We start from the raw sequence: 115,343 nt of genomic DNA, 5'->3' as shown, positions 1-115,343 counted from the left end.
CGAGAACCGATCGGTGCGCGCGATCGTACTGACCGGCGAGGGCGGCGACTTCTGCACCGGCGCGGATCTGGCCGCGTCCCCCGGCGAGGCGCAGCGCGGCATCACCGCGGACCTGGTGATGGACGCGGCCAACCGGCTGGTGAAAGCCATCGTGGACGCGCCGGTTCCGGTCGTGGCCCGGATCAAGGGCGCGGCCGCGGGCGTCGGCGTCGGCATCGCGCTGGCCGCCGACCTGGTGTACGCGAGCGAGGACTCCTACCTGCTGCTGGCGTTCATCAACATCGGCCTGATGCCCGACGGCGGTGCGGCCGCGCTGGTCGCCGCCGCGGCCGGACGCCCGCTGGCCGCGGAGATGGCGCTGCTCGGCGAGCGGCTGCCCGCCCCTGCCGCGAAGAGCGCCGGACTGTTCACGGCCGTGCTGCCCGACGACGAGCTCGACGCAGCGGTGGAGGCCGCGGTCGCCAAGATCGCCGCGGGCCCGCGCCGCGCGCTGGAGCTCACCAAGAAGGCGCTCAACCAGGCCACCCTGATCGCCCTCGACGGGGCGCTGGCGGCCGAGAAGTCCGGCCAGACCGAGCTGCTCGGCTCCCCCGATTTCCGCGAAGGCGCCACCGCGATGCTGACCAAGCGCAAGCCGGTCTTCGCGGACTGAGTCTCCTCGGCGGCGCGGCGATCCCGCGACGCCGGAGGAATCCGGGGCACAACGAAGTGCGCCGGACCGGTCGTTCGCGGGTCGCCAACCGGTAGCTCGGACCCGCGAACACCACCCGGCCCGCCGCAGTGTGATCCCGGGCACAAACCGCGCGGCCCGGGCGACTATGTTGATCGGCTATGGCTTACCTGGTTACCGGAGCAACTGGGTTCATCGGTCGTTTCCTGATCCCACAGCTGCTCGAGCGCGATGCGGACATCCACGTGCTGGTCCGGCCCGGTCAGCAATCGGCCGACCGGTTCGCCTGCTGCGCCAGGGAATGGGACGCGGGCGACCGGGTGCGTCCGGTCCGCGGCGACCTCGGCGCGCCGGGCCTCGGCATCGACAGCAACTGGCTGGCACAGCAGCGCGGCGCCATCGACCATGTCTTTCACCTAGCCGCGAGCTACGACCTGACCGAACACGGCGCGGGCACCCGCAACGTCGTGGACGCCGCGGAGGCGCTGGAAGCCGGTCTGCTGCACCACATGTCGACCGTCGAGGTGGCGGGCTCCTACGAGGGCGTGTTCACCGAGGACATGTTCGACCACGGACAGACGCTGACAACTCCCTTGCAGCAGGCCAAGTTCGAGGCCGAACGCATCGTCAGGGACTCGGGACTCGACTGGCGGATCTATCGCCCGTCCATTGTCATCGGCCATTCCCGGACCGGCGAGATCGACCGCATCGACGGTCCCTACTACTTCTTCCGGCTGCTGCGGATGGCGGCCCAGCTGCCGCGCATCCTTCCGGTGCTGGTGCCCAAGCTCGGTGAAACCAACATGGTCCCGGTGGATTTCGTGGCGCGGGCGCTCGACCACATCGCCCACCGCCCCGGCCCGGCGTCGAGCACCTACCACCTGGTCGATCCGCGCCGGATGAGCGCGGTCGAGGCGCTGAATCTGTTCGCCGACGAGGCGGGCTCGCCGCACCTGGTGGAGGTGATGCCCAAGCGCGCCATGAACATGGTGCTGCGGGTGCCGGGCGCCAAGTGGATGTTGCCGCGCGTCGGCGTCCCGATGGACGTGCTCGAGCACAGCGAGTTCACCTGCCGGTTCGACGCCGCCCGCGCCGGCGCCGCGCTCGCTGGCACCGATATCAAGGTGCCGCCGCTGGCCGCGTACGCCCCGCTGATCTGGAAGTACTGGATCGAGAACTGGGTGTGATCGGCACGCGCCCGATCGTCGGCGTGGTCGACCGCTGCCCCCTGCGCATCGGTCGCGCCGATCACCACGCCGACGGTCGGCGCGCCTCGAGCGGTAGACCGCCGAGCTACCCGCCCGTCACGGTCAGGTAGATCAGCGCGACATTGAGCGAGCTGATGATCAGCGCGACCAGCCAGGCCAGCCCGGTCGTCACCCGATGGTTGACGTCGGCGCCCATCAGCCCGCGGTCACTGGTGAAACGCACCAACGGGATCAGCGCGAACGGAATGCCGAAGGACAGCACCACCTGCGAGACGATCAGCGCGCGGGTCGGGTCGAAGCCCGCGGCCAGGATGACGATCGCCGGGACGAGGGTGATCGACCGGCGCAGCAGCAGCGGAATCGTGCGGCGCAGCAGACCCTGCATGATCATCGCGCCCGCGTACGCGCCGACCGAAGTGGAGGCCAGCCCGGAGGCGAGCAGGCCGACCGCGAGCAGCAGCGCCGCGGCCGGGCCGAGCGCGTCGCCGACCGCGGCGTGCGCGCTCTCGATGGAGTCGACTTCCTTGCCGCGCAGCGTATTCGCGGCCATCAGCAACATGGCCAGGTTCACCGTGCCCGCGAGCAGCATCGCCAGGACGACGTCGAGCCGCGTGGCCCGCAGCAGGCGAACCCGGAGTGGTCCGGGCGCTGGGTGTCCGTGGCGGTCCCTGGCCAGGCCGGAGTGCAGGTAGACCGCGTGCGGCATCACGGTCGCGCCGATCATGGCGGCGGCGAGCAGCACGCTCTCGGCGCCGTCGAAGCGCGGGGTCAGCCCCCCGATCGCTCCGGGCACCGATGGCGGCGCGATCACGACGGAGGCGAGGAAGCCGACCGCGACGATCGCGAGCATGCCGATGATCACCCGTTCGAAGGGCCGCTGACCGCGCCGGTCCTGCACCACGAGCAGGCACATGGACACCACGCCGGTGATCACTCCGCCGACCACGAGCGGCAGCCCGAACAACAGGTTCAGCGCGATCGCGCCGCCGACCACCTCGGCCAGATCGGTCGCCATGGCGACGGTCTCGGCCTGTCCCCAGTAGGCGAGGCGCACCGGACGGCTCGCGCGCGCACGCACCGCCTCGGGCAGCGACATCCCGGTGACCAAACCGAGCTTGGCGGAGAGGAACTGCACCAGCCCGGCCATGACGTTCGCCATGACGATCACCCACACCAGCAGGTACCCGAACTGCGCGCCCGCGCTGACGTTGGACGCCACATTGCCCGGGTCGACGTAGGCGATGGCGGCGACGAAGGCGGGGCCGAGCAGCGCGACCAGCGAACGCGCCCGACCGGTCGATCGGGGCGGATCCGCCAGGGTGGTGCTCACGGAACAGAATTTTACGGGTTACCGAACTTTCCCGTTTGCTCGCCCTGCAAAAAATCGACCGCCCCGGTCACACCGAGCGTGTGACCGGGGCGGTCGAGGGAGAATCGGGCAGGCTCAGAGACCGAGGCCCTTGGCCAGGACCGGCCACGAGCGCGGGAACTCGTCGTTCCAGTAGCCCCACGAGTGGGTGCCGTCCGGGCGGAAGTTGAAGGTCGCCGGGATGCCGAGCTCGTTCAGGCGGTTCTGCAGGTTGTGCGTGCAGTAGTTGGTGCCCGCCTCGATGACGCCGCCGATCAGGATCTGGTTGGCCAGACCGTAGGCGCCGGGCAGCGCGTACTCGCCGTTCAGCGTGTCGTACTGACCGGGAAGACCGGTGCCGGTGGAGATGTAGAGCTCGAGACCGCGCAGACCCTCGGCGTTCACGTACGGGTCGTTCTTGACCCACGCCTCCGAGCCCGGCGGGCCCCACATGTTCGCGGTGTCGCCGCCGCCCCAGGTCTCGACCGTGAGCTTCACGAACTCCGAGCCCACCGGGTCACTGGTCTGCGCGCAGCCGCTGTAGGCCGCCGCCGCCTTGTACAGGCCGGGCTTGGCGATCGGCAGCGCGAGCACGGTGGTGCCCGAGGTGGACAGGCCCGCGATGGCGTTCACGCCGTTGGTGCCGAGCGCGCCGTCGACCAGCGGCGGCAGCTCCTCGGTGAAGAACGTCGTCCACTTGTTGCGGCCCAGCGTCGGGTCGTCCTCGATCCAGTCGGTGTAGTAGCTCCACTTGCCGCCGATCGGCTGGATCACGTTGACGTTCTTGTCTTTCAAGAACTCCAGCGCTTCCGAGCGGGCCACCCACGAGGCGTCGTCCTCGCCGCCGCCCGCGCCGTTGAGCAGGTACAGGGTCGGCCGCGGCACCGACGCGTCGGCCGGACGCTGCACGTCGATGAGGACGTTCTCGTCCATGGCGGCCGAGTACACGTGCAGCCGGATGGTGCGGGAGTCCTTGACCTCCGCCTTGACGATCTTCGACCCGTCGGAGGAGGTCGGGTTCGCCAGCAGCGCGTTCGATTCGATGATCGGGTCAGCCGTAGCCGAGGATGCGCCGAGTCCGGACACGAGTCCCGCGAACACCGCAGCGGTCGCGATCATCGCCGCGCCACGCGTGCCACGGCGCCGGGTGTGTCGACGTATCAATTTCGCACCTTCACTTCGTATCGGGATCACGGATGGGCTTCCCCTGGCCGCCGGACGTCCGCGCGGCTTGCGCCACGCCCGACCCTACGGCTTGTGTAGTCGTCGGACCAGGGGTCTTTGTTACCTTGCCGTTTCCTCATCATGCCCGACCAGCCGAATTGTGATCCTCACCGGGCCCGGGGAGCCGTGACGAAAGTCTCGGTCCGATCTCCGCGAGCGCCTCCGGCGAGGTCATCTGATCGTGCGTGGCCTGAATCGGGTGATCGGCGACGACGCCGTCGACGAACGGTTGCCACTTGTTCGCCGAGGTCTCCGGGTCGATGCCGTGCACCAGGTTCTCGCCGAGGATCCGCGCGCTGAAGTACTCCAGCCTGCCCCGGAACACGCCGGGCCGGTGCCTGGCGATCAGTTCCGATGAGCGCACCGCGCTGCGATAGATGCGGCGCAGCCGTTCCGGCGTCAGCACGGCCAGCTCCGGCGGGATGGTCGCGTGCAGCGCGGCGAGCGAAGCGTCGCTGAGATCGTGCACATCGCCGTCGCCGAGCAGATCGTCGGCGCCGATGCCGATCTCGGCGAGCGCACCGCGCAGCGCCGTGCGGAAATCCGCGACGCCGATGTCGTGGTGGCTGTCCAGCATGGCGAGCAACGCGACCCGCTCCCCCGCCGCCTGCAGCCGGACCGCGACCGCGTGCGCCAGGATGCCGCCGAGCGACCAGCCGAGCAGGTGGTACGGACCCTGCGGCTGGACCGAGCGGATCTCGGCCAGGCAGCGCGCTGCCATCGCGTCCAGCGACTCGGGCAGGTAGTCCTCCTCGGAGAGCGCGGGCGACTGGAGTCCGATGATCGGACGCGACCGGTCGACGTGCGGCACCAGACCCGCGTAGCTCCACGACAATCCGGCCATCGGATAGAAGCAGAACAGCGGCTCGGCCGCGCCCGTGCCGCGGATCGGCAGCAGCGGGCCGAGTGCGGCGGCCGAATCGGCCGCGTAGTCGACGCCGTTCTCCTGCGCGGTGCTGATCTTGGCGGCCAGCGCGGCGACGGTGGAGTCGGTGAAGAACCACTGCACCCGCACCTCGGCGTCGGTGAGCGCGCGCAGCCTGCCGACCACGCGGGTCGCGACGAGCGAGTTGCCGCCGAGATCGAAGAAATCGTCGTCGGCGCCGACGGTGTCCACGCCGAGCACCTCCGCGAAGACCGCGGCGACGGCCTGCTCCATCGGCGTCACCGGGGCGCGGTAGTCGCGCGACGCGAGCTCGGGCTCGGGCAGCGCCCTGCGGTCCAGCTTGCCGCTCGCGTTGAGCGGCATCGCCGTGAGCGGCACGATCGCCGACGGGACCATGTACGCGGGCAGCGCGGCGCGCGCGTGCGCGAGCAGGTCGTCGACGTCCACCGCGGAGCCGGGCACCGGAACCACGTAGGCCACCAGCCGGTCGCCCGCGGCCTGCCGCACCAGCGACACCGCGACGTGGCGCACCTCGTCGTGATCGGCGAGCACGGCCTCGATCTCGCCGAGCTCGACGCGCTGGCCGCGCAGCTTGACCTGGAAGTCGGTGCGGCCCAGGTATTCCAGCGCCGCGCCGTCGCCCTCGGCCCGCCAGCGCACCACGTCACCGGTGCGGTACAGCCGCCCGCCGTCCTCGTGCGCGACGAAACGTTCCGCGGTGAGCGCGGGGGCGCCGTGATAGCCGCGGGCCAATTGCACGCCCGCGACGTACAGTTCGCCCGCCGCGCCGAACGGCACCGGGCGCAGCTGGCGGTCGAGCACCAGCACCTCGGTGTTGGCCACCGGCGTGCCGATCGGCACCGCGGAACCGTGGTCGACCCGGCCGGGGTGCGCGGTGACGACCGTCGCCTCGGCGGGGCCGTACCAGTTCACCAGCTCGGCCGAGGGCAGCGCGGCGGCGAAGGCCTCGGCCGTTTCCGCCGAGAGCGCCTCACCGGCCGCGAACACGCGCCGCAGCGCCGGGTACTCGGTGTGCTCGTCCGGGCCGTCGAGGAAGGCGTCGAGCATGGACGGCACGAAATGCACCGTGCTGACGCTGTATTCGACCATGGCGCGCGCCAGGTAGGCCGGGTCGCGATGACCGTCCGGCTCGGCGATCAGCACGGTGGCACCGGTCTGCAAGGGCCAGAACAACTCCCATGTCGAGATGTCGAAGGTGATCGGCGTCTTGTGCAGCACCACGTCGGAGCCGTCGTGCGGATAGGTCCGCTGGGCCCAGCGGAACTGGTTGGCCATCTGCCGGTGCGTGATCGCCACGCCCTTCGGACGGCCGGTCGAACCGGAGGTGTAGATGACATAGGCGACGTTGTCGGCCCGCACGTCCGCCTCGGCGATCGCGCCTGCGGGCGTGGAGAACTCCAGCGTGTCGACCGCGACCACCGGAACGCCGGTGGCCGTGCCGAATCCGGTCCGCGCCGTGGTCAATACGCACACCGGTGCGGCTCCTGCGAGCACGTACTCGCTGCGCTCGACCGGATGGTCCGGATCGACCGGCACGTACGCGCCGCCCGCGCGCAGCACGGCGTAGATCGCGACGACCAGGTCCACGCTGCGCCGCATCGCCACGGCCACCAGCGATTCCGGGCCGACGCCGCGCGCGGCCAGCTCCCGCGCGAGCCGCCGCGACCTGGCGTCGAGCTCGGCGTAGCTCAGCCGGGCGTTGCCGGAGATCAGCGCCGTCGCGTGCGGTGTGCGCGCGACCTGGGCGTCGAACAGCGAGAGCAGCGTCGAATCGTCCAGCAGCTCGGGCACTTCGGTGGCGTTGTGCGCGGCGAGCGCGCTGCGCTCCTTGGCCAGCAGCGCGTCGATCTCACCGATCCTGGCGCGCGGCTCGGCGACGAACGCGCCGATCAGCATGGCCAGCCGGTCGGCGAGCGTCCGCGCCGCGGCCTCGTCGAACAGATCGCGCAGGTACTTGATCTCGACGTGCAACTGCTCGCCGAGCGCCACGATGACCGACACCGGGTAGTGCGTGCCGTCGGCGACGTGCACACCGCTGACGCTCATGCCGTCGATCGCGCTGGCGCGCCGCAGTCCCTCCCGGTCCACCGGGTAGGACTCGAACACCACCAGCGAGTCGAACAGCCCGTCCACCCCGATGGCGTCCTGGATTTCGCTCAGGCCCAAGTAGTGGTAGTCCAGCAGCGCGGCCTGCTCGCCCTGCAACGTGCGCAGCAGCTCGGCCACCGTCTGCGAAGCGCCGAGGCGCACCCGCACCGGAATGGCGTTGAGGAAGAGACCGACCATGGTCTCCACGCCGTCCAACTCGGCGGGCCTGCCGGACACGGTCGCGCCGAAGACCACGTCGTCGCGGTCGGTGACGCGTCCGATGAGCAGCGCCCACGCGGCCTGCACCACCGTGTTCACCGTGACGCCCGCGCGGGCCGCGGCACCGGTCAGCGCCGCGGTCTGATCGGGCGAGAAGACGAAGTCGACCTCGCCGATGCCCGCGGAGATCTCGCGGTTGGCCGCACCGGCCAGCGGCGTCGGCTCGGTGATGCCGGCCAGCGCCGCGCGCCACGCCTGCCGCGCCGCATCCGGATCCTGCGCGACCAGCCACTCCAGGTAGTCGCGGTAGGGCCGGATCTTCGGCAGATGGCGGGAGCGAACGCCGAGCGCGTAGACGGTCAGCAGCTCGCGCATCAGCAGCGGCACCGACCAGCCGTCCAGCAGGATGTGGTGGCTGGTCACGATCAGGTGGAACCGATCGATGGCCGTGCGCAGCAGCGTGAAGCGCAGCAGCGGCGCGGTCCGCATGTCGAAATGCTGCGCCATGTCGGCGGCCTTGATTCGCTCGGCCTCGCTCGCGGCGACGGCCGGATCGAGGTGGTCGAGCGCGATCTGGCGCCACGGCACCACGACCGAATCCGGCACCACCTGCACCGCGCGGCCGTCGCCGGTGTCGGCGAAGGCGACCCGCAGGTTCGCGTGCCGATCCAGCAGCGCCTGGGCCGCGGCGTGCAACCGCGCCGCGTCCACCGTGCCGTCCAGATCCAGCACGAACTGCAGCATGTACGCGTCGATCGAAGCGTCGGCGAGCTGCGCGTGGAAGAGCATGCCCGACTGCAGCGGCGTCATCGGCCAGACGTCGCCCAGTTCCGGGTACGCACCGCCGAATCGGTCCAGATCGGACTGGGTGAGCCGCACCAGCGGGAAGTCCGACGGCGTGTATCCGCCCGCGCCGGGACGGAGGGCGTGTTCGGCGAGACCGCCGAGGGCCCGGACCCAATGCTCGGCAAAGGTTTTCACGTCGTCGGCGCCGCACGCGGCGGCGGCGAAGTCGAACCTGGCCCGCAGCCCCTCACGGGTGGTCTCCACCACGATGTCGAGCAGCAGGTCCTCGGCGGCGGCGTCGGTGTGCATCTTCGCCGGGCGCAGGTCGCGGTAGCGCAGCCGGATCAGGCCCGCTCCCGGCAGTTCCGCCGCGCCGTTCAGGTAGCGCAGCAGGCCGTAGCCGACGCCGCCGGAAGGCACCGCGCGGCGCAGCTCCTTGACCCGGCCGAGCGCGGCGCCCGCGGCGGGGCCACCGACCAGCGCGTCGGCGATATCGACGCCCGAGAGCCGAAGCGGCAGCGGGTAGTCGGTGGTGAAACCGCCGACCAGATCCGAATGCGCTCGGTCGCGCGCGTCCGCGGTGAGCCGGACCACCGAGCCCGCCGCACGCGCGAAGTTCTCCTTCTCGGCCGTGTGCAGGGCGATGGCCAGCGCGGTGAGCAGCACCTCCTCGACGGTGGCGTGGTAGGCCTGCGCCATCGTCGTCACCGCGGCAGCGCCTTCGGAGGTGATGGTGAGCGACACCCGCGAACGGATCGAAAGATCCGCTCCCGCAGGGGGTTCCGTGATCACGTCGGCCAATGCCCGCTGCCACCAGGCCAGCTCGGCCACGGTCGCCGGCGCCTCGGCCCTTGCGGCCAGTGCGCGCAGCACCGTGCCGAGACCTGATTCGGTCGCGTCGGGCGCGGCGTGGCGGTGTCGCGACCAGCCCGCGGTGAGCTGATCGATGACCGTGCGCCACGAGAGGTCGTCCACCACGAGGCCGTTGGCGACGACGACCAGCTGCGCGGCCGTGTCGGGACCCATGCGGACGAACCGGATGTTGCGGCCCTGCGTCGGGTCCAGCGCCGCGGCGGCGGCCTGCACCACGTCGTCGAGCGGGACGGCGGCGTCCTCCAGCAGATAGAACGGCTGGTCGGTCGGCATCGGCGCGGCGGGCAGGTCGAAGGCCGCGGGGACTCCGTCGGCCGCCGGGCGCAGCCGCACCCACAGCATCGGGTTCTGTTGCAGCACCGCGTCGATCGCGGCGCGCACCATCGGCACCGGGCGGTCGGCGGGCACGTCGAGCACGATCGCGCGCACCTCGACGCCGTCGGGCCTGGCCGCGAGCAGTCGAGCGGCCTCCGGCGTGAGCGGCAGCTCGCCGGTCTGCTCCTCCGCGGCCGTCGCCGCCGAGGTGGCGATCGCGGCGAGCGCCGCCACCGTGCGCGCCTCGAAGACGTGGCGCGGGGTGAACAGCACGCCCTTGGCGCGTGCCCTGGCCACCACCTGGATGGACACGATGCTGTCGCCGCCGAGGGCGAAGAAGTCGTCGTCCGCGCCGACGCGCTCGATGCCGAGCACCTCGCCGATGACCGAGGCGACGACCTCTTCCTGCGCCGTGCGCGGCGCGCGGTATTCGCGGGTCGGCAGCACCGGCTCGGGCAGCGCCGACCGGTCCACCTTGCCGACCGAGGTGAGCGGCAGCTCGTCGAGCACGACGACGGCAGCGGGCACCATGTACTCCGGCAGCTGCTGCCCGAGTTGCGCGACAAGCGCGTCGGCGTCGACCCGCGCGCCCTTCACCGGCACCACGTAGGAGACGAGAGTCATTGCCCGCCCGCCGGATTCGCGGCCGACCGTGATCGCGAAGTCGACGCCGGGCTGCGCGGTGAGCGCGGCGTCGATCTCGCCGAGCTCGATGCGGAAGCCGCGCACCTTCACCTGGAAGTCGGTGCGGCCCCGGTATTCCAGTTCGCCCTCGGCGTTCCAGACCACCAGGTCGCCCGTGCGGTACATGCGCGCACCCGGCTCGCCGGAGGCCGCCGCGGCGATCGGGTCGGCGACGAAGCGGTCGGCGGTGAGACCGGGCCGCGCGAAGTAGCCGCGCGCCAACTGCGCACCGGCCAGGTACAACTCGCCGGGCACGCCGACCGGGACGGGACGCAGCATGGCGTCCAGCACGTAGACACGGCTGTTCCACTGCGGCACGCCGATCGGGACGGAACCCGAGTCGGCATCGGTGACCGGATGGTTGGTGATCGACACCGCCGCCTCGGTCGGACCGTACAGGTTGAACAGCTCGGTGCCGCCCGCGCGGACCCGCTGGGCCAGCGCGGCGGGCAGCGCCTCGCCGATCGCGAGCACCCGGCGCAGCGATTCGGGAAGCCGCCCTTCGGATTCGGTGAGCAGCGCGTCCAGCATCGACGGAACCACGTGCAACGTCGTCACACCCGTCGAACGCATCAACCCGTTCAGGTACGCCGGATCCCGATGACCATCGGCGGTCGCCACCACCAGCCGGCCACCGCTGACCGCCGCCGACCAGAACTCCCACACCGACAGGTCGAACGTCGCCGCCGTCTTCAACAGCACCACGTTCTCACTGTCGAGACCGAACTCGTCCGACTTCCACAACAACTGGTTCACGATCGCACCGTGCGGCACCGCCACACCCTTGGGCTGACCCGTCGAACCCGACGTGAAGATCACATACGCCGTATTCGCCGCAGTCAGAACACCATTGCGCTCACTTGCCGCGATCGGCGCGGGCGAGTAGGCGGTCAAGTCGAGCGCTCCGAGCGACACCGTCTCCGCCGCGGCGCTGACGAAGCCGTCGGCCGCGGTGGTCAGCATGCAGCGCGGCGCCGCGGTGTTCAGGATGTAGTCCACCCGCTCGGCGGGCTGATCCGGGTCGATCGGCACATACGCCGCACCGGCCTTGGCCACCGCGTACATCGCGATCACCAGATCCGCCGAACGACGAATCGCCAACGCCACCCGATCCTCCGGACGCACACCACGCCCGATCAGGTACCGCGCCAACCGGTTCACCCGAGCATCCAGCTCGGCGTAGGTCAGCTCGAGCAGTCCTGCGGCGGTGTCGGCGACGAGCGCGGGCGCCTGCGGCCAACCGGCCACGCTGGCGTCGAGCAGCGACACCAGGGTCGCCCTGGTGTCCACCGGGCGCGCGGTGTCGTTCCAGGACCGCAGGATTCGCTCGTTCTCCTCGTCGGAGAGCAGATCGATCTCGCCCACCGACACGGCGGCGTCGGCGATCACGGCGTCGAGCACGCGCTCGAAGCGGTCCGCGAAGCCACGCACCGTGTCCTCGTCGAACAGGTCGGTGGCGTAGCTGAAGTCGGCCACCAGCTCGGCGGGGGCGCCGTCGGGGGCGTAGCGGTCGGTCACCGTCAGCTGCAGATCGGTCTTGGCGAGACTGGCGTCGAAATCCACCGCGCCGACCGTCAATCCGGGCAGCTCGAAGGTGGTTTCGGCGAGGTTCTGGAACGACAGGCCGATCTGGAACAGCGGGTTGCGCGCCGTCGACCGCACCGGGTTGAGCACCTCGACGAGGCGCTCGAACGGAACGTCCGCGTTGGCGAACGCCTCCAGGTCGCGTTCGCGCACCTCGGTGAGCAGGTCGGCGAAGCGCTCGCCGGGGCGCACCCTGGTGCGGAACACCACAGTGTTGACGAACATGCCGATCAGGTCGTCGAGTTCGCGCTCGCCGCGACCCGCGAGCGGGGTGCCGACGGCGATGTCATCGGTGCCGGACAGCCGCGCGAGCAGCACCGCGAGCGCCGCGTGCACCACCATGAACAGCGAGGCGTGATTGGCCCGCGCCAGCTCCTGCAGCGCGGCGTGCCGGTCCGCCGAGATCACGGTGCGCAACGCGGCGCCGCGGAAGGACTGCACCGGGGGACGCGGACGGTCGGCGGGCAGCTCCAGCTGGTCGGGCAGCCCGGCCAGCGCCGCGCGCCAGTAGGAGATCTGCTGGGCGGCAATGGATTCCGGATCGTCCTCGGAACCGAGCACCGCGTCGTGCCACAGCGCGTAATCGGCGTACTGCACAGGCAGCGGCGCGAACACCGGGACAGCGCCCGCGGCTCGGGCCGCGTACGCCGTCATGACGTCGCGGGCCAGCGGGTTCATCGAGGCGCCGTCGGCCGCGACGTGGTGCACCACGATCGCGAGCACGTGCTCGGTGGGCGCCAGCCGGAACAACGTCACGGCGAACGGGACCTCGGCCGTCACGTCGAAGGTGGTCAGCGCGAAATCGACCACCGCGGACTGCAACTCGCCCGCGGCGATGTCGACCGGGACCAGTTCGGCGGGTAGCTCGGACGCGGGATGGATCAGCTGGCGGGGCGCCTCGTCCGATCCCGGGTAGGTGGTGCGCAGCACCTCGTGCCTGGCGACCACGTCGCCGATCGCCTGGCCCAGCGCGTCGACGTCGAGCGCGCCGATGAGCCGCACCGCGAGCGGGATGTTGTCGACAGCGGACGCGGCGGTGTCGAACTGGTTGAGGAACCAGTAGCGCCGTTGCGCGGGCGAGAGCGGAATGATCCCCGGTCGCGGACCGGCGACCAGCGCGGGCCGCGCCGGGGCCGCCGTGTTCTGCGCCAACCGCGCGGCGAGGCCCGCCACGGTGGAGGCGTTGAACAGCTCGCGCACCTCGAGACGACCGCCGAGCGCGCTGCCGAGGCGAGCCATCACCTGGGTGGCGATCAGCGAATTGCCGCCGAGGGCGAAGAAGTCGTCGTCCGCGCCGATCGGCTCCTCGGAACCGAGTGCCTCACCGAACAATTCGGCGATGAGCTGCTCGAGCGGGCCGCTGGGCGCGCGGAATTCCCTGACCTGCAACTGCGGTGCGGGCAGCGCGCGCCGGTCCAGCTTGCCCGCCGGGGTCAGCGGGATCTCGTCGAGCACGGTGATCGCCGTCGGCACCATGTGGCGCGGCAGCGTCTCCTCGGCGAACGCGGTCAGCGACGCGACGTCCACCCGCGCGCCGGGAGCGGCGTGCACGTAGGAGGCGAGAATCGTGGTGCCGCTGTCGAGTTCGTGACCGACGGTCACCGCGAAGTCCACGCTCTCGTGCGCCGCGAGCACGGCGTCGATCTCGCCGAGCTCGATACGGAAGCCACGCACCTTGACCTGGAAGTCGTTGCGGCCCAGGTACTCCAGGTCACCCTTCGGAGTCCAACGCACCAGGTCGCCGGTGCGGTACATCCGCGCGCCGTCGGCGGTGAACGGGTCGGCGACGAAGCGGCCCGCCGTCAGGCCGGACTGCGCGCCGTAACCGCGTGCCAGCTGCGCGCCGGAGACGTACAGCTCACCGGCCACCCCGGTCGGCACGGGACGCATCCGCTCGTCGAGCACATACGCGGCGACGCCGCGGATCGGCGCGCCGATGGTCACCGGCAGGTCCGGCGTCATCGACTTCGTCACGTTGGTCATGACCGTGGCCTCGGTCGGACCGTAGGCGTTGAAGAACTGCCGCATGCCGTGGCCGACCGGAATCACCCAGCGCCGCACCAACTCCGGCGGGCATGCCTCGCCACCGGTGATGAGCACGCGCAGTTCGTCCAGACCAGTCGCGTCCATGGACGCGAGGGCCGCGGGCGTCACGAAGGCGTGCGTCACCCGCTCGCGCCGCAACAGCTCCGCCAGACCCGCGCCGCCGTAGACGTCCGGCGCGGCGACGACCATCGTCGCGGCGCCGCCCACCGCGAGCAGCAGTTCGAGCACCGAGGCGTCGAAGGACGGGGACGCGAAGTGCAGCGTCCGCGAACCGGGGGTCACCCGATAACGTTCCCGCTGTTCATCGCAGAAGCCCGAGAGACCGGCGTGGGTGACGACGACGCCCTTCGGGGTGCCGGTCGAGCCGGAGGTGTAGATGACGTAGGCAGGGTGCGCGGGCCGCAGCGGCCGCACCCGGTCCGCGTCGGTGATCGGCTTGGCCGAGTACACCGCGAGCCCGCTGACGAACTCGATGTCGTCGAGCAGCAGCCATTCGACGAGATCGGGCAGCGCGCGCTGGGCGTCGGAGACCGTCAGGCCGAGCACCGCGCCCGAGTCCTTGACCATGTGGCCGATGCGTTCGGCCGGGTAGTTGGTGTCCACCGGCACGAACGCGGCGCCGGTCTTGGCCACCGCCCAGACCGCGAGCACCGATTCCACGGAACGCGGAATGCCGACGGCCACCACGTCGTCCGGGCCGATGCCGCGGTCGATGAGCAGCCGCGCCAGCAGCGTCGAGCGCAGATCCAGTTCGGCGTAACCGAGCTGGCCGTACCGCTCGGCGGCGTCGGCCACCACGACCGCGACGCCGTTCGGGTTGGTCTGCACGGCGTTGCGCAGCAGCTGCGGCAGCGTGATGTCACGCGAGACCGGAATGCGGTTGGGGCGCAGCCGGTCCCGCTCGGCGGGCTCGAGCAGGTCGATCGCGCCGACGCGCTGCTGCGGGTCGTCCGCGACCGCGCTGGCCACCATCGCGAGGCGGCGCGCGAACGAGCGCACGGTCGCCTCGTCGAAGATGTCGGTGGCGTAGGTGAAGACGGCCGCGAGCTCGGCTGGCGAACCGTCCTCGCGGTGGCGCGGTTCGACGTTCAACAGCAGGTCGAACTTCGCCGCGATGGACTCCGAGTCCAGCACGCCGACGGTCAGACCGGGCAGCTCCAGCGTCGGGCGCTCCAGGTTCTGGAAGGCCAGAACCGCTTGGAACAGTGGATTGTTCGCGCTGCCGCGGCCGGGCGCGACGGTCTCGACGACGCGCTCGAACGGGATGTCCGCGTTGGCGAACGCCGTCAGGTCCGTCTCCCGCGCCGCGTGGACCAGCTCGGCGAAGGTGGCGTCGGGATCGACGGTCGTGCGCAGCGTCAGTGTGTTGACGAACATGCCGACCAGGTCGTCGAGCGCGCGCTCGCCGCGGCCCGCGATGGGGGTGCCGATGGCGACGTCGGAGTCGCCGGTGAGGCGCGCGAGCAGCACGGCGAGCACCGCGTGCAGCACCATGAACAGCGACGAGTTCTGTTCCCGCGCAAGGCGAGCGAGCTCGCCGTGTACCTCGGCGGGCAGCCGGAAGCCGACCGAAGCGCCGCGCATCGACGGCACGGGCGGGTGCGGCCGGTCCTGCGGCAGCGCCGCGGCGCCGGTGAGGCCCGCGAGCTGTTCGGTCCAGTACGCCAGCTGGCGCGCGGCGACCGAATCCGCGTCGTCCACCACGCCGACGACCTCGCGCTGCCACAGCGCGTAGTCGGCGTACTGCACGGTCAGCGGCGCCCAGCCCGGCGCCTCGCCCTCGGTGCGAGCGATGTAGGCGGTCATGAGGTCGCGGGCCAGCGGCGCCAGCGAGGCGCCGTCGGCGGCGATGTGGTGGGCCACGAGGACGAGCAGGTGCTTGTCCGGGACGCCGCCGTTGAGCAGCGCGATCCGTACCGGAGGCTGTTCGGTGACGTCGAAGCCACCCGACATCAGTTCCACGACCCGGCCCATGATGTCGGCAGGCTGCTCCACGGCGAGCCCGCCGGGCAGCGCGTCCGCGACGGTCAGGATCTCCTGGTACGGCAGCTCGCCGACGGCCACCGCCGGGTAGCGGGTGCGCAGCGCCTCGTGCCGCTCCAGCACGTCGAGCACGGCCTGCTGGAGCGCGGCCACGTCGAGCCTGCCCGCCAGCTGAATGGCGAACGGGATGTTGTAGGCGGCCGAATCCGGATCGATCTGATTGAGCACCCAGATGCGCTGCTGAGCCAGCGAGAGCGGCACCAGCTCCGGGCGGACGGCGGGCACCAGCGGCGGCCTCGCGTCACCGGACTCGCCAGGCACGACGCGCGCGGCGAGCGCGGCGACGGTCGGGGCCTCGAAGATCTCGCGGACCTCGATGTTCGAGTCGAGCGCCGCGTTCAGCCTGGCCACCACCCTGGTGGCGAGCAGCGAGTTGCCGCCGAGGGCGAAGAAGTCGTCGTCCAGGCCGACCTCGCTCGCGCCGAGCAGCGCCGCGAACACCTCGGCGACCGTCTGCTCGATGGGCGTGCTCGGCGCGCGGAACTCCGCGCCGCCGCCGAACACGGGCGCGGGCAGCGCCTTGCGGTCCAGCTTGCCGCTGGGGTTCAGCGGGAAGGCGTCCAGCACCACCAGGGCCGCGGGCACCATGTAGCCGGGCAGCACCGCCGCGAGTTCCTTGCGCACGGCCTCGGTCTCGAGCGACGAATCCGGTTCGGGGACGACGTAACCCACCAGCTGATCACCGGCGTGCGCGTCCGAGCGCAACACCACCACCGACTGCGCGACACCGGGCTGCGCCAACAGCGCCGCCTCGATCTCGCCCAGCTCGATGCGCAGACCACGCAACTTCACCTGGAAGTCGGTGCGGCCCAAGTACTCCAGCTCACCGGCGGAGGGCCCACCCGTCGCCCGGCCACCGCCCCCCATCGAATCGCTTCGCGATGCAGGCAGCCATTTGACCAGGTCACCGGTGCGGTACATCCGAGAACCGGCCGAGCCGTAGGGATTCGCCACGAAACGGTCGGAGGTCAGGTCACTGCGGCTCAGGTAGCCCAGCGCCAGCTGATCGCCCGCGAGATATAGCTCACCCGCGATACCGGGTGCGACCGGATGCAGCCGCGAATCCAGCACGTAGAGCTGGGTGTTCCACACCGGGCGCCCGATCGGCACCGACACCTCGTCGGCGTCGACGACCTCGTGGTAGGTGACGTCGACCGCGGCCTCGGTCGGACCGTAGAGGTTGTGCAGACGCGCACCGGTCAGCTCGCGCAACCGGTGCGCCGTCGGCGCGGGCAACGCCTCGCCCGAGGCGAACACCTGACGCAACGCGGGCGCCGCGGCGCCGTCGCCGAGCGTCGAGACGAACACCGACAGCATCGACGGTACGAAATGCGCCGTGGTGACGTTCTGTTCGGCCATCACCGTGGCCAGGTACACCGGGTCGCGATGGCCGTCCGGCTTCGCCACGACCAACCGCGCGCCGACCTGCAACGGCCAGAAGAACTCCCACACCGACACGTCGAACGTCGCGGGCGTCTTCTGCAACACCACGTCGTCCGCGCCGAGCGGGTACTCGTGCTGCATCCACAGCAGGCGGTTCACGATCGCGCCGTGCGTGACGGCAACGCCCTTGGGGCGGCCGGTGGAGCCCGACGTGAAGATCACGTAGGCCGTGTCGCCCGGCCGAATCGGCCGCGCCCGTTCGAAATCCGAGATCGGCGCCGACTCGAACCCGCTCAGGTCGAGCGTGTCCACCGCGAGCACGGGCGCGGCGGCCGTGGCGAAATCGTCGCGCTCGGTGGTGAGCACGAGCGCGGGCCTGGCCGTTTCCAGGACGTAGTCCACCCGCTCGGCGGGCTGGTCCGGGTCGAGAGGAACGTAGCCCGCGCCCGCCTCCAGCACCGCGTACATCGCGACGACCAACTCGGTCGAACGCCGGATCGCCAGCGCCACCAGCGAACCGGGGCCGACCCCGTCGGCGAGCAGCCGCCGGGCCAGGCTGTGCACCCGCGCGCCGAACTCCGCGTAGGTCAGCCGTTCGTCCTCGTACACCAGCGCCGTCGCGTACGACGTCGCGGCGCGCTGGCGCTCGAACAGCGAGACCAGCGTGGCGGCGGGCACCGGGTGCGCGGTGTCGTTCCAGCCGGTGAGCACCGCGGCGCGCTCGTCGGCGGTGAGCAGATCGATGTCGCCGATCACGGCGGTGGGCTCGCCCGCGATCGCGGCCAGGATCAGCCCGAAGCGGTCGGCGAATCCGCGGATCGTCGCCGCGTCGAAAAGGTCGGTGGCGTAGGTGATCTCGGCCGAGATACCCGCGGGCGCGCCGCTGGGATCCAGCTGCTCCGCCAACGCCAGTTGCAGGTCGAACTTGGCCAGCGGCACCGTCATGTCCACGCCGGACACCGCCAAGCCCGGCAGCTCCAGCTCCGTGCGCGCCAAGTTCTGGAAGGTCAGCATCACCTGGAACAGAGGATGACGCGCCGCCGAACGCACCGGATCGAGCAGCTCGACCAGTCGCTCGAACGGCAGGTCGGCGTGGCCGAAGGCGGCCAGGTCGCCGTGGCGGACCGCGTCGAGCAGCTGATCGACGGTGGCGGCCGGGTCGACGTCGTTGCGCAGCACGAGCGTGTTGACGAACATGCCGATCAGATCGTCGAGCGCGGCGTCACCGCGGCCGGCGACCGGCGTGCCGATGGCGATGTCCCTGGTGCCCGACAGCCGGGCCAGCAGCACAGCCAACGCGGTGTGCACCACCATGAACAGCGTCGAATGCTGGCGCTTGGCCACCCCGCCGAGCGCGGCGTGCACCTCGGCGTCGATCTCGAAGCGCAGCACGTCGCCGCGGTACGAGGCGACCGAGGGGCGCGGGCGGTCGGCGGGCAGCTCCAATTGTTCGGGCAGCCCGGCCAATTCCGCGCGCCAGAAGGCGACCTGCTGCGCGAGCACCGATTCCGGGTCGTCCTCGTCGCCGAGCACCTCACGCTGCCACAGCGTGAAATCGGCGTACTGCACGGCGAGCGGAGCCAGCTGCGGCGCGCGGCCTGCGGCGCGGTCCGCGTAGGCGGTCATCAGGTCGCGGGTCAGCGGGCCCATCGAGAAGCCGTCGCCCGCGATGTGGTGCACCACGCACACCAGCACGTGCTCGGTCTCGCTCACCGCGAGCAGGCGCAAGCGGATCGGCGCGGCCGCGGTCACGTCGAAGCCCTCGGTCACCGCGGCCGCGACCAGGCCGAACAGCTCCGCCTCGGTGGCGGGTTCGGCGACCAGTTCGGGCAGCGCGCGCGGGTCGTCGGCGGTCAGCACGAGCTGGTATCCGGCGCCGTCGAATTCGGGGTAGACGGTGCGCAGCACCTCGTGCCGCTGCACCAGATCCCGCACGGCCGCGCCGAGCGCGGTCACGTCGAGCGCGCCGGAAAGCCGCACGGCGACGGGAATGTTGTTGACCCCGCTCGCCGGATCGAAGCGGTTCAGGAACCACATGCGCTGCTGCGCGAACGACAGCGGAATCCGCTCCGGACGCGGCTGCGGCTCCAGGGCGCGGCCGAGCGCCGACCCCGCGTGCTGCTCCAGCTGCGCGGCCAGCCCGGCCACCGTGGAGCCGTCGAAGAGCAGCTGCATCGGCACCCGCGCACCGAGCGCCGTGCCGATCCGCGCGATGGCCTGCGCGGCGAGCAGCGAGTTGCCGCCCAGGTCGAAGAAGTCGTCGTCCGCGCCGACGCGGGCCTCCGGGTCGTCCGGCAGCAGCAGGGCCGCGAACACCTCGGCGACGATCTCCTCGGTCCTGGTCTCGGGCGCGCGGTACTCCTTGACCGCGAAGACCGGCTCCGGCAGGGCATTGCGATCCAGCTTGCCCACTGGCGTCAGCGGGATCTCGTCGAGCACCATGATCACCGCGGGCACCATGTAGGCGGGCAGCGACTGGCCGACGAACGCCGAGAGCGCGTCGGTGTCGACGGTCGCGCCGGGCCGCGGCAGCACGTACGACACCAGCGCGGTCGCGCCCGAGGGTAGCGACCGGCCGAGCGTCGCGGCGAAGTCGACGTCCGGGTGCGAGGTCAGCGCGTTGTCGATCTCGCCGAGCTCGATGCGCAGGCCGCGGATCTTCACCTGGAAGTCCGAGCGGCCGAGGTACTCGATGGTGCCGTCGATCTCGCTGCGGCGCACCAGGTCACCGGTGCGGTACAGCCGGGAGCCCAGCTGTCCGGTCTCCGCGCCGAACGGACTCGCGACGAAGCGTTCCGCGGTGAGACCGGGTCGGTTCAGGTAGCCCTGGGCCAGCGCGGGGCCGGACAGGTACAGCTCGCCGACGACGCCCGCCGGCACCGGACGCAGCCTGGTGTCCAGCACGAACGCGCCTACGCCAGGGATGGCCGAGCCGATGGTGATCGGCTCGTCGGGGTGCATCGGCGCGGTGCTGGTGGCGAGGATGGTGGCCTCGGTCGGGCCGTAGCCGTTGTAGAACTCGCGGGTCCCGTCGGCCCAGCGCGCGACCAGTTCCGGGCCGAACTTCTCGCCCGCGACCACCACGGCGCGTAGGTCGTCGAGTCCGGTGGCGTCGACCGATTCCAGCGCGCCCGGCGTGATCAGCATGTGCGTGACGGCTTCGCGGCGCAGCAGATCCGCGAGCTCGTACCCGCCGAACACCTTCGGCGGCGCGATCACCAGGGTCGCGCCCGCGGAGAAGGTCAGCAGCAGTTCCAGCACCGACACGTCGAAGTTCGGCGAGCAGACGTGCAGCACCCGTGAGTCGCCGTCGACCCCGTAGTGGTCGCGTTCGGCGGCCACCAGACCGGCGAGGCCGGTGTGGGTGACGACGACGCCCTTCGGCTTGCCGGTCGATCCGGAGGTGTAGATGACGTAAGCCGGGTGGTGCTCGTTCAGGGCGCGCACGCGGTCGGCGTAGGTGATCGGCCACTCTTCGCGGTTCAGGATGCGCTCGGCCACCACAGGGTCGTCCAGCTCGATCCAGTAGACGCCGGTGCCAAGGGCCCGCCGGTGCGCCGCGGTGGTCAGGCCGAGCACGGCTCCGGAGTCGGAGACGATGTGCGCGATCCGGTCCGGCGGATAGGCCGGATCCACCGGCACGTAGGCCGCGCCGGTCTTGGCGATCGCCCACACCGAGAGCACCGACGCGACGGACCGCGCGATGCCGATGGCCACCACGTCGCCGGGGCCGATGCCCCGATCGATCAGTTCCCTTGCCAGCCGCGAGGAGTCCTCGTCCAGCTGACGGTAGGTCAGCTCGATGGCGGTCTCGGGGTCGTTGGCGGGGTCGAAGCGCACCGCCACCTCATCGGCCGCGGACTCCACCGCGGCAGTGAGGAGCTGCCCGAAGAGTGGACTACCTGGCCTGCGGCGACGACTACCACGTGTAGAACGGCGGGTAGTTTCCATTCGAGCGTATTCACCTCTCGTCGAGCTATCACCGCACGACCGAACGCAGATCAGTCCCCCGCCCCACTGAACTGCCATGGGTCGGCGCGGTCCGAGCAATCACATCAGTGTAGGCGGGCAGCCGCAACAGGCCGACCGGTCTGATCGACTCGGTTATGAACCCAATCGCGGACGCCGCGCCGCGGCGTTACATTCCCGCAGAGGCTACCGCCAGCCACGTCACCGCCGGGTACGGAGTCACTCCTTTCCGTCGAGCAGGGCCGCGAGCAGCGGTCCCAGCTCGGCGAGCGGTTCGGGGGTGGTCATCGCCCGGTGCGTCGACGCGATCGGATGCACCTCGATCACGCCGGACACGTGCGGCTCCCACGCAGGGGCACCGCCGTGGCCCTGGCCGTTCGGGTCCGGAATCATGGCGCGGAAGTAATCGACCCGAGCCTCGAACACGCCGGGCTCGGCGGCCGTCGCGATCTCCACCGTGCGCAGCGCGCCGCGGTAGATGCCGCCGATGCGCTCCGCGGTGAGCACCGCCGAGTCCCAGGTGAGCGCCTCGCCCAGCGTCGCGAGCGCCGTCTCGTCGAGTTCGGCGAGGTCCTGTCCGACGGGCAGGGTGATGCCGAGCGCCTCGAAACCCTCCCTGATCTCGGCGTGGAAGTCGGCGATGTCCACGTAGCGGCGCACGATCTCCGCCGCGGTGACCGGACGGTAGTCGGGCTCGGTCAGCTCGGGCGACTGGAGTCCGTAGATCGGCTGGTCGGCGGGCAGGAACCGGGCCAGGCCCGCGTAGGTCCACGGCATGCCCGACATCGCGGCAGGCAGAGCACCGGCGGGCGGGCGCCGCCCGCCCGGATCGGCAGCAGCACGCGCAGCGCGCTCTCGGCGTTCGCGTCGTGGTCGTGCCCGGCCTCGAGCGCCGCGGCGACCTGCGCCGCGATCCCGGCGACGGTGGGATCGGTGAAGAAGGACGCCACCGTCAGCTCGGCGCCGGTGCGCACCTACAGCCGCTCGACCACCTGGGTGGCCAGCAGCGAGGTGCCGCCGAGGGAGAACAAGTCGTCGTCCAAGCCGATCCGCTCCGCGCCGAGCACCTCCCCGAACACCGCGGCGACCGCCTCCTCCAGCGGCGTCGACGGCGCGCGGAAGACGGCCTGCTGGAACACCGGCTCCGGCAGCGCGCGCCGGTCCAGCTTGCCGACGGGCGTCAACGGCACTTGATCGAGCACCACGACGGCCGCGGGCACCATGTACCCCGGCAAGCTGCGAGCCGCGTATTCGGTGAGCGCCGCCGGGTCGATCCGGCGACCGGGCGCGGCGAGCACATAGGACACCAGGGCGGTTGTCCCGGCGGGCGTTTCCCTGCCGAGGGTGATGACGAACTCGACGTCCTCGTGGCGGCCGAGCACCGCCCGAGCTCGATGCGCAGCCCGCGGATCTTCACCTGGAAGTCCGAACGCCCGGCGAAATCCAGCTGCCAGTCCACCGTGCCGACCGCTGCATCGCCCGCCCGCTGCCCGGGCTCGGCGAACCAGCGCACCACATCGCCCGTGCGATACATGCGATCGCCGGGCTCACCCCACGGATTCGGCACGAACCGTTCCGCCGTATGTCGTAGACGGGCGAGGACGGGTCGAAGCGGTTGAGGAACCACATGCGCTGCTGGGCGAGCGAGAGCGGAATACGCTCCGGGCGTGGACCGGCCACGAGCGCGGGCCGCCCTCCCCCGCCCGTGTGCCGCTCGACGCGGGCGGCCAGCGCCGCCACCGTGGACGCCTCGAACAGCAGCCGCACCGGCACCGCGGTGTCCAATGCCGCGCCGAGCCGGGCCGAGACCTGGGTGGCCAGCAGCGAATTGCCGCCGAGTGCGAAGAAATCGTCGTCGAGGCCGAGCTGCCGGTCGCCTGCCGCGCCGCCGCCGAGCATGTCGGCGAACACGCCCGCCACGACCTGCTCCACCGGGGTGCTCGGCGCGCGGAACACGGCCTGTTCGAACACCGGCTCGGGCAGCGCCCTGGTCGAGCTTGCTGTTGGCGTTCAGCGGCATCTCGTCCAGCACCACCAACGCGACGGGCACCATGTACGCGGGCAGCAGCGCTGCCGCGCCTTCGCGGACCGCCGCCACGTCCACCGTCCGCCCTTCGGCGGGCACGACATAGCCGACGAGGCGATCGCCGGTGTGCGGGTCCGAGCGCAGCACCACGACGGCCTGAGCCACCGAATCGTCGGCGCGCAAGGCGGATTCGATCTCCGGCAGCTCGATGCGCAGGCCGCGCAGCTTCACCTGGAAGTCGGTGCGGCCCAGGTAGATCAGCGCGCCGTCCGGCCCGCGGCGCACCAGATCGCCGGTGCGGTACATGCGCGCGCCCGGCCCGCCGAGCGGGTCGGCGACGAAGCGATCAGCGGTCAGATCGGGTCGGCCGAGGTAGCCGCGCGCGATCTGGTCGCCCGCCAGGTACAGCTCGCCCGCGACGCCTGCCGGCACCGGGTGCAGCCGCGCGTCCAGCACGTAGGCGCGTGCGTTCCACACCGGCGCGCCGATCGGCACCGCGCCGGTGACGTCGTCGGCGACCACGGCGAGGGTGGCGTGCACGGTGAACTCGGTGGGCCCGTACAGGTTGTGCAGCGCGGCGTCGGTGGCCCGCCGCACGGCGGTCACGACCTCGAGGGTGAAGCTCGAACAGCACCGTGTCGGCGGGACCGATGCGGTATTCGGCGGTGAGCCAACGGATCTGGTTCACCACTGCGGCGTGCGACACCGCGACGCCCTTCGGTCGTCCGGTGGAACCGGAGGTGAAGATGACGTACGCCGGATGCGCGCCACGCAGCGGAGCGCGACGCTCGGCGCCGGTCAGCGGCGTGGCCGGGTAACCCGACAGATCCTCGGTCTCGACGGTGATCGTCGGCAGCCCGGTGTCGAAATCGTCGCGCGCGGTGGTCAGCACGCACACCGGTTTCGCGGTGTCGAGCACTTGTCCGATGCGTTCGGCGGGCTGGTCGAGATCGAGCGGCAGGTAGCCGCCGCCCGCCTCCAGCACGGCGTACATCGCGACGACCAGATCGACCGAGCGACGCATGCCGAGGGCGACCAGCGTCTCGGGACCGACGCCCGCGTCGACCAGCCTGCGCGCCAAACGGTAGACGCGAGTGGCGAATTCGGCGTAGGTCCACTCGCGCTGGCCCGTCGCGGCTCGATCGATGATCGCGGTGGTGAACGGTGTCAGGCGCGCCTGCGCTCCGAACAAGTCGACAAGCGTGGCGACCGGTCGTGTCTCGGGCACGAGTTGGTCGACCGGTGCCGGTTCGGGTTCGGTGGAGCGAGCGACGCGAGTTGCCGCCGCGCCCGTCTCGCGCTCGACTCGGTCGGCCTGCGCCGGTTCGAGTTCAGCGGACCGGGCGACGCGAGTTGCTGCCACACCGGTTTCGGATCCGGCGGTGACCGCCGAGAGCAACTGTGCGCGTTCGGCTTCGGCGTCGAGTTGTAGCGCACCGCAACCGAATCGGCCGCCGACTCCACCGCCGCGGTGAGTAGCGGTCCGAACAGCGGGCTGCTCGCCCTCCGGCGACGGCTGCCACGGACCGAGCGACGGGCTCCATCCATCGAGTACTTTCACCTCTCGCATCGCGAGGGCCGTCCGACCACGCCGTCGAACCGTCCCCAACCCTACAGTTGGGCCCTTGAACCGCGGCCCCGTGCCGCAGACCAATTTACGCAGACCGATCGGCCCGCCTTCGCGAGCGTGGACGCCGCGCCGATGCTGATAGCCGCCCGCAACCATCGGTCCCGGGGTGGACGTGGTGCGAAACCACGAGTCCCGCTGAACAATTAGTGTTTCAGCTCACAGCCATCCGCGGCGGGTGGCCTGCACGCCCGCCTGGAATCGGGTGCTCGCGCCGAGTCGCTCCAGCAGGCGCGCGGTGCGGCGCACCACCGTCCGCCGGGACATGCCGAGTCTGCGGGCAATCGTGTCGTCGGTGGCGCCGAGGCCCATGAGGGTGAGGATCGCCTTGTCGCGGTCGTCGAGTTCGTCGGCGGAAGGGTTCACCGAGATCGGCGCGGCCAGCGACCACAGCACGTCGAAGGTGCGCACCAGCAGCCGCAGAGCGGGAGATGCGGTGAAGCGCAAGCCCATCGGGTCGGGGCGGCGTTCGTCGGCGTGCAGCACCAGGTTGGCGCGCTCGTCGTCGACGATGATCAGCTTGAACGGCGGTTCGGGCAGCGTCCGCGCCTGCGCCCCGCTGGCATTGGTGGACAGCGCGTGCCGTAGTCGCTCCGCGTCCTGGTAGATCGTGTCCTGGTAGAGGGTCTGGTAGCGGATGCCCTCGCCGATCCTGGCCCGCTTCAACAGGTATTGCTGGTTCTCGCGCTCGATGTCGCTGAGATAGGGGCCGCGTTCGATGATCTTGACCGAGTGGCGCGCCGAGTTCTGCATCTCCTCGAAATCGGCCAGCATCTCCAAGCGTTCGAAGACCGGAACCATCGAACCGTTGCCGCGCGGCGACCGTCGCACCGAGCGGAACGTCTCGCTGAGCCGCGCGGCGGCGGCGTGCATCTGGTTGATCTCGTGCTGGCGGCGCCGAGCCTCGGCCTCCGACAACGATTCCGGGGCGTGCGCGTCCCAGATCGGTTCACCCTCGGAATCCTCGAGCCGGACGGCGGCCTGCATCGCGCACAGGATCTCCAGCGTGGCGGCGGCCTCTTCCGGCGACACGTCGAGATAGCGCGCGATATCGGCCAGGCCGGATCGGGGATGGTGCACCAGCACGGCGTAGGTGCGCCCGTGCGGTGATCCTGGCTCGAAGATATCGCCCAGCTCGGTCACGGCCCGAGCCTAACCGGCGCAATCGGAGGGGTGTCCGTCGAAAGTCCGCGCATAGCCGGAGCGAAGGTGGAGGTACGCCTGACTGGCGCCGTCGGACAGATGTCCGGGAATAGTCCGCACATGGCCGAAGTGCAGGCAGTGGTACGCCTTACGGTCGCAGTCGGACGCATGTCCGCCGAGAGCGTGCGCATGGCTGGAGCGAATGCCAAGGTACGCCCAACCGGCACTGCCGGAAGGCAATCCGTCGCGTGAAGGGGAAACTTCAAGCCGGGCAACGGGATCAGTGCGCGGACGGGCCCCAGTGCATCGGGACGCCCTTGGCCGCGAGATACGGCATCGGGTCGATCTTGGCGCCGTTCTGGTCCCAGATCTCCAGGTGCAGGTGCGGGCCGGTGGACTGGCCGCGGTTGCCGACGGAGGCGATCACGTCGCCCGCGCGAACCCGCTGGCCCTCGCTCACGAACATGTCGTTGACATGGCCGTAGACGGCGGTCGTGCCGTCGTCCTGCAGCACCCGCACCCACAGGCCGAAGCCGGACGCGGGGCCCGCCTCGATCACGGTGCCGTTGCTGACGGAGTGGATCGGCGCGCCGAGCTGATCGGCGAAGTCGATGCCGTAGTGGAACTCGCCCCAGCGGCTGCCGTATCCGGAGCTGATCGCGCCTGCGACCGGGCGCACCGCGGGGGCGGGGGCAACCTGCTGGTGCACGCCCTTGAGGATGTCCTCGACCTGGGCCAGCGGGCCCGCGATCTCGGGCGGCAGGTTGTTGAAGCCGAAGGGGGCGGCGACCGGCGCGGCCACGGGGGCGGCCTGCGGCGCGGGGGCGGCCTCGGCGACCGGCGCCGCGACCTGCTTGGCCGCCGCGACGTTCTGGATGTCGGCGGTGCCCCGGAAGGTGATCTCGTCCGCGTTGTGGTCGGCGTCGCGCGAGGGCGCCAGCGGCGAGGCGTTGGCGATGGCCGGAGCGATCTGGGCGACGCCGCCGATCAGGGCGCCTGCGGCGACAGCCGCGCCCGCGGCCGCCCGGACCCGCTCGGCCTGGGACGACTCGGCGCGGTGCCGCGTCGGCCGACCCGCCACGCCATCGCCCATGAGGCTCTCGACAGTAATGGAACTGGGGCCTACCCGGTGCTGCGACAAAGCTTCGTCCTAGCGTCCGACTACATTGGTGAACGAAGGCCGCTGCGTCGCGAGCGTTGCTACCGGTCCGGCCGAATCCCGCGATGTCCGAGGGTTCGAATTTCCCGGTGGCCGAACTTTGTAACGTTTCGGCATCCGTTGTGACGGGAACTCTACCCCGTCGTGACCATTTCGCAACCTTCGATTGTGAAATCGCAGGTGAGAGCTGGATAACTGGTCTCGATGGGCGAGACTTGGGCCGTGATCATCGATGAATTGCGCGTCCCGATCGTGCTCGCTCCCATGGCGGGCGGCCCCTCCACTCCAGAGCTGACCGCCGCGGTCGCCGAGGCGGGCGGACTGGGCGTCCTGGCCGCCGGTTACCTGAGCGCGGCCGACACCGCCGGCCGAATCGCCGCGACCCGGGCACTCACCGACGCGCCGCTCGGCGTGAACCTCTTCGCTCCGGGACCGCCGACCCCGCCCGCCGACTACACGGACTACCTCACCGAGCTCGGCGCCGGACATCAGCTCGGCGCGGCCGAGCACGACACCGACGACTGGGACGCCAAGCTCGATCTGCTCGTCGAGACGCCGGTCGCGGTCGTCACCACCACCTTCGGCTGTCCCACCGCCGCCGAGGTGAACCGGCTGCACGCGGTGGGCACCGAAGTCTGGGTGACCGTCACCTCGGTCGCGGAGGCCGAGATCGCGGTGGCCGCGGGCGCCGACATGCTGATCGCCCAGGGCGCCGAAGCGGGCGGCCATCGCGCCACCTTCGTCGATCGCGTCGCCGACGACGCGGTCGATCCGCTCGGCCTGCTCGCCCTGCTGCAACTGCTCACCGCCGCGGTCGACCGGCCGATCGTCGCCGCGGGTGGGATCGCCACCGGCGCGGGCATCGCCGCCGCGCTCGCGGCGGGCGCGTCCGCCGCGCAGTTGGGCACCGCGTTCCTGCGCTGCCCGGAGGCAGGCACCAACCCGGTGCACCGCGCGGCCGTGCCGAGCGAAGCGCCCACCATGCTCACCCGCGCCTTCACCGGACGCCGCGCCCGCGGCCTGCGCAACGAGTTCATGGCCGAGCACAGCGCGACAGCGCCCGCCGCGTACCCGGAAATCCACTACGCGACAGCGCCATTGCGGGCCGCCGCGCGAGCCGCGGGCAACCCGGAGGAAGTGAACCTGTGGGCTGGCCAAACCCAGGCGCTGACGCCCGAGCTACCGGCTCGCGAACTGGTCGCCGAGCTGGCCGCCGCGACGAAAACCGCTCTGGAGTCGGCACTTTCGCGACGAATCCAGGATTGTTGACAACCACTTTCGATTAGACTTCGGGGGCATCGCACGCCATCCACCCCATCTCACGGAGGAGAGCGCCATGTCCCTCGACGTACCTGCCGCCCTGTTGGAACGCGCCGAACGCGGCGAGATCGACGACGCCGATTTCGTCGAATGCGTCCGGAACTCGCTGCCCTACGCCTGGGAAGTCGTGAGCCGGGTGGTCGGTGAATTGAATTCGGGCACCGCCGAATTCGCCGACAACGTGGTGCCGCCGCCGGACGAGGTGGCCCGCGGCCAGCTGCTGCGCGCACTCGCCTCGGACGCGATCCGCGGCGGCTTGGAGCGGCACTTCGGCGTGAAGCTCGCCTTCCAGAACTGCCACCGGGTGGCGGCCTTCCCGGTGGCAGCGGTCGGCGGAGAGACCTACACCACCTTCATCGGCACCAGGGCTCAGCTGCTCAACCAGAGCCCGGAGCTGCGCAACTGCTGATCACGGCCGACGACTCGCCTCCGTCCGGTCGGTGCAGGGGCCGACCGGACGGGGGCGAGTCGTGTGTCAGTCGGCGGCGCGGGCCACGTCGTAATCGGACGGGTCGAAAGTCCTTGTCTTCCAGCGGTAGAGGACCGTGGCGCCGGGCCAGTTGTTGGTGATGCGGCCCGCCGCGTTGCGGTACCAGCTGGAGCAGAAGTTCCACGGAGTGTCCTTCAGCCTGCGCTGTAGCCAGTCGTCCCAGTCCTGTTCGACCTTCGCGCGGGCGGCGAGGTAGCGGCCGGGGCGCTCGGTCAGGTACTCCACCACCTGCCGGATGTAGCGGGCCTGGGATTCGAGCATGTAGATGATCGATCCCGAGCCGACATTGGTGTTGGGGCCGTACATCATGAACAGATTCGGGAAGTGCGGAACCGAGAGGCCGAGGTAGGCGCGAGCTCCCGCGTCGCCCCACACATCGGCGAGCTTGCGGCCGCCGACACCGTAGATGTTCATCGGGGCGAGGAATTCGGTGCCCTTGAAACCCGTGCCGTAGACGATCACGTCGACCGGATGCTCGACGCCGTCGACGGTGCGGATGCCGGTCGGCGTGACGGCCTCGATCGCCATCGTCTCCACGGTGACGTTCGGCTGGGCGAGCGCGGGAAAGTACTCGTTGGAGAACAGGCCGCGCTTGCACCCCGCGGCGTAGTCGGGGGTCAGCTTCGCGCGCAATTCCGGGTCGGGCACCTGCTTTTCGCGATGCCGGTCGGCCAGCGCGATCACCGGAGTCTTGATGGCCGGGATGTCGGTCAGCGCGAGCGCGAGCGCCTCGAAGAACGACCAGATCGCGAACCGCTCGGCCCACCGGCTCGGCGGAAAGTGCTTGAACAGCGCGTGATGCAGCGCGCTGTACTCCACGTCGGGCTTGGGCAGCACCCAGGCCGCCGAACGCTGGAACAGCGTGAGGTGCGCGACCTTCGGCTGGATGCGCGGAATGTACTGGATCGCACTGGCTCCGGTGCCGATACAGGCCACCCGCTTGCCGGTCAGGTCGATCTCGTGATTCCACTCGGCGGAGTGGAAGGCGGCTCCGGTGAAGGTGTCGATGCCGGGCAGGTTCGGCAGCGCGGGCCGGGACAGCTGGCCGACCGCGGGGATCAGAATGTCCGCGCTCAACTCCGTTCCATCGGCGATGCCGATCCGCCAGCGCCCGGTGCGCTCGTCGAATTCGGCGTCGGTGACCTCGGTGCCGAAGCGGATGTAGCGGACCAGGTCGTGCTTGTCGGCGACTCCGCGCATGTAGTCGTGGATGTCGCGCTGCTCGGAAAAGCGCCGCGGCCAATCGGATTTGGGCTCGTAGGACCACGAGTACAGCGGTGAGGGCACATCGCACGCGGCGCCGGGATAGGTGTTCTCTCGCCAGACCCCACCGAGATCGGCGGCCCGCTCCAGGATGGTGAAGTTCGCCAGCCCGGCGCGCCGCAGCTCGAGCGCCATGCCGAGCCCCGCGAATCCGGCTCCGATGATGATGATGGACGGCGTTGACATGCTTCGAGACTAAGGTCGGCGGCGGCAACCACCGAGGCATCAGCGGTCACCTAATCCACATTTCCGGCCACACCGCAGCCATACCCACCGCCGTTCCCATGTTCTATTATCTGCGTATGAATGCAGATAGTCAGCCACTGCGGCCTCCGATCGCCGAGGACCAAGTCCGGCTGGTCGTCGAGGTCTTCCGCATGCTGGCCGACCCGACCCGGGTGCAGATCCTGTGGGCGCTGGTGGATCGCGAACTGTCGGTGAACGATCTGGCCGGACAGGCGGGCAAACCCGCACCGTCGGTCTCCCAGCATCTGGCCAAGCTGCGCATGGCGCGTCTGGTGCGCACGCGCAGGGCGGGCACCACGATCTTCTACAGCCTGGAGAACGAGCACGTCCGCCAGCTGGTGGTGGACGCGGTCTACAACGCCGAGCACGCCGGACCGGGCATCCCGGCGCACCACCGCGGCGCGGGCGCGGTGCTCGAACTGCCGGAGCGGAATCGAGCGACGCCGTGAGCCATACGAAACGACCGGGGGGACACCGGCATTCATCCCCCGACCTGATCGGCCGCGGCTCCGATCGAGAGCCCGAGAACGACCACGGACACACCCACGACCACGGGCATACGTACGACCACGGGCATACGTACAACCACAACCACAACCACGGGAACGACCACAACCACGAGAACGACCACGGGCACGACCACGCGCACGGGCACGGGCACGGGCATACGCACGACCACGACCACCCGGGCGGCCTGCGCGGCATCCTCCGTGAGATCTTCGCTCCGCACAGCCACGACGCCGCCGACAGCATCGATGACGCGCTCGAGGCCAGCGCGGTCGGCATCCGAGCCGTCAAGATCAGCCTCGCGGTGCTCGGCCTCACCGCCGCGCTCCAGGTTCTCGTCGTCGTGATCTCCGGATCGGTGGCGCTGGCCGCCGACACCATCCACAACTTCTCCGACGCGCTCACCGCGGTCCCGCTGTGGATCGCGTTCGCGCTCGGCCGCCGGGCGGCCACGCGTCGCTACACCTACGGTTTCGGCCGGGCCGAGGATCTCGCCGGGCTCTTCGTCGTCGCGATGATCGCGCTCTCGGCGCTGATCGCGGGGTACGAGGCGGTGCGCAGACTCATCCATCCGGTGCCGATCGATCACCTGGGCTGGGTCGCGCTGGCCGGGCTGATCGGCTTCCTCGGCAACGAGATCGTGGCGCTCTACCGAATCCGGGTCGGGCGGCGCATCGGGTCGGCGGCGCTGGTCGCCGACGGATTGCACGCGCGCACCGACGGATTCACCTCGCTCGCCGTGCTGCTCGGCGCGGCCGGGGTGGCGATGGGCTTCCCGCAGGCCGATCCGATCATCGGCCTGGTGATCACGCTGGCCATTCTGGCCGTGTTGCGCACCGCGGCGCGCGATGTCTTCCACCGGCTGATGGACGGGGTCGAACCGGCTCTGGTGGCGGACGCGGAGCGGGCGCTCGCGGCCGAGCCCGGTGTCGAGGGGGTGCGCAGTCTGCGCATGCGCTGGATCGGGCACCGGCTGCACGCGGACGTCGAGATCGATGTTGTGCCGACCATCACACTGGCCGACGCGCACCGCCTCGCGCACGAGGCCGAGCACACCCTCACGCATGCCGTACCGAAGCTGGACACCGCCCTGGTGCACGCATATCCGGCCCACAACCATTGACAGCTTTAGCTTTTCGGTTGCCGCGCTGACCTGGGGAAACTGAGGGCGGACGCCCCCGTTTTCGATTTGGGTTCTGGCCGGTCGCGGTGTGACTACCTTTCGGTAGCATCGCCGCTGTGACGTGGCTCATGCCGGCCACTGAGGATGAAGGAGTTACCGATGTTGAGCACCATGCAGGACGAGCCGCTCTCGCTGGCGACGCTCTTGAAGTACGCCGCGACCTTCCAGGGCGACAGCACGGTCTCCACCTGGACCGGCACCGGCGTGCGGACCATGACCTACCGCGAACTGGGCGCCGAGTCGGCTCGACTGGCGAATGCGCTGCGCGGGTTCGGCATCGGCGTCGGCGACCGGGTCGGCACCTTCATGTGGAACAACAACGAGCACATGGTCGCCTACATCGCCGTGCCCGCCATGGGCGCGGTGCTGCACGCGCTCAACATCCGCCTCTTCCCCGAGCAGCTGGTCTACGTGGCCAATCACGCCGAGGACCAGGTGGTCATCGTGGACGGCACCCTGGTGCCGATGTTCGCCCAGTACCTGCCGAACCTGAAGACGGTGCGCCACGTCATCGTCGCCAACGGCGACGCGTCCGCGTTGCAGGCCCCCGAGGGCGTGCAGGTGCACTCCTACACCGAGCTGCTCGCCGCCCAGCCGGACACCTTCGATTTCCCGGTGATCGACGAACAGTCCGCCGCGGCAATGTGTTACACCTCGGGCACCACCGGCGACCCGAAGGGCGTGGTGTACTCGCACCGCTCCAACTGGCTGCACGCCATGCAGGTCTGCTCGCCGATGGGCATGGGCTTCACCGGGTCCGACAACGTGCTGGCCATCGTGCCGCTGTTCCACGCCAACGCCTGGGGCCTGCCCTACGCCGCGCTGATGTCGGGCGCGAATGTGCTGATGCCCGACCGCTTCCTCCAGCCGGGACCGCTGCTGGAGATGATGGCCGACCAGCAGCCGACCTTCGCCGCGGCCGTGCCGACCATCTGGGGCGGCGTGCTCGCGGGTCTGGCGGCCAAGCCGCAGGACATCTCGCACCTGCGCACCGCGGTCGTCGGCGGTTCGGCGGTGCCGCCCTCGATGATGCGCGCCTTCCAGGAGCAGCACGGCGTGCGCATCCTGCACGCCTGGGGCATGACCGAGACCTCGCCGCTGGGCAGCGTCGCGCACCCGCCCACCGGCGTCACCGGCGAGGAGGAATGGGAATACCGCTACACCCAGGGCCGTTTCCCCGCCAGCGTGCAGGCGCGGCTGGTCGGCGACGACGGCAGCGTGGTGCCCAACGACGGAGAATCGCTGGGCGAGCTGGAGGTTCGCGGTCCGTGGATCACCGGCTCCTACTACTCCCCCGACGGCGCGGTCATCGACCCGGACAAGTTCGACGACGGCTGGCTGCGCACCGGCGACGTCGGCAAGATCAGCCCCAACGGCTACCTCACCCTGGTCGACCGCTCCAAGGACGTCATCAAGTCCGGCGGTGAGTGGATCTCCTCGGTGGACCTGGAGAACGCCGTCATGGGTCACCCGTCGGTCGCCGAGGCCGCCGTCATCGGCGTGCCCGACGAGAAGTGGGACGAGCGGCCGCTGGTGGCGATCGTGCTGAAGGAGGGCACCGAGGCCAAGGCCGAGGACCTGCGCGACTTCCTCGCCGACAAGTTCGCCAAGTGGCAGCTGCCCGAGCGGTGGACGTTCATCGCCGAGGTGCCCAAGACCAGCGTCGGCAAGTTCGACAAGAAGCGCCTGCGCGCCCAGTACGCCGACGGCGACCTGACTGTCACCACGCTCTCCTGAGCGTCCGCGAAGCCCGGCCGCGGTGCGCGGCGCCGCGGCTGGGCTTCGTGCGGTCGGGCAGCCCGGCCTCGGTGCGCGCCAGTGCGGTCGATCCGCACGCCGATCGGAGCCGGACTCGTTGCGCGCCACCGCGATCGGGCCTCACACTGTCAGGAGGTGGGATCGGTCCCCGCACGGCGCGCCCGCTTGGCCTGCGCCCGGTCGATGCGCGGATCCTCGGTCACCTCATAGCGTTTCAGGTACAGGCTCACGAACGACTGCACCGTGGCGATGGCCGGGATGGCGAGCAGCGCACCCACCGCTCCGAGCAACGCACCGCCCGCCAGCACGGCGAGCAGCGCGACGGCCGGATTGACGTCCACGGTGCGCGCGGTCAGCTTCGGTTGCAGGACGTAGTCCTGTAGCTGCTGGTAGACGATGACGAACAGAATCACCCAGACCGCGTCCAGCGGCCGGATCGTGAGCGCGACCAGCACCGGCAGCGCCCCTGCCAGATACGTTCCGACGGTCGGCACGAACGAGGCGACCACGCCGAACCAGACCCCCATGGCGATGGCGTTGGGCACGCCGAGCACCGCGAGGAAGATGCCGTGCGCGACCGCGGAGATCACCGCGAGCAGCGCGCGGGAGTAGAGGTAGCCGCCGGTTTTCTGGATGGCGAGATCCCAGGCGTGCAGCACCGCGTCCTGCTTGGCAGGCGGCAGCAGCGAGCACAGCGAGTGCCGCAGCTTCGGCCCGCCCGCGGTGAGATAAATACTGAACAGCGCGATGAGCAGCACCTTGGCCAGTCCGCCGACGATCGTGGCGGACAGACCCCACACGTGGCCCGCGGCGTGCTCGGCGTATCCCGTGAGCGTGTCGGTGTCCTCGGTCAGCTGGCCGCGCAGTTGATCGAGGGTGAAGTCCTGGTGGAAGGTGCGATTCACCCAGTCGACCGAGTCGTTCACCAGCCGCGGCAGTTCGATCACCAGGTCGTGGACGGTCTCCACCAGCAGCGTGCCGAGCGCCACGACGAAGCCGGCGGCGAACAAGAACACCAGCACGAAGACCACCGCGGTGCCGAGCCCGCGGGACATGCCGCGCGCGGCCAGGCTGTCCACCGCCGGTTCCATCGCCAGCGAGACGAAGAACGCCACGAACAGCACGACGAACAACCCGATCAGCCGGTGCGCCGCCCAGTCGAGCAGCTGGAACGCGCCGAGCAGCAGGAAGGCCAGCACCAGCGCCCTCGGCAACCACGGTGGCATTCGCCTGCGGTCGGTGACCTGGGGCTGCTCCTCGCGCGCCCCGACCTCGGAGCCGGTGGGCTCCGATGCCTCGGGACCCGGCTCGGCGTCGGGCGGGTGGGCGGCCACGAGCCCAGTGTGGTCGATCCCGCCGCGAATTCGCGGTTACGACCCGCGGCCGGATCGGGGTGCTACCGCTGCGCTCGGTCGCCGGTCAGAAACTCCGAGATGGCCGCGCCGACCGCGTCGGGTCGATCGAGCATGGACAGCACGTAGGCGTCCTCGATCTCGATCAGGCGGGCGCGTGGGATCAACTCGGCCAGCCTGCGGCCGTGCTCGCGCGGCATCACCTTGCCCGCGGCCGACCACAGGATCAGCGCGTCACCCGAGAAGCGGCGCAGCGCTTCGGTGTTGGCGATGAGCTCGGCTTTCGGGAAACCGGACTTGGTGTAGGCGAGCAGGTCGCGGCGGATGAGTTCGTCGCGCAAGCCGGGTTCGGTCCAGCCGCGCACCAGGTCGTCGGGTAGCGGCCTGCGCGCCATCCACCCGAACAACAGCGGCGAGGAGCGCAGCCACCGCACGCGTAATTGCCGCAGCGCCAGCGATATCCCGCCCGGCATCGCGGTCGCGACCACGGCCATCTTGCCGGGCAGGCCGGGCGGAAAGTTGTCGAAGGCCTCGCACGGCAGCACGACCAGCCTGCCGACGCGCTCGTCGAGGCCGTAGGCGGTGAGGAACAGCCCGCCGCCCCAGTCGCTGTGCACCAGGGTGACATCGCGCAGATCGAGCGCGGCGAGAAAGTCCGCGATGAGCTGATTCAGCCCGCGCAGGCTCAGGTCGACGCCCGGTTTCAGCGGGATCGGATGCGCGCCGAGCGGCAGATCGGGCAGCACGTACCGGAAACCCGCGGGCAACCGGTCGAGCACCGTGTCCCACACCGTGTGATTCATCAACAAGCCGTGCAGCAGCACCACCGGCGGCCCATCGCCACGTTCGACATAGTGCACCTGACCAGCGGGAAGGTCGACGATCGGCATCGAATTCCTCCATTCGAGCGTTCGCTCTAGAGTGTTTGCTCTAGTCTGGAACGGTGACCGAGAAAATGTCAACAAGTACCCGCGATCGCCTCGTCACGGCCATGGCGGAACTCCTGCGCACCCGGGGCTACAGCGGCACCAGCGTCAAACAGGTCACCGTGGCGGCGGGCGCGCCGATGGGCTCGCTCTACCACCACTTCCCCGCGGGCAAGCCGCAGATCGCCGCCGCCGCCCTGCGCACCTCCGGCGCCGCCTACATCCAGCTACTCCCCCTGCTCATGGATCCGCACGACGACCTCCGCGCGGCGGTGCCAGCGGCCTTCGCCGCCGCCGCCGAACAGATCGAGCAGACCGGCTGGATCAACATGTGCCCCGTCTGCACCGTCGCAGGCGAGATCGCGGACAGCGAGCCCGCCCTGCGCGAGGTCGCGGCGGAGGTCATCGGAGATTGGGTCGAGCAAGGAACGGACTACTTCGTCCGCCGCGGCGTCGAACCCACCGCGGCCCGCGATCTGATCCTGGCGATCCTCAGCGCACTGGAGGGGGCGTTCGTCCTGAGCCGCACGCTGCGAACGGCAGAACCACTACGCTCCGCCGGACGCGCCATGGGAGCGCGGGTCACGGAGTTGTTGGCCGGAGCTCGCGACGGAGTTCGGGCGCGGTAGGCCACCGCGAGCGGCCCACTCCGCTTCACCTCCGACCGTTCCGCGCCTTCGAACGCGAGAGTCCACAGCTGCCCGCCCGCGCGCAGGCTCACCAGACATTCGATACCCGCCATATGGGCGGTGCCTATATGGCGGGCGCGAAGCCTTTGCAGTTGGTTGCGCTCCGTTCCGTGGAGTACGTCGACTCGCTGCAACCGCTAGCAAAGCCGGTGGCGGTTACGGCAGGTGAGCGCTGGCTTTATCGGCGACAGCTCGGACATCCGCCACGGTTCCGTCGTAGTGCGGGTCCTTGCAGCGCAGCGCGAATGCCGCGAGCGGCTCTTTCACGCCGAGGAAGACCTCGTCCTCGGTCTGCACCGTCGGGTTGTCGCACCAGATGGAGAACACCGCGCCTTCCAGGTAGTCCGGATAGGGCGGACCTTCGATCGTCTGTCGCCCGGCCAGTGCGGGCGGGATCGGACTGGGCTGCGAAACCGGTAGCATTGGACTGAATTCTCCTGGGGTCCAACGACTTTCGAGAATACTGCGAGCTGTCGGGTACGGGTAGATCAGCGTGTTGCCGAGCGCGTAGTAGAGCTGCCGGTCGTTGAAATTCACCAGCCGGTGCCCGGCGTCGACGAACTGCCGCACACGTGCGTGCCCGGGTGACCAGTGCGTCCAATAGTGGACGTCGATATCCGAATCCAACTGCACTACATTACTTTTCAGCATGCCGTCATTCCACACGCTCACGTCGAAACCAAGGGATTTCAGCTTGCGCCCGAATCGATTCGCGACGCTGGTGGTCAAATCGTGCTGAGTGGCGTCGGGACCGAACAACTCCCGCGCCCGGTCGTCCAGATTCGAATACAACTGCTCGATCGAGACAACGCCGAGAAACTCGTCGAACCCCATCCCCCACCGCGTCGCCTCCGCGAACACCTCCGCATACTCCTCGACCAGCCCCTCCGCGTATCTCAACGCGGCCTCGCCGGTGATGTCGAGCGCGCTGGCCAGCGGCACGCCGAACCTGTTGCGCAGCTGAAACTCCGGATGCGGCCGCAACGCCGCACCCATATGACCGGGCATATCGAAATCCGGAATCACCGCGACTCCCCGCCCCGCCGCAAACCGCATGAACTCGCCGATCTCGGCCTTCGAATACTGCACACCACCGTTGATCTCCGGATATCGATCACTCACGATCCGAACGGACTCGTTCTCGGAGAAGTGGAAGTGCAACTCGTTGAGCCCGAGATTCGCCATATACGCGACGAACCGCCGCAACCACGGCATCCCGAAGTGCTTGCGCCCCACATCGATCAACACCCCCGCCGCCCCACCGACCACGCTTCCCCACCCGGCTCCGCCCGCGCAACACCGACCACCGGCAACGCCGCAACCCCCAGCCCGAACCCGAAGAACCCCCTGCGATTCACCATGCGCATCACCCTCCGTCAGCGACCCCGCGAACCCACCCGCCGCCTCAATTGAACGCCGCCCCCGAGACGCCCAGCAGCGTACTGCGGATTACCGAACCCAACACCCCCAACGCACCGAAGCCCCTCCGCACCCCCACCTGCATCGCCCGCCCCGCACCATCGCCCGCCACCCCGATCCATAGGCACCCGTGCATCGCAAGGTTCACCTGTGGAACAGCGTCTCCCAACGAACCACCGCCCCCAGCACCGTTTCGAGAAACCCTCGGAAACCCAAACCCAACGCAGCTGCTCAAATAGAACCAAACCCGACCAACACAAGGGGGTACGGGGGCGAAGCCCGCCGGGCGGGGCGTGGGGGTTGCACCCCCACAAAACAGACGAAATGAGCCCCCGGCAAACGCACCCCGCGAGCACGGCTCGCCGAGCGAATGAAGTGCCCTCGGCAGGATTCGAACCTGCGACACCCGCTTTAGGAGAGCGGTGCTCTATCCCCTGAGCTACGAAGGCCGGTTTGGTGGGACTGTCGCAGTCTACCGGGTGAGGCGCTCAGGGACAGCATCGTGCCGATCGTGCGGATGTCGGGTGGTGATCGGCCCACCCGCACGCCGGGCTCCGCGCTCAGAACCCGCCGTCGAAACCTCCCCCATCGAAGCCCCCACCGCCGTCGTAACCGCCGCCGTCGTAGCCACCGCCGTAGCCGCCCCCGTCGTAACCACCGTCGTAGCCACCGCCGTCGTACGGAGCGGTATCCGAACCCCAGTCGCCGCCCGCGTCACCCTCGCCCGCCGCGACTCCGTCCTGATATCCCTCGCCGTAACCACTCTCGAACCCTTGCGCTCCGTACCCCACGCCCGACATTCCCGCGAACAGCGAGGTGAACAAGAGCGCGGAGCCGAGCCCCCACGCGCCGCCGATGAGCGCCGGCTTCCACCAGGGTTCGGAATACCAGCCCGCGGGCACCGGCCGTCCGGCGACGCGTCCGCCGGGATAGTAGTTCGGCGTGGCCGAGGACGGGTTGGGTGACGCGGCGATCTCTCTGCCCTCGAAGGCGATCACCCGATCCTCGCTCACTCGTCCGGACACGGCCTGGCCGTCGAGCTCGGGGATCGAGGGGCCCGGATCCATGCCCATCGCGGAACGTGCGGCGCGGATGTAGTAGAGACCTTCTAGCGCAGTCTGTTTCGCCAGCCGGGCCTGGGCGGGCGTGGCGGCCTGGTCGAGCTGTGACCCCGCGGCGGCGTACCGCTCCGAGGCGTCCACGAGGGCTTGTTTCGCCGCATCGTTGCTGGCGCTCAGGTGGTAGATCTGACCCGCGAGCCGCTCGTTCACCTGACGGGCGTCGGCGAGCGCGTCGGCCAGCTCGGTCTGCGTCCGCTGCTTGCCCTCTCGCCCACGCATGAGCAGCAAGATCGCCACGGCCACGACCACGATCAAAACCAGCAGCCACTCCATTGTCCGTCCGCCTTCCGTACACGGTAGGCCCCGATTCCGAGTTTACTGACGGCTTGCTGCTGCCGGGCTGAGCGTCCAAACTCCGCAGTGCCCACAAGCCGAGCCACCAGGCGACCATCAGTATCGGCGGGCGCCCGCGTAGGGCATCGAGGACATCGGCGACATCACGACGCCCGTACCGTACGTCGAGGCGTGGATCACCTGACCGTCCCCGGCGTACAGACCGGAGTGGCCGCCACCGTAGAAGGACACGACATCACCCGGCTCGAGTTCCTCCTGGGAGATCGGCATACCCGAGGACAACTGCTGGTAGCTCGTGCGCGGCACGTCCACACCCGCCTGCTCGTAGGACCACTGCACCAAACCGGAGCAGTCGAAGACGTCAGGTCCCGTCGCGCCCATGCTGTAGTCGGAGCCGATCTTGGCGCGCGCGGCCTCGACCGCGATGGCGCCGGGAGACGGATGCTCGACGACCGGAGGCTTGGGAACCGCGAACGGTGCGGGCAGCACCGGTTCGAGCAGTCCGGCCAGGAACGGGAGATGGGCGCGCAGCAGATCGATGGGCGTCGACGGCGTCGTGCTCGCCGGAGCCTGCGGAGCCGCCGCGGTCTGCGGAGCCGGTGGAGTCGCCGCGAATTCGATCACCGCCAGCGGGGCCGTGTACACCACCTCGGGGGGACCCGCGATCGCGGGAGCATGTGTCACCGGCAGCAACGACTCTGCCATCTGCGTCATGCGCGCGATGTCGACAAGGGAAATACCGAAGATCGCCGGAAGATCCACGACGGCCGGATGGTCCACAGCCGCTGAAACATCCGTGGCGACCGGAACACTCACGGCGGCCGAGACATCCATCCCGGCCGGAATCTCCACGGCGGTCGCAACATCGACCGCGGCCGGAACGTTCACGACGGCCGGAACATCGATAGCAGCCGGAACGCTCACGACGGCCGGAACATCGATAGCAGCCGGAACGTCCACCACGACCGGCATGTCGACGGCAGCGGGCTCGTCGATGACAGCGGGGACAACCTGGGATGGGCGTACTCGAATATCGGGATAATCGAATTCGGTGAAAGCGGGCGGTACCGGAATCGCGTCCGGAACTTCGAAAACGCCGATGCCGGGAATTGCGACCGGCTTGGCCGAAGCCTGTCCGGCGCCCACGAGCAGGGCGCCGATTGCCGCCGCGGCGGCCAGGCCCCAGAAAATCGCGCGACGTAGGAAGCGCGAATATCGACCCTCAGCGGTTGATGCCATGATGCGGTCCTCCGATGCTCATATCGAAGGCTCTCGGCTCTGCCATGCGGCGCCGCAATTACTGGCGGGCAGGACGTCACCTAGACCTTCGAATTCGATTCGAAAAACATCACGGTGTTCAGTCCAGCGGATCCGAGAATCCATCTTGCGCCGGAGAACAAAGGCCGCAAGCACCAACACGACATTTTATGATAACAAAATAATAACCAAATTCCACGAATTCTACTTTTCGAAAATACGACGGCGCCCCGCCCGGAATTTCTCCGTAGCGGGGCGCCGTTTTCGCGAGGAAGTCAGGCGGTAATCTGCTCCTCGATTTGTTCGGCGAGCGTGCGCAATCGAGCCGCGAATTCGCGGGCCGCGGCCGGATCGCCGCTGGAACCCTTGACGACCCGCCTGCTCAGCGCGACCAGCCGCGATTCCATGGTGGAGAACAAATCGGCGGGCCGATGTCCGCCCGCGGTCAGTTCCCCGCGCAGCCACGCCTGCAACCGCGCGATCACCAGGGCCTCGTCGTAGCGATCGGGCAGCAGCGCGATCGCCTCGCGCAGCTTGCCCGCCGTGACTTTGCCGCCGGGACCGCCCGCGACGGTGGTGTACACGGTCACCGCCGCGTCCTCGCCGTGTTCCGCGGCCACCGGGAGCAGTTCGCGCACCTGCCCCTCGTTGATCGTCGGCGCGACGGGGTACAGCCGGGCGGCCAGCGGCCACGCGCGAATCAGCTTGTGCGCGTAGGAGCGCTGCATGTCCCAGCGCTGCTCGACATAGTCGTCGAAGGTGGGGTGGCTGTCACGATAGAGGCGGCCGTCCCGGACGATCTGCAACGCGCGACCCGCGGCCCAGAACGCGATGCGCAGCGAGTCGATCGAGGACTCGCACGCGCTGAGCTGCTCTTGTTCGCGCCGGTTCAGCGGACCTTCGCCCGCCGTGGGCAGCGGCATGGTGAGCACGTCAGCCAGCTGTTCCGTCCCGCTCGGGCTCGGATTCGCGACAACCTGGCGCACCGCCTGCGTCCCCGGCGGCATCGCTTGCGCTCCCGCCGGGACGGGCGCGACCGGCGGCGTCACTCGTGCCTCTGCCGGGGCCGGCGCGACCGGCCGCGTCGCTTGTGCCTCGACCGGGGCCGACGCGGCCGAACGCGTCGCTTGCGTCTCCACCTGTGCAGGCGCGGACTGGCGGAGTGGCTGCGGATCCGCGACAGCCGGCCGGGACGGCTCGGTACCCTGCGGGAACTCCTCCGTGACCGGCCGTGCCCGCTCGGACCGCCATTCGGCGTCTCGCAACGGCGAGACCGGCGGCGTGTGTTCGGCGCTGTCGGACAACGGATTCGCGGCCCCGCCGATGGACCCTTTTCTACGCTGCGGAGGCATCAGGCCGACACCTCCACCGCTAGTCGGTACGGGGCGACCAATTCATCGCCGACCTGCTGATATTCGCCGAGATCCGCGATCGGGTTCTCGGCGCCCTCGCCGACCTCACCGTCCGCGGCCTCGCGATACCACTTCCACGCGCTCAGATACGCGCCGAACACGTCGTATCCGGCGTCTTCCAAATTGCCGCGCTGCGTACGGTATTCGGTGGAGACGTTCACGCCGTTCTTCATGGTGACCGGCACCTTGGTCATCAGCACGCGCACCCGGATTTCCCGGTCGTGTCCGGCGGCGGCCTCCGCGGCGGCCTGATAGGTACTCGGGACGCGCTTGACCTCCGAGGGACTCACGCTGGTCAGCAACAAGAGTTCGTCACTGACCGGAATGGCCGCCTTGAATATCTCGGCCGACTCGCCGCCGGCATCCACGATGACGACGTCGAATTTGTGGGCATTGTCGTGGATGCAGTCGTCGACGTGCCGGGACGGAAAGGCGATCAATTCGAACGGCACCGCGACCTGCCCTTTGAGCAGCCTGCGATACCAGGAATATCCCGTCTGGCTGAGCGGGTCCGCGTCGATGACCAGCACCCGCAGCTCGTGCACTCTGGCGAAATAAGAGGCCAGGAAGAAGGCCGAAGTTGTTTTTCCGACACCGCCCTTCAGATTCCCCAACGTGATCACCAAGGGTTTGGGCAGTTCGAGAGGCGCAACAGAATTCGTCATGGACAGTCCTCCGAGTGTGAGGAGTGCAAGAAACTCTGGCGGAACGAGTCTTGCACAGCGCAAGCGAATTACCGTTGATTGCGACGCGTCTTTTTCGGCGCCGCGACCGTGTCCAATTGGACACAGCGGCCGGACGGCCGGTCAGGCGCCCAGTGCGGTGAGAATCTGCTCGGTCGAACTGACACGCCCGAGGCGCGGGAAAATCTTCGTGAAGGAATGCAGGTGCGAGGCCTCGTCGGTGTCGGTGGTCGCATCCTCGGCGAACACCAGCTCGTAGTTGTGCTCCCACGCCGAGCGCGCGGTCGACTCCACGCCGATGCTGGTGGCGATGCCCGCGAGCACCAGCCGGTCGATGCGGCGGCGGCGCAGCTGGAGATCGAGCTCGGTGCCGGTGAACGCGCCCCAGTGCCGTTTGGTGATGAACAGGTCGGCAAGGTCGACCAGCTCGGCCGGGATCTCCGCGAAGGGCGGGCGAGGGGCGGCGGCCGGGCCGGGCCGATCGCAGGCGGCGGGCGGCAGATCGCCGCTGTCCTCGGACCACTCCACGCGCACCACCACGACCGGCAACCGGTTGGCGCGGAATGCCTCGGCGAGGCGGACGCTCTGTCGCAGCACGTCGCGCACGGGACGTACCGTCGGCCGCTCGAGCACGCCGCGCTGGAGATCGATCAGAACCAACGCGGTGTTGTCGAAGCTGACGACCGGCACTGCGAATCCTCTCGGCGACTTCCGCGAGAAGCCATCTAGTTAGCAAAACTCACAATTTTTTCAACCCTATCGCATGGGTCAAGTCCCCTCATACGTCGACTTTCCGCCATCGGCACGCCGGGCGTGACGCTCCGCGACGAACGCGAGGAGCAGGTCGGCGACCACGAATCTGCGCCGAGATTCTCATGAAATATGTTGTGCCACTTTATATTTAGAAACCAAGGAAGTCAGCGCCGCTGCCTGAACGGCAGTCGCAGCTCCGATCGCTGTCGTCGGGCGCCACCTGCGCTCAACGTCCGCTGCCCCCTTTTCGCGGCCTGCGGTGCGAGGACGTGTGCGACACCGACCACCGCACCGACTCTGCGACCATTGCTGGGCACCACCAGCGCCCAACGTCGGCAGGCCGAGCAGCGCACGAGGGGTCATATACCCCGTCGGGGCACGCGCTCCCCCAGGTCAGCCGGAGATTAGCCGACTGGGCAGCGGGTAGCTCCCGACCATGGACCACTCACGAGCTCCCCTGGTGGACGCACTCGCCGCGTATCACCGTTCGGGCCGGTACGGGTTCACTCCGCCGGGTCATCGACAGGGTCGCGGTGTCGACGAGCGCGTGCTGGACGTGATCGGGCGGGACGCGTTCCGCTCCGATGTGCTGGTCGGACCCGGTCTCGACGACCGCCTTTCCCGAGGCGGCTACCTGGCCGAGGCCGAGAAACTGATGGCCGACGCGGTGGGCGCCGAGAAGGCCTTCTTCTCCACGTGCGGGAGCTCGCTGTCGGTGAAGGCCGCGATGATGGCGGTGGCAGGCGGGCAGGGCGGTGGTTTGCTGGTGGCCCGCGACAGCCACAAGTCGATCGTCGCCGGGCTGATCTTCGCCGGCGTCAGGCCGCACTGGATCACCCCGCGCTGGGACGCCGAGCGGCATTTCTCGCATCCGCCCTCACCGCAACAGGTGCGCGAAGCATGGGAGCGCAATCCCGACGCGGCGGGCGCGTTGATCGTCAGCCCGAGCCCGTACGGCACCTGCGCCGATATCGCGGGGATCGCGGGCATCTGCCACGAGCGCGGCAAGCCGTTGATCGTCGACGAGGCGTGGGGCGCCCACCTGCCGTTCCATCCCGAACTGCCCACCTGGGCCATGGATGTGGGTGCCGACCTGTGCGTGGTGAGCGTGCACAAGATGGGCGCGGGGTTCGAGCAGGGCTCGGTGTTCCACCTCCAAGGGGATCTGGTCGACCCGGCGCGGCTGAGCGCGTGCGCCGACCTGCTCATGACCACCAGCCCGAACGTGCTGGTCTACACCGCGCTCGACGGCTGGCGCAGGCAGATGGTGCAGCACGGGCGCGAGTTGCTCGACGCGGCGCTGCGCGTCGCGGACCAGGCCCGCGCCGACCTGGCCCGGATACCGGGTATCGACGTGATGGCGGACGAACTGCTCGGCCTCGAGGCATCGCACGATCTGGATCGACTCCAGGTGCTGATGGACGTCTCGGCGACGGGATCGACGGGTTACGACGCCGCCGACTGGCTGCGCGAACACCGCGGCATCGACATGGGGCTGGTCGATCACCGCCGTGTTCTCGCGACGGTGTCGATGGCCGACGACAAGGACACCGTCGCCGCTCTGGTCGAGGGCATCGCCGCATGGCGCGACCAGCTGAAAGACCCCCGGCCGTCGCGGATCCGATTGCCCTCGCCCGACGAGCTCCAGCTCGAGACGGTGGAGCTGCCGCGCGAGGCGTTCTTCGGTGACGTCGAGATCGTCCCGATCGGCAGGGCGCCGGGACGGATCGCGGCCGAGCAGCTCACCCCGTACCCGCCGGGCATTCCGGTGGTGGTGCCCGGCGAGCGGCTCAACGAAGCGGTGGCGGAGTACTTGCGGTCCGGTCACGAGGAGGGCATGAACGTGCCGGACGCCGCCGATTCCAGCCTGCGGACGGTGCGCGTCGTACGCGAGTGAATTCGCCGTCGCCGCGGCCGCCGACCCGGTCGCACGTCGTCCGGCCGCACCGGCGAGCGTCGTCGCGGCGATCTTCGCAGCACCGGCACGACCCGCCCCGCGCGATGCTGTGACGTACCCCAACAGGGCATCGACGGACTCCGCTCGCGTGCGCCCTGGCCGTAATGTGGCGATCATGTCGAAGCCCGAGATCTCCGAGCTCGTCCAGTCGGTCGTGGAGTCGTATCTGCTCGCGGGCGAGCGCAGGTACAACCGCGCCGAGGTGGCCGAGCGGTCGGGGGTGTCACCCGCGATCTCCCGGCGGCTGTGGACCGCGCTCGGCTTCCCCGAGAATCCCGCGGACGCCGTCGACTACACCGACGCCGACGTCGACGCGGTCCAGCACTTCCGCGGCCTGAAGGTGGTCGCCGCCTCCGATCTGCGCCAGCAGGCCGCGGCCGCGCGCACGCTCGGTCAGTCCATGGCGCGGCTGGCGGAATGGCAAGCCGATCTCGTCATCGCCGAGATCTCGACCAAAGTCGCCGCCGCCACCCGCGAGAACAGGGCGGACGCGGCGGAGATCGCCAGGATCGCCACCGAGGAGACGGTCTCGGTGCTCGAGGAATTGCAGACCTACGCGTGGCGCCGCCATCTGGCCGCCGCGCTCGCCCGCTCCTTCGACAACGAGGCCCCCGCCGAGGACTCCACGCGGGAGCTGGCGGTGGGCTTCGCCGACATGGTCGGCTACACCCGGTTGACCAGGCACCTGCACCCGGACGAGCTGTCGACGCTGCTGGAGGCGTTCGAGTCGACGACGAACGCGGCCATCACCGAGAACGGCGGCTGGGTGATCAAGCACGTCGGCGACGAAGTGATGTTCGCGGCGGAGACCGCCCAGGCCGCCGCGCGCATCGCGCTGGCCATCCAGGAGTCGACCATGATGGTCGGCGGCACGCCGGACCTGCGAGTCGCGCTCGCCTACGGCCCGGTGCTGCAACGCTTCGGCGATCTGTACGGCTCGGTGGTCAACATCGCCTCCCGCCTGACCGGCGTGGCCCGCCCCGGCACGGTCCTGATCGACGACTCCGCCGCGGCGGCACTGGGCGGCGATCCCGAATTCGACGTGCGCCACCTGCGCAGCGTTCGAGTCCGTGGCTTCAACCGGCTGCGCCCCCACGCCCTGCGCCGCGCCTGACTCCCAGCCGTACTTCGCACACGGCCGACACCTGTGTGCGGCGTATGGACCGACTGTGGGAGCGGCTCGGCGCGCGATCGCGGTGCGTCCGTAAGGTCGTGCGGATGGGTATCGAGTGGGCGCAGTTGCGGGAGAGCTGCCTGATCGCCGAGGACGAGGCGGTTCTCGCGTTGAACAAGCCCGCGGGGATTTCGGTTACCGGGGAGCGGCACGACACCGACATCGTGGAGCTGGCCGCGGCGGCGGGTGAGACGTTGTATCCGGTGCACCGGATCGACAAGGTGACGTCCGGATTGGTGCTGCTGGCCAAGGACTTGGGCGCGCACGGCCAGCTGACCAGGCAGTTCAACAAGCAGACCGCGGACAAGGCGTATCTGGCGATCGTCGATTCCACCGGGCTGCCCGAGCGCGGCGTCATCGATCTGCCGTTGAGCGTGGGCCGGAAGAACCGGGTGCGGATCGCGGCGCCACGCGAGAGCATCCGCACCGAGGGCGGGCGCTGGTTCGTGAACGAAGCCGATCTGCTCGACACCAAGAACTATCCGTCGCTGACACGCTTCGCGACCGTGTTGCGCACCGAGCGACACACGGTGCTCGCGCTGCGACCGGTGACCGGCCGTCGCCACCAGATCCGGGTGCACCTGGCCTGGATCGGGCACCCGATCCTCGGCGACCCGCTCTTCGACAAGTCCGGCGCCTATCCGCGCGCCCACCTGCATTCGTGGCGGCTCGGCCTCGCCGCGTCCTGGCGCACCCCGCCCGAACTGAACCTGGCGGCCCCGCCGGGCGCGGATTTCTGGGCGCCGGTCGCCCCGCCCGATTCCGCCGAGCTCCTCGACCGCGCGACCGAACTCCTCGGCACGGTCTCCTGACGTTCACGCGCCGACTACGGCAACGACCGCGCGGATCCGCTCGAACGAACGACCTACGCGCGCAACGAAGCCGGCGTCCACTCGGGCGCGCGCCCGAGCTGCCGCAGCACCCGGTCCATGGTCGAAGCCGCATCGTCCGCCGCCAGCGCCGGGGCGAACGCGGCGCCGGGCGCGGAACGCTCCGGACCGTCCGGGACCGCCGCCGCGACCTCGAGCGCCATCAGCGCCAATTCCGGGTCGGGCACGACGGTCTCGCCGATCGAACGCGCCACGTCCCACGCGTGCACGACGCTGTCGACGAGGTGGAACCCGATGACGGTCGCGGCGGGAAACCGATGATGGCTGGAGACCTCGGGCAGGAGCACGGTGCGTTCGAAGACGTCGGGCTCGGCGAAGGCCGCGACGACGTCGTCCGCAGCGGCAAGGTAATCGGCCACCGGATCCACCGCGGGCCGCACCTCCCAAGCACCGGGGTCCTCGGATCCACGCGCCGCGCCCGCGAACCCCCGGTCCTGAGTGGCCATGTGCGCCAGCAGTGCGCGCAAATCCCATCCCGCACAAGGTGTCTCGGCCGACAGCTGGCCCGCTTCGACGCGCGCGACGACCCCCGCGCTCAGCCGCACGGCCCGTGCGTGCAGTTCCCGCAGCCGCTCGTTCGATTCGTTCGCTTTTCTCTCGGAATCAATACTCATGCGCTTATCGTAAGCATAGGCATACTATCTGCCAAGAAGTATTTTCTAGACATGCCAGACCCCGACCGACCCGATCTCGCCGCGATGGTCGTGCCGCTCGGCCGCGCCCTCGTCGCGGCCGAACTGCCCGTCCTGGAACGCAACGGGCTCACCATGTGGGCCTACGGAGTGCTGCTCGGCCTGGAATCGGAGCCGGTGTACACGCAGGCCGCACTGGCCAAGGCCATCGGCGCGGACAAGACCCGCATCATCGGCGTCCTGGACGACCTGCAACGGCGCGGTCTCATCGAACGCGCACCCGACCCCACCGACCGGCGCGTCAACCTGGTCTCGCTCACCGAGGAAGGCAAGGCGCTCCGCGACCGCGCCCAGCGGGAGATCCGCGAGCGAGAGGACGAGACGCTCGCCGCCCTTTCCCGCGCCGATCGCCAGGCGTTTCTCCGCGCTCTGCGCACGCTCTGGTCGAACGCCACCACCGAACGTCACCCCTAGGCCCGTCTCGCCGCCGACCCGCGAATGTGACCGTCGTCACTGTCGAACGAGCATGCCCCGCGCGGTGGCGAGCCTCATGCAGACGGACAATGCGCAGGTCATCTAGCCTGGGAAAGTGCCGAGCACACAATGTGGGCACACTCTGACGCAACGGAGCGATCCCTCAGAGAAAGCGAACGCCGATGATCCTGGTGGCACAGGTCAGCGATACACACTTCGATCTCGGCTCTCGTAACGCCGAACGCGTCGAACGAGTGATGGCCTTTCTCGCCGACCTACGCCGCAAGCCCGACGCCATCCTGGTGACCGGCGACATCACCGATTCCGGCAAGGCCGAACAGTACGCCGAGGCCCGCGTCGCGCTGACCGCCGACATTCCGGTCTATCCCATCCCCGGCAATCACGACGACCGCGCCCACTTCCGCACCGCGCTGCTCGGCGAGCCCGCCGCGACCACCCCGATCAATCACGCGCACCGGATCGGCGAATTGACTGTGGCCCTGCTGGATTCGAGCATTCCCGGCGAGGCGGGCGGCGCGCTCGGCGAGGAGACCTACGACTGGCTGCACGGTGTACTGGCCGACGCGCCCGCCGACGGACCCATCCTGCTCGCCATGCACCACCCGCCGGTGCACCTGCACAGCCCGATCATCGACGGCATCACCCTCGCCGACCCCGAGCGCCTGGCAGCCCTGGTGGCCGCAGACGAGCGCATCCTCGGCGTGCTCACCGGACACGCCCACTCCGCGGCGACGACGACCTTCGGCGGTCGCCCGCTGCTGGTCGCGCCGAGCACGGCCTCGGTGCTCGGCGGCGAATGGGAGCTCGAATTGCCGGACCACGTGATGGATTACGCGCCGGACCCCGCCGTCGCGCTGCACATCATCGACGACAACCGCAGCCTGACAACACATTTCCGGACGGTCCCGATGGACGGCTATCTCGGGCAGCCGGGCTGATCAGCGCACCGCCACTCGCTCGCGCCGGTACGCGGCCGGTGTCACGCCGGTCCAGCGCTTGAAGGCGTAGATGAAGGTCGAGGACTCGGCGTAGCCGAGGCGGATCGCCACATCGCTCACCGAAAGCGGTGTGGCGGTGAGCATTTCCTCGGCGAGGGCGCGGCGCACCTCGTCCAGCAGTGCGCGGTAGCTGGTGCCTGCCGCGTCGAGATGTCTGCGCAGCGTCCTGGTGCTCATGTTCAGCTCGCGCGCCACCAGGTCGATACCCAGCGGCGCGGCGAAACCGTCCGCGCCGCCCGGCACCAGCAGCTCACGCACCTCCGCGGCGATGCCGGTGCGGGCCCTGCGGCGATCCACCAGCTGGCGGCACTGGGCCAGACACATGGCCCAGGTGTGTTCGTTGGCCTGCGGCAGCGGCTGTTCCAGCATCGCGGGATCGATGGTGAACACATTGTGCGCGCGGCCGTAGGCCGGGCGGACGCCGAGCACCTCGGTCACCCGGTCGGCGTATTCCGGTTCCGCGAAGCGGAATTCGGCGCGCAGCAGCGGCACCGGCCGTCCGAGCAGATCGCTCATCACCTGGTACATGGCCGTCACGTCGCGTTCGACGAGGAATTGGCGCACGTCGGCGGGCACCGACTCGTCGTGCACCTGCGCGACGAACTCCCCCGTCTCCCAGTGCGCGGCCGGCAGGCAGAAGGCGAAACTCAGATCGAGGAACCGCAGCGCGAAGGAGATCGCCTCGCCGAGGGTCGGGCTGCTGACGCACGCGAAGCCGAAGATGCCGAAGGTGGTGATCCGGTATCGCCTGCCCAGCTCGACACCAAGCGCGGGCTCGTCGACCTCACGCACCAGATTGCGGATCACCGCGAGCTCGGTGTGCGCGTCGATCTGGGCGTCGGGGTCGCGCAGCATGGCGTCGGTCAGTCCGGTCCCGGCCAGCATGCGCGCCGCTGGCACCTCGTGCTCGCCCGCGTAGCCCACCATCAGGGCCACGCTGGCGATCCCGCGCGGAAAGTTCCAGTCGCGGATTCCAGTAGCCAGCACCCGCTCCACAGCCCACATTATGGCCGAAAGTCTCGATGCGCCCGACCGGGCCGGTTCTAGAGTGGAGACATCGGATGTTGTGAGGAGTGTCACATGACAGCTGGCGACCGGCCATCGGTTCTGATCATCGGCGCGGGTTTCGGCGGCATCGGCACCGCGATCGAGCTGCGACGCAGCGGTATCCGCGACATCACGATCCTGGAGCGGGCCGCCGACCTCGGCGGGGTGTGGCGGGAGAACACCTACCCCGGCGCGGCCTGTGACGTGCCGTCACCGCTCTACTCCTACTCCTACGAACCGAAGCCGGACTGGCCACAGCGCTACTCCGGCCGCGACGCCATCCACGACTACCTGCGCGGGGTCGCGCGGCGACACGAGCTGCTGGAGGCCATCGTCTTCGGCGCGGACGTGACCGACGCCGAATTCGACGAGCAGACCGGCCGATGGACCGTCCGGACCACCGATGGCACGACGCGGACCGCCGATGTGCTGATCTCCGCGGTCGGCCAGCTCTCCCGGCCCAAGCTGCCGGACCTTCCCGGCCTCGACACCTTCGCGGGCGCGTCCTTTCATTCCGCCGAGTGGGACCACGACGTGGACCTGACGGGAAAGCGCGTCCTCTGCATCGGCACCGGGGCCAGCGCCATCCAGTTCATCCCCGAAATCCAGCCGAAGGTCGAGCACCTGACGCTGTTCCAGCGCACCGCGGCCTGGGTCATCCCCAAGTTCGACACCGACTACTCACCGATTCAGCACAAGCTGTTCGCGAAGCTGCCCGGCGCGCTGCTGGTGGAGCGGTTCGGCTGGTGGTCGGCGGGAGAATTCGTCTCGCTGGGTCTCGTCGAATTCCCCGCGATCGCACGGATGGTCGGCCGCATCGCCGAAAAGCACCTGCAGAAACAGGTCGCCGATCCGGAACTGCGCGCCAAACTCACCCCCGACTACCCCATCGGCTGCAAGCGCGGGCTGTTCTCCAACGATTACTACCCCGCGCTCACCCAGCCCAACGTCGCGGTCGAGACCACCGCGATCAGTGAGATCGTCCCCGAGGGCGTGCGCACCGCGGACGGCAGGCTGCACGAGGCCGACGTGATCATCTACGGCACCGGCTTCAAAGGCACCGAATTCCTCTGGCCGATGCGGATCTACGGGCGCGGCGGTCGCAAACTCGCCGACGCGTGGGCCGACGGCGCGCACGCCTTCCTCGGCATCGCCGTGCCCGATTTCCCGAACCTCTTCCTGGTCTACGGGCCGAACACCAACCTCGCCGCGGGCTCGATCATCTACATGATCGAATCGCAGGCTCGCTACATCCGGCAGGCCGTGCGGCTGCTCGCCGACCGGCCAGGCCACTGTCTCGAGGTCCGCGACGAACTCGAGCGCGAATTCAATGACGCGCTCCAGCGACGGCTGACCCGCACCCCGTGGAACTTCTGCACCAGCTGGTACCGCACCGCCTCGGGCCGCATCACCAACAACTGGCCGGGCACCGTGTCCAGTTACCGCCGCCGCACCCGCAAGTTGAACCGCGACGACTACACCATGACCAGGGTCGCCTGATCCGGCGAACCGGCCGCCCGCCGCGCCTGCTGGCAGACTTGTTGCGTGAGTGATCTGCCGATGGCCGACGGCCGCACCGGTTCCGCGGAGCGCGGCCCGCTGCGCCCGATCGAGCTGGCCACCGGCGCGGTGCTGGGCGGGGTGACGGTCGGGCTGGTCACCGTCGGGTCCGTGGTTCCGCTGGCCGCCGCGCTGCAAATCGTCGCGGCCGTTCCGATGGGCATGCTGGCGCATCGCTACCGGCCGCGCGCGCTGATGACCGCGACCGCCTCGGCCACCCTGGTCACTTTCGTCGCCGCAGGCGTCATGCCCGCGCTCGGCGTGGTCGCGTCGGCGACCATCGGCGGCATCATCGGCGGGGTCAAGCGCCGCGGCGGTGGGCTGTTCTCGGTGCTCTTCCTCGCGATGCTGGCGGGCGTGCTGTGGGCCGCGTTCACCATCGGATCGCTGCTGGTCGCCGGGCAGACCAGGGAGCTGTTGTTCGACACCGTCCGCAACACCGCCGACGGCGTGCAGCGACTCGCCGAGAGACAGTCCGCCCTGGAGCCGCTCGGGCGGGCCGCGTCGGATCTCACCGACGTCGCGCTCACCTGGTGGTGGGTGTGGATCGGCGGCGGCGTCGCGCTCGGCGTGGTGGTGAGCGCGGTGTTCTCCTGGTTCGTGCTCGGTTCGGTGCTGGACCGGCTGGCCTGGCTGCCCGCCCGGGATCGCCTCGACGCGCCGGTGGACGAGCGGCCGATCGCCCCGCTGCCGGTGACGCTGCACGCTGCGGGCTTCCGGTACCCGGGCGCGCGCACCGACGCACTGCGCGATATCGACCTCAGCGTGCGGGTCGGGGAGTTCGTCGCGATCGTCGGCCACAACGGCTCGGGCAAGTCCACGCTCACCCGGCTGCTGGCCGGGCTGCCGCCCACCTCGGGCGAGGTGCGGCGACCGGGCTCCGCGGGCCTCGGCCACCTCGGCGGCACGGCGCTGGTGCTGCAACGGCCGGAAAGCCAGACCCTCGGCGTCCTGGTCGCCGACGACGTCGTCTGGGGACTTCCCCAGGTGCTCGCCGCCGAAGTAGACGTGGAAGCGCTGCTCGGCGAGGTCGGCCTGGCGGGCATGGGCGAACGCGAGACCACCACACTCTCCGGCGGCCAGCAGCAACGCCTCGCGGTGGCGGCGGCACTGGCCCGCCGCCCGGCGCTGCTCATCGCCGACGAGGCCACCTCGATGATCGATCCCGAAGGTCGCGGCGAACTGGTCGCCCTGCTCGCCGAGCTGCCGCGCCGCCACCCGATGGCGGTGGTGCTGGTGACCCACCACGAGGCCGACGCCGCGGCCGCGGACCGGGTGGTGCATCTGGCGGCGGGCCGGACCGTCGACCGGCTACCCGCCTGGCCGCAGCCGGTGCGCGACGCGCGCCGCCGCCCCATGGGCCAGAGCGTCCTGGAACTGCGCGACGTCCGACACACCTACAACCGGGGCACGCCGTGGGAGGCGCCCGCCTTGCACGGCGTCGACCTGATGGTGCGCCGCGGTGAGGCGCTGCTCGTGGTCGGCGGCAACGGTTCCGGCAAGTCGACCCTCGCCTGGATCATCGCGGGCCTGATCGAACCGAGCTCCGGGCGCTGCGAACTCGGTGGCCGCCCGGTGACGCGGCAGATCGGCCGGGTGGAGCTGGCGTTCCAGCATTCCCGGCTGCAATTGCAGAAACAGACGGTCGGCGCGGAGATCGCCGACTGGGGCGGACGCGCCACCGGATCCGGCGCGGTGGGCAAGGCGCTGGACGCCGTCGGCCTGGATCGCGCACTGGCCGCGCGCTCCATCGAGGAGCTCAGCGGCGGGCAGGCCAAGCGCGTGGTGCTCGCCGCCATCGTGGCCAGCCGCCCGCAGGTGGTCGTGCTCGACGAACCGCTGGCCGGACTGGATCCCGAGGGCCGCGCCGACATCGTGGAACTGCTTGCGCAGCTGCGGGATTCCGGGCTGACGCTGATCGTCATCTCACACGACGTCGAGGACATGGCCGCCGTGTGCGACCGCACCGTGCACCTGAGCTCGGGCCGCATCCTGGAGACCCAGTCGGTCTCCGACGCCGCGCCCGCGGCGCATCGCATCGACCCGCACCGCGACCCGCGATCGGCCGCGCCACCGCCGCATTCCGGCGACGCGGCGTGGCGCTTCGGACACGGAGGCGCGAAATGAGCACGGTCCTGTTTCGCCAGGTACCGGTGTCCAGCCCGGTGCACAACCTCTGGGCGGGCACCAAGATGATCGCCGCGTTCCTGATCAGCCTGCTGCTGATGTTCTGGCCGTCCTGGCCGGTGCTCGGCGCGATGGTCGTCTTTCTGCTGGCGATCGGACTGATCGCCCGGCTTCCGCTCGGCACGCTGCCCAGGCTGCCGTGGTGGTTCTGGGCGATGCTCGGCGCGGGCGCGCTGATCAACGTGCCGGTGGGCGGCGCGGCGCTGCTGCGCTACACCCAGACGGTGACCTTCGGCCTGATCCTGGTGGCCGCCTCCTTCCTCATCGCGTGGACCACGCCGATGAGCGAGATCGCCCCCGCCTTGGCCAGATTGGGCGCACCGCTGCGCAAACTCAAAGTGCCGGTGGACGAGTGGGCCGTGGTGGTGGCGCTGACGCTGCGCGGACTGCCGCTGCTGCTGGAGGAGATCCGGGTGCTGCGCGCGGCCCGACGGCTCCGGCCCAAGGACCGGCTGCTGGACCGGGCGTCCGACAGCCCGATCATCGACATCCTCACCGCGGCCATGGCCGTGGCCACCCGCCGAGCCGGCGAGCTCGGCGAAGCCATCACCGCCCGCGGCGGCACCGGCCAGCTCACCGCCCGGCCCAGCGCGCCGGGTCGCCGCGACGCGGTCGCGCTCGGCCTCGTCGGCCTCGTGTGCACGGGTTCGGTGCTGCTCGACGTGCTGCTCTGATCCGGACCGACCCGCCGAGACGACGGCGCGGTCCGGTGGACGGCAGACTGAGGGGAACCGATCGTCGGCGCGGCGCGTCGAAATCCATGACGGCCGGAATTCGGGAAGAGCGAGGGGTGGCCGATGGCCGACAGTGAACGCGCGGCGCAGCTGGCGCGCAACGAGGCGCTGCGCGGCGAGGTCGACGACCTGCTGGAGATATTCGAGCGGCAGCGAAGGGAACTCGCCGAGACGCAGGCCAGGCTGGCCGCGACGACGGTCACCGCGTGGTCCTCGGACAACCTGGTCCGGGTCACCAGCAATTCCGCGGGCGTGCCGGTCGAGGTGCACCTCGAGCCGGACGCCTTCAAACGCTCGACGCCGCAGAAGCTCGGCGCGGCCATGACCGAGGCGACCCAGGTGGCCGCCCGCCTGGCCAGCGAAGAGGCCCAGCGGGCCTTCGGCGCGTTCGAACAAGTAGGCCACGACATCCCGGATCTACCCGATCTGGTGCCCGGCGCGCCGAGCATCAAGAACCTGGTGAATTCCCTGTTCCCCGAACCGGCCTCGACCGATGCCGCGTCCCGGCCCGCCGAGCTGGACGAGGAAGCCGAGGACGAGTACTACCACAACCGGGGATATCTGGAGGGTCGATGAGTAGCTTGCAGGTCGACCCGGATGCGCTGCGCGCCACCAAGCCCGGCTTCGCCGCGGCCGCCGACAAGGTGCTCGAGGCGGTGAAGAACGTCCAGACCACGGTCGCGGCCGAGGGCGAATGCTGGGGCGACGACGAGATCGGCCAGAATTTCGCCAAGGAGTACACGCCGGGCGCCGAGGACGGCATGAAGGGCATCGAGGGGCTCGGCAAGTCGATCGAGGCGCTCAGCGGCGGCGTCGACGCCATCGCGTCGGCGTTCCAGCAGCAGGACGAGCTCAACTCCAAGGCGATCGACAAGATCAAGAGTTCCATCGAATAGGGCGTGTCACCCTTCGGCGCGTCGCGTATCGCGCCTTGTAGCAAATCTTCGGTTAGTCAACCGAAAGCGGTTTGACGTGCACATATAGCCAAGAGACATAAGATCTTTGGCACCGGTGCGACGACCGCTGCCGACAAGAGTCGGGCTTACCCGCAATTTTGCGTTCCAAACCAGCGATCGCCCAGTAATGTGACACCCAGCGTTGCTGTTCTCTGAATCACATCAAGGCTCCGCGCGCGTTGAGGGGGAAGGTTTTTCGGCGTGTGGGGTGTTCGTAGGGCATGAAATCCTGACGAAGATTGGAACACCGCAAAATGATTCTTCGCAAGATCACCGCGGCCGTCGTACCGCTCGTCGCCGCCGTCGCCGTCGGCGCGGGCACTGTGCACGCACAACCGGCTGCCGCGCCCGTTCCCGACATCGGGTACGAGGCGAAGCTGATCGGCGACACGATCATCACCACACTGACGAACGGTTCCTTCGAGCTGACCGGCAACTCGGTAGCCATCGAGGACTCGGCCGGGAACGCGGTCGTCACCCTGCCGCTCTCGATCCGGCAGGACGGACTGGAATACCCGCTGCCGCACAAGGTCCGCGACGACGGCCGGGTGCTGGAACTGACGGCGGTCAAGAACGCCGCACAGGCGCGACCCGTGCAGGCCACCCCTGTCGCGTCACTGATGGAGAACCAGCAGGCGATGAATGCGTTCGCCTCGCAGTTCGGAATCGCGACCGCGGTCGGCGGATTCATCGGCACCGCGCTCGGCGCCCTCATCGGCCTGACCGGAATCATCACCGGCCCCGGCGTGATCGCCAGCGTCATCACGGGCGCCTCGATCGGGGGCATCATCGGCACCATCATCGTGGGAGGCCCGACGCTGGTGGTCGCCGGTATCGATCTGCTCAGCACCTTGACCGCGGCGCCGGGTACCACCAAGTGGACGGATCAGACCGGGACTCCGGTGAACTGAACCGCCCCTTTCCGAAACGCGGCGCGCACCGGCTTCCCCCTCGAGTCGGTGCGCGCCGCTTGTCGTCCCGGCCTGATCCCGGTTGTGCGATCGCCCATGCCCGAGCACGGCGACACCTAGCCGAACACGCGGCTCAGCGCGGGTGACACCCCGCCGCCACCGGCACGCCCGCGAAGCGGTCCCCGAGATAGTTCATCGCTCCGAACGCCTCGACCACCGCGGTCGGATTGTGGCCGGGCAATGTCGAATGCGTGACGGTCAGGTCCGCGCCGAGTGCGCAGTAGCGGTCCACCAGCGCGGTGAAGCCCGCGACGGGAATCACGTCGTCGGTGGTGCTGTGATAGAGGTAGGCCGGGACTCGCGGCGCGGTCCCGCCCAACTCCTGCGCAGCCGTCGCCGCGAGGAAGGCCGGATGCGCCAGCAGGTTCGGCTCGATCGCGAAATCGTCGACGCGCGCATCGATGTACTTCACCACCAGTTCCGACCCGCAGGCCGACCCGTTCTCGGCCAGCATCGCGCGCCCGCGCTCGTTCAACAGCTCGGCGACGCCGTACTCCGGGTAGTCGCGGGCGACCGACAGCACGATCAGTAGCGCCAACCCGGCCTGCACGCCGCCGTCCACGCCGCGGGCGATCGCGGGCCAGTCGGCAGGCACCCCGCCCGAGGTGATGCCCGCGAACTCGACATCGGGGGCGTAGCCCGGTTGCAGCTGCGCTGCCCACAGCGTCGCGAACGCACCGCCCGAATACCCGTACGCGCCCACTGGGCTCGCGGGCCCGACGCCGCCCGGAGCCAAGGCTCGAGCGGCCCGGATGCCGTCCAGCACGGCGTGCCCGGCATTCACTCCGTCCAGGAAGCGGGACCACGGCCCCTGGTGGTCGCTGACCACCAGCGCCCAGCCGCGACGCAGCGCGTCCGCCATGAACGGTGTGTCGAGGTAGGTCGTGATGCCGCTCAACTCCCAGCCACCGCGCAGCGCATAGGAGGGCGCGCACTGGGTGCCGAGGCTGTCCTCGGGCACCTGGTAGGACAGCAGCGGCCGCTCCCCCGCGCCCCACCACGGCAGGTTCGGCACCATCACGGTGGCGATGCCCGGCGTCGGCGCGCCGCCCGCGTCGTTCGTCCGGTACTGCACCTGCCACGCCGAAACCGGCAGCGGCAGACCCAACAGCGTGATCGGCCGCGAGCGAACGATCGCGCCCGCGGGGTAGTCGGCGAGGTCGGCGGGAGCGGCGTAGAACGGATCGTCGTCGGGTCGCGGGATCGCCGCGCCGGGCACGGCGAGACTCAGCGACAGCACCGCCGCCAGCAGGACGACACCGAAAGCGCGGAACCGGGGCCGACTCCGGGCCCTCACCCCCCTCGGCGTACGGGAAAGCTTGGCAAGCGTGCGCTCGCGGAGCGCACCGAAAGCCCGTGGCGAACGTAGGCCTTTCGTACTCATCCCGACTCCAAGACTCACCGAGGCGCGGCTATCTCCGCCTCGACACACTCGACGGTACTGCGGGGGCGGCCGCCCGGCAACAGGCTCGGCGCGCGTGGTTACAGTGGTGCGAAAGTGCCCTCAGCGCAATCGAATCGCGCCCGACGAGGGTCTCGGCGACGTTCGATCATCGAGAAGGAGAGCTGACGATGCGGTACGGCAACGGACTGGACATCCCCGAGGGACTCGCCGATGTGTGCGGTCCGGATCGGATGGCGGTGATCGTCTACGACATGCAGGTGGGGGTGCTGTCGCAACTGCCGGACGGCCCGGAGATCATCCAGCGGGTGGTGCCCGTGGTGGAGGCGGCCCGCCGCGGCGGCTATCCGGTGATATTCCTGCGGCATTTCTTCCTGCCGCACCGGCTCAGCGGCAAGTTCGCGCTGCGGATGGCGATGAGCTGGCAGGGGGTGGACTCGATCGACGAGCTCAAACCCATTCTGCAGCGCGACACCCCGGCCTTCGAGCTGGTGCCGGAGCTGCGGCCGCGGCCCGACGAAATCGTCTTCGACAAGACCTCGATGTCGGCTTTCGAGGGCACCCCGCTGGCCAGCACGCTGCGGGATCTCGGCATCGGGGCGTACGCGATCATGGGCGTCGCGCTGGAGATCGGCATCGCGCCGACCGTCATCCACTCCACCGATCTCGGGTTCGTCCCGGTGGTGATCAGCGACGCGTGCGGCGGCCGCGATCAGGACGCGATCGCGCGCGCGTACGCGGATTTCGAATTCCAGGCGCATGCGATCGTGACGGATTCCGCGACCATCACGCCATTGCTCGCGGGCGAGAAGGAGTGAGACCGTCCCGTCGTCCGGCGCGGGCCGGACGACGGGAGCTCGCTCAGCCTTCCTTGCGGACGGCCTTCTTGGCGGCGTCCTGAGCCGCGTCGACCTGGCCGGCGAACTTGCCCCCGGTCTTCTGATCGACGATGTCGCCCGCCTTGTCGATCACCGTGTCGACCTTGTCCGCGTTCTGCTGGGCCAGGTCCATCGCCTTGGCTGCCAGGTTCTTGAAGTCCACCGTGCACTCCCCGTTCTCGAGTCGAAACAACCGCGAATTCACGATACCGAGCCCGCGCACGACCGGCCTGGCAAACTACTGGCGATCGGCGCCACACCGCACGCGTCAGTCGATCTCACCGACCCAACCCGGATGCCAGAGCCGTCCGGTCTCGGTCCAGTTCATGAAGCGCACAGTGCCCGCGATCTTCGGGGTCACCCACACCGCCTCCTTGCGTTCCTCGGCGCTCAGCGGGTTGTCGAACGGGCTGGTCTTGCGTTCCAGCTTGCGCAGCCTGGCGGCCAGCTCGCGCATGCCGGTATCGCCGAAGCCGGTGCCGACGCGGCCGACGTAGATCAACCTGTCCTGGTATGGAATACCGACGAGCAGCGACTTGAACTCGCGCGCATCGCTGCGTCGCCAGCCGCCGACCACCACCCGCTGGGTGCGCCAATTGCGCTGCTTGACCCACGAATGTCCGCGCTTACCAGGCAGATACACCGAATCCTTGCGTTTGGCGACGACGCCCTCCATGCCGTGCTCCTGGCTGTAGTGCAGCGCCACGGACCCGGGACCGTCCAGCCTGGGCGGCACGCGCAGCGAGGGCGCGTTGGCGGCGAGCGCCTCCAGCACCCGTCTGCGGTCCGAATACCGTTTGCGGACCAGCGAGGTGCCGTCCAGATACAGCACGTCGAAGGCGACGAAGACGGCGCGGGCCGCATCCGCTTGCAGCAGACCCAGATTCGCGACGCTGTGGTCGTCGAAGACGACCGCCTCGCCGTCGAGGACGACCCGGTGGCCGTCCAGTTCCTTCGCGAGCACCCCGATACCCGGATAACGCGAGGTCACCACGTTGCCCGCGCGGCTGCGCAAGGTCACAGCGCCGGAATCGATCTCGGCGACGAGACGGAAGCCGTCCCACTTCGTCTCGAAGCACCATTCCGCCTCGTCCAGTTCGCCGACATCGCCCGTGGTCGCCAGCATCGGCGCGAGGCCACGGGGAAACGGCGCGTCGCCGCCTGCCTGCGCCCGCGGTTCGAGCGGTTCGTTGACGGCGGACTTGCCGCCGGATCCATCGGACGCCGCACGCTTCCCCCGGCTCCGCGACGAATCATGCTGTGTCTCGGCGTCTTCCGGTTCCGGCTGCTGATCCTGCATGAGGTGCATCAGCCATTGGTTGCCGTTGGTCTGGATGAGCGCGTAGCGACCGGTGAGCCGCTCGCCGTGGAAGCGGACGATCACCTCGTCGTCGCGCCACTTCTCGGTCTCGTAGGTGCCGGTATCCCAGATGGTCATCTCCCCGGCGCCGTACTCCCCCTTGGGAATCTCGCCGTGGAAGTCCAGGTACTCCAGCGGATGATCCTCGGTGTGCACCGCGAGCCGGTTCTGCCGCGAGGAGGTCGGCGGACCCTTCGGCACCGCCCAGGACACCAGGACGCCGTCGCGTTCGAGCCGCACGTCCCAGTGCAGGCGGCGCGCGTGGTGTTCCTGCACCACGAACCGATTTCCGGCGCCGGGAGCCGGCCGCGCGGACGGCACCGGCTCCGGCGTGCGCGCCGGATCGCGCAGGGAACGGTACTTGCTCAGTGCGTCGGCCCCGCCCGCGTCCGGCGGGTCCAGCTCGGCGAGCAGATCGCCGTCGTCCCGCCAGCGCACGAGCACTTCCTCGAAACGCAAGTGCCGCAGCTTCTTCCGGTTCTCGATCTCGGCCCAGCTGCGCGGCGCCGCGGCATTGGGCTCGGCGCGGCCGCGCAAGGAATAGGGCGCGATGGTGGTCTTGGCCGGGTTGTTCTGGCTCCAATCCAGGAACACCTTGCCGCGCCGCACGGATTTGGCCATGGTGGCCGTGACCAGGTCCGGGTGCAGCTTCTGCAGATTGCCAGCCACCTGCTTGGCCACCGTCGACGCGCCGCCGGGGCTCAGCACCCGATCCAGCGGCACGTAGAGGTGAATGCCCTTGCTGCCGCTGGTGACCGGGAACGCGTGCAGTCCGATGCCCTCGACCATCTCCCGCACGGCGAGGGCGACGGTCGCGCACTCCGCGAGGCCGACGCCCGGCCCCGGATCCAGGTCGAAGACCAGCCTGGTGGCCGGACCCATCCGATCGCCGTCGAAACGCCATTGCGGCACATGGACTTCCAGCGACGCCTGCTGCCCGAGCCAGGCCAGACCCGCCTCGGAATCGATCAGCGGATACACCACCCGCCGATCGGAGTGCACCAGCGTGCGGCGCTCGATCCAGGACGGCGCGTGTTCGGCGAGATTCTTCTCGAAGAAGGAAGGGTGGTCGACCCCGTTGGGCCAGCGTTTTCTCGTCACCGGACGCCCGGCGATATGCGGCAACATCGCCGGAGCGATGGCCGCGTAGTAGGCGATCACCTCGCCTTTGGTGGTCCCGGTCGCCGGATACAGCACCTTGTCGAGATTGCTGAGTTCGACCTCGATATCGGGTCGGCCCGGACCACCGCCGAATGCACGGCGGGACACCATGACTCGATAGTACGGCCGGGGACCGACAGGTCGGCGGTCCCCGGCCGTGCGATCGTCAGGACCGCGGTGCCGGGCCCTGGCCCGGCTGTCCGGGCTGCTCCGGCGGAACCACCTTCTTGGCGGCTTCCTTGCCCTTTTCGATCTTGTCCGTGTACTTACCGTGCGTCTTCTGGTCGATGAAGTCGCCGGCCTTGTCGACCGCCTCGTTGATCTTGCCCGCGTTCTTGGACGCCGCCTCCTTGCCCTTACCGACCAGGCCCTTCAGAGTGTCCGCCAGGCTCATCGCCGTCGTTCCTTTCCTGCCGCCAATCGGATGTCGGAGATACCGACAGGTCAACCTACATTTTCCCACCATGAATCGCGGGGAGGCAGAGCTTGCGGAACAACGCGCTGTCCGGGCATCGGTACCGCGACCGAGGTGCCCACTTCTTCCGCGGCGGCGACCATCCGGTGCACCGGCTCCGACCATCCGTGGAAGGCCAGATTGAACGTCGCCCAGTGGATCGGCACCAGCAGGCCGTGGCCGGCATCGCCGACGCACAGATCGGCGTGCGCGCGCACCGCCTCCTCCGGGTTCATGTGCACGTCGGCCCAGCGCTCGTCGTAAGCGCCGATCGGCAGCAGCGTCAGGTCGAAGGGACCGAGTGCCGCGCCCGCCTCGGCGAACGACTTGGTGTAGCCGGTGTCGCCGCCGAAGTACACCCGCCGCGTCGGGCCGACGATGGACCAGGACGCCCAGAGCGTGGTGTTCCGCACCAGGCCGCGACCGGAGAAGTGCCGCGCCTCGGTGCAGGTGAGCACCAGATCGGTCCCGTCCCGCTCGCGGCCCAGCGCCGCCAGCGAAATCGAACCGCCCCAATCCAATTCGATGATGCGATGCTCGGGAACACCCCAGTGCCGCAGGTGCGCGCCGATCCCGATCGGGACCAGGAATGGCGTCGACTGCCCGACCACGAGCGCCCGGATGGTCTCCTTGTCCAAGTGGTCGTAGTGGTCGTGAGAGATGATCACCGCGTCCACCTGCGGCAGCTCGGCGAGCGGGACCGGCACCGGATGCAACCGCGTGGGCCCGACCAGCGGCGAGGGCGAAACCCGTTCGCTCCAAACGGGATCGGTGAGGATCCGGTACCCGTCCACCTCGATCAGCGCCGACGCGTGGCCGTACCAGGTCACCGCGAGATCGGCGGCCTCGGCGGGCGGCTGCGGCTTCTGCAGCGGAACCACCCCGCGCGGGCGGCCGAAATTGCGCTTGGTGAACGCCGAATACAGCAGGGAGGGCACCGAACCCGCCGCGATCTGGGTGCTCGGCTCGCTGTTGTGGAATTGACGGTTGCGATAACTCACCGATCCGGCCGCGTACGGCTGGATGGCCGACATCGAGGCGCCGATCGCCGACGGGATGTCCCACGCGGCCCTGACCACCCAGGCGAGACCGAACGCCCCTGCTGCGAAACCGAACATCTTCTTCATCCTCATCATCGCCCCACGAACTTCGCCGCGCGCTTCTCCGCCCGCGCCGTCCTGCCCTCATGGGCGTCGGCGCTGGACCACGCGGCTTCGAGCGCCGCGCGCTGCTGCGCGGATTCCGGTTCGCGGGTGCCGTCGTCGTTGAGCACCAGTTTCATGTGGCGCAGCGAAAGCGGCGCCAGCTCTGCGATCGATCTCGCCCATTCCTGCGCGTCGGCGAGGGTACCGAGCTTGTTGGCGAAGCCGAAGGAGTAGCAGTCGGCGGCCGGAATCCGTTCGGCGCCAAGCAGAACGGTGCGGGCCGGACCGCCGCCGATCAGCGAGACCAGCCGCCGCGCGGTCCACCGGTCCACGGTGATGCCGAGCTTGGCGGCCGGGACGGCGATGTAGGCATCCGGCGCGATCACCCGCAGATCCGAGGCGAGCGCCAATTGCACGCCCGCGCCGAGCGCGCCGCCGTTGATGGCGGAGATCACCGGCACCGGGACCGACTCGATGGTGTGCAGCATGTCGAGCAGACCGGAGAGGAAATCGTCGGAGTAGACACCCGACAGGTCGGCGCCCGCACTGAAGATCGGACCGCGCCCGGTGAGGACGATCACCCGCGCCCCCTCGGCGACGGCGGCTAGGACGGCCTCGCGTAGCCGGGTCACGAGCTCGTGGTTCAGCGCATTGCGCCGCTCCTCGCGTTGTAATTCGATGGTGACGACGTCACCATCTCGGCTAACTCCGAGCATGCATCCTCCCCGACTCAACGTGTCGTTTGGTTGCTTTCACTCTGCCACAGGCGGCGGAGCGGTATGTCGCAGGCGATACGATCGGCGGCTGTGCCGACCGACTTCGACATCCTGGTGATCGGCGCTGGTCAGGCGGGACTGTCGGCCGGCTACCACCTCCGTCGCCTCGGGCTGCGCCCGGAAGTCGATTTTCTCGTCGTCGACCACGCGCCGGGTCCGGGCGGGGCCTGGCAGTTCCGCTGGCCATCGCTCACGCTGAGCACCGTCAACCGAGTGCACGATCTGCCGGGAATGCCGTTCGCCGAGACCTTGCCGCCCGGTTCGGAAAGCGCGCCCGCGGCCACGGCCGTGCCGCACTACTACGAGCTGTACGAGAAGCGCTTCGATCTGCGGGTGCGCAGGCAGGTGTCGGTCGGCGTGGTGTGCGACCGCACCGAGGACGGCCTGCGCTGCGACGGGCGCGGGACCGTCCTCAACGCCGAGACCGACACCGCGGGCACGATCCGGGTGCGCGGACTGATCAACGGCACCGGAACCTGGGAACGACCCTTCATCCCCCGCTACCGAGGTCAGGAGAACTTCGCGGGACGTCAGCTGCACACGCGCGACTATCGGACCGCCGAGGAGTTCGCCGGACAACACGTGGTCGTCGTCGGCGGCGGCATCTCCGCCGTGCAGCTGCTCGACGAGATCTCCGAGGTCACCACGACCACCTGGGTCACGAGGACCGAGCCGGTGTTCCGCGACGCCGAGTTCAGCGACGAGGCGGGGCGGACGGCCGTCGCGCTGGTCGAGGACCGGGTGCGCAACGGCCTGCCGCCGGGTTCGGTGGTCTCGGTGACGGGCTTGCGCTGGGACGACCGGCTGCGCGCCGCCGACGCGCGCGGCGCGCTGCGCAGGCGTCCGATGTTCGACCACATCGAACCCGACGGCGTGCGCTGGTCCGACGGCTCGTTCCAGCGGGCCGATGTCATCCTGTGGGCCACCGGGTTTCGCAGCGCGCTCGACCACTTGGCCCCGCTGCGGCTGCGCGGGCCGGGCGGCGGGATCACCATGACCGGGCGTCTCGCGACGCAGGTGGCCGTCGATCCGCGCATCCACCTGATCGGCTACGGCCCGTCGGCGAGCACCATCGGCGCGAACCGCGCGGGCCGGGCGGCCGCCGTCGAGCTGACGGAGCATCTCGGTCTCGGCGACCGCCGCTGAGCCGCCGATCAGAGTCCGATGGTGAAGCTGTCCGGGTGGGGGCCGAGGCGGCCGCCGCGGTCGAGCGCGTCGATGGCGTCCATCTGTGCGGGGGCCAGCTCGAAGCCGAACACGTCGAAGTTGGCGGCGATGCGCGACGGCGTGACCGACTTCGGGATGACGATGTTGCCGAGCTGCAGGTGCCACCGGATGATCACCTGCGCGGAGGTGCGGCCGAGCTCGTCGGCGATCGCGGTGATGGTCTTGTCCTCCAGCAGGGTGCCCTGGCCGAGCGGGCTCCACGCCTCGGTGGCGATGGCGTTGGCGGCGTGGAATTCGCGCAGCTCGTGCTGGGCGAGGCCGGGGTGCAGCTCGATCTGGTTGACCGCGGGGATCTCGCCGGTCTCCTCGATCACCCGCCGCAGATTCGCCACGGTGAAGTTGGACACACCGATCGAGCGGACCCTGCCCTGACGCTTGAGCTCTTGGAAGGCGCGAAAAGAGTCGACGAACTTGTCGGCGATGGCCACCGGCCAGTGGATCAGGTAGAGATCCAGGTAGTCCAGGCCGAGCTTGGCCATGCTCACGTCGAAGGCGCGCAGCGTGGCGTCATAGCCCTGGTCGGCGTTCCACAGCTTCGTGGTGACGTAGACCTCGTCGCGTGGCAGGCCGGACGCGTTGATCGCCTGCCCGGTGCCCTCCTCGTTGCCGTAGATCGCGGCGGTGTCGATGCTGCGGTACCCGGCCTCGAGCGCGGAGGTGACGACGTCGGCCACGTCCTTGGGCGGCACCTGGAACACGCCGAACCCGAGCTGCGGGATGACGTTGCCGTCGTTCAGCACGATCGACGGCACGGCGGAGGTCTCGCTTCGGAAGCTCACCGTTCGACCGTAGAAGCGCGCGGGCAAACCGTCAACGACGCTTACCCGCGTGTTCACACGCGACAAAACGCCTGAACTGGGCATTTCGCCCGCGTGCTCGGGCAGGCGCGCCGACAGCGGATGTCGTTGCGGGCCGTTAGCGGACGAGACCGCGGCAGCGCACGGGCTCGGTTCGGTCAGGCCGCCGGGAGTCCGAGTCTGCGGTAACGCCCGCGGCGGGCCCGTTCGAGATCGTGCTGGGGCAGCGCGCGCAGGAGGGCCAGTTCCGCGCCGATGGCGGCGACCATGCGGCAGGCGAAGTCGACCGGCTCGTCGGCGGCGTCGGGGTGTTCCGGGACGATGCGGTCGACGATGCCGTCGGCGAGCAGAGCGGGTGCGCTGATGCGTTGGGCGGCGGCGAGTTCCGGTGCGTGCTCGGTGTCGCGGAAGACGATCGCGCTGGCGCCTTCCGGTGGTAGCGGCGCGAGCCAGGCGTTGGTGGCGGCCAGAACCCGGTCGGCGGGCAGCAGCGCGAGCGCGCCGCCGCCGGTGCCCTGGCCGAGCAGCACCGAGATGGTGGGGGTGTCCAAAGTCACCAGATCGGCGATGCAGCGCGCGATCTCGGGAGCGAGTCCGCGCTCCTCGGCCTCCTTGGACAGCGCCGCGCCCACCGTGTCGATCACCAGCACCAGCGGCAGCCGCAACTCCTCAGCCAACGCCATGCTGCGGCGGGCCTCGCGCAACGCGGCTGGGCCCATGGTCTCGCCGAGCCACCCGGCCCGATCGTGGCCGAAGACCACACAGGGCTGTCCGCGGAATCTGGCGAGTGCGTGCACCACGCTGCGATCGGTCTCGCCCTGGCCGGTGCCGCTGAGCGGAACCCGTTGCGTCACATGGCGCAACAGATCGCGCAGGCCGGGGCGATCGGAGCGGCGCGAGGCCAGCACGGAGCGCCAGGCGGCATCCGCGGTCGTCTCGCCCGCGGTCGCTGCATGACCCGCACGCCGAGTCGCGGCCGGTTCTTCGTCGCGTACTTCTCCGCTGAGCACGCTCAGCGCGCGATGGGCGATCCGGCGGAAGACATGTACCGGCATCACCCCGTCGATGACGCCGCGGTGGTACAGGTTCTCCGCGATCTGCACGCCCTCCGGGAAGTCCTTGCCGTACAGGGCCTTGTAGACGCGCGGGCCGAGGAAGCCGATCAGCGCGCCCGGCTGCGCGAAGGTCATATGGCCGAGCGAGCCCCACGACGCGAAGACCCCGCCCATGGTCGGGTCGCGCAGGTAGACCAGATAGGGATGGCCCGCGGCTTTGTGCGCGGCGACTGCGCCCGCGATCTTCACCATCTGCACGAACGCGACGGTGCCCTCCTGCATGCGGGTGCCGCCGGAGGTCGGTGACGCGACGAGGGGCAGACCGAGTTCGGTGGCCCGCTCGACGGCCGCGACGATGCGTTCGGCCGCCGCGACGCCGATCGAGCCGGCCAGAAACCCGAACTCGCAGGCGATCACGGCCACTCGCCGACCGCGCAGCAAACCCTCGCCGGTGAGCACCGACTCGTCGGTGCCCGCCGTCGACGCAGCCTTACGCAGATCCTCGCGATATCGCGGGGACGCGGCCACCTCGAGTGGTGGCCGATCCCAGCTGACGAACGACTCCGCGTCGAGCAGTTGCCCGAGCCACTCTCGCGCCGAAATTCGCATCGCGCGAGCATATCCGCACGGTCGGACGGCACAGCCGTCCGCGCGGCGGATCGGTCGGTGACGAGACAGCCGCGGCGAGCCGCGGCCGCCCCCGCGATCAGTAGCCCTGCATCACCTTGCGTAGGGCGTACTCGGTGAGCGAGACCAGCGCCTGCTTGGCGGGCTCGCGCCGGCGCGCGTCGATGGACAGGATCGGCACGTCCGCGGGCACCGCGAGTGCCTGGCGGATGTCCTCGATCGGATAACGCGGTGCGTCGTCGAATTCGTTGAGCGCGACCAGGAAGGGTAGGTTGCGCGCTTCGAAGTAGTCGACGGCCGCGAAGCTGTCCTCCAGCCTGCGGGTGTCGACCAGCACCACGGCGCCGATGGCACCCCGGATCAGGTCGTCCCACATGAACCAGAACCGGTACTGGCCCGGCGTACCGAACAAGTACAGAACCAGATCGTCCGCGAGGCTGATCCGGCCGAAGTCCATGGCCACCGTGGTGGTGGACTTCATCGGAATGCCGGTCAGATTATCGATTCCGGTACTGGCATTGGTCACCAATGCCTCGGTACGCAGCGGAACGATCTCCGAGACGGCACCGACCAACGTGGTCTTGCCAACACCGAAACCACCAGCGACCACGATCTTCGCCGAGGTGGGCTTGCTGGTGCGGGTATCGACCTGTGCCGTCGAATCAAATACGCCGGAGTCCACTGAGAACCCTTTCGATCAGCTCGCGACGTTCATCGTCGCTGGAATCGTCTTTCAAAGTCGCCGAAACGCGTACGTGCCCGGCCTCGATGAGGTCGGCCACGAGTACTCGTGCCACACCTATCGGAATTCCGAGTCGAGCCGCTACTTCGGCAACGGACGGCGATTCTCTGCACAACTCCACGATTGACGTCTCGATGTTGGTCAGTTCGAACTGCCGCTCCAGGGCGACCGGATGCGATGCGACGAGGGCCTCCAGCGCCAACTCGACCGTGGGCCTGGTCCGGCCCGCGGTCAACGAGTATGGGCGAACGAGACTCGGCTCGGCGCTCCCCACGCGGTGATCTTCTATGTCCATCCCACCATCAGGAACCCATCGTGACGCGTGGCGTGGCCTGTACCGTCTGGCCAACACGCTCGACCAACAGAGCCATCTCGTAGCCGACCTGTCCGATATCGCAGGACGTATTGGTCAGCACCGCGAGATAGGAGCCGTCGCCGACCGCCATCAGCAGCAGGTATCCGTGTTCCATCTCGACGACCGACTGCAGCACCGTGCCGCCCTCGAACAGGTTCGAGACGCCGACCGAGAGGCTGGCCAGGCCGGCGGTGACCGCCGAGAGTTGTTCAGCGCGGTCGACGGGCAGCTGGGCGCTCGCGGCCATGAGTAGGCCGTCAGCCGAGACCAGGACGGCATGAGCTACGCCAGGAACCTCGTTGGCGAAGTTCGAAACCAGCCAATCCAGCTGACGGTTCGTACCACCTAGATCGGGGTTCATCGGTCTCCTTTGTCTCCGGTTAGGTTCATTTCTCTCATCGCACGGCCATCCCGGACGCCCTGCTGGTGACGGCTCAAGCTGGACCTGATCGTTTCCGGATCTCGGCTCGGCGCCCGATCCGCGGTGCCGCTGACGGCGCCGGGGACAAGCCTCCCGCCCGGATTGCGTTGAGGCAAGCCGGCGGCGGTTTTTGTTTCGGCTTGCGCCTCGCTGGCCCGGCGTGCGGCCTGCCAACCTTCGTCGCCCGGCGCCCCCTCGAAGGAGGCGGCGATCTGGGACCGGTCCGGGTTCGGATCGGCCAGCCACGCCGACATCATCTCGGCGAAGATCGGGCTGTCCATCGTCGAACCGGGCTCGACCGCGGGTTGCAGGCGAGTCTGGAAGAACGACGCCGTCTTCGACGGATTGGACCGGTAACTGTGCTTGCCGGGGTCGCGGCCCGCCTGCGTGCTCGGCTCGGCTCCCTGTTCCGCGTGGGTCGCGGCGGGCTGCACGGTCCGTTCCCGTTGCGGCAGCCCGACTCCCGGCGGCACCTCGCGCTGCGGCATCACCGTGGCGCCGGGATCCCGCTGCGGCAGGCCGGTGGGCGACGGTGCGGCCGTAGGACGCTGTTGCAGGCCGTTGGGGGCCTCGCGCTGCGACAGGCGGTCCGCCGCGGCAGGCCGCTGCGGCAGACCACCCGAGGACGGGTCGCGCCGCGGTGCGCCGCTGGCGCCCGGCTCGCGCTGGGGCAGGCCGTTGCCACCCGGCTGACGCTGCGACAGACCGCCGGAGGCGGAGTCACGCTGGTGCAGACCACCCGAGGCCGAATCACGCTGCGGCAAACCACCGGAGGCGAAATCACGCTGCGGCAAACCACCGGCTGCGGGATCGCGCTGGTGCAGACCACCCGCGGCGGAATCGCGCTGCGGCAAGCCGCCGGAGGCGAAATCACGCTGCGGCAAACCACCGGAGGCCGAGTCACGCTGCGGCAAGCCACCGGACGCGGGATCGCGCTGCGGCAGACCACCGGACGCGGACTCACGCTGCGGCAAACCACCGACGGACGGGTCACGCTGCGGCAGACCCGACGCGGCGTCACGCGCGGGCGCACCGTTCGCACCGGGCTCCCGCTGCGGCAGACCGTTGGGCGCCGGGTCGCGCTGCGACAGACCGTTCGCGGCGCCCTCGCGTGGCGGGAGGCCGGAAGACGGCTTACGCGGCGGCATTCCGTTGGCGCCCGGCTGACGCTGCGGCAAACCACCCGCGGCGGAATCACGCTGCGGCAAACCACCCGCCGCCGAATCACGCTGCGGCAAACCACCGGAGGCCGCGCCACGCGAGGACAGGCCCGAGGCCGAATCACGCGAGGACAGGCCCGAGGCGGCGTCACGCGGAGACAGGCCCGAGGCCGCGTCACGCGAGGGCGCACCGTTCGTACCGGGCTGGCGCTGCGGCAGACCGCCGACGGTCGGCTTCGGTACGCCGTTGGTACCCGGCTGACGCTGCGGGAGATCACCGGACTGCGGCGTCTCGCGCTGCGGCGGCGCACCGGTGCCGCCCGGCTTCGCGCCGCTGACAGTCGGCGGCGGCGTCGGCCGCTGCGGGCCACCCGGGGATAGGTTGCGCTTGGGCAGGCTCGCCGCGGCGAGCTTGCCGCGCTGCGGACCGTTGGAGGTCTGGCCGGGCTGCGGACGCAGGGTCGGGCTCGACTGAGCCGTGTCCTGGCGCAGTCCGGTCGGCATCGCGTTGCCCGGCTGACGCTGCGGGAGTCCGCCCGCGGCGTCGTCGCTCGTCTCGGCGGGCTTGCTGACCGGAATCGGTCCGCTCACCCCAGGATCGACGGTGACCATCATGTTGCCGCCCGGCGTGCGGGTGATCGAGCGCATCTGCATGGACGACGACGGAGTCGACTGGCGCTGCGGCGCGGCGGGCGACGGTGTCGGCGTCACGGGCTGCGGGCCCGAGATCGGCCCTCCGGCGACGATCAGTCCGATCGGCACGTGCACCGTCACGGTCACACCGGGATCGCGCGCGGTGTCGAAGGTCGGGCGCAGCCGCACGGTCAGGCCGTGGCGCTCGGCAAGGCGGCCGACCACGAACAGACCCATGTGCCGGGCGGTGTCGGGGCCGGGTTCCGCGGTCTGCTCGAGCTTCCTGTTGATCTCGACCATCTCCGTGGGCGGCATACCGATGCCGCGGTCGGCGACCTCGATGAGCATGCCCTGGTCGTGTGCCTGCGCGAAGGTGAACTTCACGTCGGTCTCCGGCGGGGAGGCCCGCAGCGCGTTGTCCAGCAGCTCGGCGAACAGGTGCGCGAGGTCGGAGGCGGCCGGTTCCTTCAGCGAACCGCGAGGCGTCGCGCCGAGCTTGACCCGCTCGTAGTCCTCGACCTCGGAGATCGCGGCACGCAGCACGTCGGCGACCTCGACCGGCGCGGACTTGCCGCGGCGCTGCTTCGTACCCGCCAGAATCAGCAGGTTGTCGCCGTTACGACGCATACGGGCGGCGAGATGGTCCAGCCGGAAGAGGTTCTCCAACAGGCGGGGGTCCTTCTCGTCGTACTCCATCGCCTCGATGAGGCTGAGCTGATGGTCGACCAGCGACTTGGAGCGGCGGGCCAGGGTCTCGAACATATCGTTCACCTGACGGCGCATCTGCGCCTGGTCGCTCGCGAGGCGCAGCGCCTGGCCGTGGATGTCGTCGACGGCGCGCGCCAGCTGACCGATTTCCTCGGTGCTACGCACCGGCATCGGCTCCAGCGGCACGTCCTCCGGGCGGGCGCCGGTACGCAGCTGGGCGACCTCGTGCGGCAGATCGCTCTCCGCCACGCGCAGCGCCGCGAGGCGCAGCCGGTGCAGCGGCACGATCATCGAGCGCGCGACGAACACCGCGAGCAGCAGCGCCGCGAGGATGGTCGCGATGACGACCGCGGTATAGGTCCAGGCGTCGCGGTTGGCCTGAGCCGCCAGCGCGTCCATCGCGGTGTCGATGTCCTTGGTGGCCTTGGCGACCACTCGCTCGTAGACGTCGACGCTGCCGGTCAGCGAGTTCTTCAACTCGCCGAGCGGGATCTTGCCCGCCGCCGCCTCCGGGCTGCCCAGCAGCGAGACCCGGTTGTCGACGCCCGCGCGCATGTCCGCGATCGAGGCGTCGCCGTCGGGGAAGCGGTGCGCGAGCACGTTCAGCAGCTGCCGCTCGGTGTTCGCGGCGGTCAGGAAGGACGCGATGCCGGACTGGGTGCTGTGCAGCACGTCGTTGAACGCGGCGAGCTCGCCGACCAGGGTCGCGCGGGTGTTCAGCGAGTCCACCAGGCGCAGCTTCGCGGCGTCCAGCGCGGGGTCGGACACCTGCGAGACGGTGCTCTCCACGATCCGCACGCTGTCGTTGCGGATCCTGTCGATCCCGCCGAGCGCCTCCGCGGAGTCCGCGGCGGCCTTGCCTCTGGACAGGATCCCCTTGGCCTCGGTGATCATGTTCTGCAGCGCGGCCTCGGCCTTCGGCTGCCCGGCGAGCTTGCTCACGGCGCTCTGCGCCGTGGATATCGCCTTGTCCAGATCACTGAGGTCCTGGTCGGTCACCACGCTCTGGCCCGGCAACAGCGAGACCATCTGCGAGCCCGCGACCGTGGCCGAGGCCGCACTCAGACCGGTGACGGCCGGGATCGCCGCGACGTTCCCTGCGACCCCTTCCAAGCGGTTCGCTTCGGTGAACTCCGAGGTAATCCTCGACACGCCGAGGCCCACCGCGACCGCCAGCGGCACGGCAAGAACCGCCGTAACCTTCCAGCGCAGGTCCCAATTGCCGAGCGCCCAGCGCTTCTTGCCGGACCTAGCGGCGTCACGCATCTCCCACTCACTTTCCAAACTGGCCCCATTCACGCGCGCCATCAGCGAACCTCCACAATCGCATGCTGGCTCGACGGGTGGAGCTGGCCGAGAACTGCGGCTGGCCGAGAAATTGCGTCTACGACGGCCGAAATAAGTGACATCAGATTCTAACGGATCAATAACAGCTTGGGTGACATCGAGTATAGCTACGGGCCTTGACCTGCCCGTTCCAGGCAAAACCAAAGGTCGCGGCACCCACCCGGGCGTCGCGTGAAGTCTGCCACAATCATCCAGATCTATCGAGGCGGGCATCGAGGCGAAGCTAGGGAGTCACGGGTTTGAGCACAGCATCACAGGGTGATTCGGTGGAGGGCGGTGGCCGGTCGACGGGTGGACACGCGAAGCACGACTACCGACCCGTCTATCAGACCAGCCTGGTCGATCCCGCCGAGTTCTGGGCCGGCGCGGCCGAAGCGATCGACTGGGAGGTGCCCCCCAGCCAGATCGTCGACCCGACTGCCAGGCCCGTGACCAGGTGGTTTCCGGATGCCAGCCTCAATACCTCCTTCAATGCCCTCGACCGTCATGTGCGCACCGGCACCGCCGACGAGGGGGGCCTGGCCGATCAGCCCGCCCTAATATACGACTCCGCTATGACCGGCGCCAAGGTCGTTTTCAGCTACGCCGAACTGCTCGACGAGGTGGCCACCTTCGCGGGCGCGATGACCGGGCTCGGTGTCCGCAAGGGCGATCGAGTGGTCATCTACCTTCCGATGATTCCCGAAGCCGTGATCGCGATGCTCGCCTGCGCGCGGATCGGCGCGGTGCACTCGGTGGTGTTCGGCGGCTTCGCCGCCCCGGAGCTGGCCGCCCGCATCGATGACGCCCAGCCTGTGCTGATCATCACCGCCTCCGGCGGCATCGAGCCGGGCCGCAAGATCGAATACCCGCCCATCGTGTTGCAGGCGCTCGACATCGCGGAGACCACCGCCCCGCGGCATGTGATCGTCAAGCAGCGGCCCGACCAGTTCACCCCGATCACCTTCGCCGCGCCCCAGGCAGCCACCGAGACGCTGCCGAGCTCCGAAGCCACGGTGGCGGCGCAGTGGCTGGACTGGGAGGACGCGGTGCGCGACGCGGAGCCCGCCGATCCGGTGCCGGTCGCGGCCACCGATCCGCTCTACATCCTCTACACCTCGGGCACCACCGGGAAGCCGAAGGGCGTCGTCCGCGACAACGGGGGCCACGCGGTCGCGCTGGCCTGGTCGATGCGCAACATCTATGACGTCGGCCCCGGCCAGGTGATGTGGGCCGCCTCCGACGTCGGCTGGGTGGTCGGCCACTCCTACATCGTCTACGCGCCGCTGCTCGTCGGCGCGACCACGCTGCTCTACGAGGGCAAGCCGGTCGGCACCCCGGACTCGGGCGCGTTCTGGCGCGTGGTCGCCGAACACGGCGTGCGCGTGCTGTTCACCGCGCCGACCGCGCTGCGCGCCATCCGCAAGGCGGACGCCGAGGCCAAGCTGGCCCGCAACTACGACCTGTCCTCGCTGCGCGCGCTGTTCTGCGCGGGCGAGCGGCTCGACCCGGCCACCTACGAGTGGGCGACCGGCACCTTGCTGGCCGACCGCCCCGACTGCCCGGTCGTCGACCACTGGTGGCAGACCGAGACCGGCTGGCCGATCTGCGCCAACCTACTAGGACTACAGGAGCTGCCGATCAAGCCGGGTTCGGCCTCGGTGCCGGTGCCCGGCTATCGACTGCGGGTGCTGGACGCCGAGGGCAACCCCGTCCCCGCGGGCACCGAGGGCAACATCGTCATCGGGCTGCCGATGCCGCCGGGCACGCTGACCGGCCTGTGGCAGGACGAGCCCCGCTTCAGCCGCTCGTACATGTCGGCCTTCCCCGGGCACTACCTGACCGGCGACTCGGGCTACTTCGACGAGGACGGCTACCTCTACGTCCTCGGCCGCAGCGACGACGTGATCAACATGGCGGGCCACCGGCTGTCGGCGGGCAGCATCGAGGCCGCCATCGCCGGGCACGAGGCGGTGGCCGAGTGCGCGGTGATCGGTCTGCCCGACGAGCTCAAGGGCCAGCGCCCGATCGCCTACGTCGTCCTCAAGGAAGGCGTCGAGGTCGACCCGGTCCAGTTGCGCGAGGAACTCATCGCCCTGGTGCGCGAGAAGATCGGCGCGATCGCCACGCTGCACGACGCGATCGTCGTCGCCGGGCTGCCGAAGACCAGATCGGGCAAGATCCTGCGCAAGACGATCCGGCAGATCACCGCGGGCGACACCTACGACATGCCCTCCACCATCGAGGACCCGGCCGTGCTCGCCGCGCTGGAGGATCAGATCATCACCACCAGGGCCGACGAGGAGGAGGCGAACGCGGCGGCGGACAACGGCGAGGCGACCCTGCCCGACTCGGATCCCGTTGCGCCGTCCTGATTCCCCTCCGGTGGCGATCGTGCCCTCAGAACTTTCTCAGGGATAGCTCACACGCGTGCCAGCGCTTCGCAATAGCGTCGGATGCGCTTTCGCTCGATCCCTCGAAGAACTGGAGGCATTCTCGATGAACTCTTTCCGTCGTCGCACCGGTCGTGCCGCGCTGACCGCGGGCAGCATGGCCACGGTGGCGATGTTGCTTTCCCCGGCGCTCGCGTCCGCCGACCCGGCGGAGCTGGCCGCCCCGCTGCTCGCCTCGGACTGCACCTTCGCCCAGGTCGACGCCGCGTTGCACGACAAGGCGCCGCAGCTGGCCGCGATGCTCGACGCGAACCCGTCCAGGAAGGCGGAGCTCCAGCGCCGCTTCGATCAGCCGGTGGAGCAGCGCCGCGCCGAGTTCCAGCGCCTGGTCGACCAGAACCCGGGCGCCGCGCGCGAGGCGGAGAACGATCCGCGAGCGGCGGGACTGCGCGAGACGATCCAGGCCGTGGCGGCGTCCTGCCACAACTACTGATCGACGCCTGACCGACGACCGCACCCGAGAGCGGCAGAATGAACGACGTGACCACCTCGACGCCGACCGTCCTCGTTGTCGACGACGACGAGGACGTGCTCGCCTCCGTCGAGCGCGGGCTGCGGCTGTCCGGTTTCCGGGTGCTGGTCGCCCGGGACGGCGCCGCGGCGTTGCGCAGCGTGAGCGAGCACGCCCCCGACGCCATCGTGCTGGACATGAACATGCCGGTGCTGGACGGCGCCGGGGTGGTGACCGCGCTGCGCGCCATGGGCAACGAAGTACCCATCTGCGTGCTCAGCGCCCGCGCCTCGGTGGACGACCGGATCTCCGGGCTGGAATCCGGCGCCGACGACTACCTGGTGAAACCGTTCGTGCTCGCCGAGCTCGTGGCGCGGATCCGCGCGCTGCTGCGCCGCCGCACCGACACACCCGCCCCCGCGACCCCCGGCGCCATCACCGTCGGTCCGCTCGAGATCGACGTCGCGGGTTATCGCGCGCTGCTGCACGGCACCGAAATCGAGCTGACCAAAAGGGAATTCGAGCTGCTGTCCACGCTGGCGCGCAACGTGGGCGTGGTGCTGAGCCGGGAACGTCTGCTGGAACTGGTGTGGGGCTACGACTTCGCCGCCGACACCAACGTCGTGGACGTCTTCGTCGGCTATCTGCGCCGCAAGCTGGAGGTCGGCGACACCCCGCGTCTGCTGCACACCATCCGCGGCGTCGGATTCGTCCTGCGAGCGCCGAAATGAATCCGGCCGTGCCATGAAAACGCGTGGGCGCAAGACCTTTTCGCTGCGCACCCGGGTGGCGGGTGCGGCGGCGGCAGGCGCCGTCATCATCGTGACCGCGCTGAGCGCGATCACCGTGCAGGCGATCGAGCGCACCAACTTGCAGCAGAGCGACCAGCAACTCGCGGTCGCGTCCCGGCTCGTCCTGCTCGACCCGGTGATCGCGGTCGGCGTGCTCGGGCTGACCGGGCTCAACGACGATATGGCGATCACGGTGCGCGACAAGGGTTCCGTGGTGGCGAGCAGCCCGGTCCAGCTTCCCGACCTGTCCACCGGATCGCGCACCGTCACCGTGGGCGGCGTCCCGTACCGCGTGCTCACCACGACCGAGAACCAACCGCCGGATCGCACTGTCTCCCTTGGCATTCCGGCCGACGAAGCGGCACGCGCCACGGCGGAACAGCAGCGCTGGGTGATGGGCGGCGCACTGCTCGCGGTGGCCGCCGCGGGCGCGCTCGGCTGGTTGCTCGCAGGCCGCGCGGTGCGGCCCATCGTCGACCTCACCAGTCAGGTCGGCACCCGTAGCGCCTTTCCCGATCGCGACAATCCGCAACCCCCGGTCGACGGCAAGGGCATGCGCGAGGCCGAGGAGCTGGCCGACGCCGTGAACCGCATGCTGCAACGGGTGGATCAAGCGCAGGAGGAGACCGCGGCCGCGCTGGAGACCGCGCGCGATTTCGCCGCAGTCTCCGCGCACGAACTGCGCACCCCGCTCACCGCCATGCGCACCGACCTGGAGGTGCTGCGCACCCTCGACCTGGACGAGACGCAGCGCGCGGAGATCCTCGCCGACCTGCAGCGCAGCCAGGGCCGGGTGGAAACCACGCTGGCCGCGCTGGAACGGCTGGCCACCGGCGATCTCACCAACGAACGCGATCACGTGGACACCGACGTCGGCGACCTGTGCGACCAGGCCGCGCACGACGCCATGCGCCACTTCCCCGGCCTGACCGTGCGCATCGAGACCGACGCCGAGCTGGTGACCCGCGGCCTGCCCGCGGGCCTGCGCCTCGCGGTGGACAACGCCCTCGCCAACTCGGTGAAGCACGGCGGGGCCACCGAGGCGCTGGTCTCGGCGCACCGAACACCGCGGGGCCACATCGTGATCGCCGTCGACGACAACGGGCGCGGCATTCCGGTCGAGGAGCGCGACGCCGTCTTCGCCCGGTTCTATCGCGGCAGCCAGGCGAGCAAAGGCGGCTCCGGGCTCGGCCTGGCGTTGGTCGCCCAGCAGGCCCAGTTGCACGGCGGGCGGGCGTACTTCGAGGACAGTCCGCTCGGTGGCGCACGGTTGGTGCTCGACCTGCCGGAGCGGCATCGCCTCGACGGCCAGTTCACGTCGAACGGGTCCGGTTACCGCGGCCGCTGAGTACCGCGGTGTCGAGGGCCCCTCGGAGAATCGGCGATGGCCGCCCAGCTGTCGCGCGATGGTGGCGAGCATCGCGAGAGCGGCGTTCAGCGCAACGAAAACCTTTGCGCCCTTATCGAACTCTCAGAGAAACGCCAACGGGACCGTTAGCAGCGATCCCTAGGGTCGGTTTTCGTGATCGGACATCGCGCCCGCTGGGCCCTGCTCGCCGTTGGGATCGTCACCGCAGGAGCGATCGGAGGTGGACTCACCGCCTGCGCGGGCCCCGGCTCGGGGCCGTCGGGGATCGCACTGGTCAACGCCGACACCGGCCCGACCGGCGCGCGCATCGTGCAAGCGCTCGAGCAGGACGGCGCGGGCTACCAGTGGACCATGGCGAAGCCGGGCGAGACCGACCCCGACGACTACGCCGCCGTGATCACGCTGCCCGCCGATCTCACCCAGTCCATGGGCACGCTGGCCGGTCCGCAACCGCAGCGCGCCATCGTCACCGTCGCCGCGCACGACAACGCCGACGGCGACCTGGTGAACGGGGCCGTCCAGGCGGTGACGCACCGCATCGGCGCGACCGGCGTGGATACCGCGCTGGCCGCCGTCGCCCAGGCCCGCAGCCAGCTCACCGGCGTGCAGTTCACCGCCCAGCTGCTCGGCGCCGGGGTGAATGCCGCGGCCTCGGGCGCCGATCAGTTCAGCGCGGGCGCCGATCAGCTCCTCGGCTTCCTGGACTTCGCGAGATCGGGCTCCGCGCAGCTGACCTCGGCCATCGCCATGCTCAACGACACCATCGACGGCGCGGCCGTGCAAGCGAATCAGCTTGCCGAGGCACTGGATTCGACCGGGATCACGATCGCGCAGGTGCAGCAGACCGCGGGCACCGTCAGCACCGGCCTCGACCAGATCCTGCCGCTGCTGCGCGCGCTGCCCTTCGCCCACGATCCCGCGCTGGCCGACATCATCGGCAAACTCGATGCGCTACGCGCGGTTTCGGGGCAGGCGGGCTCGCAGCTGGACGGCCTCGACCTGCTCGTCGGCGGCGCCGTCGACCCGAACACCGACCTGGGCGCGCTGCTGCGTACCGTCGTCGGCCGCCTCCAGTCCGCCAGCGCCCAGCTCAACGAGGGCGCCAAGCTCGCGGAGGGTCTCCCCCAGCTCGCCGAACAGGGCGGCGCGCAGCTGGTCGACGCGATCGGCCAGCTCACCGGCGGGGTCACCCAGCTACAGCAGATCGTGACCAACCTCAATACACAGACTGGCAAGGCCATGGAAGCCCTCCCGATGCGCAGCACCACCCAGCAGTCCGCGATCGCCCTCGCCCTCACCGACCCGGTCGAGATCGTCCGCGAGTGAGCGCCGCTATCCGAGCCTGCTGTGCCTGCGCGGGTCGTCGAGACGGTCGTCGTCGACCTCCCGCAAGCGCTGCACGGCACCATCGATCCACCGCGAGAACGCGGCCGCGAGATCGGCGGGCGTCGTCGGCCGCACGCTGATGTGCTGGGCGCGTACCTCGGTGTAGCGGCCGTCGTCGGCGATGTCGTACCACTGCAACGTGTGCACGGCGTCGGGCCGGGTGTGCAGCGGACCGACGCGCAGACCGGCCGAGCCGCCGCCGTCCGCGGGCCTGCCGAGCAAGCGTCAATACTGCTCCCGCGGGGTGTTGCGGGCATTGTCCTGTAGATAGGTGTCGCGATTCGGGCGCAGATCGTCGGGATGGAAGGTGGCGGGCTGCTGTTTGCCCGGCTGGCACGGCGGGATGGATCGCACGATCTGGGCGGCCAGCGATTCCGGAGGGCAGGTCCGCAGCCGGATCGGGCCGTTCTCGTCGTCGAGCACGGTCTGGAACGCGACCACCGCGTGCGAGACATTGCGCGCCCCGAGGATGCGGTACTGCTTGACCTCGCCGGTGCTGTTCTTGTGTTTCCGTGAGCCGCCGAGGATTTCGATGCGCATGTCCGAGGTGGACAGCGTCTGCATCGCGAACTCGATCTCCTCCAGCTCGTCGCGGGAGTAGCGGGCGCGCACCCCGAGACGGTGCTGATCGAAATCGTTCTGCACGGCGAACCGGCTGAGGTACTTCAGTGGGCGCGGGAACCGGTCGTTGGCATCGCTGTACCAGATCTCAACGTTGACATTGCAAACCTCGCTGGCGCGAGTCTCGTTGCGGCGCGTAGTGATCGCCGGTCGACCTGCGACTGTGAGTTCTCGAACGTCGAACGAGTAGTGCTCGCGAACATACGGAATGGTGAGATTCGATGCCTGGATCGCCACCGAGTAACCGTTGCCGCCAGCGATGACCCATCTACAGCCTCGCCACTTGGTGCCATTGGGTCCGTCCGCGTTGGCCTTGTTGTCGGCGACACCTTTCACCAACCGCTCCGACTTCAGCGCACTCTCAGGCACATCCGTACACGGGTTGTACCCCTTCGGCACATCCACCGCCAACCCCGACAGCCGTTGTCGCACTGCTCATCACACCACCGGAAGGCTGCGCCTCCCACCGGCAGATCCCCCACACCCCGCCAGCCCGACCCCCGCGGCAAGCACCCCCACCATCAGCACGGCCTTCTTCATCGCTCGCATCACCCTGCTTCCCCTCCGCGGCCTAGGTCTTCCGGCGACTATATCCAATGACCCCACCGCAGATCCGACCGATCGGTGCGGTTCGGAAAGCATGCGACGGTGGTCTCCCTCTGCCGAGGGGCGACGATGCCCACATCATCTTCGACGCAACGGAAGCCGTTCCGGTTCCACCCAATTGCCCCGGATACGACCGTGGCCCGCACTCCGGGGAGTGCGGGCCACGAGCGAGTCGGTCGATCAGCCTGCGTTCAGCAGGTCGATCACGAAGATCAAGGTCTTGCCGGAAAGGTGGTGGCCCGCGCCGGCCGGACCGTAGGCGAGCTCCGGCGGGATGGTGAGCTGACGACGGCCGCCGACCTTCATGCCGGGGATGCCGTCCTGCCAGCCCTGGATCAGGCCGCGCAGCGGGAAGGTGATGGATTCGCCACGCTTCCACGACGAATCGAATTCCTCGCCGCTGTCGAATTCGACACCGACGTAGTGCACCTCGACGGTGCCGCCGGGCACGGCTTCCTTGCCCTCGCCCACGACAAGGTCTTTGATCACGAGCTCGGTGGGCGCAGGGCCCTCTTGGAATTCGACAACCGGCTTGGTCATTCGGCTATCCCCTTCGATAGGTGGGTTGGATTGTCAGCGGTTGGTGATCTCGCGGTAGTCGCGCGCGCCGTAACCGGTGTAGATCTGGCGCGGACGACCGATCTTCAGCGGCTCGCTGTGCATTTCGCGCCAGTGCGCGATCCAGCCGGGCAGCCGGCCCATCGCGAACAGCACGGTGAACATGCGGGTCGGGAAGCCCATGGCCTTGTAGATGACGCCGGTGTAGAAGTCGACGTTCGGGTAGAGCTGGCGCGAGACGAAGTAGTCGTCGGTGAGCGCGGCCTCTTCCAGCGCCTGGGCGATGTCGAACAGCTCGTCGTCGCCGCCGAGCTTGCGCAGGATGGCGTCGGCGTGCTTCTTGGCGATGGAGGCGCGCGGGTCGTAGTTGCGGTAGACGCGGTGCCCGAAGCCCATGAGCTTCACGCCGTCTTCCTTGTTCTTGACCTTGCGGATGAACTCCTTGACGTCGCCGCCCTGGGCCTTGATGTCGTCGAGCATCTCCAGCACGGCCTGGTTGGCGCCGCCGTGCAGTGGGCCCCACAGCGCGTTGATGCCGCCGGACACCGAGGTGAACAGGTTGGCGTCCGAAGAGCCGACCAGGCGCACCGTGGAGGTGGAGCAGTTCTGCTCGTGGTCGGCGTGCAGGATCAGCAGCATGTCCAGCGCGGCCGCCACTTCGGGGTCGACCTCGTAGGGCTCGGCCGGGAAACCGAAGGTCATGCGCAGGAAGTTCTCCACCAGGCTCAGCGAGTTGTCCGGGTAGAGGAACGGCTGGCCGACGGACTTCTTGTACGAGTAGGCCGCGATGGTCGGCAGCTTCGCGAGCAGGCGGATGGTGGACAGCTCGACCTGCTCGGGGTCGCGCGGGTCCAGCGAGTCCTGGTAGTACGCCGACAGCGCGTTGACCGCGGAGGAGAGCACCGGCATGGGGTGCGCGTTGCGCGGGAAGCCGTCGAAGAACCGCTTGAGGTCCTCGTGCAGCAGCGTGTGGCGGCGGATCCGGTCGGTGAACTCGTCGAGCTGAGCCTGGGTCGGCAGCTCGCCGTAGATCAGCAGGTAGCTGACCTCGATGAAGGTCGAGGAACCGGCCAGCTGGTCGATCGGGTAGCCGCGGTAGCGCAGGATGCCCGCTTCGCCGTCGATGTAGGTGATCGCCGACTTGGTCGGGGCGGTGTTCATGAATCCGGGGTCGTACGTGACGTACCCGGTGCTGGCCAGCAATTTGCCGAGGTCGACACCGTCGTTGCCTTCGGAGGCTTCGGTGATCGTCATGGCGTATTCGCCACCCGGGTAGCTCAGCACCGGTTTGGCGTCGTTGATGTCTTTCTCGGGCACGGAAGGATCCCTCTCAGGCTAGGACCGTCGGCATCGAAGTGCGGTCGGCACGGCGGTGCGATTACCTAGACGCTAGTCGCTGTCCACGCGGCCCAGCCACGAGGGTGCCCACCGAGCGACCTCACAAACGCCGTGTCGTCACGTGAGGTTTCGCCGGTCAGGCGGGCAGCGATTCGGTGTGCGGGCGGGCGACCCGGTAGCGAACGAATGCTGGGAAGGCCAACGCGGCCAGCACGACACCGATCACCACCAGCACGCCGCCGCCCGCCGCGGCGACCGCGGTACCCAGGCCGGCGGCAGCAAAACCGTGGGCAACATCACCGACCCGCGGGCCACCAGCGACCACCACGATGAACACCCCCTGCAGGCGACCACGCATCTCGTCGGTGGCGACGGTCAGCAACATGGTGGTGCGCAGCGCGGCGGACACCATGTCGACCGCTCCGCCGAAAGCGAGGAACGCCACCGCGATCCACAGCCAGACGCCGAGCCCGAACAGCTGCCCGGCCAAGCCGACCGCGAGCCCGAAGCCGACCATCGCGACGCCCCACAGCGCGATGCAGACGATCACGGCGAGACCCTGGCGGCGAATGCGCGGAATCCACCCGGAGAACACGCCGCCGAGCACCGCGCCCGCCGACATGGCCGCGAACAGCAGGCCGAGCGCCACGCCGCCGCTGGCCGGGTCGCCGAAGGTCTCGTGCGCGATCTGCGGGAACAGCGCGCGCGGCATGCCGAAGACCATGGCGATGACGTCGACCAGGAACGAGGCGAGCAGGATGCGCTGGGTGGCCAGGTACGTGAAACCGTCCAGGACCGTGCGGAATCCGGCCCTGCGCGTGTCGCCGGTCGGCGGGAACGCGGGCAGCCGCCACACCGCCCACAGCGTGACGAGCAGGGCGATGGCGTCGACGAGGTAGAGCGTGGACAGCCCGATCAGCGGGATGAGCGCACCCGCGAGCACCGGCCCCGCGATGGCGCCGACCTGCTGCACGGTCATGCTCAGCGAACTGGCGGCGGCGAGTTGTTCGGGCGGCAGGATGCGGGAGATGGCCGCGCTGCGGGTCGGCTGGTTCACCGCGAAGAACGCCTGCTGCACGGCGAACAGGACCAGCACCACCCAGACGTTGTCGAGCCCGGCCGCCGCCTGCGCCCAGAACAGCACCGCGGTGACGCCGGTGCCCGCGGTGGTGATCACCATCAGTTTGCGCCGGTCCATGACGTCGGCGAGCGCACCGCCCCACAGCCCGAACAGGATCAGCGGCACGAGTCCGAAAAGCCCGGAAAGTCCGACATATCCGGAACTTCCGGTGATCTGGAAGATCTGCTGCGGCACCGCGACCACCGACAGCTGGGCCCCGATGACGGTGACGATGTTGGTCGTCCACAGCCTGCGGTAGTCGGGATTGCGCAGCGGGGTGGTGTCGGCGAGCAGCTTCACCGGCCGGAGATTAGCGAGTTTCCGGCCGGCCAGACGACGCGAGATTCATCACATGATCAGATCTTGTCAGGGCTGCAAACGGTCGACCATCATCCGGCCCTCGGCGATCCGCACCCGAATCCGGTTGTGCAGCCTGCCGCGTCGGCCCTGCCAGAACTCCACCTCGTCGGGACGCAGCAAATAGCCACCCCAGTGCGGCGGCACCGGGATCTCGTCGACGTCGGCGAACCGCGCGGTGGTCTCGGCCAGCGCGCGATCCAGTTCGGCCCGCGACCCGATCGGGCGGGACTGGTGCGAGGCCCACGCCCCGAGCTGGGAGTCACGTGGACGCGAGCGCCAGTACACCGAGGTCTGATCGGCGGAGGATCGCTCGACCGGCCCGCGCACGTGCACCTGCCTGCCGAGGGCGGGCCACAGGAACGTCGCCGCGGCGAACGGGACGGCGGCCAGTTGCGCGCCCTTGGCGGAGTCGTAATTCGTGTAAAAAGTCACACCTTCCGGTGAGAGTCCTTTGCACAGCACCGTTCTGGCGACCGGTCGCGGCGCGCCGCCCGCCAGCGAGACCGTGGCGAGGATCATCGCGTTGGGTTCGGCGATGCCGACGGCGGTGGCCTGCTCGATCCAGTGGCGCAGCAGCGGCTCCCAGCCCCCGGCCAGCCACGTTTCGTCGAGGTCGATGTCCTCGCCGGAGCCGAAGGGCGCGCCGCCGTACTCGGCCCGCATCGACGACAGGTCGGTGTCCACCGGGAGCTCGATCGCGTTGCGTCCCGCGTCCGGCGGGAGCAGGACGGGATCCGGCGCTGAATTGTCCAGGTCACGCATGGGCCAGACGTTACTCCGCGGTAGCAGGGGGCTAAGGTTTTGGTGATCGGCATGTGCTCGGCGAGCAGCACCCTCATCGGCGAGAACCCATGCGACCCGAAGTGCAAGGAGAGTCACAACATGACTACCAGCCCCGCGGTTCCCGGTGGCCAGGCCACCGTACCCAGCGATTTCGTCAGCGGCCTCGAGGGCGTGGTGGCTTTCACCACCGATATCGCCGAACCGGACAAGGACGGCGGCGCGCTGCGCTACCGCGGCGTCGACATCGAGGACCTGGTCGCGGGCCGGGTGACCTTCGGCGACGTGTGGGCGCTACTTGTCGACGGCGAGTTCGGCCGCGGCCTGCCGCCCGCCGAGCCCTTCCCGCTTCCGGTGCACACCGGCGACGTGCGCGTCGACGTGCAGGCCGGTCTGGCCATGCTCGCGCCGATCTGGGGCTACCAGCCGCTGCTCGACATCGACGACCAGGAAGCGCGCGAGAACCTGGCTCGCGCCTCGGTGATGGCGCTGTCCTACGTGGCGCAGTCGGCGCGCGGCATCTACCAGCCCGCGGTGCCGCAGAAGAAGATCGACGAGTGCACCACGGTCACCGAGCGCTTCATGACCCGATGGAAGGGCGATCCGGACCCGCGGCACACCGAGGCCATCGACGCCTACTGGGTCTCCGCCGCCGAGCACGGCATGAACGCCTCCACCTTCACCGCCCGCGTCATCGCCTCGACCGGCGCCGACGTGGCCGCCTCGCTCTCCGGCGCGATCGGCGCGATGTCCGGTCCGCTGCACGGCGGCGCCCCGGCCCGCGTGCTGCCGATGATCGAAGAGGTCGAGAAGACGGGCGACGCCCGTGCGCTGGTCAAGGGCATCCTCGACCGCAAGGAGAAGCTGATGGGCTTCGGTCACCGGGTGTACCGGGCCGAGGACCCGCGCGCCCGCGTGCTGCGCGCCACCGCCAAGCGTTTGCAGGCCCCGCGCTACGAGGTGGCGGCCGCGCTGGAGCAGGCCGCGCTCGCCGAGCTGCGCGAGCGTCGCCCCGACCGCGCCATCGAGACCAACGTGGAGTTCTGGGCGGCGGTGATCCTCGACTTCGCCGAGGTGCCCGCGCACATGATGCCCGCCATGTTCACCTGCGGCCGGACCGCGGGCTGGTGTGCGCACATCCTGGAGCAGAAGCAGCTGGGCAAGCTGGTGCGCCCGGCCGCGATCTACACCGGTCCCGCCGCGCGCAGGCCGGAAGAGGTCGCGGGCTGGGCGGCCATCGCCCACCTCTGAGGCGTCGACCGCACAACGATCGCGAGCCGGATGCCGCGGCGGGTCTCCTTGCCCGCCACGGCATCCGGCTCGCAGCGTTTCCGGGTGAGACCGACGCGATAGCGTCCGAAGACCACACCGCCCCGCGACGTGCCACGCACATCCCGGGGCGGTGCTTCATCTTCCAACTACCATGCGCCGATCGGCTTCCCGAAGAACGAGGCGGCGGTTTCGCCGAACACCGAGGCCAGGAACGGCAGCTCGCCCGGGGTGGCGAGCATTGTCGGCATGTCGCTGGTGCTGCACCCCGGCTGAGCGGGCACGCCATCGAGCCGGTCACGCAGCCACAGCAGGGCCGCGGGACCGCCGGTGACCTCCGCGATTATGTGCTCGCTGGCGTGGTCGCGGGTGAACTGCACCCGTGCGTCCGGGTTCTGGCAGTAGGTGTTCACCAGGTCGTTGGTCGAGCCGAGCGGCAGGATCTCGTCCCACGCCGAATGCCAGATGAACATCGGCACGTCGGGCACGGTCTTACCCAGCTTCGTGTCTTCCAGCATCGCGGCCACCACCGGATCGAGCAGCGGATCGCCCTGGGTCCGGATGAGTCCCTTCAGATTCAGGAACGGGAACAGTGCCGACTGGTACTGCACGCACAGCGGCGATTTGACCGCCACGAGTGCCTTGCCGAGCGGATCGAGGTTTCGGTCGAGGAATGCCGCGAACTCGGGGTACTCGCGCGCCAGACCCATCACCGCGGCGAACACCAGTCCGGCGGTGGCCTGGTTGTTGGCCATGTTCAGCGTCGCGCCCAGGTCCGCGCCGACACCGCCCTGCGCCGCGCCGACGATGTTCAATTCGGGCGCGTAGGTGGCCCGTAGTTCGGCGGCGTGACCGGTCGGCATGGAACCGCCCGAGTAGCCGTAGAGGCCGACCGGCGCGTTGGGTCCCACCTCCAGCGGCGCGAACGACGTCGCGGCGCGGATGCCGTCCAGGGTGATGCGACCGCCGAGCGGACCCGCGGCGTACGCGGAATTCGGCCCCTGGTGATCGGGGATGACCACGGCCCAGCCCTGCTGCAATGCGGCTTGGGCGAATACGAATTCGCCCGGCGCCACGATCTGCCCGAGCAGCGGCGCGACGGAGAGGTGCTGGAGCGCGTAGGACGGCGTGCAGTAGCCGGCGGTCGAATCCTCGGCGATCTGCAACGACAGCAACTTGCGCGGCTCCGGCGCGACGCCGCGCGGCTTGATCAGCGTGGCGACGGCCGAGATCGGCTGGTCCCTGCTGTCGTTGGAGCGGTAGGAGACCTGCCAGGCATCCACATTGAGCGGGATGAGGCCGAAATTCGCCAGGTTGACCTGGCGCACCGCGATCACCTCGCCGGGCGCGGCCGCGGCCAGCACGTCCGGGAGCTGGCGGTAGAAAGCCTGATCGAGTTCAGGCGGCAGCGGCAGCACGCGCGCGGCTTCGACGGGAGGACCGACCGGCGCGTCCGGCTCCGCTCCCGCCTGCGCCCCGACCCCCGCGAGCGAGACGGCGACCGCCGCGCTCATGGACACCATGCAGAACCGGCGTATCCGACCCGGCCTCGTACTGGTCCTCATCGACCCACATCCTCACGATTTCCGAGATTGAGACGCCTGCGTCTCAATCTTGGGCACACTATGGCACGGATGTGTCTGGGACGCAATCAGTTCGAGGCGTCGTCCGGCAGTGCCAGTGCGGTGAGCAGCGTGGTCAGCACGTCGACGAGCACCTCGACGGGCGGCCGTGGATCGTCGAGGCTCCACTGGTGCACGAGGCCGTTGACCGCCCCGATGAACGCCGCCATGGCCACCCGCCAGCCACCCGGCGGGGTGCGCACTCCCGGCAGCGATCCGGCGGCGGCCTCGACGACCGCGCCCCACCGATCCCTGACCTCGGCGCGATGCCGTTCCACCGCCTCGCTGACCCCGACGATCTCGACGAACGCGACCTTCGCCTTGCGGATGTCACCGACGACGGCCTCGATGTAGGCGCGGATGGCCACGTCGACCAGCACGCGCGGCTCGACGGCGTCCGCCGTGGCGAGCGCCCGCGCGACGGCGTCGCGCGCCTGCTCGTGAATCCGGTCGTAGACCTCGACGAGCAGTTCCTCGCGGCCGGCGTACTGCTCGTAGAACTGCCTGCGGGACAACCCCGCCGCCGCGCAGATATCGGTGATGGAGCTGTGCGCGTACGTCTTCTCCGCGAACACCGTGAGCGCGGCCTCGAAGAACAACGCGCGCCGCTCGACCTGCCGCTCCGCGACCGACTGTCCGGCGTAACTGTGTCTCGACCGCACCGCACTCACATCCGACGACCCTAGTGCGAGCGGCCCGAATCCACCCCGCACGCCGGGGCGAGACGCCCTTATTCGTCGCCGAGCGAAGCCGCCCAGTCCACCGCGACGGATTCACCGTGATCGACGGTGAAGAAGGCCACCTCGAGGTGCTGGCCGAGGTCGACCAGGCCGAGGGCGGCCAGCGGCACCGGCTGGATCAGGCGGACCCGCCACGGCAGCGCTTCGTCCCAGGCGTGCAGCTCGAGATCGAGGCGGAGCACCGGATCGTCGCGGCCGGAGTAGTCGGCCGCCACCGGCGTGGCCGCCAGCACGGTGGCGTCGGCCCTGCGCCCATCGGCGAGGATCTTGGCGATGCTCACCCTGGCCGCCTCGTCCGCGTCGGGGATATAGAGCACCAGCCGGTCCCGGTCCCCCGGATCGACCCGGCAGGCGACCACGTCGGCGGGCTGCATCCACTCCAGGTCTTCCTCGCGCACCCGCTGCCGCACCCTGGTCTCGTACGGGAGTTCCTCGTCGATCTGCACGCGAACCCAGAACACGTGACTCGGCTCACCTCGCCGCGGCTGCGGCCCAGGACCCGCCACGAAGGGCAGCGCGAACGACGGCGCCGAGCTCTTCCGCATGCCGAGGATGGTCGCCGATCCCGCCGTGCCGCGGATCAGCAATTCGCGCCGCGCCGCGCCCGACAGGGCGCCCGCCCGCAGACCGAAATTCCGTGGTCGCCGGGCGCGAATCCGCCACCCGGAATCAGCCGACGCCATGCCCATGGCCGGAAAGGGTAGCCGGACTGTGGCGTGCGCCACAGCAATACGTTGGTTCTATGAGTAATTGATCACACCTTCGCCGATTTCCGGGACGTCACGGGCCTCGGGTACCCACCCGCACGAACCGAGCAGGTCGGACACTCTTTATTCTGTTGGCCATGACCACTGCGTTCCCGACCATTCCCGACGACCTCAAGCCCGCCGACGGACGGTTCGGCTGTGGCCCCTCCAAGGTGCGCCCGGAACAGCTGGAGTCCCTCGTCAAGGTGGGGGCCTCGGTGTTCGGAACCTCCCACCGGCAGAAGCCGGTGAAGGACGTGGTCGCGCGGGTGCGCAGCGGCTTGCGCGAGCTCTTCGCCCTGCCCGACGGCTACGAGGTCGTCCTCGGCAACGGCGGCACCACCGCGTTCTGGGACGCCGCCGCGTTCGGCCTGATCCGCGAGCGCTCGCTGCACCTGACCAACGGCGAGTTCTCCAGCAAGTTCGCCGCCGTGGCCAAGGGCAACCCGTTCATCGGTGACCCGATCGTGGTCTCGTCCGAGCCGGGCAGCGCTCCCGAGCCGGTGGCCGACCCGTCGGCCGACCTGATCGGCTGGGCGCACAACGAGACCTCGACGGGCGTGGCCATTCCGGTGCAGCGTCCGGCCGGTTCCGAGCACGCGCTGATCGCCATCGACGCCACCTCCGGTGCGGGCGGCCTGCCGGTGAACATCGCCGACGCCGACGTCTACTACTTCGCGCCGCAGAAGTGCTTCGCCTCCGACGGCGGCCTGTGGGTCGCGCTGATGAGCCCCGCGGCGCTGGCCAGGGTCGAGGAGATCAAGGACAGCGGCCGCTGGACCCCCGAGTTCCTCTCGCTCCCGGTCGCGATCGACAACAGCACCAAGGACCAGACCTACAACACCCCGGCGCTGGGCACCCTGCTGCTGTTCGCCAACCAGATCGAGTGGCTGAACGCCAACGGCGGTCTGGACTGGGCGGTCAAGCGGACGCTGGATTCCTCTTCGCGGCTGTACTCGTGGGCCGAGTCGAGCGAATACGCGACCCCCTACGTCACCGACCCGGCGCACCGCTCGCAGGTCGTCGGCACCATCGACTTCGCCGACTCGGTGGACGCGGCGCAGGTCGCGAAGGTGCTGCGGGCCAACGGAATCGTGGACACCGAGCCCTACCGCAAGCTGGGCCGCAACCAGCTGCGCGTCGGCATGTTCCCGGCCATCGACCCGGAGGACGTGAGCCAGCTCACCCGCAGCATCGACTGGGTCGTCGAAAAGCTTTCCTGAGCGAATTTCCCGGTGCCCGTGGTCTGACCCCAGACCGCGGGCGCCGCGCTCGAACCACGATTACGTGGGCGCCCCGCCGAAAAGCGGTAAACCCCACTGAACAACCGAAATTCCCCGCCTCCCAGCCCCGTCCAGGGCGAGTCTTACGAGCCCGTTCGCGGCCGTCTCGCTTCCGAGCGGTCGAAGCGCATGCGACGAAGTCGCGAGTCCCGACCGCTCGGAAGCGAGACATAAGGGCCGCGAACACGCGCGCGCCAGCGCGCCAAAAACACAGCCCGCATACCCGCCCTGGGCATGTGCGCCAGCAACCCAGTGAACCCCTCGCGCACCGAACCAAAGAGCAAACACTAGCCGTTTCCTCTAAAGCGCGGCAGATTTTGGTGCCGCGTGTCTTGCCTCGAGATCATCGACTGTGCACTACTGTTTCGGAAAGTGGGCGGTGTCGCGAGCCGACGCGATAAGGAGGTAACGGTGCGTGAACTTCGAGTGATCGGGGTGACGCCCGACTCCACGCACATCGTGTGCATCGACACCGAGTCCGGCCAGAAGTTCCGGCTGCCCGCAGACGACAAGCTACGAGCCGCCGCGCGCGGAGACCTTGCCCGATTCGGCCAGATCGAGATCGAAATGGAAGCGTCTATGCGTCCCCGCGATATCCAGGCCCGTATCCGTGCCGGGGCCTCCGTCGAACAGGTCACCGAAGAATCCGGCATGCCCGCGAGCCGGGTCGAGCGTTTCGCGTATCCGGTGTTGCTGGAGCGCGCCCGGGCCGCCGAGCTCGCGCAGAAAGCGCACCCGGTGCGTCCCGACGGCCCCGCCGTGGAAACTCTGATCGATATCGTCACCGCCGCGTTCACCGAGCGTGGGCACACGCTCGAGAATGCCGAGTGGGATGCGTGGAAGGACGAAAAGGGCTACTGGGTGGCCCAGTTGCAGTGGCAGAACGGACGTTCCGAGATCGCCGCGCACTGGCGTTACCAGCCCGACGCGCACGGCGGTTCGGTCTCGCCGCTCGATGATCCCGCCGCGGATCTGATCGATCCCGATTTCGGTCGCGCGCTGCGCGGTCTGGCGACAGTGCTTCCGCCGCAGGCCGAGCTGGAGGCGCCCGAGCCCGCCGAGCCCGTCGTCGAGCCGCGCAAGGAAACGCCCGCCGCCACCGGCGCGCGTCCCGCGACGGCCCGGCAGCAGCAGCCGACGCTGGACGAGTACTTCGAGCAGCGCGCGGTCGCCGCAGGCGGCAGCGCCGCGGCGATCCCGGCCACCGGCGGCAGCGCCGCGGCAATTCCGGCCGCGAGTGGCAGTTCCGCAGCGATACCGGCCGCGGGCGGCAGTTCCGCAGCGATACCGGCCGCGGGCGGCAGTTCCGCAGCGATACCGGCCGCGGGCGGCAGTTCCGCAGCGATACCGGCCGCGAGCAACAGCACCACGACGCAGGCGGCGAGCACGAACGCCGCCCCTGCGGCGAGCGCTCCCACCAACGGCGCGCAGTCCGCGAACACCTCGGCACCGGCAGCGAACCCCGCGCCCGCCGAGGAGAACACCAAGTCCGGCAACGCGAACGGCAAGTCCGCTCCCGCCAAGCCGAACCGCACCAAGCGCGGGAAGGCGCCCATGCCGTCCTGGGAGGACGTGCTGCTCGGCGTGCGCAGCTCGGGTCACTGAGTCGAATCGACGCGCCCTGGCGCGTGCCATCTGCCCGCAGAGTTTGCTGGGTGACTCGCCCAGATTGCTGGACCCGAAATTTTCGGCGCGCTGGCGTGTTCCGTCACGGAAGCTGCGTCGCGGGTCGTCCGAGGCGAGTAGATTTTTCGATACGTGCCGGATGACGCGCACCGTCACCGGACACGAAAGGTAGCGGGAAGTTCGCGGAGTAGTTTCGTGCGACCATCGGGAGGTGCCGGAAAATGCTGTCCAAAGCCTCGTCCCTCTGGTATGTCGACGCCCCCGACCCGTTGGCGGTACTGCGCGCTGACCACGACCCGGACCCCGACGCCGCGCTGGCACTGGCCAAGCAGCTCTACGCCGACCGCGACGTGGTGCCGATCATGGTCGGCACCCTCGGCGGCTGCGCGGGCCCTGACCTGGACGAGGTGTACATCGGCTGCTATCCCGGTGTCACCGTGGTGTGTTCGGCGCAGGCCGCACTGCCGCGGCCGACGAAACTGCCGGAGCTTCTGGTGCGCCCGCTCGCCTCCGACCACACCTACCTGCTCTCCTTCGACACCGCCATCAACTGGGGCGCGTTCGCGCATTGGGAGCGCGGGGAATTCCGCCGCGCGTTCAGCTCGACCAGGGTGAACATCCTGGAGGACGAGGGCCTTCCGCTGGTGTGGGAGCGACCTTTCTGGGCGGGCGAGCATCCCGTTCGCTGGCATGCCGGGGAGTTGCCCGACCCGCAGACGCTGCCCTTCGACCCGCCCGACTTCGCCGATGCCGCCAACAACGAGTGGCTCGGCTTCCACTACCGCGCCCCGTCGGCCCAAGGCGCGCTGGTGCCCGGTGACATCGCGGTGTGCGGGTTCACGTTGTACGCGAAAGGCGCGGCGCCCGACCACTCGACCTTGGTCGATTCCGAAAGGCTCCGGACCGAGATCAAGCCGAGGCGTGGGCTGTTCGGTTGGCTGCGCGGAGGCGACCGGGTCGGCTGAATCGGACCGGCCCGGCATCGAACCAAAGCGACGTTGGACCAACCCCCGCGTCGGATCCGCGGAGCGTCAAGTGCCCCGTTTCCTTTGCACAGCCGGTCTTCTCACAGCGCCGACAGACCCTCGACGACGAGCGCCAGCCAGCCGAGCACCACGCCCACTCCGCAGCCGAGCAACACCCACCTGGTCACCGGCGTGAACCGCGCACGCCAGGCGGTAGGCGCGGCGCCACCCGCCGCCACCAGGTTCACCACCACGGCCAGCAGCGGATGCACCTGGGCCAGGGCGATGCCGAACGCGTAGACGGCCACGGCCGCCAGCAGCGCGACCATCACCGTCACGGTGATACCCGCGGCCCACGGCGTCGGATCCTGCGCGGGCGGATAGGGACGGTACGCACCGTTCGTCGGGTGATCCACCATGTCCTTGTCCCTCACGACGTTCTCACCCGTTCATAGAACGCCATCGCCGCGGCCGTGGCCACATTCAGCGAATCGGTGCCCGGAGACATCGGAATGCGCGCGCGGACATCGGTCGCGCGCATCGCGTCCTCGGTGAGGCCGGGCCCCTCCGCGCCGAGCAGCAACGCGACCCGTTCGCCCGTCATGGCGGTGGCCAGATTCGGCGCCGCGGGATTCGGCGTGAGCGCGATGATCTGAAATCCTTTGCTCCGTAGCACCTCCAGGCCGTTCGGCCAGTCCGGCACCGGAGCGAACGGCACCCGGAGGACGTGGCCCATCGACACCCGCACGGCACGCCGGTACAGCGGATCGGCGCAGCGATCGCCGAACAGGACCGCCTCGGCCCCGAGTCCGGCCGCGTTGCGGAACATGGACCCGAGATTCTCGTGGTCGTTGATCCCCTCGAGCACCGCGACGGTGCGCGCGCCCTCGGTCACCTCGTCCAGGGTCAACTCGGGCGGGCGCCGCGCCACCGCGAGCACCCCGCGATTGAGGTGGAAGCCCACGATCTCCGCCATCACCTCGGCGCTGGCCCGGTAATACGGCAGGTCGACCGTCGCCAGATCCTCGGTCAACTGCTCGTACCGGCGCGCCACTCCGAGCAGTGCGCTCGGCCGGAACCGAGAGTCCAGCATCCGCTGCACGACCACTACGCCCTCGGCGATCACCAGTCCCTTGCGACCGGGCAGGTCCGGCCGCCGATCCGCCGACGCCAGGTCGCGAAAATCGTCGACCCGGGGATCGCTGGGATCATCGATATCGATCACTTCGGCCACCGCCATATCCTGCCCGCCCCGGCCGGGCGCTCGAAACCGCACCCGTCCACCGCGCGGGACGCCGCTGATTCGGCGAGTCGAGCCGCCGGATCAGCGGAAGCGGACGAGGCAGGGCGACCGCGAGATGCATGCGATTCTGTTCGCTTTCGCCATCGCCGGACCGACGGGCCGTGCCGTCACCACCGGCCCGGCGTGGTCGGATCCCGATCGGATGATCTGCTCGGCCGCAGGCGATTCCGAGACCCTGCACGATCAGCACCCTGCACGATCAGCTGACGCGCGACTGGTCCGACCTCATCGCGCGCGAGTGCGGGGGAGAAGATGGCACACCTACACCGAACGCTCGGACGCGCGCCCTGCGCACGACCGAAACTCCCTGTGCTGCTGCCGATCTCGATCGAGCAGCACGGGTCGCCGAGTCGGCACTGCGACTGGCCAAGGAGGTCGACGCTAGAACCGACACGTCCGATACCGCCACGGTGACCGCCGTCACCGGGGCGACCGTCGATGAGGCGACGCGTTTCACGGCCCAACTGCTGACCGGATACCGGCGGATCGCCGCGTTCGACCTCGACCCGCACTTGCTCGGCAACGGCCCAGGTCCACCCGCTGGATCCGGTGTACGGACCGGACAACGACCGGCCGGTGCGGACACGGCGATCGTGCTTTCCCGACCGGGTCTCGGCCGGAAAACCGGGTGCGCCGGGGCGGGAGTCGTGTGACGATCGGCGCATGACGCTCGTACCCGGCATCACCGTCCGATCGGCCACCGAGGAGGACGCGGCGGGGGTGCGGCTACTCGTGGAGACCTCGTTCGGCACGAGGTCGGACGAGGCGTGGCTGGAGCGGTCGGCGCAACTGTTCCCGCCGCGTGACGTCATCGTGGCGGTGGACGGCGACCGCGTCGTCGGGCACGTCCGGTCGCGGGAGATGATCCTGACCGTGCCCGGGGAGCGGACCGTCTCGGCGTGCGGCATCGCCGGAGTCGGCGTCGCGCCCACGCACCGCAGGCGCGGCATTCTGCGCGCCATGTACACCGAGCAGCATCGGCGCACCGAGGCGCAGGGCCTGCCGCTGACCATCTTCACGGCGAGCGAGGGCGGCATCTACGGGCGGTTCGGGTACGGGCCGACGGTGCGGCTGAACGCGGTCGAGATCGATCGCAGGTTCGTCGAATTCCTGCCCAGCACACCGGATCCCGGCGGCGTCGAGCTCGTGATGCTCGCTGACGTCGCCGACCGGGTGCGCGAGATCTACGACCGCTGGCGCAGGCCGACCCCGGGCGCGCAAGTGCGGCCCGACGCGTCGTGGGGCCATCTGTTCGCCGATCCGGAGCGGTTCCGCGGCGGCGGCTCGGATCTGTTCACGCTGCTGCACCCGGACGGCTACGCGCTCTATCGCTACTACCGCGAGGGCAGGGAGATGATCGTCGACGTCGTCGAGATGCGCACGGTCACCACCGACGCGCACGCCGCGCTCTGGCGCGCACTGTTCGGTCTGGACCTGGTCACCCAGGTCAAGGCCGAGCTCAGCGACAACGACCCGCTCCCGTACCTGCTGCGGAATCCCCGGCTGGTCCGCACCACCGCGCGCTACGACAACCTCTGGCTGCGGCTGATGAACGTCCCCGGCGCGCTGACGGCCCGCGACTACGGGACCGATCTCGACGTCGTCCTCGGCGTCACCGACCCGTTCCGCGCGGCGGGTGGCACGTTCGCGCTCACCGTGCGCAACGGACAGGCCGAGTGCGCGCCCACCGACCGGGCGGCAGACATCGAGCTCGGCATCGACGTCCTGGGCAGCATGTACCTCGGCGCTTACTCGGCGCGCGCGTTCGCGGCGGCGAATCGGCTCCAGGTCAAGGATTACGGCACGCTGCGCGCGCTCGAGGAGGCGTTCGGCGCCGACCGGGACGCGGTGCTCGGCTGGTTCTTCTGACCGCGGCTTCCTCGGACCGGGTGCGGGTTCCGCGCCCGACCCGGAATGTCCCCACGGGTCGGCGACAGGCTGGCATCCTGGAGAACATGAAGCCGCTTCAGCTGGTTCTCAACATCCTCTGGCTCATCTTCGCCGGGTTCTGGATGGCGCTCGGCTACGTCGTCGCCGGGATCATCTGCTTCATCCTGATCATCACGATCCCGTTCGGCATCGCCTCGTTCCGCATCGCGGCCTATGTTCTGTGGCCGTTCGGCCGCACCACGGTGGAGAAACCGGGCGCGGGCGCGGGCTCGCTGATCGGCAACATCATCTGGTTCATCGTGGCCGGCTGGTGGCTTGCCCTCGGCCACCTGCTCACCAGCATCCCGCTGTTCCTCTCGATCATCGGCATCCCCTTCGGCTGGGCCAACCTCAAGTTCATCCCCCTCTCGCTCTTCCCCCTCGGCCGCGAGATCGTCGACTCCGACCGCCCCTTCGGCGCCGGCTGAGTTCGGGGACCGTGCGCACGCTTCGCAGCGCTCGCAATCGCTGCGAGGCGTGGGGGACGCGTGCGACGAGGGCTACTCCGATTCGGAGACGATGTGCTTCATGATGGTGACGGCCTGGGTGAGGACCGCAAGCTGGTCGTCGGTGAGGGACGAGAGTTGCTCGGTCATCCAGGCTTCGCGTGCGCTGGCCTCGTCGGCGATCAACGCACGGCCGGATTCGGAGAGCGAGACGATGATCTGGCGTCCGTCGGTCGGATGCGGCTTGCGCTCCACCAGGTTCAGGTCGGACAGCGAAGCGATCACCCTGGTCATCGACGGCGGCTGCACCCGCTCCTTGGCGGCCAGCGCGCCCGGTGTCATCGCGCCCTCGCGCGCCAGCGTGGCCAGGGCGGAGAGCTGGGTGAGCGAGATCTGTGAGTCGGCGCGACGCCCCCGCAGGTGTCGCGTCAGCCGAACCACCGCCAGCGAGAGTTCACCGGCGAGGGCTCGAACATCCGATGGCGTTGTCACAGTGGCAAACGATACGGGACCGGCCGACTGCGGGACGCCTGTTCCCGCCGCTACGCTGAGGCCGTGACCCAGAAAGTGCCGGAGATCCCGCCGCGGCTGACCGATCCGCGGCCGGTGCTCGCCGTCGGCAGCGCCCTGTGGGTGATCGCCACCATCGTCGTGTGGGCGAGCGGCGAGCGCTGGGAGTCGGCCCGGCCCGTCTGCCTGATGGGCCTGGTGGTCGGCCTGATCGGCTTGACCATCTTCCTGATCCAGCGCCGCGGCGCCCGGCGCGGCGACAAGGGCGCGCAGACCGGTCTGCGGTGATCAGCTCACCTGGAATTCCGCGCTCACCCCGGTGAACGGCCGCAGCACGCCGTCGGCGCCGAGGCTGTCGGCGAAGTGCACGAACCGATAGTCGCCCGGCTCCGCGTCGGCGGGCACGTCCCAGCTGAACCCGGCCACCGATTCGGCCGAGCCGCGTGTGCTCCAGTGGTATCTCACCGCCCACTCCCCCTCGTTGGCGACGCGCACCCAGCCGCTTCCGGTTCGGCGCTGCACCTCGAGGAAGGTGCCGTTGCGGCGCGGGTTGTGCTTCGGATGCGCCGAAACGAATTCGGCGACAACCCTTTCCCCGCGAGCGCAGGAGGCGGGCTGGATCAGCACGTCGCCGAAGCCACGCCCCGGCGGAGTGGCGTCCGGCCCCGGCGCGGGCACGAAGTTCGGCTGGAGGTTCGACACGTCTCGCGGGGCCGGGCCGCGCGGAACCGCGGTGCGGGCCGCGAAAGCCGTTGCCAGGCGGTGGAATTCCTGCTGGTAGGCGGGCAAGGTGTAGCGCCCGTACAGCGTCGACGCGCCCTCGTACTGCTGGGCGTCGTATTCCTCCGGCGTGGTGACGTATTCGTGGTAGGCGTTGGCATAGCCCTGGAGCAGCACCTGGTCCAGACCGACGCCGAGCGCCTCCGCCACGGCGCGGCGCACGCGCAACCCGGACACGATGGTGAACTCACCGCCCGCGGCCGCCAGATACAGCTCGCCGATCCGCACCAGCTGGATCGGCACCACGCTCGGCACCCACGGCACCGGCGGCAGCAGACCGAGCGGCGCGGCGATCGCCTTGGGCGCCTGGGCATCCGCGAGCCAAGCGGGCGCAGGCTGGTTCGGATCGCCGAGCGCGCCGAGGAACGGATTGCGCACGCCCTCGGGAATCGGCCCGCCCGGCAGGCCGGGCCCGTCCTCGACGCTGCCCGCGATCAACGAGACGCCCGCGGCGGCCGAGGCCGTGTGCCGCGGCTGACCGTCCGGGGTGAAGCGTCCGTCGACCGCGATATCGGCCAGGTCGATGTAGCAGAGGAGGGAATCGATCGGTCCGCTCAGCGCGCGCGCCGCGGTCAGCGCGTTCTTGGCGGCGCGGTACTGCCGCTCACCGATCAGGCGGGTGTTCTCGAACTCGTCCTCGGTCGGCCCGGAGCCGGGGCGCAGGTTCAGGTTCGGCGACATGTCGCCCGCATTGGTCTGGGCGAAGGCGGACACGAAGTCCGGTGCGCCGTCGAGGTATCGGACGCCGTGTTCGGTGTGCTCATGGGTGAAGGAGGCGTAGCCCTTGTTGTCGGCGCTGATCAACCGGTTCGCGTTGGTCATCGAGGTGTTGTGGGTCGCGAACCAGGTGATGGCGCCGACCCGCTTGCCGCCCTTGGCAATCGAGAGCGTGGTCACGGCCGGGTCGATGGCCTCGGGGAAGTGATCGCGGTCGGCCGCGGGGTTGCGATCGAAGGCGACGCGCGAGCGGTTGACGCTGGCGTCGTGCAATTCCGCGCGGCCGAGCGCTAGGGCGGCGGGCGCGAGATCGGCGTGCGCGGCCGCGATGGCCTCGACGATCCCGTTCACCTCGGCGTCGTACACCTGCTGCTGGAAGCCGAGGATGGACAGGTTGTAGGCATAGTCGTGGCTGGAGCCGCCGCAGGTCGCGTGCGAATGGGTCGAGGTGAGCAGCACGTTCTGCTCGGTGTAGAGATCGCCGAAGCGGCGGGCCAGCTCGAGCAGCACGCCGCGGTGCACCGACTGGAAGATCATGCCGTTCTCGGCGACGACGAAGACGATGCGCCGCCCGCCCGCGGCGATCACGTACGCACGGGCGCGCGGACGCAGATGGATGCCCGCGGTGGTCTGCTCGAGCTGGGAGTAGCCCATCATCCCGCATTCGGCGGCCGGCCCGGTGAGGTCGGAGAGGCCGACGCCGGCCTGGTAGCCCGCGTCCGGTGCGGCGGCGGCGCTCGCCCCGAGTGTGGCGGTCAGCCCCGGCACGACGCTCGTGGCGGCGAGCGCGGCCGAACCTACCGCGGTTCGGGCGAGAACCGTTCTGCGTGGCACCGGCATCCGAGCCTCCCTTCTTCCGTTTTGGCAGCGAACCACACAACTGGACATTCGTCCAGTCCAGATTTTTCTGCGGCGCGAATTGACTGCGCGCGCTGCGGGCGCTTAACTCGCTGAGGTGTCCTCCCGATTGAGCGTCGAAGAACGACGGGCCCACCTTATCGAGGCCGCGATCGGCCTTGCCGAAAAAAAGGGCGTGGCAGGCGTGACCACGCGCGATGTGGCTCAAGCAGCCGGTGTCTCGCTCGGTGTGGTGCATTACTGTTTCGAAAATAAGGACGCGCTGATGACCGAGCTGGTCAAAGCGTTGTCGATGGAATTACGCGATTCCGTCGACGCCAATGAAACAGTTTGGCAAGACGTCGAAAGTGGAAAAGAAGCGCTTCAAAAATTGGTGCGCGCCGGGCTCGAACTGATGTGGCTCAACATCGAGGCCACACCGGAACGACAACTGCTCACCTACGAAACAACGACTTATGCGTTGCGCGAAGGGGAACAGACCCCGAAAAAACTCGCCATCGCGCGCGAGCAGTACGCCTTCAACGACTCGACGCTCACCGATATCCTCGACCACGCGCGCGACGCCACGGCCACCGAGTGGTCGGTGCCGGTGCAGACCCTGAGCCGCTTCACCCTCAACGTCATCGACGGCGTCGTGCTGCGCTGGCTCGTCGACAACGACAGCGAGGCGGTGCGCACCCAGCTCGATCTGCTGAGCGAGATGATCGCGGGGTACGCGGCGTAACAGCCGCTCAGGAAGCCGCGGGCGACGTTCCGTCGACCGCGGCGGGCATGCGGACGTGCGTCTCGGTTCCCGTACGCCACCATGGCACGGACACCGTGCCGGTCGCCGCCCCCGAAAGACGTACCCGCAGGTCCTCGTGCAACACCAGCTCGCCCTCCTGCGGCGCGAGCGAGAACAGTTGGCGCAGCACAACTCCCAGCGGCGCCGCAGACCAGGAGGTGCGCAGGCCTGCGCCGAGCACCTCGGCGGTAACCGACTCCGACACCAGCGGCAGGTCGAGCAGGGTCGCCAGGCCGGATGCGGTCTCCTGATCGCCGAAGACGAGGCGATCGGGCGGCAGCGCGAGGCCGAACCACAGCAGGTCGAGCACCATCGCGTCCGAGGCGGCCACCGTCGCGCCGGACAGCGCGCGCACCCGTTCCGGCAGCACCAGCTCGGTGAGGTCCAGGCGGTCCGCCACGGCAGCAAGGTGGCGGTGCGCCCGCGAAACGACTTCCGGCTCAGGGCTGTTCGCCGGATCGGCCAGCGCGGCCAGCAGGGCGTCGGCCAGGTCCGGGGTGATCCGCTCCGGATTCGCGAGGACGGTGCGCAGCACCTCCAGGTCGGCGTGGCTCAGGCCAGGCACCGCGAATTCCGGGAGGAGGCCGGTGAATTCGGCGTCGCGGGGATGGCGGTAGTGGCCGAGCGGGATGCCGTCCAAACGCGCGTGCCTGCGCAGCCACCAGGCGGTGTAGCCGTCCGGGTCGGCCAGCAGACGCCTGGTCCGCGGTTCGGAAAGCAGCTGGTGCAGGGCGTCCGGCCAGGCGATGTCGTCGACCAGGTCCAGATCGCGGACGGCGACGAATTCGGACGGCTCCTCGGGCAGGCCTGCCCACCAGGCCTCTTCGTCGTCCAGATGGTGATCGGGTCCGGTCGGATCGGACTCGGCGACGATGCCGAAATCCCAGCCGACACCGACGGCTCGCAGCGCCTGCGCGCCGTACTCGGCCACGACCTCCTCGGAGAGGGTCCCGAGCGGCGCGTCCTCGACCAGCAACGCGTACAGCGGCGCCTCGGGCAGCAGCAGTTCGTCGGCGGGCAGCAATTCGCCTGTGGCGTCCGGCAATTCGATCATGCCGAGCCAGGGCGGCAGCGCGTCCGGATCAGCGTGCGCGGCCAGGCGCAGCACCGCGTCGACCAGGTCGGGATCGTCCGGGTGGTCCGCCAGGTCCGCGTGCAGCGCCGGATCGGCGAGCAGGTCCTCGGCGGTGGCCGAGCGAGCGCCGAGGCGCGACAGCAGCGGGTGCGCGGCCTCCGGATGCACGAGGCGCGCCCAGTGCAACGGGATGGCGACCTCGAGCAGGTCGTCCAGGACGACGGTGCGCGGACCGGTCACCAAGCGGCCGTCGGCCAGCGGAACAGCGAGCGCCCCGAGTTCCTCGGCGGTCAGCGGGTCCACGACGAACGGTTCCAGCGCCGCGTACCACTCCCGCCACCAGGCGGGCGGGCGATCCACACCGCTGGAGAGCTCCGCGAGCCTCGCCAGGCCGAGGCGGTGCACGTCGAGCACCGCGAGTGCTTCGGTGTGGGCGCGGTCCGACAGTTCGGGGATGACGAGGGGGCCGACCACGTCGTCGAGGAGGCGGGCCAATTCCGGTGTGAGGTAGGGGAAGACGCTCGCGCGAGTAGGCACCGCCGTGGGTGCCGCGTCTCGATCCAGGTCGACGCCGTGGCCGAGCTCACCGGCGCGATCGACCGTTTCCGGGGTGTCGGCGTCCGCCGGACCGGATTCGGTGCGCCGCGTGCTCGTGTCGACCACGGGCAACCACGAGTGGGTTTGCAGTTCGCGGACGAGGGCCTCGCGGAGCAGGCCGTCGGCCTCGCTGCGGGCGAAACCCGGCGCGGGGACCAAGACGAGCCGGTCGGCCGGGGGCAGCGCCCGTGCGAAATCGGCATAGCCCGAGGCCAGTTCGGCGACGCGGGCGCCGGGCAGCAGGCGGCGCCGGTCCGGCTGCATCGGGATATCGGCGATCAGCAGGGCGGGCAGGGACAGTTCCTCGTCGGAACGAGTGGGTGCCCGCAGGACGTCGTGCGGCGCGGCGTGGGGCTTGCCGTCGCGCAGCGGCAGCAGCCATCGCGCGCGCGGCGTACGGAACTGCCACCAGGTGCGGCGGCGATCGTCCGGACCGGTCACCCCCAGTTCCGCCAGACCGTCGCCGAGTTCGCGCACCACGGAGGTGAACTCGGCGTCATCGATCCGAAGGACTTGCAGGGCGGGCAGTTCCAGGAGCAGATCCGCGGCCTCGTCGTGCATGGCGGTGAGTAGGGCCTCGGCGTCCACGTCGGCGCGCAGGCGCACCACGACCTCGGTATCGAAGCCCGGTGCGGGGCGGGCCTCGACGGGCCAGGCCAAGCGAAGCGCAGGGGGTTGGAAGGTCGGCGCGGCAGGGTCCGCATCGGCAGGCCGATCAGGACGCACCGCGTTCGGCGTGGCTATTCCGCCCTCGCTCAGCGCCTCTCGCGTTCTGTCGCGGGAGAGGTGCAGCGATCCGGTGGTGGAGCGGAACTCGATGTCGTCGCTCACCGCGAGCACGGCGGTGAACCCGACGCCGAAACGACCGACCGTGGCTGCCTCGGCCTTTCCGGAAGCCCGCAGAGCCGTGAGGGCGTGCACGCCGGAAACGTCCAATGGCGCACCGGTGTTCGCGATGGACAACGTACGACCGTCCAGCTGGACGCGAACCCGGCCGGGGACGCCCGCCTTGGCCGCGGCGTCGGCGGCGTTCTGCGCCATCTCGGTCAGCAGCCGGTCACGGTAACCGGCGCGGACCAGATCCGCCTCGGTGGCGGCGTCCTCCCGAAGCCGGGTCGGCGAATCACGCCACGAGGCGAGAACGGCGGCGCGCAGCCCTTCGGTGCCGAACGGGTCGGCCGAGCCGACCAGTTCCGCGGCTATGACCCGGACTCCGGCCGCGATTCCGCCTTGTCATCCGCACCCGCCTGCGCGGCGGGCGTCGAACCCGGCTCGGCGGCAACGTCGCTCGCGGGCGCTTCGGTGCCCGCGGCTGTGGCGGCGTCCTCCGAAAGCGACGGCTGCACATCGTCGGCTTCCGCGTTGACCGCGGTCGACTCGGCGGCAGGTGTTGCATCAGCCAGGGATTCGGCCGGGCTCGTCTCCAGCGGCGGCACTTCACCCGTCACCGGCTCGTCAGCGTCCGACTCCGAGGGGGCCGAGGCATCATCCGAAACCGTTGGTGGCACATCCTCCGCTTCCACGCTCACCGCGCTCGACTCGGCGACAGGTGTTGCATCGGTCGGGGATTCGGCCGGGGTCGCCTCCAGCGACGGCACCTCAGCTGTCACCGGCTCGGCGGCATTCGACTCCGAGGGTGCCGAGGCGTCATCCGAGGTCGACGGCTGCACGTCGCCTGCGTCCACGCTCACCGCGCCCGACTCGGGGGCGGGCGTTGCGTCGGCCGCCGGGCTGCTGTCGACCGTCGACGCTTCGCCAGTCACCGATTCAGCCACACCCGGCTCGGCAGTGCTCGACTCCGAGGCCGTCGGCCCCTCGCCTGCTTCCGCGCCCGGCTCGACGGCGAGGGCTGCGTCGGTCACCGACTCGGCCGCTGGGCTGCTCTCCACCATCGACGCTTCACCGGTCACCGCTTCGGCCGTCTTCGCCTCGGCGGCAGGCGCTGTGTCAGCCACGGATTCGGCTGCTGGGCTCGTCTCCAACGATGCCGCTTCACCGATCACCGATTCAGCCGCAACCGACTCGGCCGCAGGCGCTACGTCAGCAACCGATTCGGCCGCCGGGCCGGCATCCAACGACGGCACTTCACCGGTCACCGGTTCAGCTGCGTTCGTCTCCGCGTTCGCCGATTCGTCGAACACCGGCGCATCGGCAGCGGTCCGCTCCTCGGCTGCCGCTTCGCGCACGCCGCTCTGCTCGGGGGTCACGGTCTCATCGGCGACCGAACCGCCGAGCTCCGAATCCTTTTCGGCATCCACCGCGGCGGCCACAGCCGATTCGGCGGTGGTGGCGTCGGCAATCGCTTCCGGATGCGCAACGGGTTCGGCGACGGCCGCGGTTTCGGCGACCGGCTTTGCCTGCTCGACCCCGAGATCCTCGGCAGCGGCTACGCCCTCGGCCGAATCGCCTCCGACCTCGGTACCGGCCGACGTGTCGATGGTCGCGGTCTGCTCGCCGATCGAATCGACAGCGGCGGCAACGCTCTCCCCGTCGACGACCTGTGCCTCGGTCTCGGCGGCCGCGGAAACACCTTCGTCCGCGGCAGTTTCGGCACTCACGGCTTCGGGAGCGGACTGCGCCCCGTCACCGGCGACGACGTCGGACCGGCTCGCGGGCTTGCCCAGCTCCTCGGACGGAATCACGTCGAAGGCCGCGTCGTCGTAGGCCTCGTAGAGCGGGGAGCCGCTGCCGGTCGGCGCGACCACGTCGGAGTGGGCTCCGCAGCCGTATTCGGCGTGCACCACGCGGCCGTCGGCGCCCATCGCGTTGCCGCAGACGCCGAAGGCGGCGCGCAGCGCGCCCGCCAGCGGCAGGTAGAAGCCGCACGTGCCGCAGGTGGCGGGGGCGGCCTTGGCCATGTCGGTGTCGGGGCCGTATTCGGAGTACCAGCGTTCGGCCGCCTCGACGCGGCCCTCTTCGCTGAGCACCTTGGTGCGGCCGAGGCCGATCTCCAGCGCGACCTCGTCGATCTCGGGATCGCTGCTGGCCACGTAGCCGGGCGCAAGGCGCGGGTCGTCCTGCGCCGGGGCGAGCAGGTCGCCCGGCGACAGGTCGCCCGGGCGGATGCGCTGCTCCCACGGCACGAAGTCGGGCGCGACGAGCGCGTCGGGGCCGGGCAGCAACGCGGACTCGCTGACCGTCGCACGGTCCGCGTCCGGCGGCGCCGCCACGACCACGGCCCACTGCCAGCCGCGATAGCCGGGCAGCGTGGCCTCGAACCGATGGGTCGCCGCGCTCTCGTCCTCGGCGCTGACACCTAGGTGCGCGCCGACGGCGGAGGGCTCCAACTCCAGGAGCGCACGGCGGGCCAGGTCCACGGCTTCGGCGAGTACCGGCCGGACGTCGGGCTCCGAAACAGAAACTGCGCTCACGGCCTACATTTTGCCGTATGGAGCTGAATCCGCGTGCGTTGGCCATCGGTGTGCTGGTCGGTTCGCTCCTGACGGGCGGTTGCGGCGACGCCGAGCCGGAGCCGCCGGGGCTGCGGATCGAGGTCGTCGGCGTCCGTCCACACGATCCAGGGGCCTTCACACAGGGGCTCGAGGTGGACGGCGACACCCTGTACGAAGGCACCGGGCTGCGCGGCCGCTCCACCGTGCGCGCCACCGATCTGCGGACGGGCGCCGAGCTGACCCGCGTCGAGTTGCCGGAGCCGTATTTCGGTGAAGGCATCGCCAGAGCGGGCGACACCCTGTGGCAGCTGACCTGGCAGGACGGCGTCGCCTTCGCCCGCGATCCGGTCACCCTCCACACCCGGACAGAGGCCGCCTATCAGGGTGAGGGCTGGGGGCTGTGCGCCCGCGACGGCCGGCTGGTCATGAGCGACGGGACGAACACGCTGACCTTCCGCGATCCGGTCACCTTCACGCCGACCGGTTCGGTCACCCTCCGTGGCCAGAGGGGCGCGCACCTGAACGAACTCGACTGCGCCGCGGACGGTTCGGTCTACGCCAACGACTACCCGACGAACCGGATCCTGCGCATCGACCCCGATTCCGGCGTCGTGCTCGGCGTCGCCGACGCCTCCGCGCTGCTCACCCGCGAGCAGCGCGCCGACGCCGAGGTGCTCAACGGGATCGCCCAGCTGCCCGGCACCGATCGCTTCCTGATCACCGGGAAATACTGGCCGGCCATGTTCGAGGTCCGTTTCGTGCCCGCCTGAGCCGTCACGGGACGCGAGGAACGTCACTTCTGGCCCGCAACGTGGAGCGCCGGTGAGTTCCTGTCGTCGCAGTACGACAGAATTGAGGGGTGACTACTCCGCGCGATCCCTTCGGTCCCGAGCGTGGTCCATGGGATGGCGAGGAAGCGCCGATCGGCCGGCATCCCGGCTACGACCGGTATCCCCCGCCCAGCGCGCCGTCCGGGCGCAGACCGCTGCCGCCGCTGGATCCCCGCCGCCACGCGCCGCAGCGCGACCCACTCGGTCCGTTGCGCAAGACGCCGCCCGAACTCGATCCGCCCGGACGGACGGACAGGCCGCCCGCCCGCTCCGGTCCGCCCGACGAGCCGACCCGCAAGACCCCGCGCCGCGTCTTCCCGCACACGCCCGCGCAACGGCCCGCCGACACCAAGCGCTTCGAGGCGCAGGACCGGCCCCCCGAACCCGAACGGCAGGAACCCGCCGCACCGCCGAGCGAGCAGCGCGCTCCGCGCAAACTGACCGTCACCAGGGTCGCCGCACTGCGCGGCAAGGAACTCACCGAGAAGGGCATCGCCACCTTCCAGCGCGCCGCCAAGGCGGACGGCGCGGACAAGTCCGGCCTCACCGCGCTGACCTACGCCACCATGGCGAACTTCGCGCTGGACGCCGCGATCGCGGTGGCACTGGCCAACACGCTGTTCTTCGCCAGCGCAACCGCGGAGAGCAAGTCCAATGTCGCGCTGTATCTCTTGATCACCATCGCGCCGTTCGCGGTGATCGCGCCGCTGATCGGCCCGCTGCTCGACCGTCTGCAGCGCGGCCGCAGGCTGGCGCTGGCGACCTCGTTCGGGGCGCGCGCCGTGCTCGCGGTGGTGCTGATCATGCAGTTCGACACCTGGGCGCTCTATCCGCTCGCGCTGTGCATGATGATCGGCAGCAAGTCGTTCTCGGTGCTCAAGAGCGCGGTGACACCGCGCGTGCTGCCACCGGATATCGACCTGGTGCGCACCAATTCCCGGCTCACCGTCTTCGGTCTGGTCGGCGGCACCATCGGCGCCGGAACCGTCGCCGCGCTGATCGCGACCATCGCGGGCTCCACGGGGGCGCTCGTGCTCGCCGTCCTGATCGCGGGCGCGGGCACCTATCTGAGCCTGCGCATCCCGAGCTGGGTCGAGGTGACCGAGGGCGAGGTGCCCGCGACACTGAGCTATCACGGCGACGACGCGCACACCGAGGTGCTGCGCCAGGGCGCGCAGTCCGCGGTGCCCGCACGCAAACGCAGGCAGCCGCTCGGCCGCGCCGTGGTGACCGGACTGTGGGGCAACAGCGCCATCCGCGTGCTGACCGGTTTCCTCACCTTTTACGTGGCGTTCGTGGCCAAGGCGACCGAGCATCGGCCGGTGCAGCAGGCGGCGATGCTCGGCGCGGTCGGCGCGGCCGCCGCGATCGGCAACTTCACGGGCAACGCCACCGGCGCCCGTCTCGCGCTCGGCAGGCCATCGCTCATCGTGCTCGGCTGCACCGCCGCGTGCACCGGGGTCGCGATCTTCGCGGTGTTCGCCGACAACCTGCTCGGCGCGGCGGTGGCCACCCTGGTCGCGGCGGGCGCGAGCGCGCTGGCGAAGGTGTCGCTGGACGCGTCGATCCAGGACGACCTGCCGCCGGAGTCGATCGCCTCCGGATTCGGCCGCTCGGAGACCGTGCTCCAGCTGAGCTGGGTGGTCGGCGGCGCGGCGGGCGTGCTGCTGCCGACCGACTACTGGAAGGGTTTCGCGGTCGTCTCCGGAATACTCGTGCTCGGACTGATCCAGACCTTCGTCAGCTATCGCGGCCACTCGCTGTTGCCCGGCTTCGGCGGGAACCGGCCGCAGCACGCGGAACAGGAAGTGCCCGCGGCGCGTAAACCGCACGGCGACAGCATCCAACGAGAAACGGGAGATCCGATCTGGTGAACAAGCTCACTGGCCGCACCATCGCCGCGCTGTCCGCGGTCGCGCTGTTGCTGGTCGCCGCCACGGTCGCCGTCGTGGTGACCGTGACGGTGCGCAACGCGCCCGACCACGACCCCGAGATCACCGCCTACGCGCACGGCAGGTCGGTCACCGTGCCGCCGTACCAGTACTGCGACATCAGGATCGTCGGCGAGGACCAGCTCGACCTGTCCAATTGCCGCGGTGGCGAATCCATCGATCTCGAGGTTCCCGCGGGTTATCCGCTGCAACTGTCGCTGCCCCGTTCGATCGCCGACGCGCCGTGGCTGGCGCAGCTGGTCTATGCGCTGCCGAACGGCGACGTCGTGGACCGCGTGGTGAGCCACAACGACTACCCCGAGGGCGCGCTCGCCCTGACCATCGATTCGCGGCCGCTGCCCGAACTCAGGCTCATCGGCGTGGAATTGCAGCTGCCGGTGCCCGCGATCGACGAGAACGGCAGGGAGACAACCGTTCCGCACGCCGCTTGGTCGATCCGCACGGCCTGATCGCTCGATCCGCCGGGCGCACACGGCATCCCGGCGGATCGGTCACGACAGGGACCGGATCATCGGCGCTCGACCGAGCGAGCGCTCGCGGCTCGTCAGTGGTCGAGCTCGCGCGCGACGGCGCGGACGACCTCGGAAATGGTGCGCGCGGACTTGCGATCCGGGTACCGGCCCTTGCGCAGGTCCGGCTGCACCTTGGTCTCCAGCAGGGTGATCATGTCCTCGACCATCCCGTGCAGCTCGTCGGGCGTGCGGCGCGGGCCGGTGGGCTCCTTGCGGGCACTGCGGTCGCGCTCCTGGCCCTGCCGCACCGACGGCGGCGCCTCGAGCAGCTTGAGGCTGAGCGCCTGCGGACCGCGACGGCCCGCGGCCATGCCGAATTCGACACGCTGCCCGGGCTTCAGGCCTTCGACACCGTCGGGCAGCGCGGACGAGCGGACGTAGACGTCCTCACCCTCGTCCTGGGAAAGGAAGCCGAAGCCCTTTTCGACGTCGTACCACTTCACCCTGCCGGTCGGCACTGCGCTCACCCGTTCATCATTCGACACCCGGACCCGGTCGGTCCGAGCACACCTGTCTGCTCGAAACTGCGCGACGAATTCCCGCCGGGAGCAGTTCCTGTCAGTTTGCGTAAAGAACGCGCCCCACAAGCCTGTAGGACGCGATTGTCATCGAGTCTACCCCGGTGGCGATAACCGAAGCACATCAGTTTTACCGTCGAGAGGTGACGAACCCTTCCGTACCGCCGCCGCCGAGCAGCTCGCCGCGCCGGTCAGGAGATTGGTTGTTGAAGCTCGCGCTCGGCCTGTTCGCGGTCGGATTGCTGGCCATCATCGCGATCTTCCTGACGCCGATCCTCACCGACGGGCAGCCGGGACTGTGGCTGTATCTGCTCGCGATGCTGACGCCCGTCGGCTTCCTCTGCGCGCTCGTGTTCGCGCTCTGGTCCGGCCGCCGGTCCAGATGACCGGCAACTGGGTACCCGAGCCTTTCGTTACCCACCCTGCGGTGTGATCCTCGTCACATCAAGCACGAGTCACGGACCGGCAACGGACCGGAGCCATCCACGCGCCGCGGCTTCTAGCTGCGCGGAAGCGATTTCGCAGCGGCCGAGACCACATCGAGACCGACGGGTACACGCCGGTTATCAAATAGTGATTTTTCGCGGCGATCGACGTACGGTCTATCCCAGCCGGGACACCCGGCACCACCGGCCCGCCGCACCGAACCTCGCCCCGCGGGTACCGGACCCCGACGGAAACAGGGGCGGGGGCGGGACGGACGACCTCTCAGTCCGAACCCGAGCGAAACCTCGCAGGTGCGGACGAGAGGAAGAACCCGATATGAGTGGACGCCATCGCAAGCCGACCTCCACCGGGCGCACCGTAGCCAAGGTCGCCGTCACCGGCGCGATCTTCGGCACCGCAGGTGTTGCCCTCGCGGGAAACGCCAGCGCGGCTCCCGACTCCGACTGGGATCGCCTCGCGCAGTGTGAAGCGGGCGGCAACTGGGGCATCAACACCGGCAACGGTTTCCAGGGCGGCCTGCAGTTCTCCCCGAGCACCTGGAACTCCCACGGCGGCCAGGAGTACGCGGCCACCGCCAACCAGGCCAGCCGCGAAGAGCAGATCGTCGTCGCCGAAAAGGTCCTGGCCTCACAGGGCTGGGGCGCTTGGCCCTCGTGCTCGTCCAAGCTGGGGCTCAAGAGCTCACCGAGCCAGCGCAGCGCTCCGGCCACCGTCGACACCCCGCGGTGGGCCCCCGAGCAGTCCGCCCCGCAGCAGGCGCAGGCCGCCGACGCCAACCAGGAGATCTTCCAGGCCGTCGACCGCGCGATCGCCGCGGTGCAGCAGCAGGGCGTGCAGATCCCGCAGCCCGCACTCGATTTCTTCAACGCCGCCAAGGCGAACGGGGTCACGCTGGACCCCACGGTCGTGAACTTCTACGAGGCGAACAAGGGCCTGCTGCCCTCCTGAGTTTCGCCCGTTCACGAACAAGGCCCCCGCATCAACGAGGATGCGGGGGCCTTGTTCGTACCTACGGCCGTGATCGGCGAGATCAGCGGTTGATCACCGTCTGAGGGTGCACGTAGGCCAGTTGCTCGGCCGGGACCGGGAACTCGGTGTCCTCGCCGTAGGGCGACAGGCCACCGGAACGGGTCGACGAGAGCTCAGTGACCGCGTGATCACCATCGGCCACCTGGGGCCAACCGTTGTCGACATAGGGTTTCTTCGATTTGTTCACCACGCCCTCATGCTAGCGGGAGGTGCAAACCCCCGCGTTCGAGCCTCCTTCCCCTCTGACCTGCTCGAGCCGGGTCGCGCCACCGGAGAACCTCCCGCTCCGCCGGCAGCGCTGATATGCCTTACGCGACGGCAGATTTCGCACGGCCCGGGTACCTCACCGGGGACGAGCCAACTCAGCCATCTCCTTGCCGCCGGCCGCCAACGCAACCCAGCCCCGCACCTGAGCCTGGCCTTGAACGCGGAGAGGCGGGACAGATTAGGCTGGATTGGATGACCGTGACCAGTGCCCTTGCCGCGTGGCTCGGCGCGCGCAGCGATGACCAACTGGTGCACCTGCTGCAATTGCGGCCCGATCTCGCCGTGCCGCTGCCATCCTCGATGGCGGTGCTCGCGGCCAGGGCCGAACAGCGCGCCTCGGTGCTGCGCGCCACCGACGATTTGAACACCCTCGACTTCGCCCTCGTGGAAACGCTTGCGGTGCACGGTGCGACGCGAGCGCCGGGCGACAGCACGCCGCTGACCCGCAAGGCGTTGCACGCGCAACTGAAAGGACGCGCGACCAAGGCCGCGATCGAGGAGTCGCTCGATCGGCTGACCGCCCGCGCACTGGTCTGGCTCGACCGTGACGATCTGCACCTGGTCGCCACCGCGGCCGAGGCGCTGCCCTGGCCGATGGGCAGCAGCACCGAGCTGCCCGACGCGCTCACCGAAGCCGAGATCACCGCGGCGCTGGCCGAGATCTCCCCCGCCGAACACGCCCTGCTCGAGAAGCTGGCAGGCACCGGTCCGCGCGGCCGCACCAGGGACGCCGCACCTGGCACCCCCGCCGACCGCCCGGTCCAGCAGCTGCTCGCCCGCCGGCTGTTGCACCGCGTCGATGACGAGACCGTCGAGCTGCCGATCACCGTCGGCCAAGTGCTGCGCCGCGAGCCGGTGACCCACCCGCATGCCCTCATGCCCCCGAAGCCGGAGCTGACCAAGCAGGCCCCCGCCGAGGTCAACGCCGTCGCCGCGGGTGAGGTGGGCGAGCTGTTGCGCCATTGCACCGACATCCTGGAAGCGCTCGGACAAGCGCCTGCGCCCGCCCTGCGCGCAGGCGGGCTCGGCGTGCGCGAGCTGCGCCGCATCGCCAAGCAGACCGGCATCGACGAGATGCGGGCGGGCCTGCTCGTCGAGCTGCTGGCGGCCGCGAAGCTCATCGAGAAGGGGCAACCGGATCCACCGCCGGATTTCGACTCCGTGGACGACTTCTGGGCGCCGACTCCCGCCGCCGACGGATGGCTGGAGGGTCCGGCGGCCCGCCGCTGGACGGTGCTCGCCATGGTGTGGCTCGACCTGGACCGGATGCCGTGGATGATCGGCATGCGCGACGCCAACGACAAGCCGCTGGCCGCGCTCTCCCTGGAACTGCGCACCCCGACCGCGCCGCGCGACCGGCGCGCCGTCCTCGAACTGCTGGCCGAGTATCCGTCCGGCGCCGCCGTAGCCCCCGCCGACGTCGGCCGCATCCTGGCCTGGCGGCAGCCGCGCAGGCGCAGGCACTTCCGGCGCGAGGCGGTCGAGAACACCGTGCGCGAGGCGGCCGAGGTCGGTCTCGTCGGACGCGGTGCGCTCGGGTCGCCTGCCAGGGCGCTGCTGCACGGCGGGGTGACCAGTGCGGCCGATGCCGAGGCCGCCATGGAGGCGGCGCTGCCCGCCCCGGTCGACCATGTGCTGGTGCAGGCCGACCTGACCGTGATCGCGCCCGGTCCGCTGACGGCCGAGCTACAGCAGCGGGTCGCGCTCGTCGCCGACGTCGAATCGGCGGGTGCGGCAACGGTTTACCGAATCGGCGAGAACTCGGTGCGACGCGCGCTCGACGCCGGGCTCACGGCCGCCGAGCTGCACACGCTCTTCACCACGCACTCGCGCACGCCGATCCCGCAGGCGCTGACCTATCTCATCGATGACGTGGCCCGCAGGCACGGCAGGCTGCGGGCGGGCATGGCGCAGGCGTTCGTGCGCAGCGACGACCCCACGCTGCTCGCCCAGGTGCTCGCCGCGCCGGTCGCTTCCGCGCTGGCGCTGCGCGCGGTGGCCCCCACGGTCGCGATCTCCCAGGCGCCGCTGGGCGAGGTGCTCGAACAGCTGCGCGCGGCCGGTTTCGCGCCCGCGGGCGAGGATTCGGCGGGCGCGATCGTCGATCTGCGCACGCGCGGCGCCCGCATCTCGGTGCGCCCGAACGCGCGCCAGGCCTACCGGCCGACGCCGCCGAGCACCGAACAGCTCGAACTGCTCGTCGCCGAGCTCAGGGCGGGCGAGCGCGCGGCAAGCGCCCGCGCGGGCCAATCGGTGCGCACGGACGGCACCAGAACCAGCACGGCCGCCACTCTCGCGCTGCTGCAACTGGCGGCGCGAGTGCGGCGGCCGGTGAATATCGGCTATGTCGACGCCTCTGGCGTCGCGTCTCAGCGCGTCGTCGAGCCGTTGAAGGTCGGCAACGGGCAGCTCGACGCGTTGGACCCGGTGACAGGCGCGGTCCGGCACTTCACGTTGCACCGGATCGCGTCAGTCGCGCTGCTGGAATGATCAGCTGTTGGGCTTGCCCACGCAGAACAGGGTCTTGGGGTCCGAGACGGTGATGAACTCCTCGGCGCTTTCGCAGAGCAGTTCGTCGGTCTGACCGTCCACGCGCTGCAGGACCTTGAACGTGGCCTCGGTCGAGGAGCAGTCGACCCACTTGTACGGCGAGGTGCCGACGTCGTTGTAGCAGCTGCCCTGGGCGAAGTTGGGCGCTAGGCACAGGAACGCGGTGCCGCCGCTGGCCAGCTGCTCGGTGTAGCTGGTGTACTCCTTCGACGCGCATTCGGTCTGCTGGTCGAAGCTCTGGTGCACCTTGTACACAGCCTTGGGCGAGGAGCAATCGATCGGCTCGCCCTCGGTGGCGGTCGGCGAGTTGTCGGTGATGTTGATGCAGTCACCGACCTTCGTCTTGGCCACGTCGGACTTGGTTGCGTTGTCGATCGCCGAACAGCCGGTCACCGCGACCGCGAGCGCGGCCACCGCCAGGAGGGCGAGCACAACACGTGCCAGCAGCCTCGTTCCTGGGAACTTCACGGGAAAACCTCTCTCACCGAATTCGTTCACGGGCGTGAACGCGGTGAGGATACCTTCACGATCGCGGTGACCGCATCAGCCTCGTCGAACGGCGGGCGGTGGCTCAGAAGCCGGCGCCGTACATTCCCAAGATCGCGAAGCCGAGCACTCGCGGGAGCAGTTGACCGAGCAGTTGCAGACCAAAGTAGTTCACTAGCAATGCCTTCCGCAGATCGTCCACTTGGTGGACGTTCGTCCAATACGTCGACTGTGTCGTCCTCGAGCGGCGCGTCGTTACTCTTGGCAGGTATGACGCTCGAGGACGTCGCGGGCGAGCTGTACGCGGTGCAGCCCGCCGAGTTCGTCGCGGCGCGCGCCGCGCGGGTCGCCGAGGCCAAAGAGGCAGGCGACAAGGAGCTCGCGTCCGCCATCGGCAAGCTGCGCAAGCCGACGGTGACCGCGTGGGCCGTGAATCTGCTCGCGCGCTCGGTCCCGGACGAGGTGGACGCCCTG

General features: G+C 69.7%; 91 protein-coding genes, 1 tRNA gene and 1 pseudogene (2 of these 93 cut by a window edge). 42 read left to right on the top strand and 51 right to left on the bottom strand.

The window, feature by feature from the left end; genetic code table 11:
• Positions 1-652, top strand: partial view of an enoyl-CoA hydratase gene (locus AC3EO7_RS05195; RefSeq protein WP_431963950.1) — the 3' portion only. Its footprint begins 161 nt before the window's first position; 652 of the gene's 813 nt are visible here — the last part of the coding sequence; its start codon lies off the left edge, out of view; it ends in the stop codon at positions 650-652.
• Between the two features lie 179 nt (positions 653-831).
• Positions 832-1,857 carry an SDR family oxidoreductase gene (locus AC3EO7_RS05190; protein WP_431963948.1) on the top strand — a complete coding sequence of 342 codons (1,026 nt, stop codon included), beginning with the start codon at positions 832-834 and terminating at the stop codon, positions 1,855-1,857.
• Between the two features lie 106 nt (positions 1,858-1,963).
• On the opposite strand, the gene AC3EO7_RS05185 is transcribed toward AC3EO7_RS05190, so the two are convergent.
• The 9 genes and pseudogenes from AC3EO7_RS05185 to AC3EO7_RS05145 form a co-directional block, all read right to left on the bottom strand.
• The gene (locus AC3EO7_RS05185; RefSeq protein ID WP_435590570.1) at positions 1,964-3,208 is read right to left on the bottom strand and encodes an Nramp family divalent metal transporter; all 1,245 of its coding nucleotides are present in this window, start codon (positions 3,206-3,208) and stop codon (positions 1,964-1,966) included.
• A gap of 114 nt (positions 3,209-3,322) precedes the next feature.
• Entirely contained in the window at positions 3,323-4,345 is a 1,023-nt protein-coding gene (locus AC3EO7_RS05180; protein ID WP_435590569.1) for an alpha/beta hydrolase, read from the bottom strand.
• A gap of 184 nt (positions 4,346-4,529) precedes the next feature.
• Positions 4,530-21,329 (bottom strand): amino acid adenylation domain-containing protein, encoded by a 16,800-nt coding sequence (locus tag AC3EO7_RS05175; RefSeq protein WP_435590568.1) that lies wholly within the window; start codon positions 21,327-21,329, stop codon positions 4,530-4,532.
• 237 nt (positions 21,330-21,566) lie between these two features.
• Positions 21,567-22,124 (bottom strand): hypothetical protein, encoded by a 558-nt coding sequence (locus AC3EO7_RS05170; RefSeq protein ID WP_435590567.1) that lies wholly within the window; start codon positions 22,122-22,124, stop codon positions 21,567-21,569.
• A complete protein-coding gene (locus tag AC3EO7_RS05165; protein ID WP_435590566.1) occupies positions 22,046-22,321 on the bottom strand; it encodes a hypothetical protein in 276 nt (91 codons plus the stop codon). The genes AC3EO7_RS05170 and AC3EO7_RS05165 overlap by 79 nt, the downstream gene beginning before the upstream one ends.
• Positions 22,322-22,729 carry an AMP-binding enzyme gene (locus tag AC3EO7_RS05160; protein WP_431963938.1) on the bottom strand — a complete coding sequence of 136 codons (408 nt, stop codon included), beginning with the start codon at positions 22,727-22,729 and terminating at the stop codon, positions 22,322-22,324.
• Between the two features lie 199 nt (positions 22,730-22,928).
• Positions 22,929-24,595, bottom strand: a pseudogene (locus AC3EO7_RS05155) (AMP-binding protein); the annotation flags it as partial.
• A 564-nt stretch (positions 24,596-25,159) separates the two neighbouring features.
• Positions 25,160-26,143 carry a DNA-binding response regulator gene (locus AC3EO7_RS05150; protein ID WP_435590565.1) on the bottom strand — a complete coding sequence of 328 codons (984 nt, stop codon included), beginning with the start codon at positions 26,141-26,143 and terminating at the stop codon, positions 25,160-25,162.
• A gap of 280 nt (positions 26,144-26,423) precedes the next feature.
• A complete protein-coding gene (locus AC3EO7_RS05145; RefSeq protein WP_435590564.1) occupies positions 26,424-27,236 on the bottom strand; it encodes a M23 family metallopeptidase in 813 nt (270 codons plus the stop codon).
• 288 nt (positions 27,237-27,524) lie between these two features.
• Between AC3EO7_RS05145 and AC3EO7_RS05140 the strand changes: the two genes are divergently transcribed.
• The gene (locus AC3EO7_RS05140; RefSeq protein WP_431963931.1) at positions 27,525-28,571 is read left to right on the top strand and encodes a nitronate monooxygenase; all 1,047 of its coding nucleotides are present in this window, start codon (positions 27,525-27,527) and stop codon (positions 28,569-28,571) included.
• Between the two features lie 67 nt (positions 28,572-28,638).
• On the top strand, positions 28,639-29,031 hold the full coding sequence (locus tag AC3EO7_RS05135) for an SCO5389 family protein (RefSeq protein ID WP_431963929.1): 393 nt from the start codon (positions 28,639-28,641) through the stop codon (positions 29,029-29,031).
• A gap of 66 nt (positions 29,032-29,097) precedes the next feature.
• Here AC3EO7_RS05135 and AC3EO7_RS05130 read toward each other — a convergent pair whose 3' ends face one another.
• Entirely contained in the window at positions 29,098-30,561 is a 1,464-nt protein-coding gene (locus AC3EO7_RS05130) for a flavin-containing monooxygenase (RefSeq protein WP_435590563.1), read from the bottom strand.
• Between the two features lie 116 nt (positions 30,562-30,677).
• Between AC3EO7_RS05130 and AC3EO7_RS05125 the strand changes: the two genes are divergently transcribed.
• From AC3EO7_RS05125 to AC3EO7_RS05115, 3 genes are all read left to right on the top strand, one after another.
• Positions 30,678-31,070 (top strand): ArsR/SmtB family transcription factor, encoded by a 393-nt coding sequence (locus AC3EO7_RS05125; RefSeq protein ID WP_431963924.1) that lies wholly within the window; start codon positions 30,678-30,680, stop codon positions 31,068-31,070.
• 245 nt (positions 31,071-31,315) lie between these two features.
• Positions 31,316-32,251, top strand: a complete 936-nt coding sequence (locus tag AC3EO7_RS05120) for a cation diffusion facilitator family transporter (protein ID WP_435590619.1) — start codon at positions 31,316-31,318, stop codon at positions 32,249-32,251.
• Positions 32,252-32,410: 159 nt separating this feature from the next.
• Entirely contained in the window at positions 32,411-34,048 is a 1,638-nt protein-coding gene (locus tag AC3EO7_RS05115) for a long-chain fatty acid--CoA ligase (RefSeq protein ID WP_431963920.1), read from the top strand.
• 149 nt (positions 34,049-34,197) lie between these two features.
• Here the strand turns inward: AC3EO7_RS05115 and AC3EO7_RS05110 are convergent, their stop codons facing one another.
• Both AC3EO7_RS05110 and AC3EO7_RS05105 read right to left on the bottom strand, forming a co-directional pair.
• Positions 34,198-35,403, bottom strand: coding sequence for an AI-2E family transporter (locus AC3EO7_RS05110; protein WP_435590562.1), 1,206 nt, complete (start codon positions 35,401-35,403; stop codon positions 34,198-34,200).
• 62 nt (positions 35,404-35,465) lie between these two features.
• Entirely contained in the window at positions 35,466-36,311 is an 846-nt protein-coding gene (locus tag AC3EO7_RS05105; RefSeq protein WP_435590561.1) for an alpha/beta fold hydrolase, read from the bottom strand.
• A gap of 65 nt (positions 36,312-36,376) precedes the next feature.
• Between AC3EO7_RS05105 and AC3EO7_RS05100 the strand changes: the two genes are divergently transcribed.
• A complete protein-coding gene (locus AC3EO7_RS05100; protein ID WP_435590560.1) occupies positions 36,377-36,976 on the top strand; it encodes a TetR/AcrR family transcriptional regulator in 600 nt (199 codons plus the stop codon).
• A gap of 216 nt (positions 36,977-37,192) precedes the next feature.
• Here the strand turns inward: AC3EO7_RS05100 and AC3EO7_RS05095 are convergent, their stop codons facing one another.
• The 7 genes from AC3EO7_RS05095 to AC3EO7_RS05065 all read right to left on the bottom strand — a co-directional run bounded on the left by AC3EO7_RS05095 (position 37,193) and on the right by AC3EO7_RS05065 (position 43,912).
• Entirely contained in the window at positions 37,193-38,305 is a 1,113-nt protein-coding gene (locus tag AC3EO7_RS05095; protein WP_435590559.1) for a family 20 glycosylhydrolase, read from the bottom strand.
• Positions 38,306-38,831: 526 nt separating this feature from the next.
• Positions 38,832-38,904 (bottom strand) — tRNA-Arg (locus AC3EO7_RS05090).
• 111 nt (positions 38,905-39,015) lie between these two features.
• Positions 39,016-39,849 carry a DUF1542 domain-containing protein gene (locus AC3EO7_RS05085; protein ID WP_431963908.1) on the bottom strand — a complete coding sequence of 278 codons (834 nt, stop codon included), beginning with the start codon at positions 39,847-39,849 and terminating at the stop codon, positions 39,016-39,018.
• A 117-nt stretch (positions 39,850-39,966) separates the two neighbouring features.
• The gene (locus AC3EO7_RS05080) at positions 39,967-41,109 is read right to left on the bottom strand and encodes a C40 family peptidase (protein ID WP_431963906.1); all 1,143 of its coding nucleotides are present in this window, start codon (positions 41,107-41,109) and stop codon (positions 39,967-39,969) included.
• Between the two features lie 293 nt (positions 41,110-41,402).
• Positions 41,403-42,134 (bottom strand): hypothetical protein, encoded by a 732-nt coding sequence (locus tag AC3EO7_RS05075; protein ID WP_431963904.1) that lies wholly within the window; start codon positions 42,132-42,134, stop codon positions 41,403-41,405.
• A gap of 344 nt (positions 42,135-42,478) precedes the next feature.
• Complete coding sequence (locus AC3EO7_RS05070; protein ID WP_431963902.1) at positions 42,479-43,204, bottom strand: ParA family protein; 726 nt, start codon at positions 43,202-43,204, stop codon at positions 42,479-42,481.
• A 141-nt stretch (positions 43,205-43,345) separates the two neighbouring features.
• Entirely contained in the window at positions 43,346-43,912 is a 567-nt protein-coding gene (locus tag AC3EO7_RS05065; protein ID WP_431963900.1) for an isochorismatase family protein, read from the bottom strand.
• Between the two features lie 499 nt (positions 43,913-44,411).
• Here AC3EO7_RS05065 and AC3EO7_RS05060 point away from each other — a divergent pair, with 499 nt between their 5' ends.
• The 3 genes from AC3EO7_RS05060 (at position 44,412) to AC3EO7_RS05050 (ending at position 47,918) form a co-directional block, all read left to right on the top strand.
• Complete coding sequence (locus AC3EO7_RS05060) at positions 44,412-45,872, top strand: aminotransferase class I/II-fold pyridoxal phosphate-dependent enzyme (protein ID WP_435590558.1); 1,461 nt, start codon at positions 44,412-44,414, stop codon at positions 45,870-45,872.
• Between the two features lie 172 nt (positions 45,873-46,044).
• Positions 46,045-47,046, top strand: coding sequence for an adenylate/guanylate cyclase domain-containing protein (locus tag AC3EO7_RS05055; protein WP_431964525.1), 1,002 nt, complete (start codon positions 46,045-46,047; stop codon positions 47,044-47,046).
• A 104-nt stretch (positions 47,047-47,150) separates the two neighbouring features.
• Positions 47,151-47,918 (top strand): RluA family pseudouridine synthase, encoded by a 768-nt coding sequence (locus tag AC3EO7_RS05050; protein WP_431963896.1) that lies wholly within the window; start codon positions 47,151-47,153, stop codon positions 47,916-47,918.
• A gap of 53 nt (positions 47,919-47,971) precedes the next feature.
• Here AC3EO7_RS05050 and AC3EO7_RS05045 read toward each other — a convergent pair whose 3' ends face one another.
• Positions 47,972-48,610, bottom strand: coding sequence for a TIGR03086 family metal-binding protein (locus AC3EO7_RS05045; protein ID WP_431963894.1), 639 nt, complete (start codon positions 48,608-48,610; stop codon positions 47,972-47,974).
• A gap of 51 nt (positions 48,611-48,661) precedes the next feature.
• On the opposite strand from AC3EO7_RS05045, the gene AC3EO7_RS05040 reads away from it, so the two are divergent.
• Positions 48,662-49,102: a MarR family winged helix-turn-helix transcriptional regulator gene (locus AC3EO7_RS05040; RefSeq protein WP_431963892.1), complete on the top strand. Its 441-nt coding sequence runs from the start codon at positions 48,662-48,664 to the stop codon at positions 49,100-49,102.
• A 182-nt stretch (positions 49,103-49,284) separates the two neighbouring features.
• Complete coding sequence (locus tag AC3EO7_RS05035; RefSeq protein WP_431963890.1) at positions 49,285-50,061, top strand: metallophosphoesterase; 777 nt, start codon at positions 49,285-49,287, stop codon at positions 50,059-50,061.
• Here AC3EO7_RS05035 and AC3EO7_RS05030 read toward each other — a convergent pair whose 3' ends face one another.
• Entirely contained in the window at positions 50,062-51,126 is a 1,065-nt protein-coding gene (locus AC3EO7_RS05030; RefSeq protein ID WP_431963888.1) for an AraC family transcriptional regulator, read from the bottom strand.
• 75 nt (positions 51,127-51,201) lie between these two features.
• Here AC3EO7_RS05030 and AC3EO7_RS05025 point away from each other — a divergent pair, with 75 nt between their 5' ends.
• The 6 genes from AC3EO7_RS05025 (at position 51,202) to AC3EO7_RS05000 (ending at position 57,516) form a co-directional block, all read left to right on the top strand.
• Positions 51,202-52,668, top strand: a complete 1,467-nt coding sequence (locus AC3EO7_RS05025; protein ID WP_435590557.1) for a flavin-containing monooxygenase — start codon at positions 51,202-51,204, stop codon at positions 52,666-52,668.
• A gap of 60 nt (positions 52,669-52,728) precedes the next feature.
• Entirely contained in the window at positions 52,729-54,855 is a 2,127-nt protein-coding gene (locus tag AC3EO7_RS05020; RefSeq protein WP_435590618.1) for an ATP-binding cassette domain-containing protein, read from the top strand.
• Positions 54,852-55,589, top strand: a complete 738-nt coding sequence (locus tag AC3EO7_RS05015; protein ID WP_431963884.1) for a CbiQ family ECF transporter T component — start codon at positions 54,852-54,854, stop codon at positions 55,587-55,589. Before AC3EO7_RS05020 ends, AC3EO7_RS05015 begins: the two co-directional genes overlap by 4 nt.
• 123 nt (positions 55,590-55,712) lie before the next feature.
• A complete protein-coding gene (locus AC3EO7_RS05010; protein WP_435590556.1) occupies positions 55,713-56,225 on the top strand; it encodes a YbaB/EbfC family nucleoid-associated protein in 513 nt (170 codons plus the stop codon).
• The gene (locus AC3EO7_RS05005; RefSeq protein ID WP_435590555.1) at positions 56,222-56,545 is read left to right on the top strand and encodes a hypothetical protein; all 324 of its coding nucleotides are present in this window, start codon (positions 56,222-56,224) and stop codon (positions 56,543-56,545) included. The genes AC3EO7_RS05010 and AC3EO7_RS05005 overlap by 4 nt, the downstream gene beginning before the upstream one ends.
• Before the next feature lie 314 nt (positions 56,546-56,859).
• A complete protein-coding gene (locus AC3EO7_RS05000) occupies positions 56,860-57,516 on the top strand; it encodes a DUF8020 domain-containing protein (protein WP_435590554.1) in 657 nt (218 codons plus the stop codon).
• Positions 57,517-57,649: 133 nt separating this feature from the next.
• Here AC3EO7_RS05000 and AC3EO7_RS04995 read toward each other — a convergent pair whose 3' ends face one another.
• Positions 57,650-58,873 carry a lipase family protein gene (locus AC3EO7_RS04995; RefSeq protein WP_435590553.1) on the bottom strand — a complete coding sequence of 408 codons (1,224 nt, stop codon included), beginning with the start codon at positions 58,871-58,873 and terminating at the stop codon, positions 57,650-57,652.
• Positions 58,874-59,148: 275 nt separating this feature from the next.
• Between AC3EO7_RS04995 and AC3EO7_RS04990 the strand changes: the two genes are divergently transcribed.
• Positions 59,149-59,796 carry a cysteine hydrolase family protein gene (locus tag AC3EO7_RS04990; protein WP_431963874.1) on the top strand — a complete coding sequence of 216 codons (648 nt, stop codon included), beginning with the start codon at positions 59,149-59,151 and terminating at the stop codon, positions 59,794-59,796.
• Positions 59,797-59,839: 43 nt separating this feature from the next.
• Here AC3EO7_RS04990 and AC3EO7_RS04985 read toward each other — a convergent pair whose 3' ends face one another.
• The 5 genes from AC3EO7_RS04985 to AC3EO7_RS04965 form a co-directional block, all read right to left on the bottom strand.
• Entirely contained in the window at positions 59,840-60,019 is a 180-nt protein-coding gene (locus tag AC3EO7_RS04985; protein ID WP_435590552.1) for an antitoxin, read from the bottom strand.
• Positions 60,020-60,124: 105 nt separating this feature from the next.
• Positions 60,125-62,488, bottom strand: a complete 2,364-nt coding sequence (locus AC3EO7_RS04980) for an ATP-dependent DNA ligase (protein ID WP_435590551.1) — start codon at positions 62,486-62,488, stop codon at positions 60,125-60,127.
• 55 nt (positions 62,489-62,543) lie between these two features.
• Complete coding sequence (locus AC3EO7_RS04975) at positions 62,544-62,771, bottom strand: antitoxin (RefSeq protein WP_435590550.1); 228 nt, start codon at positions 62,769-62,771, stop codon at positions 62,544-62,546.
• A gap of 50 nt (positions 62,772-62,821) precedes the next feature.
• A complete protein-coding gene (locus AC3EO7_RS04970; protein WP_435590549.1) occupies positions 62,822-63,958 on the bottom strand; it encodes an MBL fold metallo-hydrolase in 1,137 nt (378 codons plus the stop codon).
• A gap of 5 nt (positions 63,959-63,963) precedes the next feature.
• The gene (locus AC3EO7_RS04965) at positions 63,964-64,692 is read right to left on the bottom strand and encodes an enoyl-CoA hydratase (protein ID WP_431963864.1); all 729 of its coding nucleotides are present in this window, start codon (positions 64,690-64,692) and stop codon (positions 63,964-63,966) included.
• Positions 64,693-64,755: 63 nt separating this feature from the next.
• Here AC3EO7_RS04965 and AC3EO7_RS04960 point away from each other — a divergent pair, with 63 nt between their 5' ends.
• Positions 64,756-65,898 carry an NAD(P)-binding domain-containing protein gene (locus tag AC3EO7_RS04960; RefSeq protein WP_435590548.1) on the top strand — a complete coding sequence of 381 codons (1,143 nt, stop codon included), beginning with the start codon at positions 64,756-64,758 and terminating at the stop codon, positions 65,896-65,898.
• Between the two features lie 8 nt (positions 65,899-65,906).
• On the opposite strand, the gene AC3EO7_RS04955 is transcribed toward AC3EO7_RS04960, so the two are convergent.
• The 6 genes from AC3EO7_RS04955 to AC3EO7_RS04930 form a co-directional block, all read right to left on the bottom strand.
• Positions 65,907-66,758 (bottom strand): aldo/keto reductase, encoded by an 852-nt coding sequence (locus AC3EO7_RS04955; protein WP_431963860.1) that lies wholly within the window; start codon positions 66,756-66,758, stop codon positions 65,907-65,909.
• A gap of 176 nt (positions 66,759-66,934) precedes the next feature.
• Positions 66,935-68,440, bottom strand: coding sequence for a carboxyl transferase domain-containing protein (locus AC3EO7_RS04950; protein ID WP_435590547.1), 1,506 nt, complete (start codon positions 68,438-68,440; stop codon positions 66,935-66,937).
• A 97-nt stretch (positions 68,441-68,537) separates the two neighbouring features.
• On the bottom strand, positions 68,538-69,140 hold the full coding sequence (locus tag AC3EO7_RS04945; RefSeq protein WP_174414979.1) for a GTP-binding protein: 603 nt from the start codon (positions 69,138-69,140) through the stop codon (positions 68,538-68,540).
• On the bottom strand, positions 69,121-69,495 hold the full coding sequence (locus AC3EO7_RS04940) for a DUF742 domain-containing protein (RefSeq protein WP_067785475.1): 375 nt from the start codon (positions 69,493-69,495) through the stop codon (positions 69,121-69,123). The genes AC3EO7_RS04945 and AC3EO7_RS04940 overlap by 20 nt, the downstream gene beginning before the upstream one ends.
• 7 nt (positions 69,496-69,502) lie before the next feature.
• Positions 69,503-69,916: a roadblock/LC7 domain-containing protein gene (locus AC3EO7_RS04935; RefSeq protein ID WP_011207200.1), complete on the bottom strand. Its 414-nt coding sequence runs from the start codon at positions 69,914-69,916 to the stop codon at positions 69,503-69,505.
• The gene (locus tag AC3EO7_RS04930; RefSeq protein WP_435590546.1) at positions 69,913-73,785 is read right to left on the bottom strand and encodes a HAMP domain-containing sensor histidine kinase; all 3,873 of its coding nucleotides are present in this window, start codon (positions 73,783-73,785) and stop codon (positions 69,913-69,915) included. Before AC3EO7_RS04930 ends, AC3EO7_RS04935 begins: the two co-directional genes overlap by 4 nt.
• Before the next feature lie 305 nt (positions 73,786-74,090).
• Here AC3EO7_RS04930 and AC3EO7_RS04925 point away from each other — a divergent pair, with 305 nt between their 5' ends.
• The 5 genes from AC3EO7_RS04925 (at position 74,091) to AC3EO7_RS04905 (ending at position 80,193) form a co-directional block, all read left to right on the top strand.
• Entirely contained in the window at positions 74,091-76,178 is a 2,088-nt protein-coding gene (locus AC3EO7_RS04925; protein ID WP_431964521.1) for an AMP-binding protein, read from the top strand.
• 124 nt (positions 76,179-76,302) lie between these two features.
• A complete protein-coding gene (locus AC3EO7_RS04920) occupies positions 76,303-76,689 on the top strand; it encodes a hemophore-related protein (RefSeq protein WP_431963853.1) in 387 nt (128 codons plus the stop codon).
• A gap of 38 nt (positions 76,690-76,727) precedes the next feature.
• Entirely contained in the window at positions 76,728-77,438 is a 711-nt protein-coding gene (locus AC3EO7_RS04915; protein WP_431963851.1) for a response regulator transcription factor, read from the top strand.
• A 13-nt stretch (positions 77,439-77,451) separates the two neighbouring features.
• Positions 77,452-78,846 carry a sensor histidine kinase gene (locus tag AC3EO7_RS04910; protein WP_435590545.1) on the top strand — a complete coding sequence of 465 codons (1,395 nt, stop codon included), beginning with the start codon at positions 77,452-77,454 and terminating at the stop codon, positions 78,844-78,846.
• A 174-nt stretch (positions 78,847-79,020) separates the two neighbouring features.
• On the top strand, positions 79,021-80,193 hold the full coding sequence (locus tag AC3EO7_RS04905; RefSeq protein WP_431963847.1) for a YhgE/Pip domain-containing protein: 1,173 nt from the start codon (positions 79,021-79,023) through the stop codon (positions 80,191-80,193).
• 6 nt (positions 80,194-80,199) lie between these two features.
• On the opposite strand, the gene AC3EO7_RS04900 is transcribed toward AC3EO7_RS04905, so the two are convergent.
• From AC3EO7_RS04900 to pdxH, 6 genes are all read right to left on the bottom strand, one after another.
• Positions 80,200-80,475, bottom strand: coding sequence for a hypothetical protein (locus AC3EO7_RS04900; RefSeq protein WP_435590544.1), 276 nt, complete (start codon positions 80,473-80,475; stop codon positions 80,200-80,202).
• 3 nt (positions 80,476-80,478) lie between these two features.
• Positions 80,479-81,273 (bottom strand): DUF3558 family protein, encoded by a 795-nt coding sequence (locus tag AC3EO7_RS04895; protein ID WP_435590617.1) that lies wholly within the window; start codon positions 81,271-81,273, stop codon positions 80,479-80,481.
• Between the two features lie 387 nt (positions 81,274-81,660).
• Positions 81,661-82,020 carry an FKBP-type peptidyl-prolyl cis-trans isomerase gene (locus tag AC3EO7_RS04890; protein ID WP_431963845.1) on the bottom strand — a complete coding sequence of 120 codons (360 nt, stop codon included), beginning with the start codon at positions 82,018-82,020 and terminating at the stop codon, positions 81,661-81,663.
• A gap of 33 nt (positions 82,021-82,053) precedes the next feature.
• Positions 82,054-83,355, bottom strand: a complete 1,302-nt coding sequence (locus AC3EO7_RS04885; protein WP_431963843.1) for a citrate synthase — start codon at positions 83,353-83,355, stop codon at positions 82,054-82,056.
• 157 nt (positions 83,356-83,512) lie between these two features.
• Positions 83,513-84,796, bottom strand: coding sequence for an MFS transporter (locus AC3EO7_RS04880; protein WP_431963841.1), 1,284 nt, complete (start codon positions 84,794-84,796; stop codon positions 83,513-83,515).
• Between the two features lie 66 nt (positions 84,797-84,862).
• Complete coding sequence (gene pdxH / locus AC3EO7_RS04875) at positions 84,863-85,618, bottom strand: pyridoxamine 5'-phosphate oxidase (RefSeq protein WP_431963839.1); 756 nt, start codon at positions 85,616-85,618, stop codon at positions 84,863-84,865.
• A 120-nt stretch (positions 85,619-85,738) separates the two neighbouring features.
• Here pdxH and AC3EO7_RS04870 point away from each other — a divergent pair, with 120 nt between their 5' ends.
• Positions 85,739-86,887, top strand: coding sequence for a citrate synthase 2 (locus tag AC3EO7_RS04870; protein ID WP_431963837.1), 1,149 nt, complete (start codon positions 85,739-85,741; stop codon positions 86,885-86,887).
• Between the two features lie 167 nt (positions 86,888-87,054).
• Here the strand turns inward: AC3EO7_RS04870 and AC3EO7_RS04865 are convergent, their stop codons facing one another.
• From AC3EO7_RS04865 to AC3EO7_RS04855, 3 genes are all read right to left on the bottom strand, one after another.
• Entirely contained in the window at positions 87,055-88,470 is a 1,416-nt protein-coding gene (locus tag AC3EO7_RS04865) for a lipase family protein (RefSeq protein ID WP_435590543.1), read from the bottom strand.
• Between the two features lie 86 nt (positions 88,471-88,556).
• Entirely contained in the window at positions 88,557-89,198 is a 642-nt protein-coding gene (locus AC3EO7_RS04860) for a TetR/AcrR family transcriptional regulator (RefSeq protein WP_435590542.1), read from the bottom strand.
• Positions 89,199-89,257: 59 nt separating this feature from the next.
• A complete protein-coding gene (locus AC3EO7_RS04855; RefSeq protein ID WP_435590541.1) occupies positions 89,258-89,992 on the bottom strand; it encodes a hypothetical protein in 735 nt (244 codons plus the stop codon).
• 119 nt (positions 89,993-90,111) lie between these two features.
• On the opposite strand from AC3EO7_RS04855, the gene serC reads away from it, so the two are divergent.
• The 3 genes from serC (at position 90,112) to AC3EO7_RS04840 (ending at position 93,887) form a co-directional block, all read left to right on the top strand.
• Positions 90,112-91,236 (top strand): phosphoserine transaminase, encoded by a 1,125-nt coding sequence (gene serC, locus AC3EO7_RS04850; RefSeq protein ID WP_357409397.1) that lies wholly within the window; start codon positions 90,112-90,114, stop codon positions 91,234-91,236.
• 471 nt (positions 91,237-91,707) lie between these two features.
• Positions 91,708-92,901 (top strand): septation protein SepH, encoded by a 1,194-nt coding sequence (gene sepH, locus AC3EO7_RS04845; protein ID WP_435590540.1) that lies wholly within the window; start codon positions 91,708-91,710, stop codon positions 92,899-92,901.
• Between the two features lie 242 nt (positions 92,902-93,143).
• The gene (locus AC3EO7_RS04840) at positions 93,144-93,887 is read left to right on the top strand and encodes a DUF6928 family protein (RefSeq protein WP_431963826.1); all 744 of its coding nucleotides are present in this window, start codon (positions 93,144-93,146) and stop codon (positions 93,885-93,887) included.
• 101 nt (positions 93,888-93,988) lie between these two features.
• Here the strand turns inward: AC3EO7_RS04840 and AC3EO7_RS04835 are convergent, their stop codons facing one another.
• Complete coding sequence (locus AC3EO7_RS04835; protein WP_431964517.1) at positions 93,989-94,306, bottom strand: DUF2537 domain-containing protein; 318 nt, start codon at positions 94,304-94,306, stop codon at positions 93,989-93,991.
• A gap of 11 nt (positions 94,307-94,317) precedes the next feature.
• On the bottom strand, positions 94,318-95,121 hold the full coding sequence (locus tag AC3EO7_RS04830) for a TrmH family RNA methyltransferase (RefSeq protein ID WP_431963824.1): 804 nt from the start codon (positions 95,119-95,121) through the stop codon (positions 94,318-94,320).
• A gap of 479 nt (positions 95,122-95,600) precedes the next feature.
• Between AC3EO7_RS04830 and AC3EO7_RS04825 the strand changes: the two genes are divergently transcribed.
• The 3 genes from AC3EO7_RS04825 (at position 95,601) to AC3EO7_RS04815 (ending at position 97,547) form a co-directional block, all read left to right on the top strand.
• The gene (locus tag AC3EO7_RS04825) at positions 95,601-95,843 is read left to right on the top strand and encodes a hypothetical protein (RefSeq protein WP_435590539.1); all 243 of its coding nucleotides are present in this window, start codon (positions 95,601-95,603) and stop codon (positions 95,841-95,843) included.
• 10 nt (positions 95,844-95,853) lie between these two features.
• Positions 95,854-97,059, top strand: a complete 1,206-nt coding sequence (locus tag AC3EO7_RS04820) for a GNAT family N-acetyltransferase (RefSeq protein WP_431963822.1) — start codon at positions 95,854-95,856, stop codon at positions 97,057-97,059.
• 86 nt (positions 97,060-97,145) lie between these two features.
• Positions 97,146-97,547, top strand: a complete 402-nt coding sequence (locus AC3EO7_RS04815; protein ID WP_431963820.1) for a YccF domain-containing protein — start codon at positions 97,146-97,148, stop codon at positions 97,545-97,547.
• Positions 97,548-97,619: 72 nt separating this feature from the next.
• Here AC3EO7_RS04815 and AC3EO7_RS04810 read toward each other — a convergent pair whose 3' ends face one another.
• On the bottom strand, positions 97,620-98,057 hold the full coding sequence (locus AC3EO7_RS04810) for a MarR family winged helix-turn-helix transcriptional regulator (protein WP_431963818.1): 438 nt from the start codon (positions 98,055-98,057) through the stop codon (positions 97,620-97,622).
• 63 nt (positions 98,058-98,120) lie between these two features.
• Here AC3EO7_RS04810 and AC3EO7_RS04805 point away from each other — a divergent pair, with 63 nt between their 5' ends.
• Positions 98,121-98,363, top strand: coding sequence for a DUF2530 domain-containing protein (locus AC3EO7_RS04805; RefSeq protein ID WP_357409388.1), 243 nt, complete (start codon positions 98,121-98,123; stop codon positions 98,361-98,363).
• Here AC3EO7_RS04805 and AC3EO7_RS04800 read toward each other — a convergent pair whose 3' ends face one another.
• Positions 98,364-100,412, bottom strand: coding sequence for a neutral/alkaline ceramidase (locus tag AC3EO7_RS04800; protein ID WP_435590538.1), 2,049 nt, complete (start codon positions 100,410-100,412; stop codon positions 98,364-98,366).
• 127 nt (positions 100,413-100,539) lie between these two features.
• Between AC3EO7_RS04800 and AC3EO7_RS04795 the strand changes: the two genes are divergently transcribed.
• Positions 100,540-101,154 (top strand): TetR/AcrR family transcriptional regulator, encoded by a 615-nt coding sequence (locus AC3EO7_RS04795; RefSeq protein WP_431963814.1) that lies wholly within the window; start codon positions 100,540-100,542, stop codon positions 101,152-101,154.
• A 7-nt stretch (positions 101,155-101,161) separates the two neighbouring features.
• Here the strand turns inward: AC3EO7_RS04795 and AC3EO7_RS04790 are convergent, their stop codons facing one another.
• Together AC3EO7_RS04790 and AC3EO7_RS04785 are read right to left on the bottom strand one after the other, a co-directional pair.
• On the bottom strand, positions 101,162-103,927 hold the full coding sequence (locus tag AC3EO7_RS04790; RefSeq protein WP_435590537.1) for a sacsin N-terminal ATP-binding-like domain-containing protein: 2,766 nt from the start codon (positions 103,925-103,927) through the stop codon (positions 101,162-101,164).
• Between the two features lie 158 nt (positions 103,928-104,085).
• A complete protein-coding gene (locus AC3EO7_RS04785; RefSeq protein WP_435590536.1) occupies positions 104,086-106,257 on the bottom strand; it encodes a DUF3027 domain-containing protein in 2,172 nt (723 codons plus the stop codon).
• Between the two features lie 17 nt (positions 106,258-106,274).
• On the opposite strand from AC3EO7_RS04785, the gene AC3EO7_RS04780 reads away from it, so the two are divergent.
• The 3 genes from AC3EO7_RS04780 (at position 106,275) to AC3EO7_RS04770 (ending at position 109,509) form a co-directional block, all read left to right on the top strand.
• A complete protein-coding gene (locus tag AC3EO7_RS04780) occupies positions 106,275-107,048 on the top strand; it encodes a glutaminyl-peptide cyclotransferase (protein ID WP_435590535.1) in 774 nt (257 codons plus the stop codon).
• Positions 107,049-107,137: 89 nt separating this feature from the next.
• Positions 107,138-108,982 (top strand): MFS transporter, encoded by a 1,845-nt coding sequence (locus AC3EO7_RS04775; RefSeq protein ID WP_435590534.1) that lies wholly within the window; start codon positions 107,138-107,140, stop codon positions 108,980-108,982.
• The gene (locus tag AC3EO7_RS04770; protein WP_431963804.1) at positions 108,979-109,509 is read left to right on the top strand and encodes a DUF2771 domain-containing protein; all 531 of its coding nucleotides are present in this window, start codon (positions 108,979-108,981) and stop codon (positions 109,507-109,509) included. Before AC3EO7_RS04775 ends, AC3EO7_RS04770 begins: the two co-directional genes overlap by 4 nt.
• Positions 109,510-109,604: 95 nt before the next feature.
• Here the strand turns inward: AC3EO7_RS04770 and AC3EO7_RS04765 are convergent, their stop codons facing one another.
• Entirely contained in the window at positions 109,605-110,030 is a 426-nt protein-coding gene (locus AC3EO7_RS04765) for a cold-shock protein (RefSeq protein WP_431964515.1), read from the bottom strand.
• Between the two features lie 203 nt (positions 110,031-110,233).
• Here AC3EO7_RS04765 and AC3EO7_RS04760 point away from each other — a divergent pair, with 203 nt between their 5' ends.
• Entirely contained in the window at positions 110,234-110,476 is a 243-nt protein-coding gene (locus AC3EO7_RS04760; RefSeq protein WP_431963802.1) for a hypothetical protein, read from the top strand.
• Between the two features lie 376 nt (positions 110,477-110,852).
• On the top strand, positions 110,853-111,485 hold the full coding sequence (locus tag AC3EO7_RS04755; RefSeq protein ID WP_435590533.1) for a resuscitation-promoting factor Rpf1 domain-containing protein: 633 nt from the start codon (positions 110,853-110,855) through the stop codon (positions 111,483-111,485).
• Between the two features lie 82 nt (positions 111,486-111,567).
• Here the strand turns inward: AC3EO7_RS04755 and AC3EO7_RS04750 are convergent, their stop codons facing one another.
• Positions 111,568-111,756: a hypothetical protein gene (locus tag AC3EO7_RS04750; protein ID WP_068056142.1), complete on the bottom strand. Its 189-nt coding sequence runs from the start codon at positions 111,754-111,756 to the stop codon at positions 111,568-111,570.
• A 269-nt stretch (positions 111,757-112,025) separates the two neighbouring features.
• On the opposite strand from AC3EO7_RS04750, the gene AC3EO7_RS04745 reads away from it, so the two are divergent.
• Positions 112,026-114,323 carry a helicase-associated domain-containing protein gene (locus AC3EO7_RS04745; protein WP_435590532.1) on the top strand — a complete coding sequence of 766 codons (2,298 nt, stop codon included), beginning with the start codon at positions 112,026-112,028 and terminating at the stop codon, positions 114,321-114,323.
• Here the strand turns inward: AC3EO7_RS04745 and AC3EO7_RS04740 are convergent, their stop codons facing one another.
• Complete coding sequence (locus AC3EO7_RS04740; protein WP_431963796.1) at positions 114,324-114,851, bottom strand: LppU/SCO3897 family protein; 528 nt, start codon at positions 114,849-114,851, stop codon at positions 114,324-114,326.
• A gap of 288 nt (positions 114,852-115,139) precedes the next feature.
• On the opposite strand from AC3EO7_RS04740, the gene AC3EO7_RS04735 reads away from it, so the two are divergent.
• Positions 115,140-115,343: the 5' portion of a hypothetical protein gene (locus AC3EO7_RS04735; protein WP_435590531.1), read on the top strand. The gene runs 636 nt beyond the window's last position; the window shows 204 of its 840 coding nt (coding positions 1-204); its start codon is at positions 115,140-115,142; its stop codon lies off the right edge, out of view.

The organism is Nocardia sp. bgisy118 (genome assembly GCF_057708605.1).
Note: the sequence above shows the minus strand (reverse complement) of the source record. Positions and strands in the feature narration are given on the sequence as shown.

Excerpts from the sequence above, each read along its gene's own strand:
- AC3EO7_RS05190 (WP_431963948.1), top strand. The coding sequence starts at position 832 with ATGGCTTACCTGGTTACCGGAGCAACTGGGTTCATCGGTCGTTTCCTG.
- AC3EO7_RS05180 (WP_435590569.1), bottom strand. The coding sequence starts at position 4,345 with ATGATCGCGACCGCTGCGGTGTTCGCGGGACTCGTGTCCGGACTCGGC.
- AC3EO7_RS05175 (WP_435590568.1), bottom strand. The coding sequence starts at position 21,329 with ATGGAAACTACCCGCCGTTCTACACGTGGTAGTCGTCGCCGCAGGCCA.
- AC3EO7_RS05170 (WP_435590567.1), bottom strand. The coding sequence starts at position 22,124 with ATGCCGTGGACCTACGCGGGCCTGGCCCGGTTCCTGCCCGCCGACCAG.
- AC3EO7_RS05145 (WP_435590564.1), bottom strand. The coding sequence starts at position 27,236 with ATGGGCGATGGCGTGGCGGGTCGGCCGACGCGGCACCGCGCCGAGTCG.
- AC3EO7_RS05135 (WP_431963929.1), top strand. The coding sequence starts at position 28,639 with ATGTCCCTCGACGTACCTGCCGCCCTGTTGGAACGCGCCGAACGCGGC.
- AC3EO7_RS05130 (WP_435590563.1), bottom strand. The coding sequence starts at position 30,561 with ATGTCAACGCCGTCCATCATCATCATCGGAGCCGGATTCGCGGGGCTC.
- AC3EO7_RS05125 (WP_431963924.1), top strand. The coding sequence starts at position 30,678 with ATGAATGCAGATAGTCAGCCACTGCGGCCTCCGATCGCCGAGGACCAA.
- AC3EO7_RS05115 (WP_431963920.1), top strand. The coding sequence starts at position 32,411 with ATGTTGAGCACCATGCAGGACGAGCCGCTCTCGCTGGCGACGCTCTTG.
- AC3EO7_RS05105 (WP_435590561.1), bottom strand. The coding sequence starts at position 36,311 with ATGCCGATCGTCGACCTTCCCGCTGGTCAGGTGCACTATGTCGAACGT.
- AC3EO7_RS05100 (WP_435590560.1), top strand. The coding sequence starts at position 36,377 with ATGTCAACAAGTACCCGCGATCGCCTCGTCACGGCCATGGCGGAACTC.
- AC3EO7_RS05085 (WP_431963908.1), bottom strand. The coding sequence starts at position 39,849 with ATGGAGTGGCTGCTGGTTTTGATCGTGGTCGTGGCCGTGGCGATCTTG.
- AC3EO7_RS05080 (WP_431963906.1), bottom strand. The coding sequence starts at position 41,109 with ATGGCATCAACCGCTGAGGGTCGATATTCGCGCTTCCTACGTCGCGCG.
- AC3EO7_RS05075 (WP_431963904.1), bottom strand. The coding sequence starts at position 42,134 with ATGCCGCCGGGGACGCAGGCGGTGCGCCAGGTTGTCGCGAATCCGAGC.
- AC3EO7_RS05070 (WP_431963902.1), bottom strand. The coding sequence starts at position 43,204 with ATGACGAATTCTGTTGCGCCTCTCGAACTGCCCAAACCCTTGGTGATC.
- AC3EO7_RS05060 (WP_435590558.1), top strand. The coding sequence starts at position 44,412 with ATGGACCACTCACGAGCTCCCCTGGTGGACGCACTCGCCGCGTATCAC.
- AC3EO7_RS05050 (WP_431963896.1), top strand. The coding sequence starts at position 47,151 with ATGGGTATCGAGTGGGCGCAGTTGCGGGAGAGCTGCCTGATCGCCGAG.
- AC3EO7_RS05045 (WP_431963894.1), bottom strand. The coding sequence starts at position 48,610 with ATGAGTATTGATTCCGAGAGAAAAGCGAACGAATCGAACGAGCGGCTG.
- AC3EO7_RS05040 (WP_431963892.1), top strand. The coding sequence starts at position 48,662 with ATGCCAGACCCCGACCGACCCGATCTCGCCGCGATGGTCGTGCCGCTC.
- AC3EO7_RS05035 (WP_431963890.1), top strand. The coding sequence starts at position 49,285 with ATGATCCTGGTGGCACAGGTCAGCGATACACACTTCGATCTCGGCTCT.
- AC3EO7_RS05030 (WP_431963888.1), bottom strand. The coding sequence starts at position 51,126 with ATGTGGGCTGTGGAGCGGGTGCTGGCTACTGGAATCCGCGACTGGAAC.
- AC3EO7_RS05025 (WP_435590557.1), top strand. The coding sequence starts at position 51,202 with ATGACAGCTGGCGACCGGCCATCGGTTCTGATCATCGGCGCGGGTTTC.
- AC3EO7_RS05020 (WP_435590618.1), top strand. The coding sequence starts at position 52,729 with ATGGCCGACGGCCGCACCGGTTCCGCGGAGCGCGGCCCGCTGCGCCCG.
- AC3EO7_RS05015 (WP_431963884.1), top strand. The coding sequence starts at position 54,852 with ATGAGCACGGTCCTGTTTCGCCAGGTACCGGTGTCCAGCCCGGTGCAC.
- AC3EO7_RS05010 (WP_435590556.1), top strand. The coding sequence starts at position 55,713 with ATGGCCGACAGTGAACGCGCGGCGCAGCTGGCGCGCAACGAGGCGCTG.
- AC3EO7_RS05005 (WP_435590555.1), top strand. The coding sequence starts at position 56,222 with ATGAGTAGCTTGCAGGTCGACCCGGATGCGCTGCGCGCCACCAAGCCC.
- AC3EO7_RS05000 (WP_435590554.1), top strand. The coding sequence starts at position 56,860 with ATGATTCTTCGCAAGATCACCGCGGCCGTCGTACCGCTCGTCGCCGCC.
- AC3EO7_RS04990 (WP_431963874.1), top strand. The coding sequence starts at position 59,149 with ATGCGGTACGGCAACGGACTGGACATCCCCGAGGGACTCGCCGATGTG.
- AC3EO7_RS04980 (WP_435590551.1), bottom strand. The coding sequence starts at position 62,488 with ATGGTGTCCCGCCGTGCATTCGGCGGTGGTCCGGGCCGACCCGATATC.
- AC3EO7_RS04975 (WP_435590550.1), bottom strand. The coding sequence starts at position 62,771 with ATGAGCCTGGCGGACACTCTGAAGGGCCTGGTCGGTAAGGGCAAGGAG.
- AC3EO7_RS04970 (WP_435590549.1), bottom strand. The coding sequence starts at position 63,958 with ATGAAGAAGATGTTCGGTTTCGCAGCAGGGGCGTTCGGTCTCGCCTGG.
- AC3EO7_RS04965 (WP_431963864.1), bottom strand. The coding sequence starts at position 64,692 with ATGCTCGGAGTTAGCCGAGATGGTGACGTCGTCACCATCGAATTACAA.
- AC3EO7_RS04960 (WP_435590548.1), top strand. The coding sequence starts at position 64,756 with ATGTCGCAGGCGATACGATCGGCGGCTGTGCCGACCGACTTCGACATC.
- AC3EO7_RS04950 (WP_435590547.1), bottom strand. The coding sequence starts at position 68,440 with ATGCGAATTTCGGCGCGAGAGTGGCTCGGGCAACTGCTCGACGCGGAG.
- AC3EO7_RS04940 (WP_067785475.1), bottom strand. The coding sequence starts at position 69,495 with ATGGACATAGAAGATCACCGCGTGGGGAGCGCCGAGCCGAGTCTCGTT.
- AC3EO7_RS04935 (WP_011207200.1), bottom strand. The coding sequence starts at position 69,916 with ATGAACCCCGATCTAGGTGGTACGAACCGTCAGCTGGATTGGCTGGTT.
- AC3EO7_RS04930 (WP_435590546.1), bottom strand. The coding sequence starts at position 73,785 with ATGGCGCGCGTGAATGGGGCCAGTTTGGAAAGTGAGTGGGAGATGCGT.
- AC3EO7_RS04920 (WP_431963853.1), top strand. The coding sequence starts at position 76,303 with ATGAACTCTTTCCGTCGTCGCACCGGTCGTGCCGCGCTGACCGCGGGC.
- AC3EO7_RS04915 (WP_431963851.1), top strand. The coding sequence starts at position 76,728 with ATGAACGACGTGACCACCTCGACGCCGACCGTCCTCGTTGTCGACGAC.
- AC3EO7_RS04910 (WP_435590545.1), top strand. The coding sequence starts at position 77,452 with ATGAAAACGCGTGGGCGCAAGACCTTTTCGCTGCGCACCCGGGTGGCG.
- AC3EO7_RS04890 (WP_431963845.1), bottom strand. The coding sequence starts at position 82,020 with ATGACCAAGCCGGTTGTCGAATTCCAAGAGGGCCCTGCGCCCACCGAG.
- pdxH (WP_431963839.1), bottom strand. The coding sequence starts at position 85,618 with ATGCGTGACCTGGACAATTCAGCGCCGGATCCCGTCCTGCTCCCGCCG.
- AC3EO7_RS04870 (WP_431963837.1), top strand. The coding sequence starts at position 85,739 with ATGACTACCAGCCCCGCGGTTCCCGGTGGCCAGGCCACCGTACCCAGC.
- AC3EO7_RS04865 (WP_435590543.1), bottom strand. The coding sequence starts at position 88,470 with ATGAGGACCAGTACGAGGCCGGGTCGGATACGCCGGTTCTGCATGGTG.
- serC (WP_357409397.1), top strand. The coding sequence starts at position 90,112 with ATGACCACTGCGTTCCCGACCATTCCCGACGACCTCAAGCCCGCCGAC.
- AC3EO7_RS04840 (WP_431963826.1), top strand. The coding sequence starts at position 93,144 with ATGCTGTCCAAAGCCTCGTCCCTCTGGTATGTCGACGCCCCCGACCCG.
- AC3EO7_RS04835 (WP_431964517.1), bottom strand. The coding sequence starts at position 94,306 with ATGGTGGATCACCCGACGAACGGTGCGTACCGTCCCTATCCGCCCGCG.
- AC3EO7_RS04820 (WP_431963822.1), top strand. The coding sequence starts at position 95,854 with ATGACGCTCGTACCCGGCATCACCGTCCGATCGGCCACCGAGGAGGAC.
- AC3EO7_RS04815 (WP_431963820.1), top strand. The coding sequence starts at position 97,146 with ATGAAGCCGCTTCAGCTGGTTCTCAACATCCTCTGGCTCATCTTCGCC.
- AC3EO7_RS04800 (WP_435590538.1), bottom strand. The coding sequence starts at position 100,412 with ATGCCGGTGCCACGCAGAACGGTTCTCGCCCGAACCGCGGTAGGTTCG.
- AC3EO7_RS04790 (WP_435590537.1), bottom strand. The coding sequence starts at position 103,927 with ATGGCGCAGAACGCCGCCGACGCCGCGGCCAAGGCGGGCGTCCCCGGC.
- AC3EO7_RS04780 (WP_435590535.1), top strand. The coding sequence starts at position 106,275 with ATGGAGCTGAATCCGCGTGCGTTGGCCATCGGTGTGCTGGTCGGTTCG.
- AC3EO7_RS04755 (WP_435590533.1), top strand. The coding sequence starts at position 110,853 with ATGAGTGGACGCCATCGCAAGCCGACCTCCACCGGGCGCACCGTAGCC.
- AC3EO7_RS04745 (WP_435590532.1), top strand. The coding sequence starts at position 112,026 with ATGACCGTGACCAGTGCCCTTGCCGCGTGGCTCGGCGCGCGCAGCGAT.